109 protein-coding genes, 3 tRNA genes and 1 pseudogene (1 of these 113 running past the window's edge) are annotated in these 113,578 nt (G+C 72.2%); 75 read left to right on the plus strand and 38 right to left on the minus strand.

Features of this window, described 5'->3' with window-relative positions; translation table 11 throughout:
- On the plus strand, positions 1-275 hold the 3' end of the coding sequence (gene ilvC, locus ABZS40_RS12175; RefSeq protein ID WP_354943340.1) for a ketol-acid reductoisomerase. 739 nt of this gene lie to the left of the window's left edge; only the last 275 of its 1,014 coding nucleotides appear in the window; the start codon falls outside the window, past its left edge; the stop codon is at positions 273-275.
- Between the two features lie 371 nt (positions 276-646).
- The gene (gene serA, locus ABZS40_RS12180; RefSeq protein WP_354943341.1) at positions 647-2,245 is read left to right on the plus strand and encodes a phosphoglycerate dehydrogenase; all 1,599 of its coding nucleotides are present in this window, start codon (positions 647-649) and stop codon (positions 2,243-2,245) included.
- A gap of 75 nt (positions 2,246-2,320) precedes the next feature.
- Here serA and ABZS40_RS12185 read toward each other — a convergent pair whose 3' ends face one another.
- Both ABZS40_RS12185 and ABZS40_RS12190 read right to left on the minus strand, forming a co-directional pair.
- Positions 2,321-2,677, minus strand: a complete 357-nt coding sequence (locus tag ABZS40_RS12185) for a hypothetical protein (RefSeq protein WP_091393184.1) — start codon at positions 2,675-2,677, stop codon at positions 2,321-2,323.
- 411 nt (positions 2,678-3,088) lie between these two features.
- Positions 3,089-3,931, minus strand: coding sequence for an FAD:protein FMN transferase (locus tag ABZS40_RS12190; protein WP_354943342.1), 843 nt, complete (start codon positions 3,929-3,931; stop codon positions 3,089-3,091).
- A gap of 228 nt (positions 3,932-4,159) precedes the next feature.
- On the opposite strand from ABZS40_RS12190, the gene ABZS40_RS12195 reads away from it, so the two are divergent.
- Both ABZS40_RS12195 and ABZS40_RS12200 read left to right on the plus strand, forming a co-directional pair.
- Positions 4,160-5,191, plus strand: coding sequence for a 3-isopropylmalate dehydrogenase (locus ABZS40_RS12195; RefSeq protein WP_354943343.1), 1,032 nt, complete (start codon positions 4,160-4,162; stop codon positions 5,189-5,191).
- Between the two features lie 155 nt (positions 5,192-5,346).
- On the plus strand, positions 5,347-6,444 hold the full coding sequence (locus ABZS40_RS12200; RefSeq protein ID WP_354943344.1) for a branched-chain amino acid aminotransferase: 1,098 nt from the start codon (positions 5,347-5,349) through the stop codon (positions 6,442-6,444).
- A gap of 51 nt (positions 6,445-6,495) precedes the next feature.
- Here ABZS40_RS12200 and ABZS40_RS12205 read toward each other — a convergent pair whose 3' ends face one another.
- From ABZS40_RS12205 to ABZS40_RS12215, 3 genes are all read right to left on the minus strand, one after another.
- Positions 6,496-7,266, minus strand: a complete 771-nt coding sequence (locus ABZS40_RS12205; RefSeq protein ID WP_354943345.1) for a tyrosine-protein phosphatase — start codon at positions 7,264-7,266, stop codon at positions 6,496-6,498.
- A 55-nt stretch (positions 7,267-7,321) separates the two neighbouring features.
- Positions 7,322-7,780 (minus strand): PRC-barrel domain containing protein, encoded by a 459-nt coding sequence (locus tag ABZS40_RS12210; RefSeq protein WP_354943346.1) that lies wholly within the window; start codon positions 7,778-7,780, stop codon positions 7,322-7,324.
- An 83-nt stretch (positions 7,781-7,863) separates the two neighbouring features.
- The gene (locus tag ABZS40_RS12215; protein ID WP_354943347.1) at positions 7,864-8,394 is read right to left on the minus strand and encodes a carboxymuconolactone decarboxylase family protein; all 531 of its coding nucleotides are present in this window, start codon (positions 8,392-8,394) and stop codon (positions 7,864-7,866) included.
- Positions 8,395-8,811: 417 nt separating this feature from the next.
- On the opposite strand from ABZS40_RS12215, the gene cimA reads away from it, so the two are divergent.
- Positions 8,812-10,395 carry a citramalate synthase gene (gene cimA / locus ABZS40_RS12220; protein WP_354943348.1) on the plus strand — a complete coding sequence of 528 codons (1,584 nt, stop codon included), beginning with the start codon at positions 8,812-8,814 and terminating at the stop codon, positions 10,393-10,395.
- On the opposite strand, the pseudogene ABZS40_RS12225 reads toward cimA, so the two are convergent.
- A pseudogene (locus tag ABZS40_RS12225) lies at positions 10,384-11,205 on the minus strand (endonuclease/exonuclease/phosphatase family protein); the annotation flags it as partial. The gene cimA and the pseudogene ABZS40_RS12225 sit on opposite strands and share 12 nt — an antisense overlap.
- 386 nt (positions 11,206-11,591) lie before the next feature.
- Between ABZS40_RS12225 and ABZS40_RS12230 the strand changes: the two are divergent.
- From ABZS40_RS12230 to arfB, 7 genes are all read left to right on the plus strand, one after another.
- Positions 11,592-12,098, plus strand: a complete 507-nt coding sequence (locus tag ABZS40_RS12230) for a hypothetical protein (RefSeq protein ID WP_354943349.1) — start codon at positions 11,592-11,594, stop codon at positions 12,096-12,098.
- 288 nt (positions 12,099-12,386) lie between these two features.
- Entirely contained in the window at positions 12,387-13,436 is a 1,050-nt protein-coding gene (locus ABZS40_RS12235) for a MoxR family ATPase (RefSeq protein ID WP_354943350.1), read from the plus strand.
- A complete protein-coding gene (locus tag ABZS40_RS12240) occupies positions 13,433-14,446 on the plus strand; it encodes a DUF58 domain-containing protein (protein ID WP_354943351.1) in 1,014 nt (337 codons plus the stop codon). Before ABZS40_RS12235 ends, ABZS40_RS12240 begins: the two co-directional genes overlap by 4 nt.
- Entirely contained in the window at positions 14,443-15,402 is a 960-nt protein-coding gene (locus tag ABZS40_RS12245) for a VWA domain-containing protein (protein WP_354943352.1), read from the plus strand. Before ABZS40_RS12240 ends, ABZS40_RS12245 begins: the two co-directional genes overlap by 4 nt.
- Positions 15,403-15,440: 38 nt before the next feature.
- On the plus strand, positions 15,441-16,295 hold the full coding sequence (locus tag ABZS40_RS12250; protein ID WP_354943353.1) for a trypsin-like peptidase domain-containing protein: 855 nt from the start codon (positions 15,441-15,443) through the stop codon (positions 16,293-16,295).
- A 98-nt stretch (positions 16,296-16,393) separates the two neighbouring features.
- Positions 16,394-16,690 (plus strand): hypothetical protein, encoded by a 297-nt coding sequence (locus tag ABZS40_RS12255; protein ID WP_354943354.1) that lies wholly within the window; start codon positions 16,394-16,396, stop codon positions 16,688-16,690.
- Between the two features lie 34 nt (positions 16,691-16,724).
- Positions 16,725-17,150, plus strand: coding sequence for an alternative ribosome rescue aminoacyl-tRNA hydrolase ArfB (gene arfB, locus ABZS40_RS12260; RefSeq protein ID WP_354943355.1), 426 nt, complete (start codon positions 16,725-16,727; stop codon positions 17,148-17,150).
- 16 nt (positions 17,151-17,166) lie between these two features.
- Here arfB and ABZS40_RS12265 read toward each other — a convergent pair whose 3' ends face one another.
- Positions 17,167-18,033 (minus strand): 3-methyladenine DNA glycosylase, encoded by an 867-nt coding sequence (locus ABZS40_RS12265; RefSeq protein WP_354943356.1) that lies wholly within the window; start codon positions 18,031-18,033, stop codon positions 17,167-17,169.
- Between the two features lie 34 nt (positions 18,034-18,067).
- Positions 18,068-19,531, minus strand: coding sequence for a hypothetical protein (locus ABZS40_RS12270; RefSeq protein ID WP_354943357.1), 1,464 nt, complete (start codon positions 19,529-19,531; stop codon positions 18,068-18,070).
- Between the two features lie 174 nt (positions 19,532-19,705).
- Between ABZS40_RS12270 and ABZS40_RS12275 the strand changes: the two genes are divergently transcribed.
- The 4 genes from ABZS40_RS12275 (at position 19,706) to ABZS40_RS12290 (ending at position 21,121) form a co-directional block, all read left to right on the plus strand.
- Entirely contained in the window at positions 19,706-20,509 is an 804-nt protein-coding gene (locus ABZS40_RS12275) for a fumarylacetoacetate hydrolase family protein (protein WP_354943358.1), read from the plus strand.
- 108 nt (positions 20,510-20,617) lie between these two features.
- Positions 20,618-20,689 (plus strand) — tRNA-Gln (locus ABZS40_RS12280).
- 134 nt (positions 20,690-20,823) lie between these two features.
- Positions 20,824-20,896: transfer RNA gene (locus ABZS40_RS12285), tRNA-Glu, on the plus strand.
- Between the two features lie 152 nt (positions 20,897-21,048).
- Positions 21,049-21,121 (plus strand) — tRNA-Glu (locus tag ABZS40_RS12290).
- A gap of 110 nt (positions 21,122-21,231) precedes the next feature.
- Here the strand turns inward: ABZS40_RS12290 and ABZS40_RS12295 are convergent.
- Entirely contained in the window at positions 21,232-21,918 is a 687-nt protein-coding gene (locus ABZS40_RS12295; protein ID WP_007456408.1) for an IclR family transcriptional regulator, read from the minus strand.
- A gap of 49 nt (positions 21,919-21,967) precedes the next feature.
- On the opposite strand from ABZS40_RS12295, the gene leuC reads away from it, so the two are divergent.
- From leuC to ABZS40_RS12315, 4 genes are all read left to right on the plus strand, one after another.
- Positions 21,968-23,413: a 3-isopropylmalate dehydratase large subunit gene (gene leuC, locus ABZS40_RS12300; RefSeq protein WP_354943359.1), complete on the plus strand. Its 1,446-nt coding sequence runs from the start codon at positions 21,968-21,970 to the stop codon at positions 23,411-23,413.
- Positions 23,414-23,427: 14 nt separating this feature from the next.
- On the plus strand, positions 23,428-24,015 hold the full coding sequence (leuD, locus tag ABZS40_RS12305; RefSeq protein WP_354943360.1) for a 3-isopropylmalate dehydratase small subunit: 588 nt from the start codon (positions 23,428-23,430) through the stop codon (positions 24,013-24,015).
- 172 nt (positions 24,016-24,187) lie between these two features.
- Positions 24,188-24,871, plus strand: coding sequence for an HU family DNA-binding protein (locus ABZS40_RS12310; protein ID WP_354943361.1), 684 nt, complete (start codon positions 24,188-24,190; stop codon positions 24,869-24,871).
- 118 nt (positions 24,872-24,989) lie between these two features.
- Entirely contained in the window at positions 24,990-26,942 is a 1,953-nt protein-coding gene (locus ABZS40_RS12315) for an endonuclease/exonuclease/phosphatase family protein (protein ID WP_354943362.1), read from the plus strand.
- Between the two features lie 28 nt (positions 26,943-26,970).
- Here ABZS40_RS12315 and ABZS40_RS12320 read toward each other — a convergent pair whose 3' ends face one another.
- The 5 genes from ABZS40_RS12320 to cofC are packed head-to-tail and all read right to left on the minus strand — an operon-like array spanning position 26,971 to position 32,703.
- Positions 26,971-27,849, minus strand: a complete 879-nt coding sequence (locus tag ABZS40_RS12320) for an NUDIX hydrolase (protein ID WP_354943363.1) — start codon at positions 27,847-27,849, stop codon at positions 26,971-26,973.
- Positions 27,837-29,357: a CYTH and CHAD domain-containing protein gene (locus ABZS40_RS12325; RefSeq protein WP_354943364.1), complete on the minus strand. Its 1,521-nt coding sequence runs from the start codon at positions 29,355-29,357 to the stop codon at positions 27,837-27,839. Before ABZS40_RS12325 ends, ABZS40_RS12320 begins: the two co-directional genes overlap by 13 nt.
- Before the next feature lie 24 nt (positions 29,358-29,381).
- Entirely contained in the window at positions 29,382-31,745 is a 2,364-nt protein-coding gene (locus ABZS40_RS12330; RefSeq protein WP_354943365.1) for an RNA degradosome polyphosphate kinase, read from the minus strand.
- Between the two features lie 54 nt (positions 31,746-31,799).
- Positions 31,800-31,997: a cold-shock protein gene (locus tag ABZS40_RS12335; RefSeq protein WP_112733663.1), complete on the minus strand. Its 198-nt coding sequence runs from the start codon at positions 31,995-31,997 to the stop codon at positions 31,800-31,802.
- A 58-nt stretch (positions 31,998-32,055) separates the two neighbouring features.
- Positions 32,056-32,703, minus strand: a complete 648-nt coding sequence (gene cofC, locus ABZS40_RS12340; RefSeq protein WP_354943366.1) for a 2-phospho-L-lactate guanylyltransferase — start codon at positions 32,701-32,703, stop codon at positions 32,056-32,058.
- 127 nt (positions 32,704-32,830) lie between these two features.
- On the opposite strand from cofC, the gene ABZS40_RS12345 reads away from it, so the two are divergent.
- The 5 genes from ABZS40_RS12345 (at position 32,831) to ABZS40_RS12365 (ending at position 37,809) form a co-directional block, all read left to right on the plus strand.
- Entirely contained in the window at positions 32,831-33,568 is a 738-nt protein-coding gene (locus ABZS40_RS12345) for a lysophospholipid acyltransferase family protein (RefSeq protein ID WP_354943367.1), read from the plus strand.
- Between the two features lie 67 nt (positions 33,569-33,635).
- Positions 33,636-34,643: an NAD(P)H-dependent glycerol-3-phosphate dehydrogenase gene (locus ABZS40_RS12350; protein WP_354943368.1), complete on the plus strand. Its 1,008-nt coding sequence runs from the start codon at positions 33,636-33,638 to the stop codon at positions 34,641-34,643.
- 8 nt (positions 34,644-34,651) lie between these two features.
- Positions 34,652-35,770 (plus strand): cystathionine gamma-lyase, encoded by a 1,119-nt coding sequence (locus tag ABZS40_RS12355; RefSeq protein ID WP_354943369.1) that lies wholly within the window; start codon positions 34,652-34,654, stop codon positions 35,768-35,770.
- A complete protein-coding gene (locus ABZS40_RS12360; protein WP_354943370.1) occupies positions 35,767-36,552 on the plus strand; it encodes a putative protein N(5)-glutamine methyltransferase in 786 nt (261 codons plus the stop codon). Before ABZS40_RS12355 ends, ABZS40_RS12360 begins: the two co-directional genes overlap by 4 nt.
- Before the next feature lie 207 nt (positions 36,553-36,759).
- Complete coding sequence (locus ABZS40_RS12365; RefSeq protein ID WP_354943371.1) at positions 36,760-37,809, plus strand: ROK family protein; 1,050 nt, start codon at positions 36,760-36,762, stop codon at positions 37,807-37,809.
- Between the two features lie 102 nt (positions 37,810-37,911).
- On the opposite strand, the gene ABZS40_RS12370 is transcribed toward ABZS40_RS12365, so the two are convergent.
- Complete coding sequence (locus ABZS40_RS12370; protein ID WP_354943372.1) at positions 37,912-38,112, minus strand: DUF397 domain-containing protein; 201 nt, start codon at positions 38,110-38,112, stop codon at positions 37,912-37,914.
- A gap of 5 nt (positions 38,113-38,117) precedes the next feature.
- Positions 38,118-38,963: a helix-turn-helix transcriptional regulator gene (locus tag ABZS40_RS12375; protein WP_354943374.1), complete on the minus strand. Its 846-nt coding sequence runs from the start codon at positions 38,961-38,963 to the stop codon at positions 38,118-38,120.
- A 278-nt stretch (positions 38,964-39,241) separates the two neighbouring features.
- Here ABZS40_RS12375 and ABZS40_RS12380 point away from each other — a divergent pair, with 278 nt between their 5' ends.
- Together ABZS40_RS12380 and ABZS40_RS12385 are read left to right on the plus strand one after the other, a co-directional pair.
- Positions 39,242-39,460, plus strand: coding sequence for a hypothetical protein (locus ABZS40_RS12380; RefSeq protein ID WP_030335309.1), 219 nt, complete (start codon positions 39,242-39,244; stop codon positions 39,458-39,460).
- Between the two features lie 196 nt (positions 39,461-39,656).
- Positions 39,657-40,757, plus strand: coding sequence for a D-alanine--D-alanine ligase family protein (locus tag ABZS40_RS12385; RefSeq protein WP_354943375.1), 1,101 nt, complete (start codon positions 39,657-39,659; stop codon positions 40,755-40,757).
- A gap of 77 nt (positions 40,758-40,834) precedes the next feature.
- Here the strand turns inward: ABZS40_RS12385 and ABZS40_RS12390 are convergent, their stop codons facing one another.
- Both ABZS40_RS12390 and ABZS40_RS12395 read right to left on the minus strand, forming a co-directional pair.
- A complete protein-coding gene (locus ABZS40_RS12390; RefSeq protein WP_354943376.1) occupies positions 40,835-41,530 on the minus strand; it encodes a DUF3515 family protein in 696 nt (231 codons plus the stop codon).
- Positions 41,531-41,764, minus strand: coding sequence for an Lrp/AsnC ligand binding domain-containing protein (locus ABZS40_RS12395; RefSeq protein ID WP_030487446.1), 234 nt, complete (start codon positions 41,762-41,764; stop codon positions 41,531-41,533).
- Between the two features lie 96 nt (positions 41,765-41,860).
- On the opposite strand from ABZS40_RS12395, the gene ABZS40_RS12400 reads away from it, so the two are divergent.
- Positions 41,861-42,850: a thiamine-phosphate kinase gene (locus ABZS40_RS12400; protein WP_354943377.1), complete on the plus strand. Its 990-nt coding sequence runs from the start codon at positions 41,861-41,863 to the stop codon at positions 42,848-42,850.
- Positions 42,851-42,879: 29 nt separating this feature from the next.
- Positions 42,880-43,341, plus strand: coding sequence for a GNAT family N-acetyltransferase (locus ABZS40_RS12405; RefSeq protein ID WP_354943378.1), 462 nt, complete (start codon positions 42,880-42,882; stop codon positions 43,339-43,341).
- 127 nt (positions 43,342-43,468) lie between these two features.
- Here ABZS40_RS12405 and rpmB read toward each other — a convergent pair whose 3' ends face one another.
- Complete coding sequence (rpmB, locus tag ABZS40_RS12410; protein WP_011905179.1) at positions 43,469-43,660, minus strand: 50S ribosomal protein L28; 192 nt, start codon at positions 43,658-43,660, stop codon at positions 43,469-43,471.
- Between the two features lie 287 nt (positions 43,661-43,947).
- On the opposite strand from rpmB, the gene ABZS40_RS12415 reads away from it, so the two are divergent.
- Positions 43,948-45,561 carry a DAK2 domain-containing protein gene (locus ABZS40_RS12415; RefSeq protein WP_354943379.1) on the plus strand — a complete coding sequence of 538 codons (1,614 nt, stop codon included), beginning with the start codon at positions 43,948-43,950 and terminating at the stop codon, positions 45,559-45,561.
- Positions 45,558-47,756 (plus strand): ATP-dependent DNA helicase RecG, encoded by a 2,199-nt coding sequence (gene recG / locus ABZS40_RS12420; RefSeq protein ID WP_354943380.1) that lies wholly within the window; start codon positions 45,558-45,560, stop codon positions 47,754-47,756. The genes ABZS40_RS12415 and recG overlap by 4 nt, the downstream gene beginning before the upstream one ends.
- A 98-nt stretch (positions 47,757-47,854) precedes the next feature.
- Here recG and ABZS40_RS12425 read toward each other — a convergent pair whose 3' ends face one another.
- A complete protein-coding gene (locus ABZS40_RS12425) occupies positions 47,855-48,817 on the minus strand; it encodes an LPXTG cell wall anchor domain-containing protein (protein WP_354943381.1) in 963 nt (320 codons plus the stop codon).
- A gap of 394 nt (positions 48,818-49,211) precedes the next feature.
- Here ABZS40_RS12425 and rsmD point away from each other — a divergent pair, with 394 nt between their 5' ends.
- From rsmD to ABZS40_RS12470, 9 genes are all read left to right on the plus strand, one after another.
- Positions 49,212-49,775: a 16S rRNA (guanine(966)-N(2))-methyltransferase RsmD gene (rsmD, locus tag ABZS40_RS12430; RefSeq protein WP_354943382.1), complete on the plus strand. Its 564-nt coding sequence runs from the start codon at positions 49,212-49,214 to the stop codon at positions 49,773-49,775.
- Positions 49,772-50,254, plus strand: coding sequence for a pantetheine-phosphate adenylyltransferase (gene coaD / locus ABZS40_RS12435; protein ID WP_030335289.1), 483 nt, complete (start codon positions 49,772-49,774; stop codon positions 50,252-50,254). Before rsmD ends, coaD begins: the two co-directional genes overlap by 4 nt.
- Positions 50,255-50,493: 239 nt before the next feature.
- On the plus strand, positions 50,494-50,991 hold the full coding sequence (locus ABZS40_RS12440) for a hypothetical protein (protein WP_030335287.1): 498 nt from the start codon (positions 50,494-50,496) through the stop codon (positions 50,989-50,991).
- A gap of 109 nt (positions 50,992-51,100) precedes the next feature.
- The gene (locus ABZS40_RS12445; RefSeq protein WP_110562455.1) at positions 51,101-51,664 is read left to right on the plus strand and encodes a YceD family protein; all 564 of its coding nucleotides are present in this window, start codon (positions 51,101-51,103) and stop codon (positions 51,662-51,664) included.
- 5 nt (positions 51,665-51,669) lie between these two features.
- Positions 51,670-51,843, plus strand: coding sequence for a 50S ribosomal protein L32 (gene rpmF, locus ABZS40_RS12450; protein WP_030335284.1), 174 nt, complete (start codon positions 51,670-51,672; stop codon positions 51,841-51,843).
- A 114-nt stretch (positions 51,844-51,957) separates the two neighbouring features.
- Entirely contained in the window at positions 51,958-52,941 is a 984-nt protein-coding gene (locus ABZS40_RS12455) for a phosphate acyltransferase PlsX (RefSeq protein WP_238681234.1), read from the plus strand.
- On the plus strand, positions 52,938-53,861 hold the full coding sequence (gene rnc, locus ABZS40_RS12460) for a ribonuclease III (protein ID WP_354943383.1): 924 nt from the start codon (positions 52,938-52,940) through the stop codon (positions 53,859-53,861). Before ABZS40_RS12455 ends, rnc begins: the two co-directional genes overlap by 4 nt.
- On the plus strand, positions 53,854-54,711 hold the full coding sequence (gene mutM / locus ABZS40_RS12465) for a bifunctional DNA-formamidopyrimidine glycosylase/DNA-(apurinic or apyrimidinic site) lyase (RefSeq protein ID WP_354943384.1): 858 nt from the start codon (positions 53,854-53,856) through the stop codon (positions 54,709-54,711). The genes rnc and mutM overlap by 8 nt, the downstream gene beginning before the upstream one ends.
- A gap of 221 nt (positions 54,712-54,932) precedes the next feature.
- Positions 54,933-57,152, plus strand: a complete 2,220-nt coding sequence (locus ABZS40_RS12470) for an MMPL family transporter (RefSeq protein ID WP_354943385.1) — start codon at positions 54,933-54,935, stop codon at positions 57,150-57,152.
- Positions 57,153-57,307: 155 nt separating this feature from the next.
- Here the strand turns inward: ABZS40_RS12470 and ABZS40_RS12475 are convergent, their stop codons facing one another.
- Together ABZS40_RS12475 and ABZS40_RS12480 are read right to left on the minus strand one after the other, a co-directional pair.
- A complete protein-coding gene (locus tag ABZS40_RS12475) occupies positions 57,308-58,150 on the minus strand; it encodes an endo alpha-1,4 polygalactosaminidase (RefSeq protein ID WP_354943386.1) in 843 nt (280 codons plus the stop codon).
- 116 nt (positions 58,151-58,266) lie between these two features.
- Positions 58,267-59,430, minus strand: coding sequence for a CAP domain-containing protein (locus ABZS40_RS12480; protein ID WP_354943387.1), 1,164 nt, complete (start codon positions 59,428-59,430; stop codon positions 58,267-58,269).
- Between the two features lie 372 nt (positions 59,431-59,802).
- Between ABZS40_RS12480 and ABZS40_RS12485 the strand changes: the two genes are divergently transcribed.
- From ABZS40_RS12485 to ABZS40_RS12495, 3 genes are all read left to right on the plus strand, one after another.
- Positions 59,803-59,997, plus strand: coding sequence for a hypothetical protein (locus ABZS40_RS12485; protein ID WP_030487463.1), 195 nt, complete (start codon positions 59,803-59,805; stop codon positions 59,995-59,997).
- Between the two features lie 348 nt (positions 59,998-60,345).
- Positions 60,346-63,960, plus strand: coding sequence for a chromosome segregation protein SMC (smc, locus tag ABZS40_RS12490; protein WP_354943388.1), 3,615 nt, complete (start codon positions 60,346-60,348; stop codon positions 63,958-63,960).
- Positions 63,960-64,580: an HAD-IA family hydrolase gene (locus tag ABZS40_RS12495; RefSeq protein WP_354943389.1), complete on the plus strand. Its 621-nt coding sequence runs from the start codon at positions 63,960-63,962 to the stop codon at positions 64,578-64,580. The genes smc and ABZS40_RS12495 overlap by 1 nt, the downstream gene beginning before the upstream one ends.
- 7 nt (positions 64,581-64,587) lie before the next feature.
- Here the strand turns inward: ABZS40_RS12495 and ABZS40_RS12500 are convergent, their stop codons facing one another.
- The 5 genes from ABZS40_RS12500 to ABZS40_RS12520 form a co-directional block, all read right to left on the minus strand.
- Positions 64,588-65,109: a DinB family protein gene (locus ABZS40_RS12500; RefSeq protein ID WP_354943390.1), complete on the minus strand. Its 522-nt coding sequence runs from the start codon at positions 65,107-65,109 to the stop codon at positions 64,588-64,590.
- A 44-nt stretch (positions 65,110-65,153) separates the two neighbouring features.
- Positions 65,154-65,648 (minus strand): universal stress protein, encoded by a 495-nt coding sequence (locus ABZS40_RS12505; RefSeq protein ID WP_238681242.1) that lies wholly within the window; start codon positions 65,646-65,648, stop codon positions 65,154-65,156.
- A 9-nt stretch (positions 65,649-65,657) separates the two neighbouring features.
- Positions 65,658-67,277: an MDR family MFS transporter gene (locus ABZS40_RS12510; protein ID WP_354943391.1), complete on the minus strand. Its 1,620-nt coding sequence runs from the start codon at positions 67,275-67,277 to the stop codon at positions 65,658-65,660.
- A gap of 178 nt (positions 67,278-67,455) precedes the next feature.
- The gene (locus tag ABZS40_RS12515; protein ID WP_354943392.1) at positions 67,456-67,896 is read right to left on the minus strand and encodes a MarR family transcriptional regulator; all 441 of its coding nucleotides are present in this window, start codon (positions 67,894-67,896) and stop codon (positions 67,456-67,458) included.
- Between the two features lie 10 nt (positions 67,897-67,906).
- Complete coding sequence (locus ABZS40_RS12520; RefSeq protein ID WP_354943393.1) at positions 67,907-69,634, minus strand: alkaline phosphatase D family protein; 1,728 nt, start codon at positions 69,632-69,634, stop codon at positions 67,907-67,909.
- Between the two features lie 183 nt (positions 69,635-69,817).
- On the opposite strand from ABZS40_RS12520, the gene ftsY reads away from it, so the two are divergent.
- The 9 genes from ftsY to ABZS40_RS12565 all read left to right on the plus strand — a co-directional run bounded on the left by ftsY (position 69,818) and on the right by ABZS40_RS12565 (position 81,106).
- Positions 69,818-70,999 carry a signal recognition particle-docking protein FtsY gene (gene ftsY / locus ABZS40_RS12525; RefSeq protein ID WP_354943394.1) on the plus strand — a complete coding sequence of 394 codons (1,182 nt, stop codon included), beginning with the start codon at positions 69,818-69,820 and terminating at the stop codon, positions 70,997-70,999.
- 6 nt (positions 71,000-71,005) lie between these two features.
- On the plus strand, positions 71,006-71,869 hold the full coding sequence (locus ABZS40_RS12530) for an aminoglycoside phosphotransferase family protein (RefSeq protein ID WP_354943395.1): 864 nt from the start codon (positions 71,006-71,008) through the stop codon (positions 71,867-71,869).
- 274 nt (positions 71,870-72,143) lie between these two features.
- Positions 72,144-73,556, plus strand: a complete 1,413-nt coding sequence (locus ABZS40_RS12535; protein ID WP_091393032.1) for an ammonium transporter — start codon at positions 72,144-72,146, stop codon at positions 73,554-73,556.
- A gap of 25 nt (positions 73,557-73,581) precedes the next feature.
- Complete coding sequence (locus tag ABZS40_RS12540; RefSeq protein ID WP_172862163.1) at positions 73,582-73,920, plus strand: P-II family nitrogen regulator; 339 nt, start codon at positions 73,582-73,584, stop codon at positions 73,918-73,920.
- A 14-nt stretch (positions 73,921-73,934) separates the two neighbouring features.
- On the plus strand, positions 73,935-76,211 hold the full coding sequence (locus tag ABZS40_RS12545) for a [protein-PII] uridylyltransferase (RefSeq protein ID WP_354943396.1): 2,277 nt from the start codon (positions 73,935-73,937) through the stop codon (positions 76,209-76,211).
- Between the two features lie 252 nt (positions 76,212-76,463).
- Positions 76,464-77,621 (plus strand): sensor histidine kinase, encoded by a 1,158-nt coding sequence (locus ABZS40_RS12550; protein WP_354943397.1) that lies wholly within the window; start codon positions 76,464-76,466, stop codon positions 77,619-77,621.
- Positions 77,618-78,274: a response regulator transcription factor gene (locus ABZS40_RS12555; RefSeq protein ID WP_354943398.1), complete on the plus strand. Its 657-nt coding sequence runs from the start codon at positions 77,618-77,620 to the stop codon at positions 78,272-78,274. The genes ABZS40_RS12550 and ABZS40_RS12555 overlap by 4 nt, the downstream gene beginning before the upstream one ends.
- Positions 78,275-78,388: 114 nt before the next feature.
- Positions 78,389-79,963 carry a signal recognition particle protein gene (ffh, locus tag ABZS40_RS12560; RefSeq protein WP_354943399.1) on the plus strand — a complete coding sequence of 525 codons (1,575 nt, stop codon included), beginning with the start codon at positions 78,389-78,391 and terminating at the stop codon, positions 79,961-79,963.
- A gap of 63 nt (positions 79,964-80,026) precedes the next feature.
- Positions 80,027-81,106: an amidohydrolase family protein gene (locus ABZS40_RS12565; protein ID WP_354943401.1), complete on the plus strand. Its 1,080-nt coding sequence runs from the start codon at positions 80,027-80,029 to the stop codon at positions 81,104-81,106.
- Positions 81,107-81,214: 108 nt separating this feature from the next.
- Here ABZS40_RS12565 and ABZS40_RS12570 read toward each other — a convergent pair whose 3' ends face one another.
- Positions 81,215-81,811, minus strand: coding sequence for a TetR family transcriptional regulator (locus ABZS40_RS12570; RefSeq protein WP_354943402.1), 597 nt, complete (start codon positions 81,809-81,811; stop codon positions 81,215-81,217).
- 116 nt (positions 81,812-81,927) lie between these two features.
- Between ABZS40_RS12570 and proS the strand changes: the two genes are divergently transcribed.
- The 12 genes from proS to ABZS40_RS12630 all read left to right on the plus strand — a co-directional run bounded on the left by proS (position 81,928) and on the right by ABZS40_RS12630 (position 90,180).
- Positions 81,928-83,334, plus strand: coding sequence for a proline--tRNA ligase (gene proS / locus ABZS40_RS12575; protein ID WP_354943403.1), 1,407 nt, complete (start codon positions 81,928-81,930; stop codon positions 83,332-83,334).
- A gap of 49 nt (positions 83,335-83,383) precedes the next feature.
- Positions 83,384-84,004, plus strand: coding sequence for a DUF402 domain-containing protein (locus tag ABZS40_RS12580; protein WP_354943453.1), 621 nt, complete (start codon positions 83,384-83,386; stop codon positions 84,002-84,004).
- A 229-nt stretch (positions 84,005-84,233) separates the two neighbouring features.
- Complete coding sequence (gene rpsP / locus ABZS40_RS12585) at positions 84,234-84,749, plus strand: 30S ribosomal protein S16 (RefSeq protein WP_354943404.1); 516 nt, start codon at positions 84,234-84,236, stop codon at positions 84,747-84,749.
- Entirely contained in the window at positions 84,724-84,984 is a 261-nt protein-coding gene (locus tag ABZS40_RS12590; RefSeq protein ID WP_186718042.1) for an RNA-binding protein, read from the plus strand. The genes rpsP and ABZS40_RS12590 overlap by 26 nt, the downstream gene beginning before the upstream one ends.
- Complete coding sequence (gene rimM / locus ABZS40_RS12595) at positions 84,984-85,538, plus strand: ribosome maturation factor RimM (protein ID WP_354943405.1); 555 nt, start codon at positions 84,984-84,986, stop codon at positions 85,536-85,538. The genes ABZS40_RS12590 and rimM overlap by 1 nt, the downstream gene beginning before the upstream one ends.
- A gap of 11 nt (positions 85,539-85,549) precedes the next feature.
- Positions 85,550-86,323, plus strand: coding sequence for a tRNA (guanosine(37)-N1)-methyltransferase TrmD (gene trmD, locus ABZS40_RS12600; RefSeq protein ID WP_354943406.1), 774 nt, complete (start codon positions 85,550-85,552; stop codon positions 86,321-86,323).
- Positions 86,324-86,466: 143 nt separating this feature from the next.
- Positions 86,467-86,823, plus strand: coding sequence for a 50S ribosomal protein L19 (gene rplS / locus ABZS40_RS12605; RefSeq protein WP_354943407.1), 357 nt, complete (start codon positions 86,467-86,469; stop codon positions 86,821-86,823).
- A gap of 182 nt (positions 86,824-87,005) precedes the next feature.
- Complete coding sequence (gene lepB / locus ABZS40_RS12610) at positions 87,006-87,875, plus strand: signal peptidase I (protein WP_354943408.1); 870 nt, start codon at positions 87,006-87,008, stop codon at positions 87,873-87,875.
- 10 nt (positions 87,876-87,885) lie between these two features.
- Positions 87,886-88,521 carry a signal peptidase I gene (gene lepB / locus ABZS40_RS12615; RefSeq protein WP_354943409.1) on the plus strand — a complete coding sequence of 212 codons (636 nt, stop codon included), beginning with the start codon at positions 87,886-87,888 and terminating at the stop codon, positions 88,519-88,521.
- Positions 88,522-88,568: 47 nt separating this feature from the next.
- Positions 88,569-89,054 carry an NUDIX domain-containing protein gene (locus tag ABZS40_RS12620; protein WP_354943410.1) on the plus strand — a complete coding sequence of 162 codons (486 nt, stop codon included), beginning with the start codon at positions 88,569-88,571 and terminating at the stop codon, positions 89,052-89,054.
- Positions 89,048-89,860, plus strand: a complete 813-nt coding sequence (locus ABZS40_RS12625) for a ribonuclease HII (protein WP_354943411.1) — start codon at positions 89,048-89,050, stop codon at positions 89,858-89,860. Before ABZS40_RS12620 ends, ABZS40_RS12625 begins: the two co-directional genes overlap by 7 nt.
- Positions 89,857-90,180 (plus strand): DUF2469 domain-containing protein, encoded by a 324-nt coding sequence (locus tag ABZS40_RS12630; RefSeq protein WP_007075222.1) that lies wholly within the window; start codon positions 89,857-89,859, stop codon positions 90,178-90,180. The genes ABZS40_RS12625 and ABZS40_RS12630 overlap by 4 nt, the downstream gene beginning before the upstream one ends.
- Before the next feature lie 63 nt (positions 90,181-90,243).
- Here ABZS40_RS12630 and ABZS40_RS12635 read toward each other — a convergent pair whose 3' ends face one another.
- Positions 90,244-91,386 (minus strand): sulfite oxidase, encoded by a 1,143-nt coding sequence (locus ABZS40_RS12635; RefSeq protein WP_354943412.1) that lies wholly within the window; start codon positions 91,384-91,386, stop codon positions 90,244-90,246.
- A gap of 245 nt (positions 91,387-91,631) precedes the next feature.
- On the opposite strand from ABZS40_RS12635, the gene ABZS40_RS12640 reads away from it, so the two are divergent.
- On the plus strand, positions 91,632-92,333 hold the full coding sequence (locus tag ABZS40_RS12640) for a M23 family metallopeptidase (RefSeq protein ID WP_354943413.1): 702 nt from the start codon (positions 91,632-91,634) through the stop codon (positions 92,331-92,333).
- Here ABZS40_RS12640 and ABZS40_RS12645 read toward each other — a convergent pair.
- From ABZS40_RS12645 to ABZS40_RS12665, 5 genes are all read right to left on the minus strand, one after another.
- A complete protein-coding gene (locus ABZS40_RS12645; RefSeq protein ID WP_354943414.1) occupies positions 92,254-93,435 on the minus strand; it encodes an aminotransferase class V-fold PLP-dependent enzyme in 1,182 nt (393 codons plus the stop codon). The two genes, ABZS40_RS12640 and ABZS40_RS12645, sit on opposite strands and share 80 nt — an antisense overlap.
- 44 nt (positions 93,436-93,479) lie before the next feature.
- Complete coding sequence (locus ABZS40_RS12650; RefSeq protein ID WP_354943415.1) at positions 93,480-94,466, minus strand: tyrosine recombinase XerC; 987 nt, start codon at positions 94,464-94,466, stop codon at positions 93,480-93,482.
- Between the two features lie 337 nt (positions 94,467-94,803).
- Positions 94,804-96,018, minus strand: coding sequence for a DNA-processing protein DprA (dprA, locus tag ABZS40_RS12655; RefSeq protein ID WP_354943416.1), 1,215 nt, complete (start codon positions 96,016-96,018; stop codon positions 94,804-94,806).
- Complete coding sequence (locus tag ABZS40_RS12660) at positions 96,015-97,535, minus strand: YifB family Mg chelatase-like AAA ATPase (protein ID WP_354943417.1); 1,521 nt, start codon at positions 97,533-97,535, stop codon at positions 96,015-96,017. Before ABZS40_RS12660 ends, dprA begins: the two co-directional genes overlap by 4 nt.
- Positions 97,536-97,565: 30 nt before the next feature.
- Positions 97,566-97,925, minus strand: a complete 360-nt coding sequence (locus tag ABZS40_RS12665) for a YraN family protein (protein WP_354943418.1) — start codon at positions 97,923-97,925, stop codon at positions 97,566-97,568.
- Positions 97,926-98,278: 353 nt separating this feature from the next.
- Between ABZS40_RS12665 and ABZS40_RS12670 the strand changes: the two genes are divergently transcribed.
- The 5 genes from ABZS40_RS12670 to frr all read left to right on the plus strand — a co-directional run bounded on the left by ABZS40_RS12670 (position 98,279) and on the right by frr (position 103,072).
- Entirely contained in the window at positions 98,279-99,343 is a 1,065-nt protein-coding gene (locus ABZS40_RS12670) for a hypothetical protein (protein ID WP_354943420.1), read from the plus strand.
- A 245-nt stretch (positions 99,344-99,588) separates the two neighbouring features.
- Positions 99,589-100,548, plus strand: a complete 960-nt coding sequence (gene rpsB / locus ABZS40_RS12675) for a 30S ribosomal protein S2 (RefSeq protein ID WP_354943421.1) — start codon at positions 99,589-99,591, stop codon at positions 100,546-100,548.
- A 133-nt stretch (positions 100,549-100,681) separates the two neighbouring features.
- Positions 100,682-101,509, plus strand: coding sequence for a translation elongation factor Ts (gene tsf / locus ABZS40_RS12680; RefSeq protein ID WP_354943422.1), 828 nt, complete (start codon positions 100,682-100,684; stop codon positions 101,507-101,509).
- Between the two features lie 161 nt (positions 101,510-101,670).
- Positions 101,671-102,438 carry a UMP kinase gene (gene pyrH, locus ABZS40_RS12685; RefSeq protein ID WP_030335195.1) on the plus strand — a complete coding sequence of 256 codons (768 nt, stop codon included), beginning with the start codon at positions 101,671-101,673 and terminating at the stop codon, positions 102,436-102,438.
- Positions 102,439-102,514: 76 nt separating this feature from the next.
- Positions 102,515-103,072 (plus strand): ribosome recycling factor, encoded by a 558-nt coding sequence (gene frr / locus ABZS40_RS12690; protein WP_204943784.1) that lies wholly within the window; start codon positions 102,515-102,517, stop codon positions 103,070-103,072.
- 52 nt (positions 103,073-103,124) lie between these two features.
- On the opposite strand, the gene ABZS40_RS12695 is transcribed toward frr, so the two are convergent.
- The gene (locus ABZS40_RS12695; RefSeq protein ID WP_354943423.1) at positions 103,125-103,574 is read right to left on the minus strand and encodes a hypothetical protein; all 450 of its coding nucleotides are present in this window, start codon (positions 103,572-103,574) and stop codon (positions 103,125-103,127) included.
- A 382-nt stretch (positions 103,575-103,956) separates the two neighbouring features.
- Between ABZS40_RS12695 and ABZS40_RS12700 the strand changes: the two genes are divergently transcribed.
- The 3 genes from ABZS40_RS12700 (at position 103,957) to ABZS40_RS12710 (ending at position 107,808) form a co-directional block, all read left to right on the plus strand.
- Entirely contained in the window at positions 103,957-105,366 is a 1,410-nt protein-coding gene (locus ABZS40_RS12700; RefSeq protein ID WP_354943424.1) for a phosphatidate cytidylyltransferase, read from the plus strand.
- A gap of 104 nt (positions 105,367-105,470) precedes the next feature.
- Entirely contained in the window at positions 105,471-106,628 is a 1,158-nt protein-coding gene (gene rlmN, locus ABZS40_RS12705; RefSeq protein WP_354943425.1) for a 23S rRNA (adenine(2503)-C(2))-methyltransferase RlmN, read from the plus strand.
- 31 nt (positions 106,629-106,659) lie between these two features.
- A complete protein-coding gene (locus ABZS40_RS12710; RefSeq protein WP_354943426.1) occupies positions 106,660-107,808 on the plus strand; it encodes a DivIVA domain-containing protein in 1,149 nt (382 codons plus the stop codon).
- 87 nt (positions 107,809-107,895) lie between these two features.
- On the opposite strand, the gene ABZS40_RS12715 is transcribed toward ABZS40_RS12710, so the two are convergent.
- Positions 107,896-108,117 carry a DUF2631 domain-containing protein gene (locus ABZS40_RS12715; protein WP_091400308.1) on the minus strand — a complete coding sequence of 74 codons (222 nt, stop codon included), beginning with the start codon at positions 108,115-108,117 and terminating at the stop codon, positions 107,896-107,898.
- A 198-nt stretch (positions 108,118-108,315) separates the two neighbouring features.
- Here ABZS40_RS12715 and ABZS40_RS12720 point away from each other — a divergent pair, with 198 nt between their 5' ends.
- Positions 108,316-109,905, plus strand: a complete 1,590-nt coding sequence (locus tag ABZS40_RS12720) for a Rieske 2Fe-2S domain-containing protein (RefSeq protein ID WP_354943428.1) — start codon at positions 108,316-108,318, stop codon at positions 109,903-109,905.
- A gap of 88 nt (positions 109,906-109,993) precedes the next feature.
- Here the strand turns inward: ABZS40_RS12720 and ABZS40_RS12725 are convergent, their stop codons facing one another.
- Positions 109,994-111,589, minus strand: coding sequence for an NAD(P)/FAD-dependent oxidoreductase (locus tag ABZS40_RS12725; protein WP_354943429.1), 1,596 nt, complete (start codon positions 111,587-111,589; stop codon positions 109,994-109,996).
- Between the two features lie 130 nt (positions 111,590-111,719).
- On the minus strand, positions 111,720-112,586 hold the full coding sequence (locus ABZS40_RS12730) for a YhjD/YihY/BrkB family envelope integrity protein (protein ID WP_354943431.1): 867 nt from the start codon (positions 112,584-112,586) through the stop codon (positions 111,720-111,722).
- Positions 112,587-112,637: 51 nt separating this feature from the next.
- Here ABZS40_RS12730 and ABZS40_RS12735 point away from each other — a divergent pair, with 51 nt between their 5' ends.
- A complete protein-coding gene (locus tag ABZS40_RS12735; protein WP_354943433.1) occupies positions 112,638-113,189 on the plus strand; it encodes a GNAT family N-acetyltransferase in 552 nt (183 codons plus the stop codon).
- The last annotated feature ends 389 nt before the right edge of the window (positions 113,190-113,578 follow it).

Consider the following 113,578-nt stretch of genomic DNA (forward strand, 5'->3'; position numbering starts at 1 on the left):
AGATGCGTTACAGCATCTCCGACACCGCCGAGTACGGCGACCTCTCCCGCGGCTCGCGCATCATCGACTCCCGGGTCAAGGACGAGATGCGCAAGATCCTGGGTGAGATCCAGTCCGGCGAGTTCGCCCGCGAGTGGGTCGCCGAGGACGAGGCCGGCCGGCCCAACTTCACCAAGTGGCAGGCCGAGGGTGCGGCGCACCCGATCGAGGAGACCGGCAAGAAGCTGCGCGGCATGATGAGCTGGGTCGACCGCCCGATCACCGAGACCGCCTGACCCGTTCGGCTCGTCCGGACGATGTTTTCGAAGGCCCCGGCGCGCGCTCTCCCCAGTGCGCCCGGGGCCGTCGACACTGCCCCCCGGCGATCTTGCACTTTCGGACGCCGATTTGTGATGCTGTGCCCCTTACGTCGCGACAGGAAGTGCAAGATCGCGGGGAGGGGCGCGTTTCTGGGCGGTGAACGGTCGATGTCCGGGCGTGTGAGGGCACTCACCCCGAAGACCGGAACACGCCGACCAGCGGGGCCCCTACGATCGCCTGTAGGTGCAGCAGCCGGCACCTGACGGCCACGGCACGGATCAGCGCAGGGCGCAGTGCGGCGCCCCGCCGCCCGGGCCGATCGCAAACACGACCTCTACGAGGACCGATGAATCCTGTCGTACTGATCGCCGAAGAACTCGCCCCCGCCGCCATCGAGGTGCTCGCCCACGACTTCGACGTCCGTCACGTCGACGGCACCGACCGTCCGGCCCTGCTCTCGGCGCTCTCCGAGGCCGACGCCGTCATCGTGCGCAGCGCGACCCAGATCGACGCCGAGGCGGTCGCCGCCGCGCCGCGACTCAAGGTGGTCGCCCGGGCGGGCGTCGGGCTGGACAACGTCGAGGTGCCGGCCGCCACCGCGCGGGGCGTCATGGTCGTCAACGCGCCCACCTCCAACATCGTCTCCGCCGCCGAGCAGGCCGTCGCGCTGCTGCTCGCCGTCGCCCGCAACACCGCGAGCGCCAGTGGCGCGCTGAAGGCGGGGGAGTGGAAGCGGTCGAAGTACACAGGCGTCGAGGTGCAGGGCAAGACGGTCGGCGTGGTGGGGCTGGGTCGCATCGGGGTGCTCTTCGCGTCTCGCATCGCCGCGTTCGGCACCCGGCTGATTGCGTACGACCCGTACATCCAGCCGGCCCGTGCGGCGCAGCTCGGCGTCCGCCTGGTCGGCCTGGAGGAGCTGCTGCGGGAGAGCGACTTCATCTCCATCCACCTGCCGAAGACGCCGGAGACGGTGGGCCTGATCGGTGAGAAGGAGTTGGCGCTCGTCAAGCCCACAGTTCGCATCGTCAACGCCGCCCGTGGTGGGCTGATCGACGAGCAGGCGCTCGCGGACGCGATCGCCGAGGGCCGCGTCGCCGGCGCCGGTGTCGACGTGTACAGCAAGGAGCCGTGCACCTCGTCGCCGCTGTTCGCCTTCGACAACGTGGTGGCCACCCCGCACCTGGGCGCCTCCACCCACGAGGCGCAGGACAAGGCCGGTCTCGCCGTTGCCAAGAGCGTCAAGCTGGCGTTGCAGGGCGAGTTCGTCCCGGACGCGGTGAACGTGCAGGCCGGCGGTGTGGTCGCCGAGGACGTTCGGCCGTTGCTGCCGCTGGCGGAGAAGCTCGGCCGGGCGTTCACAGCGGTCGCCGGTGTGGTCGCCGCCAGCGTCACCGTCGAGGTCCGCGGTGAGATCGTCAGCCACGACGTGTCGGTGCTCAAGCTCGCCGCCACCAAGGGCCTGTTCAGCTCCGTGGTCGAGGAGCAGGTCACCTACGTCAACGCCCCGCACCTGGCCGCCGAGCGTGGCGTCGAGGTCACCCTGGCCACCCTGGCCGAGACGGCCGAGCAGCCGACCCTGGTCACCGTACGCGGCGCGCTGCCGGACGGCCGGACGGTCAGTGTCTCCGGCACTGTCACCCACTCCGGCGCTCGGGACGTGCTGAAGCTGACCGAGGTGGACGGCTTCGACGTGGAGATCGGCGCGGAGGGCATCCTGCTCTTCCTGCGCTACGCCGACCGGCCCGGTGTGGTCGGCACTGTCGGTACCCTGCTCGGCGAGTCGGGCATCAACATCGCCGCCATGCAGGTGGCTCGTCGGGAGGCGGGCGGTGAGACGCTGATGACCCTCACCGTCGACCAGGCGCTCGGCGCCGACCTGCTCACCTCGGCCGCCGAGTCGATCGGCGCCACGGCGGCCAGCGCCGCCGACCTGCGCGACGAGTAGTAGACGACAAACACCGTGGGGGGCCTGGCGATTCGCCGGGCCCCTCGTCGTTTCCCGTCCGTGCCGCCGGTCAGGTCAGCCGGGCAGCCGCGCCGGCGGCGGGTAGACCGAGCCGTCCTGCGGGTCGAAGAGCATCAGCCCGTGCTCGCCGGCCAGCCGCTCGATGTCCAGTAGCACCTGGTCCGCGCAGGTCGGGTGCAGGTTCAGCTCGACGTGGTCGTGGGCCGCGTGCAGCGGCGCCACCGCCCAGGGGCTGTTCGGGCCGGGGTGACGGTCCGGATAGGAGGCGGTGATCGCCCGGTAGAAGCTGACCACCCGCGGATCGGGGTAGCGGTCCACGTGCCGCCCCTGCCGGCAACCGTTGACCGCTGTCCGCACGTCCTCGGGCGTCGCCCCGTCCTCCAGGGCCCACACGCTCAGATCGAAACTCACGGCGGATAGCGTGCCATCCGCCGTTCACCATGTCGAAACTGCCTCGCCGCCGGTCACCACCGATTACCGCAGTCTCCGGTCACGACGGTCCGGTGTGGAGACTCTTGCGTCGAGTTGCGTCGATTCGCTAGCGTACGCACTGCGGTCACTGGCCGAGTTCGAGGCGCCGGCCCGTCTTCGGGTGGCGCGGTCGACGTCCGGCCCGACCGGTCCGCACCCCTCGGTTGTGCGAGCCACGCGCACTCGTCGCTGACCGGCCCCCACTGTCGTTGCCGAGACCGTGGGGGCCGATCGCGGGCCCGACCGGCCGACAGTCACCGGGACCTGGTTGGTTCGCCGGCGGTAGGCGGCCGAGGTGCGAATCGGGCCGGAGCACCGCGGGGAGACGGGCTCGGTGTGGCGACGTTCCGCTCAGCGACGGTGTGCGAAGAGCGCGCGATAGTCGGAGTTGCCCCGGAACCACGCCAGGCCGGTAGGGCCGGCGGCGTAGAGCGCTGTGGCGTAGGCGTCGGCGATCGTCAGGTCGGGGCCCACCACTGTGGCGGCGACGAGGTGATCGGCCGGCTCGCCGGTGTGCGGGTCCACCACGTGCCCCTGCCGCCCGGTCACCCCGGAGGTGCCGACCGCTCCGGCGGTCATCTCCAGCACCAGCGGCGCGCGCTCGGGAGCGGTCGGGTGGTGCACCGCCACCCTCCAGGGTCCGCCGTGCGGCGCGCGACCCCGAACGACGAGGTCAGCGCCAGCGAGCACGGCGTAGTCGTGGATGCCGGCGGCGCGCAGCCGCTCCGCGGCGCGTTCCACAGCCCAACCGCCGAGCAGGCCGCCCGGGTCGAAGCCGCCGGGCACCGCCCAGGCGTCGAACCACCCGTCGGTTGCCGCGCGCATCGCGGCGCAGCGGTCCACCAGATCGGCGAGCGGCGGGTACGACTCCGGGCTGATCTCGCCCCGTCGCAGCCGGGAGACCAGGCTCTCCGGTCGGTTGGGGCCGTAGGTGAGGTCGATGGCGCGCAGCTCGGCGACGCTGTCCCGCAGCGCCTCGCCCACGCCCCGGCGGCCGAGCCACTCGGGGGCGTTGAGCAGCAGTGTGTACTCGGCGGTCGCGGTGCGTACGGTGTGCTGCACCGCGATCCGGCCCTCGGTGGCCGTGGCCGGGTCGATCCGGTGCCGGCGGCTGCCGAGTCGAAGGTCCGGCCGGCGGTTGCGGAACTTGGACGGGTCCGGCCAGCGGGTCCGTGGCTGCTCGTCGATGCGCATCGCATCTGCCCCCTCGCACATGGCGCCACGTCGTCGCGACCCCGTTGGTCAGCGGGCCCCCGCGACCCACCGAGCACCACGGTACGCAGCGGAGATGACCGCCCCATGAGTCCCAGCTGAGAGGGTGCTGTGCATTCGTGCATCCCAGATCGTGGACGTGGCGTACCGGGAGGCGGGACGGCGACGTACCGTTGCCCGAACGGAACCGTTGAGCAGAGGAGTGCGGTCGTGGCGCGGATCGCGGTGGTGGCCGGAGACGGCATCGGGCCCGAGGTGGTCGCGCAGGCCCGCAAGGTCCTCGACGCGGTGCTGCCCGAGGTGCAGGCCACCGAGTACGACCTCGGTGCCGCCCGCTGGCACCGTACCGGAGAGGTGCTGCCCGACTCGGTGCTGACCGAGCTGGCCGGGCACGACGCGATCCTGCTCGGCGCGGTCGGTGACCCGACGGTCCCGCCGGGTGTGCTGGAGCGGGGGCTGCTGCTCAAGCTCCGTTTCGCCTTCGACCAGTACGTCAACCTGCGCCCGTCCCGGCTCTGGCCCGGGGTCGCCGGCCCGCTGGGCAACGTGAAGCCGGGCGAGGTCGACCTCGTGGTGGTGCGCGAGGGCACCGAGGGGCTCTACGCCGGTGCCGGTGGATCCCTGCACCGGAACACCCCGGCCGAGGTCGCCACCGAGGAGAGCCTGAACACCCGGCACGGCGTGGAGCGGGTGATCCGCGACGCGTTCGCCCGCGCCGGCCGCCGGGAGCGGCGCAAGGTCACCCTCGTGCACAAGACCAACGTGCTCACCCACGCCGGGTCGCTGTGGGCGCGTACGTTCGACGCGGTCGCCGCCGAGCACCCGGACATCGAAACCGAGTACCAGCACGTCGACGCGGCGGCCATGTTCCTGGTCAGCCAGCCGCAGCGCTACGACGTGGTGGTCACCGACAACCTCTTCGGCGACATCCTCACCGACATCGCCGCGGCCGTCACCGGCGGCATCGGGCTGGCCGCCAGCGGCTGCATCAACCCCGAGGGGGCGTACCCCTCGATGTTCGAGCCGGTGCACGGCTCGGCGCCGGACATCGCCGGTCAGGGCATCGCCGACCCGGTCGCCGCTGTGCTCTCCGCCGCGTTGCTGCTGGAGCAGCTCGGGCACAGCGAGTCCGCCGCCCGGGTCAACGCGGCGGTCGCCGCCGAGCTGGCCAGCCGGGTTCCGGGCGTGACGCTGCGTACCGAAGAGGTCGGCGACCGGCTCGCCGCCCACGCCGTAGCCTGATCACCCCGGCCCGCCCGGCGACCGGCCCTGAGGCCGGTCTGCCACGGTCAGCCCGACCGGCGCTACCCGCTTAACGACCGTTCGGGGTAGGTTTCTGGCACAGCCATGTCGGTGTGCGGTCCCGCATGCCGTTGTTCCGCAGGGAGGTCAGCGCGATGAGCGGTGGTGACAAGCTCGACTTCGAGATCCGTCCGAATCTCGTGCCGGTATCCGCCGCCGATCGGGCCGCACTACTGACCAACCCCGGATTCGGCCGGGTCTTCACCGACCACATGGTCACGGTCCGCTACGCGGACGGCAAGGGCTGGTACGACGCCCGGGTGGAGGCGCGTGCCCCGATCCCGATGGACCCGGCCAGCGCGGTGCTGCACTACGCGCAGGAGATCTTCGAGGGCCTCAAGGCGTACCGCACGGCCGACGGTGGCGTGACGATGTTCCGGCCGGGCGCCAACGCGGCCCGCTTCGCCACCTCCGCGCAGCGGATGGCGATGCCGGTGCTGCCGCCGGAGGTGTTCGTCGACTCGTTGCACAAGCTCATCGAGATCGACCGGGAGTGGATCCCCACCGGCGAGGACGGCAGCCTCTACCTGCGGCCGTTCATGTTCGCCAGCGAGGTCTTCCTCGGCGTCCGCCCGGCCAACGAGTACCTCTACATGGTGATCGCCTCACCGGTCGGGGCGTACTTCACCGGTGGCGTCAAGCCGGTCACCGTCTGGGTCTCTCCGGACTACACCCGGGCCGCGCCCGGCGGCACCGGCGCGGCCAAGTGCGGCGGCAACTACGCCGCGTCGCTCGCGGCCCAGGCGGAGGCCATCGAGGCCGGCTGCGACCAGGTCGTCTTTCTGGACGCGGTGGAGCGCCGGTTCGTCGACGAGCTGGGCGGCATGAACGTCTTCTTCGTCTACGACGACGGCACTGTGGTCACCCCGCCGTTGACCGGCACGATCCTGCCGGGCATCACCCGCGACGCCGTCCTCGCGCTGGCCGGCGCGGCCGGACACCAGGTCGAGGAGCGGCCGGTCAGCTTCGCCGACTGGCAGGCCGACGCCGCCAGCGGACGCCTGAAGGAGGTGTTCGCCTGCGGCACCGCCGCGGTGGTCACCCCGATCGGTGGGGTCCGCTTCCCGGACGGCGAGTTCCTGATCGGTGGCGGCGAGCCCGGTCGGGTCACCACGGCCCTGCGTCAGCAACTTGTCGACATCCAGCGGGGCAAGGCGGCCGACCCGCACGGCTGGGTGCAGCGGGTCTTCTGATCTCCGTCGCTGCGCCGGCCCGTCCACCCGGACGGGCCGGCGCGGTTGGCCCTACGCGTCGGTGGGCTGCGCCTTGGTGGGCTCGTCGAGCAGGTGGTCGCGGAGCGCGGCGAGCTGCTCGTCGGTCACACCGGCGTGGCGCAGGTACGCCTCGACCGAGCCGTGCCCCGCGCGCAGCTCGTCCAGGAAGATCTGCATCGCCTCGGCGGGTGAGCTCAGGAACGGCGCCGGCACGTCCACGCCGCCCGGGGTGACGGTGGCCAGCCAGGCGCTGTACCGGGCCGACGCCACACTGCTCAACGCGTAGTCCGCGGCGATGTCCGCGTCGTCGACGCCGAGCACGGCGAGGGTCAGCGCGCAGACGATGCCGGTGCGGTCCTTGCCGGCTACGCAGTGCACCACCACCGGGGCGTTGACGGACTCGGCGATCAGGCCGATCGCCTCGGCCAACCCGGCGGTGCCGGTCTGGGCCAGGTCGGCGTACCGGTCCGCGAGGTACTGGGCGAGGCTGGCGCCCTCCTCGTGCGGCGTGCCCGCCCAGTCGGCGTGCTCCGGGTGGATGTGCCGGTAGGTCAGTCCCTGGTACGCCGGCACCCGGCCGTCGCGTTCCACCTCCGTGGGGCGGCGCAGGTCGATGACCGTGCGGATCCCGATCGCGGCGAACGCGTCCCGGTCCTGCTCGGTGAGGCGGTGCAGCGAGTCGGAGCGGTAGAGCCGTCCTCGGCGTACGGACCGGTCGTCGTGGCCGAGATAGCCACCGACGTCGCGGAAGTTGAAGGTGGCGGGGAGCGAGAGCTGGGGGTTGTTCCCGGTGGCGTCCACGCTCACACGGTAACGGCCGGTGGGACAGCGCCCCACCGGCCGTCGGGTCGAACAGTCACCGTGCGGTGCCGGGCGGGAGCGCGCCGTACGTCTCGTCGTAGTAGCCACCCAGCTGATCCCGGTAGCTCGGGTCGCTGTGGCTGGTCTCGTCGTACTCCGGGGCGGCCTTGATCTGGTCCCGGGTCCGGTCGACGGAGACGGTGCGCTGGTCGTGGTCGACCTGGTTGACGGTGCCGGCCGGCAACATCACCTTCTTGCCGAAGATCCAGGGCCCGGTGTCCACGACCAGGTAGCTGCCGCCCACCTCGTGGCTGGCGCTGTCGATCTTGCCGACTCCACCGTCGGTGGCCTCGACCTTGTAGCCGACCAGGTCGACGTCGGCCACGCCGGCGTGGTCGCGGTAGCGCCAGGGGTCGAACGTGCCGGCCGGCGCCCCGCCGGGCACCGTGCCCTGGTCGCCGCCGCGCAGCGGGTCCGGCCCGGCGTGGGTGGCGTGCGGATCGATCCTGTCCATGCCGTTCACTCCTGACTGTCACCGATCAACTCATGTCTCCGCAGGAGCTACCCGGCCGCCGGGGGCCGGAAACGGCCACAGGCTCAGGCCAGTGCGGCCTCGGCGTCCAGGGTGACCGCCGCGGCGTGCACGACGGCGGAGATCCGCAGGGCCTCGTGCAGCTGCTCCCGGGTGAAGCCGCTGCCGCGCAGCTTCTTCTCGTGCAACTCCAGGCAGACCCCGCAGCCGGCGATGGCCGACACGGCGAGGCACCAGAGCTCGAAGTCGCCCTTGTCCACTCCCGGCCTCGCGATGATCTGCATCCGCAGTCGCGCCGGCATCGAGGCGTACTGCTCGTCGCCGATCAGGTGCTTGGCCCGGTAGTAGATGTTGTTCATCGCCATGATCGCCGCAGCGCCCTTGGCCGCCTCGACACCCTCCGGCCCGAGGTGCCCGAGCGCCTCGGCCGCGATCTCCCGCAGCACCAGGGGGTTGCGGGCGGTCATCGCACAGGCCAGCGCGGTGCCCCAGGTCTGCACCGGGGTCAACGTTGAGGAACCGACGGTGGCGCCCAGGTTGAGCTTGATGTCCTTGGCGTACTCCGGCAGGGCTGCCGTGATCGCGTCCAGGCCCATGGTCAGACCCCGGTGGCGATCGTCTTGGACGCGTTGTTGGCGCCCAGCGATACGCGGGCGGCGAGTCCGTGCTCAGGTAAGCGGTCACTGACGGTGAGCACAGGTCCCCCTTGGAGACGGCGCGGTGGCCATCATCGGATCCGTTCCGAATGCTTTCGCATGGCAGTCTCCGCCGATGAGTGGCCCGGTGGCTTGTGAAGCCGATCACGAGCGGCGGTACGGTGCGAACGCACCCTCCGTCACCATCCCGCGATGTGGATTGTTCCTCCCAAAAACAGGGGAGGAGTGGCAGAGTGGCCATCGTGACCAGCACCGCCCTGATTATTGCGACCTAGCGCGCCGGCCCTCCCCTCTGCCGAGCGCGCAGACCTCCCGCATCCGCGGGAGGTCTTTTTGTTGCTCCGAGAAAGGATCCTGATGACGTTCCAGGTCTTCGACACCACGTTGCGCGACGGCGCCCAGCGCGAGGGGCTCACCTACTCGGTGGTCGACAAGCTGGCCGTGGCCCGGCTGCTCGACGAGTTCGGCGTCGGCTTCATTGAGGGCGGCTGGCCGGGCGCGGTGCCCAAGGACACCGAGTTCTTCCGCCGCGCCCGCACCGAGCTGGAGCTGCGGCACGCCGTACTCGTCGCGTTCGGGGCCACCCGCAAGGCCGGCGTTCCGGTCGCGGACGACCCCCAGGTGCGCGCCCTGCTGGAGGCGCAGACCCCGGCCGTGGCCCTGGTCGCCAAGGCCGACAGCCGGCACGTCGAGCGCGCGCTGCGCACCACCGGCGCGGAAAACCTCGCGATGATCCACGACACCGTCGACCACCTCGTCCGCGAGGGTCGACGGGTCTTCGTCGACGGCGAACACTTCTTCGACGGCTACCGGCACGACCCCGCGTACGGCGCGGCAGTGGTGCAGACAGCGCTCGCGGCCGGCGCCGAGCGGATGGTGCTCTGCGACACCAACGGCGGCATGCTGCCGTCCCAGGTGACCGCCGTGATCCGTGACCTGACCGACCGGCTGGGGATCGACGCCGGGCTGCTCGGTATGCACGCTCAGAACGACACCTCCTGCGCGGTCGCCAACACGATCGCCGCCGTCGAGGCGGGCGTGCGCCACGTGCAGGGCACCGCCAACGGGTACGGCGAACGCCCGGGCAACGCCGACATCTTCGCGGTCGTCGCCAACCTCCAACTCAAGCTCGGCATGCCCGTCCTACCGGAGGGCTGCCTGGCGCAGATGGTGCGGGTCTCGCACGCCATCGCCGAGATCGCCAACATCGCCCCCGACACCCACCAGGCGTACGCCGGGGCCGCCGCCTTCGCCCACAAGGCGGGGTTGCACGCGAGCGCGATCAAGGTCGACCCGTTGCTCTACAACCACGTGGACCCGTCGGTGGTGGGCAACGACATGCGGATCCTGATCACCGAGATGGCGGGTCGGGCCAGCGTCGAGCTCAAGAGTCGTGAGCTCGGACTGGACCTGGCCGGCCGCCCGGACGCCCTGAACCGGGTCACCAAGCGGGTCAAGGAGTTGGAGGCGGGTGGCTGGTCCTTCGAGGCGGCCGATGCCTCCTTCGAGCTGCTGGTCCGCTCCGAACTGCCGGAGGGCAGTCCGGCCCGGCCGTTCACCCTGGAGTCGTACCGGGTGTTGGTCGAGCACCGCGAGGACGGGGCGGTGGTCTCCGAGGCGACCGTCAAGATCCGGGTTCGCGGCGAGCGGGTGATCGCCACCGCCGAGGGCAACGGGCCGGTCAACGCCCTCGACGAGGCGTTGCGGGTGGGGCTGGCGCGGCACTATCCGCAGCTGCGTGACTTCGAGTTGGCCGACTACAAGGTGCGCATCCTGGAGGGCAGCCACGGCACCGGTGCGGTCACCCGGGTCCTGCTGGAAACCTCGGACGGCGGCGGCCGGGACTGGACCACTGTCGGCGTCCACCCCAACGTGGTCGAGGCCAGCTGGCACGCCCTGGTAGACGCCCTCACCTACGGCCTGGCCCCCACCACCGTCTAACCCCCCACTCTCGCGATCTTGCACTTGGTGTTGACGGTCTGCGGCTTTTGTCGCTGATGCCGGGACAGTAAGTGCAAGATCGACGAGGTGGGTTGGACTGCGGTCGAGGGTCGCGTTGAAGTCTCCGGCGAGGATCCGCAGGCCACCGTCCGGAGTGGCCGGTGGCTGGGCGGTCAGGTCGGCACGCCAGGCGCCCACCTGGTCCAGCGCGTACGGCGCCGAGGGGTGGGCCGACTCGACGCGGACCGGGGGCCCGCCGGGGACGGACACCGTCGCGTACGCCTGGCTGAAGCCCCAACCCTCGAGGTTGCGCCGGACACCGCCGTCGGTGATCGGCCACCGCGAGTAGAGCCCGGAGCCGGCGGTGCCCACCTCCGGGTTGAGCTGCCGGTGCGGCAGTAGCGTGGCGAGGCCGAGCTGATCCAGGGCTGCCTGGGCGTCCGGCGTGAACTCCTGCACGGCGAGCACATCCACCCGGTGTCGCCGGACCAGCTCCACGAGCGTCCGCGCGTCGGCGGCGCCGGCGAGCAGATTGGCGGTGAGTAGCCGCACTGTCGGCCCGGCCGCCGCGGGCTGCGGGCTGGCCAGCGCCCGAGGTGCGACGGTGCCGAGCAACGCCACCGCCGTCAGGGCCGCGAGCGCCGCCGGTCACCAGCGCCGTAGGGCGAGTACCAGGGCCAGGACCAGCACGCTGACGCCCGCGACGTACGGCGTGAAGGCGAGCGCCTGCACCAACGGCCCCCGGTCCAGGCCGAGCAGTCGGGCGGCCGCCCAGAGGGCGGTGGGTACAACGGCAAGCCAGCAGAGCACCGTGCCGAGCCGGGCCTTTCGCTGCGCGGGCGGAGCGTCGACGATCACGACGGTGATCCTAGTCAGACCTCGCGAGGCCATTTCGTGAATGGTGGTGCGCTCACATTTCACAATTATCTGACGGCTGGTTGACACCCCGGAAAAGCGAGATCAACTATTGACTGGTGGCTTTTTCCGGTGCTACGTTCCATCTGGCTTAAACGACGCAACTCTGAGTAGTAACAGCAGCTCAGAGGGGATGCAGATTGCTGGGAAATCAATCTCGTCGGGTGTGAGCGAGGCCGCTTTCCACCGCCCAACTGTCGTTGTACGCCTATTTATGGGCAGTCAACCGTCCCGCCCCGCGGGTCGGCCGAATTCGCACGGTCACACAAGGGGGACCTGTCATGAGCACATCCTTCCGACGTAAGGTGGCGGCGGTAACGTTCGCCGTCCTGGGGCTCAGTCTCGCCGGCGGGGGCATCGCTATCGCCCAACCGTCGGCGAAGGCGCCGCAGGAAGCGGTCCAGCCGGCACGCGGCACGAACTCCCAGCCGCCGGTCAGCGCCGAGTCGGCGCGCATCGCGAAAGCGGCGCTGAAGGCGGGTGCGGCCACTCCACTGGTGGCCACCAACGTCTACACCGTCGTCAACTCCAACGGCACCAAGGCGCGCGGTGGCGGCACCGTGGTCAAGTACGGCGTCGGCCAGTACGAGGTGATCTTCGGCCACAACGTGACGGCCGGCGCCTTCCTGGCCACCATCTCCCGGTCGGACTCCTGCTGCATCCCGCCGGGTGGTGAGGTCTCCGTCGCTCCACGGCTGCTGACACCCAACGCGGTCTTCGTGCAGACCCGCAACTCGGCCGGGACCCCGTCCGACCTGGGCTTCACCCTGCTCACCCACACGCCCTGACCGAACCGACACCCGGCCCCCGTCGCCTCCGGCGCGGGGGCCGGACCCTGTCTGCCCGGCGCGCACGCCCGGCCCGGATCGGCGGCGCCAGGTTGGGGTCGGGCCCTGCTCGACCGGTTCGTGCCGCTCGGGCGCACAGTGGCCGGTCCCTTGCCGGTTGTCCGCCCCTCGACAGGCTCGCGACGGTCGTCACCCTTCCGCGCGGCTCATCCCCATTCCGGCCACTGCGGGCCGGTCCGGGCCGCACAATCCGACGTTTGCCGGGCGTGTGCCCGGGAAGCAAGCACCGTGACGGACATCTCGGACACCCTGGCCAGCATGCCCAGCCCGGTCGATCCGGAGCCGACCGGTATCGAGCTGGAACAGACCCTCTTCGAGGTCAAACGCGTGATCGTCGGGCAGGATCGCCTCGTCGAACGCCTGCTCACCGCCCTGGTCGCCAACGGACACTGCCTCCTGGAGGGGGTGCCCGGCGTGGCCAAGACACTGGCCGCGCAGACCCTCGCGACGGTGGTCGGCGGCACCTTCTCCCGGATTCAGTTCACCCCGGACCTGGTGCCCTCCGACATCGTCGGCACCCGGATCTACCGGGCGTCGAAGGAGACCTTCGACATCGAGCTGGGCCCGATCATGGCCAACCTGGTGCTGGCCGACGAGATCAACCGGGCCCCGGCCAAGGTCCAGTCGGCGCTGCTGGAGGCGATGGCCGAACGGCAGGTCTCGATCGGCGGGCGCAGCTGGCCGGTCCCGGAGCCGTTCCTGGTGCTGGCCACCCAGAACCCGATCGAGTCCGAGGGGGTCTACCAGCTCCCGGAGGCGCAGCGTGACCGGTTCCTGATGAAGGTGGTAGTCGACTACCCCAGCGACGCCGACGAACTGGCCATCCTCTACCGGATGAGCACCGACCGGCCGACCCCGCGCCCGGTGCTCGACGCGCAACGGCTGCGGGACCTCCAGATCCACGCCGAGCGGGTCTTCGTCCACCACGCGTTGGCCGAGTACGTGGTGCGGCTGATCCTCGCCACCCGCGACCCGGGCCGGTTCGGGCTGCCCGAGATCGCCCCGCTGTTGGCGTACGGGGCCAGCCCCCGGGCCACCCTGGGGCTGGTCGCTGCCGCCCGGGCACAGGCCCTGCTGCGCGGGCGGGAGTACGTGCTGCCCGAGGACATCCGTGAGCTGGCCGTCGACGTCCTCGCCCACCGGCTGGTGCTCTCCTTCGACGCGGTGGCCGACGGGGTGTCGGCCGAGAGCGTGGTGCGACGGCTCGTCGAGGCGGTGCCGCCGCCCCGGCTGGCCACCGGACACCCGCAGCAGACACCGGATCTGGCGGCGGCATGAGACGCGCCACCGTCGCGCCCGCCGACCCCGGCCTTGCCGAGCTGGCCCCGGACCAGCGCCTGCGCCGCCTGGAACTGACAGTCACCCGCCGACTGAACGGCCTGCTGCACGGCCAGTACCGCGGTCTGCTGCCCGGTCCCGGCAGTGAGCCGTCCGGCAGCCGCGAGTACCGGCCGGGCGAGGACGAGGTTCGCCGGATGGACTGGGCGGTGACAGCCCGGACCGCCGTACCGCATGTCCGGCAGGTCGACGCCGACCGGGAACTGACCACCTGGCTGCTCGTCGACGGCAGCGCCAGCATGGAGTTCGGCACCGCCGAGCTGGACAAACGGGAACTGGCGGTGGCCGCCGTCGCGGCGGTCGGCTTCCTGACCGCGGGCGTCGGCAACCGCCTCGGCGCCCAGGTGCTGCGCGCCGACGGGGTACGCCGCTTCCCGGCCCGCAGCGGGCGTACCCATCTGCTCGCTCTGCTCCGCGCGTTGCTCGCCGCCCCCCGGGCCACCGCGCCCACCGACCGGCCCGGGCGAAGGCCGACGGCCCTACCGCCCGATCTGGCCGACGGACTCGACGCGCTGCACCGGATCGCCAACAGGCGTGGGCTGGTCGTGGTGGTCTCCGACTACCTCGACGGCCTGCCCGACGATCCCAGTCAGGCAGCGCCCTGGGAGCGGACCATGCGCCGGCTGGCCGTCCGGCACCAGGTGCTGGCGATCGAGGTGACCGACCCGCGTGAGCTGGAACTGCCGGACGTCGGCCTGATCACGCTCGTCGACCCGGAGACCGGTCGGCACCGCGAGGTGTGCACATCGGACCGTGGGCTGCGCGAGCGGTACGCCGAGGCCGCCACCGCCCAGCGCGAACAGGTCCACCAGGCGCTGCGCCGCAGCGGGGCCACCCACCTGCCGCTGCGCACCGACGGGGACTGGAGCGCGGACATCGTCCGGCACGTGCACGCCCAGCGTCGACTGGCCGCCGCGCCGGTCGGCCGACCCCGGGGAGGTGCCGCGTGATCTGGCAGTCGCCGCTGCGACTCTGGCTGCTGATCGGCGTGCTCGCCCTGGTCGTCGCGTACCTGGTCATGCAGCGGCGACGCAGCCGGTACGCGGTCCGCTTCACCAACCTGCGGCTGCTGGACCGGGTGGCGCCGGAGCGGCCCGCCTGGCGTCGACACGTACCGGCCGGGCTCTTCCTGGCCATGCTGGCGCTGCTCGTGGTCGGCTTCGCCCGCCCGAGCGCCGAGGTCCGGGTGCCCCGCGAACGGGCCACGGTGATGGTGGCGGTGGACGTCTCCACGTCGATGCTCGCCACCGACGTCGAACCGGACCGGTTGGCCGCGGCGAAGGAGGCCGCCCGGCGCTTCGTCGAGGGCCTGCCCGACGAGTTCAACGTGGGTCTCGTCGCGTTCGCCGGCAGCGCGGCCGTGCTGGTGCCCCCGGGCACCGACCGGGACGCCCTCGACGAGGGGATCGACCGGCTCGCCGAGGGCATCACCGGTGTCCAGGGCACCGCGATCGGCGAGGCAATCAACACCTCACTCGGCGCGGTCAAGAGCCTGGACAGCGAAGCCGCGAAGGAGACCCCACCGGCCCGGATCATCCTGCTCTCCGACGGCGCCAACACCTCCGGGATGGACCCGATGGAGGCGGCCGCGGAAGCGGTGAAGGCGGAGGTGCCGGTGCACTCGATCTCGTTCGGCACCCCGTCCGGGTTCGTCGACCGAGGTGGACGACCCATCCAGGTGCCGGTGGACGGTCAGACCCTCAAGGCGGTCGCCGAGGAGACCGGCGGCATTTTCCACGAGGCCAGCACCACCGACGAGCTGCGCGCCGTCTACGACGACATCGGCAGCTCGGTGGGCTACCGCACCGAGCGGCAGGACGTCTCGGCCCGGTTCATCGGCCTCGGACTGGTGTTCGCGATGGGTGCCGCCGCGGGCTCGATGCGCTGGTTCTCCCGGCTGCCCTGACCGCCGCGCACAACCGACGTCGACCGTGAGGAGTACGCATGGCAGTACAGACCGGACTGGGCGAACCGCGCGGTCCCTGGTTCATCTCGCCGGAACTCGACCCGGACGGGCGCGGGTGGTGGGACGCGCCCGACCGCGACCCGGGCGGGCGACGGCCTGGGCGGCTGCTCGCCGTGCTGGCAGTGGTGGCGGTCTCGGCCGTCTCCGGTGCTCTCGCCGGTGGCGTGGTGGCCAGCCGGGACGGGGCTGGGGGCCCGGCTGCGGCGTCCGCCGCCCCGGTGCCGGCAGAGCTGGTCACCGCGGCCGAGCGGACCGTACCCGGGGTGGTGTCGGTGCTGGCCGGCGGCGCGACCAGCGGGTCCGCGACCGGCTCCGGCTTCGCCGTGGACGACCAGCAGCACCTGATCACCAACGACCATATCCTGGCCAAGTCCGGTGGCGGGCCGGTGACGGTGGAGCTGCCCGACGGCCGCCGGTTCGCCGCCGAGGTGGTCGGACGGGAGCCGCGCAGCGACCTGGCGGTGCTCAAGGTGCCGGCGTCGGCCGGTCTCACTCCGCTGCCCCTGGCCAAGCCGGGCGCGACCCGGGTCGGTGAGCCGGTGCTCGCGGTGGGGTCGCCGCTCGGTCTGGCCGGCACGGTCACCGCGGGCATCGTCAGCGCGCTCGACCGGGAGGTACGGCTCGGCAACAACCGACACAGCGCGGTGCAGACAGACGCGTCCATCAACCCCGGCAACTCCGGTGGGCCACTGGTCAACGCGCGCGGGGAGGTGGTCGGGGTGAACACCGCCATCGCCACCATCGACGGCAACGGCTCGATCGGCATCGGGTTCGCCATCCCGATCGACCAGGTGCAGCAGACCGCCGACACGATCATCGGCAAGGGTGGCTGAGCTGCCCGAACGCCCTGACGGGGGTCACCACTGTCAGATATCCGGCCGGACGGCATCGGACCATGGAAATATTACGCTCGGTATGGATACTGGCGGAGGTGGAGCGTCCTCTTCTCACGGTCCTCCTGCTGGTGGGCCTGGTCATCGGATGTGCAGTGGGGTCGGCGTACACCCGGGCACGACGCGGGTGGAACGATTACCAGACCGTCAAGAAATCGGTGCCAGGCGCCCGCCGGGGCGCCTGGTCGCTGATCCGCGGCGTCGCCGTGAAGGCCGCGGTGATCGGGGTGCTGCTCTTCGGCGCCGTGGCGTACGCGGCCGTCGGCTCCGACGAGGAGACCGCCGGACCGGCGCCCAGCCAGTCCCCGACGCAGAGTGAGCCTCCGCACCGATGACCCTCGGCGGGTCGTCGCGGGTTAGCCTCGGGGCGTGGACGACGGACTGCGGGTGACCGACCGGTGGGTCGTTCCCGCCGGGGAGCTACGGGAGCGCTTCTCCCGCTCGTCGGGGCCCGGCGGGCAGGGCGTGAACACCGCGGACTCCCGCGTCGAGCTGAGCTACGACGTGGCCAACTCGCCGGCCGTGCCCGAGTGGCTGCGGTCGCGGGCGCTGGCCCGGCTGGCCAACCGCCTCGTCGACGGGGTGCTGACGATCGCCGCCAGCGAGCACCGGGCCCAGCTGGCCAACCGGGAGGCGGCCCGGGCCCGGATGACCGCCCTGCTGCGGGAGGCCGCCGCGCCCCCACCGCCGAGCCGCCGAGCGACCCGCCCGTCGCGTGGAGCCAAGGAACGCCGGCTGGCCGAGAAGAAACGCCAGTCCCAGCGCAAGCGGGACCGCCGCGCCGACGACGACTAGACCGCGCCGACGACGACTAGACCGGGACGGCGGCGAGCAGCCGGTCGCGCAGCACGGCGGCCCGCTCGGCGAACCCGCGCTGCGCCGCCGCGTACTCCGCCCGGCCGTCCGGAGTCTCCACCCGCACCGGCGGGTAGCCGAGTGCCGCCAGGTCGTACGGGCTGGCCCGCATGTCCAGCGTGCGGATGTCCCGGGCCAGGTCGAACGCGTCGGCCACCAGCTCCGAGCAGACCAACGGCGACACCTTGTACGCCCACTTGTACAGATCCATGTTGGCGTGCAGGCAGCCCGGCTGCTCGTGCGCGTGCTGCGTCTCCCGGGTCGGGGTGAGCAGGTTCAACGGGCGGGCCGGCGCTGTGAAGAACCGGAACGCGTCGAAGTGGCTGCACCGCACGCCCCGCTCCTCGACGACCTCGGCGGTGCGCTCCGCGCTCAGCCGCAGCGGCCAGGCGTTGTGCCGCAGCTCCTCCCGGGTCTGCCGGTAGACCATCGCCCACTCGTGCATCCCGAAGCAGCCGAAGTGCGGTGCCCGCCCCCGCGTCGCCTCCAGCAGGGAGCGGATCCAGGCGATCGACTCGCCACGCCGCGCGCGTACCCCCTCGGTGTCGAGGGTGACCCCGGCGGTGCTGGCGCGGTAGTCGCGGCCGAACTCGGCCGGATCGGCGTCGCGCAGCTCGACCCCGGACCCCGGATGCCAGCGACGCAGCTGTGCCGGGCGGTGCGAGTAGTAGGTGAACAGGAAGTCGGCCACCGGATGCCGCTCACCACGACGTCGCCGGGCCAGGTGCGGGGTCAGCCAGACGTCCACCCGCTCCTCGTGGGCCCGCAGGCGGGCCTGCCACTGCGCCACGTCGAGCACGGCGGGGGCGAGGGCGGCGGTCACGCACCCAGGGTACGACCGCCGCCCGCACACCCGGTCAGGGCATCTGCACCCGGACCCCGGCGGAGAACACCCCGCTGCGCAGCTCCAGCTGCTGGGGCGGGTCCCGCCCGTCGACGGTGAAGACCAGCGGGAGCACCATCCGGGTGCCCGCCGCCATCGGGTCGGCGAAGACGTCCCGACCCAGGTTCGCCGTCCGGGTGGCCGACTCGTCGGTGCTCACCCAGCGCCCGCCGGGCAGGTACGCCCGTTGCAGCTCGCTGTGCCACGGCTGGTGGTCGCCGGTGACGTTGCGCACACCCACTGTGGCCTCGCAGCGTCGCCCGTTCGCCGGTGCGGCACCGCCGCCGTCGGGCTTCCCGGCGCTGCCGGGCGCGCCGCAGGTCATCCGGTACACGGTGAACTCGAACGCCGACTCGCGCAGCGGCACGCCCAGCGACCCGTTGACCCCGGAGCCCACCCACGCGCCGCTGGTGGGCTGCTTCTGCGTGTCGATCGCCGCTACCTGCCGGGTCGCCGTCCAACCCGCGGTGCCGACCACGCCGGCCAGCACCACGACCGCGGCGCCCACCAACATCCAGACCGGCGGGGTACGCCGCCGCCGCACCGGACTCGGGGCGGCCGGGCGGGGGTAGACCGTGCCGCGACCACCCTCGCCGCCGCCGCTGGTGGAGAGTGCGGCAGCCGTCACCCGACGCCCTCGCCGACGTCGCCACACCCACACCAGGGCGGCGCTGATCAGCAGCAGGACCGCCAGCCCGGCGAGCAGCACCGGGTAGCGGCGCCACGGCGGGGCCTCGGTCACCTCGGCCGCCGGTGCCGCTGCCGCCTGCCAGGTGGCACTGGCGCAGTCGTACGGCCGGCTGCCGTCACTGGTGAACGCGCAGGTCGGCGCGGTCAGCGGCCGGCCCGGCGCGGTCGCGGCGAGCGCGGTGCCCAGGGTGGTGGTGCTGTGCGCGGGCAGCCGCAGTCGCCAGGTCACCTCGGTGGCCGATCCGCCGGCCGGGGTGGACCGGCCACCACCGCTGATCGCGGTCGTCGACGAGCCGGGCGGCAGTTCCTGACGCACTGTGGTCACCAGCGGCGAGTTGCTCACGTTGCGCACCTGGATCCGGTACCTCGGTGCCGGGCTGCTCTCCGTGGCGACCGCCACCGTCACCTGTTGTGGGGGCGCCGACGCCGGCGCCCGGGTCGGCGGCGCCATCGCCGGTGGCGCCGAGGGCGGGGTGGGCTCGGTCACCCGCGCGACCATCGCCACCGGTGCCCGGGTTCCCGCTGGTGCTGGTGTGGCGGCCGGTAGTGGTGGCGCGACCGCCGTTGGTCGTGGCGTCGCGGCCGGTGGTCGTGGCGCGGCAGCCGTTGGTCGTGGCGTCGCGGCCGGTGGTCGTGGCGCGGCCGCCGCCTCCGGAGCCGCCGTCGGCAGGGCCGGCACGGCGGCGAGGATGCCGAGGCAGTGCACGAACACTGCGAGGGCTCTGTGGTGTCGTGTCGATGCAGGCATACGAACGAACCTCCGGAGCCGACGCTAGGGGCGAGCCGCCTCCGTGCGGGTACGAAGTCGAGAAGTCCGCACCGGTCACCTCCAGCTCCGCTAGGGTGCCGCGCGCTGACGGGTTGCGCACACCCGACCGCCGGTCCTGGCCGGTTGGGGCACCGGCGGCGCTAGATTGGCCGGGTGCGTATCGCTCGTTTCGCCCATGCCAAGGGAATGTCGTTCGGTGCCGTCGAAGGCGAAGCGGAGGCCGGGCCGCAGGGCCTGACCATCGCCGAGATCGAGGGTCACCCGTTCGGCAATCTCACCTTCAGTGGGGCCCGCTGGGCCCTCTCCGACGTCCGGCTGCTCTCGCCGATCCTGCCCAGCAAGGTCGTCTGCGTCGGCCGCAACTACGCCGACCACGCCGCCGAGCTCGGCAACGAGGTGCCCAAGGAGCCGCTGCTCTTCCTCAAGCCGTCCACCTCGGTGATCGGCCCCCGGGACGCCATCCGACTGCCGATCTTCTCCAGGCAGGTCGAACACGAGGCGGAGCTGGCGGTCGTGATCGGGGCGCCGGGTGCGCGCCGCGCCGACCGCGCCGCCGCCGAACGCGCCATCTTCGGCTACACCTGCGCCAACGACGTCACCGCTCGGGACCTCCAGCGTTCGGACGGGCAGTGGACCCGGGCCAAGGGCTTCGACTCGTTCTGCCCGATCGGCCCGTGGATCACCACCGGGCTGGACGTCTCCGACCTGGAGATCCGGTGCGAGGTGGGTCGCAACCCGGAGGAGATGGAGGTACGCCAACTCGGCCGGACGAAGGACATGGTCTTCGACGTGCCGGGCCTGGTGTCGTACATCTCGCACGTGATGACCCTGCTGCCCGGCGACGTCGTTCTCACCGGCACTCCGGCCGGGGTTAGCCCGCTTGTCGAGGGGGATACGGTCACCGTGCGGATCGACGGCATCGGCGAGCTCACCAACCCGGTGGTTCCCGTCGCCTGATCCGTCTGATGCCCCTGTTTCCGCAGCTCACGGGTGGTTCGGGGGGATCGGATTTGGCCTGCCGGCACCGGGAGGGTAAAGTTCACTCCCGGCGCCGCAAGGGGCCAATGGGGTATGGGGTAATTGGCAGCCCGACTGATTCTGGTTCAGTTAGTCTAGGTTCGAGTCCTGGTACCCCAGCGCTGCTGGAATTCGCGAGAATTTCCAGACGCTGGATTCTGACGGAGTTCGACTCCGCCCCTTCGGGGGCGGAGGGTGGTCTTCGGTAGAGTGCAGCTCCTCCACCGGTAAGGTGGGGGAGCGAAAGTTGTTCTGGCCCCGTCGTCTAGTGGCCCAGGACGCCGCCCTCTCAAGGCGGTAGCGCCGGTTCGAATCCGGTCGGGGCTACATCGTGCACAGCCCGTCTCACCTCGTGAGGCGGGCTGTTTCGTGTGCGCCGCCGGGCCCTCGGGTGACAGCGCACCCCGCGCTCGTGCCCGGGTGCGGTGCCGCTAGACTACATTCGCGCCGCCCGCGAGGGTGGTGAACGGAAAAGTTCTGGCCCCGTCGTCTAGTGGCCCAGGACGCCGCCCTCTCAAGGCGGTAGCGCCGGTTCGAATCCGGTCGGGGCTACAACCGAAGGCTCATCTCGCGACGCGAGATGAGCCTTCCTCGTTCCCCCCTCCCCCCTCCCCTTCATGATCAACATGGGCGGGGGTGGGGGAGGGGGGACGGGGAGCGGGTTAGAGGCCGGACAGGCGTTGGCCGGCTCTTACTACGGCCATGGCGTGGCGTTCGCCGGGGCGGCGGCCCAGGCGCTCGATCGGGCCGGAGATGCTGACCGAGGCGATGACCCGGCCGGTGCGGTCGCGGATCGGGGCGGAGACGCTCGCCACGCCGGCCTCCCGCTCGGCGACGCTCTGCGCCCAGCCGCGGCGGCGTACTTCGGCGAGGGTGCGGCCGGTGAACTTGCTGCGCGGCAGCAGCGGCATCACGGCCTCCGGCGGCTCCCAGGCGAGCAGGATCTGGGCCGCGGAGCCGGCCGTCATCGGCAGCACCGAGCCGACCGGAACGGTGTCCCGTAGACCGCTGGCGCGTTCCGCCGCCGCCACGCAGATCCGCTCGTCGGCGCGGCGCAGGTAGAGCTGCGCGCTCTCACCGGTGGCGTCGCGCAGCGCGGCCAGCAGCGGCTCGGCGGCGGTCAGCAGAACGTCCGGTGCGGCGTTGGCCAGCTCGCCCAGGCGAGGGCCGGGCCGCCATCTGCCCTGGGTGTCGCGCACCAGCATTCGGTGGATCTCCAGGGCCTGGGCCAGGCGATGTGCTGTGGCCCGGGGCAGCTTGGTGCGTTCGACGAGTTCGGCCAGGCTGGCGCCGTCCACGCAGGCGGCCAGGATGACCACCGCCTTGTCGAGAACGCCGACACCGCTCATACTGTGTCCCACAAGCCGAAACTTACCTCCCAGAATTTAGGATGTCCAGATGGTGGGAGTCACTCCTGAGCCGAGGACCCTGGCCGAGAAGGTCTGGGACGCGCACGTCGTACGGTCCGCCGCTGGTGAGCCGGACCTGCTCTTCATCGACCTGCACCTGCTGCACGAGGTGACCAGCCCGCAGGCGTTCGACGGGCTGCGGCTCGCCGGGCGCCGGGTTCGTCGTACCGACCTGACCCTCGCGACCGAGGACCACAACACCCCGACCGGGTACGCCGACCCGGCGTTCCGCCTCCGCCGTGGTGACCTGCTCACCATCGCGGACCCCACGTCGCGTACGCAGATCGAGACGTTGCGCCGCAACTGCGCCGAGTTCGGGGTCCGACTGCACCCGCTGGGCGACGACAACCAGGGCATCGTGCACGTGATCGGCCCGCAGCTCGGTCTCACCCAGCCGGGCCTGACGATCGTCTGTGGCGACTCGCACACCGCCACCCACGGCGCCTTCGGCGCGCTCGCCTTCGGCATCGGCACCAGCGAGGTGGAGCACGTGCTGGCCACCCAGACGCTGACGCAGAGCCGGCCGAAGACGATGGCCGTGAACGTCACCGGCCGGCTCGCGCCCGGCGTGACCGCCAAGGACCTGGTGCTCGCGCTGATCACGCAGGTCGGCACGGGTGGGGGTCGCGGGCACATCGTCGAGTACCGCGGCGAGGCGATCCGCGCCCTCTCCATGGAGGGGCGGATGACCATCGCCAACATGTCCATCGAGTGGGGCGCCAAGGCCGGCATGATCGCGCCGGACGAGACCACCTTCGCGTACCTCAAGGGTCGACCGAACGCGCCGCAGGGCGCGGACTGGGACGCGGCGGTGGCGTGGTGGCGGACGCTGCCGACCGACGACGGCGCGCGCTTCGACGCCGAGGTGACCCTGGACGCCAGCCAGATCACCCCGTTCGTCACCTGGGGCACCAACCCCGGGCAGGGTGCGCCGCTGAGCGCCCCGGTGCCGGACCCGGAGGAGTTCACCACCGACTCGGAGCGCACCGCCGCCCGCCGGGCCCTGGAGTACATGGACCTGCGCCCCGGCACCCCGCTGCGGGAGCTGCCCGTCGACGTGGTCTTCGTGGGGTCCTGCACCAACGGCCGTCTGGAGGACCTGCGGGCCGCCGCCGACGTGCTGCGTGGCCACCGGGTCGCCGACGGCGTCCGGATGCTCGTGGTGCCCGGCTCCGCCGCCGTGCGCGAGGCCGCCGAGGCCGAGGGGCTGGACAAGGTCTTCGCCGACGCCGGGGCCGAGTGGCGGTTCGCCGGCTGCTCCATGTGTCTGGGGATGAACCCCGACACGCTGAAGCCGGGCGAGCGCTCCGCCTCCACCTCGAACCGCAACTTCGAGGGCCGTCAGGGCCGGGGTGGGCGTACCCACCTGGTTTCCCCGCCGGTGGCCGCCGCCACCGCAGTGGTCGGCCGGCTGGCCGCCCCCGCCGACCTGTAGAAGGGACCGACGAGATGGACAAGTTCACCACCCACACCGGCACTGCCGTGCCGCTGCGCCGGTCCAACGTGGACACCGACCAGATCATCCCCGCCGTGTACCTCAAGCGGGTGACGCGGACGGGCTTCGCCGACGGGCTGTTCAGCGCCTGGCGCGAAGATCCGGCATTCGTTCTCAACGATGAGAACTATTCCGGGGCGTCGATCCTCATCGCCGGCCCGGAGTTCGGCACCGGCTCCTCCCGGGAGCACGCCGTCTGGGCGCTACGGGACTGGGGCTTCCGCGCCGTGGTGGCCCCGCGCTTCGGTGACATCTTCCGCGGCAACGCCCTCAAGGAAGGTCTCTTGCCGGTCGAGTTGGAATTGAAAGCCGTCGAAGAGTTGTGGGACCTGATCGAGGCGGATCCAACGACTTCGGTGACCGTCGACCTGACCGCCCGCCAGCTCCGGGCAGGGGACGCGAGCTGGTCGTTCCCGCTGGACGACTTCAGCCGTTGGCGGCTCCTGGAAGGCCTCGACGACATTGGACTCACCCTCCGCCACGCCGCCGACATCGACTCCTACGAGGCGCGCCGACTGCCGTTCCTGCCCTCCGTGGCATAGCCGTTAGGCCGCTCGCACAGCGGATTTCACCCCCATCGGTCCATCCGGTGGGGGTGAATCCGTTACGACACAAGGGCTTTTTTCTACCGAATGTTTGTGTCCCGGCAGCACAGGGCATACCGTGCGCGCAGAATGGCTCGCGACGAGTCAGTTGCACAATCGGGAGGAAGTCGTGAACAAGGCCGAGCTCATCGAGGCGCTCGCCGTTCGCCTGGGGGACCGGAAGATGGCGACGGCCGCGCTCGACGCGGTCCTCACCGAGGTCCAGGCGGCGGTCACCAAGGGCGAGAAGGTGGCGATCACCGGATTCGGAGCATTCGAAAAGCGTGTGCGTGGCGCGCGAACAGCGCGCAACCCGCGTACCGGCGAGGCGGTGAAGGTCAAGAAGACGTCAGTCCCGACCTTCCGCCCCGGCGCCGGGTTCAAGGAGATGGTGGCCAGCGGCAAGGTGCCGAAGGCCACGGTGGCGACCAAGAAGGCCACCACCAGCACCGCCACGGCCAAGGCGGCGGGCACGAAGGCGACCGGCACCAAGGCGGCCACCGCGAAGGCGGCGGGCACCAAGGCGACCACGGCGAAGGCGGCCAGCAAGAAGACCGCCCCGGCCAAGGCGAGCAAGACCACCACGGCGACCAAGACGGTCGCCAGCAAGAAGACCGCCCCGGCCAAGGCGAGCAAGACCACCACGGCGACCAAGACGGCCGCCAGCAAGAAGACCACCGCGGCGAAGAAGACCACCGCCGCGACCCGGTCGACCGCGGCGAAGAAGACCACCGCGGCGGCGAGCAAGAGCACGGCGGCCAAGAAGGCGCCGGCGAAGAAGGCTCCGGCCAAGAAGGCGGCCAGCAAGCGCTGACCGACCAGCACCGCAAGGGCGTCCACCCGTGGGTGGGCGCCCTTTCGGCGTACCGGGACGGCTTTTTCGGCGTACGAGGACCATTGACCCGGTTGACTCGCTCGCGCAGAATCGCCGGGTGCGCCACCGCCAGCTCACCACCGGCACGCTCGCGTTGGGCGTGCTCCTCCTCATCGACGTGCTGAGGGTCTGGCTGCCCGGCATCATCACCATCTTCGGTCAGGCGGCGTCCACCCCGGCCGAGCTGATGGGAGCGTTCGCCCTCTGCTGGTTCGTGCTCGCGATGGGGGCGCCCGCCGTGGTCCGCCGCGTCGGAGCCCGCCCGGTCACTGTCGTCGCCGCTGTCGCGCTCGCTGTCGCCCGGCTCGCGCTCACCGCCGCTCCCGGCGGGCGTACCCAGCTCTGGTTGGCCACCGCCGGGTTGCTCGCCGGGCTGGTCTGGCTGGTCGGCGTCGCCGCCGGCACCGACCGCCCGGTCCCGGGGCTGGCGTTGGGGTTCGCTGTCAACGCGGCGGTGCACGCGGTGCTGGACACCGTCGACCTGGTCTGGCGGGGTGACTGGGTGGCCTGGCTGCTCAGCGCCGCCGCGGCGGCGGTGTTCCTGGCCGGCACGGCGCAACCCGGCCAGCGCGGCGGCGCAGGTAACGCCGCTGCCGGCCCCGCTGACGCCCCTGTCGTCCCCGCTGACGCCCCAGCCGGCCCTGGTGGTGGCCGAGCCTGGCTGCTGGCCGGGCCGGCGCTGCTGCTGGCCGGAATGGTGGCGCTCTCCCCGGCGCTGGCCCGGACCGGGATGTCGTACCTCGTCGCCGGGGACGGAGTGGCTCGTTCGCCGCTGTTCGGCCTGGCGCCGGTGCCGGTGGCGGTCGCCGGGTTCCTGTGCGCCGCGTTGACAGGGCCGCCCCGTGGGTGGGGCCGGGCTTACGGACCGGTGGCGCTGCTCGGCGGCGCGGTGCTGTTCGCCCTCGACCGGGGCGACCTGCTCCTGCCGGCCATCCTCCTCGCCGCGGTCGGCCTCGGCGCCTGCCTCGCGCTGACCGACGACACCAGCCAGCCTGCCAGCGACACCGCGAGCGGCAGCACCGGCGCCTCTCGGCGGGGGTACGCGGTCGCCGCCGGGATGCTCGTCTTCGCGCTGGGGGCGGTCGGGTACTACTCGGCCTACGACCTCGGCTACCCCAACGCGGCGGTGCCCGTGGTGGTGGCCGTGCTCATCGCCGCCGTGGCGTTCACCGCCCGTCCCGCCGTCCACCGGCTGCCCGGGCCGTTTCCGCCGCTCCGGGCCGCCGCCGCGGTCACCGCGCTGGCCCTGCTGGCACCGGTGCTCGCCGACGAGGTGCCGGTGGCCAGCAACCGGGACGGCCCGCCGCAGCGGTTGACAGTGGTGGCGTACAACATCCGGATGGGGTTCGGGCTGGACGGCCGGTTCGACCTGGCCGGCCTCGCCGAGGTCGTCGACCGTCAGCGGCCCGACGTGGTGCTGCTCAGCGAGGTGGACCGGGCCTGGCTGCTCAACGGCGGGCACGACACCCTGGACCTGTTGTCGGACCGGCTCGGTATGCCGTACGTCTTCGGGCCGGCCGCCGACCCGGTCTGGGGTGACGCGGTGCTCAGCCGTTGGCCGGTGTGCGATCCGCGGACCCTGCCGCTGGCCGCCGTCGGCGCGCCCACCGGGGCGCAGGCCCTCGCCGTCACGCTGGACCTCGGCGACGGTGTCCGTACCGCGGTGGTCAGCACCCACCTGCAACCGCCGCCCGGCAAGGGCCCGGTGGTCCAGGCCCGCGCGGTCGCCGACTTCGCCACCCGGTACGCGGCCGGTGGGCCGTTGGTGGTGGCGGGTGACCTGAACACCGAGCCGGGCGACGAGGCGTTCGCGGAGTTCTCCAACGCGGGCCTGGTCGACGCGTTGGCCGCCGCCCGACCGCTGGCGACCAGCCCGGCGGACGACCCGCGCCAGCAGATCGACCACATCCTCGTCTCGCCCGGCCTGACCCCGAGTGATCCGGTCGCGCCGCGCAGCACGGCCAGCGACCACCTGCCGGTCGCTGTGACAGTGACCCTGCCGCCCCGCTGACCAGGCCGGGCCCGTGCGAACGCGGGCCCTACAGGCGGTCGGCGGCCAACAGCCGGTCGGCGGCGAAGGCGAGCAGCCAGCCGCCGCCCTTCGCTGTGGTGAAGTCCTCATCGGTGCGGCCGGTCAGCCGCTCCAGGGCGCCCGGCAGGACCTTGCCCTGGCTGCACACCGCCGACTGCCCACCGGTGCCGGCCAGCTCCAGCAGCCGGGCGGCGGTGGCCAGGATCCGCTCGTCGCTCTGCTGGCCGGGTCGTGGCTCGTCCAGGTCGCCGCAGACCTCGATCGGCAGGTCGAGCAACGTGGCGGTCGGGTCGAGCGTCTGCACGCACCGTCGTGGCGACGCCGACACCAGCCGGGCCGGCCGGATCAGGGCGATCAGCTCGGCCAGCGTGCTCGCCTGGGCCCACCCCTCGGCGTCCAGGGGCCGCCCGACATCCGGGCCGGACCAGGTGGCCCGCTTACCGGCGTGCGCGTGCCGGACCAACGCGACCGTCGCCGTCACCGACGGCAGCGCGGCGAACGCCGCCAACACCTCGGCGTCGTGCGGGTAGCTGACCAACCGGATCGCGTCGTCCACAGCGAGCCAGCGGATGTCGTCCACCTCGGTGTCCGGTTGGAAACCGCCGCTGGCCACCGCGAGCATCGACCAGTAGTCGACCAGCTTGGGCTGCCCCTCGCTGCGGTACCGCACCGACGGCAGCCGCACCTGGGGCACGCCCCGCACGTCGGCCTCCTCGGCCACCTCACGGACCGCCGCGGCCAGCGCGTGCTCGCCCGGTTCCAGCTTGCCCTTCGGCAGCGTCCAGTCGCCGTAGCGGGGGCGGTGCACCACGCAGACGCGTACGCCGTCGTCGGTCGGCCGCCAGGCCACCCCGCCCGCCGCCCGGATGCCCGTCACGGCAGCCAACTGGTGCGCCGTCGCCGGGTGGCCCGGTGCCAGGCGGCCGGGAAAAGATCCCGCATGTGGCGTACCGACAGGCGTTCCCGCTCGGCCAGCCGCCCGGCGGTGACCGCCAGCTCGTGGTCGTCCGGTCGTTCGGCGGCGATCTCCAGCCAGGTGTCCGCCGCCACCGCCGCGTCCTGGTGCTCGCCGAGCACGTCCTGCACCCGGGCGAGGGCGCGCGACAGCCGGCGCGCGCCCTCGCCGACCGTCGGGGCCACCGCGTTGACCGCGTACCGTGCCTGCTTGCCCTCCTTGCGGACGGCGTGCCAGCGCTCGTCCGGCGACTGCGCGTCGAGCCCGCCGACGCCGTCCGGCCCGGCCAACCGCCGCCAGGGACGGGCCACCAGCGCGGGTAGCGCCTTCGCGGCGGGCGCTGCCGCCCGGCGGGTGAACCGGGGCGCGCGGGCGGCCAGCACCAGGGAGTCCACCAGGGCCAGGTAGCGCGCGGAGCGCAGCATCTCGTCGATGGCGGTGAGCGCCTGTCGCTGCCGTCTGGCGAGGACCTCGTCGAGCCGGTCCACAGCGCCCCGGTCGAGCGGGCTCAGCGGATCGGCGTCGGCGGTGCGGCGCAGCCGCGCGCGCAGCACCTCGGCGTCGCGGGCCGCGCCGAGCACGTCGGCGAGCCAGCGCAGCTCGTCGCGCAGCGGGCGGGACCAGGTCTTGCGCAGCAACGGTTTGAACGTGCGCAGATCACTGCGCAGCCGTCGGCAGGCCACCCGCATCTGGTGCACGGCGGTGTCGTCACCGGCGGCCGGGGCGCGCAGCCGGACCAGCGGGTCGTGCGCCAACAGCCGGCGGATCTCCTTGCGGAGCGCCTCGGTCACCACGTCACCGGCGGTCGGCTCGGCGGTCAGCCCGGCCGGCGCGACCAGGTCCGGATCGGCCTGCGCCGTCGCGCCCAGCGCCCGTACGTGCTTCGGCGTGAACGACCCGCCCTGGGCGCCGGCCTCGCGCAGCACCCCGCCGACCCGGTCGAGCAGCTTCCGGTCGCCGGCCTTCAGCTCCACCTCCACCTCGCGGAACGTGTCGGTGGTGCTGCCGGCGTCGTCGAGCACTGTGACCCGGTCGTCCACCACCTCGGCGAGCACAGTGCCGGCCCGGTCACACACCTCGTACGCGTGCCGCACCGTCCGGACCACAGTCACCGGGGCCAGCGGCGCCCCCCGGTGCAGGACGGTGACCAACTCCACCAGCTCCGGCGGCGGCTGCCCCTTCGGCCCGGGACGGGAGATCTCGTGCCGCACGCCCGGCGTCCCGGTCGGCAGCTTCACCGTCCACGGCAGCTCGTCACCCTTGCGGTGGCGCAGCGAGGCACCGGCCCGGGCCAGCCGCAGGTCCACCGTGTCGAGGTAGCGGGCGACCAGCGTCACCGGTGGCAGTGCCCGGACCCGACCGCCGGCCGGGGCCGCGCCGGCCAGGTCCGGTAGCACGTAGGAGTCGTCCACCTCGTACTTCTGCTCCTCCTCGACCATCAGCTCAGCCTATGCGCTGCGCGGTCAGCTGGCCGTGCCACCGACGCGGCGCAGCAGCAGTTCCTGCAGATGGGCCCGGGCGGCGTTGTCACCGCCGGTACGCCGGGTCCAGGTGCCGTCGCCGGCCAGCTCGAACGCGTCCACGTCGGGGCTCATCGCGGCGGTGAGCACGTGGTCCAGCTCGGCGCGGGCGATCGGGTCGCTCACCTGCACCAGCGCCTCCACCCGACGGTCCAGGTTGCGGTGCATGAGGTCGGCCGAGCCCATCCAGAACTCGGCCTCACCGTTGTTGCCGAACCGGAAGACCCGGGAGTGTTCCAGGAATCGGCCGAGGATCGAGCGGACCCGGATGTTCTCCGACAACCCCGGCACTCCCGGGCGCAGCGTGCACATGCCCCGGATGAGCAGGTCGACGTGGACGCCGGCCTGGGAGGCGCGGTACAGCGCGTCGGTCACCCCCTCGTCGACCAGGGAGTTGACCTTGAACTGGACCAGGCCGGGCATGCCCAGGCGGACGTGCGAGATCTCCCGCTCGATCCGCTCGATGAGGCCGCTGCGGATGCCCTGCGGGGCGACCAGCAACCGCCGGTACGCGGTCTGCCGGCTGTACCCGGTGAGCACGTTGAACAGGTCGGTGAGGTCGGCGCCGATCTCCGGGTCGGCGGTGAGCATGCCGAAGTCCTCGTACAGGCGGGCCGTCTTCGGGTGGTAGTTGCCCGTGCCGATGTGGCAGTAGCGACGGATCTGGTTGCCCTCCTGCCGGACCACCAGCGCGGTCTTGCAGTGCGTCTTCAAGCCGACCAGGCCGTACACCACGTGGCAGCCGGCGCGTTCGAGCGTGCGGGCCCAGCCGATGTTGGCCACCTCGTCGAAGCGGGCCTTCACCTCCACCAGCACCACCACCTGCTTGCCGGCGGCGGCCGCGTCGACGAGCGCGTCGACGATCGGGGAGTCGCCGCTGGTCCGGTAGAGGGTCTGCTTGATGGCCAGCACGTTCGGGTCGGCGGCGGCCTGCTCGATGAAGCGCTGCACGCTGGTGGCGAACGAGTGGTACGGGTGGTGCACCAGGATGTCCCCGTCGCGCAGGGTGGAGAAGACGCTGCGCGGCACCTCGCCCTCGGCGAGCCGGGGGTGGGTGGCCGGCACGAACGGCGGGTCCTTCAGGTCCGGCCGGTCCGCCTCGCCGTAGACCTGCCACAGCGCGGACAGGTCGAGCAGGCCGGGTACCCGCAGCACGTCCTGGTCGTCCATGTCCAGCTCGCGGACGAGCAGGTCCAACATGTGGTCGGAGATGGACGCGGCGACCTCCAGCCGGACCGGGGGACCGAACCGCCGTCGGGCCAGCTCGCGCTCCAGGGCCTGGAGCAGATCCTCGTCGCGGTCCTCGTCGACCTCCACCTCGGCGTTGCGGGTGACCCGGAACAGGTGGCACTCGACCACCTGCATGCCGCTGAACAGCTGCCCCAGGTGCACCGAGATCAGGTCCTCCACCGGCAACATCCGCACGCCCGGCTGGTCCCGGTCCACCCGGACGAAGCGGGGGACGTTGTTGGGCACCTTCACCCGGGCGAACAGCTCCGAACCGCCGTCCGGGTCACGAACCGCCACCGCCAGGTTCAACGACCGCCCCGAGATGTACGGGAACGGGTGCGCCGGGTCCACCGCGAGCGGGGTCAGCACCGGGAAGATGTGCTCCCGGAAGTAGGTGCGCAGCCGCTCCCGCTCGCCGTCGCCCAGCTCGCCCCAGCGCAGTATGCGGATGCCCTCGTCGGCCAGCTTGGGCAGCACGTCGTCGACGAAGCAGGCGGCGTGCCGGGCGCCCAGCGCGGCGGTCCGCTCGGCGATCAGCCCCAACTGCGTACGCAGGGGCAGCCGGTCGCCGCCGCGCACCGGCAGGCCGGCGGAGAGCCGCCGCTTCAGCCCGGCGATGCGCACCATGTAGAACTCGTCGAGATTGCTGGCGAAGATGGCCAGGAACTTGGCCCGCTCCAGCAGCGGGGTGCGCTGGTCCTCGGCCAGGGTGAGCACCCGGGCGTTGAAGTCGAGCCAGGACAGCTCCCGGTTGAGGAACCGGTCCTCCGGCAGCGGTGGGGCCGCCGGGGGCTCGTCGTCGTCCTCCGGTGCGGCGCCGGTCTGCAGGTCGTTCGGCAGGACCGGGTGGACATCACCGGCGGCGGGGCCGTCCGCTTCGATCTTCGGGGCGGGGTCGATGACCTCGTCCAGCCCGGAGGAGGCGGCGCCGGGGTCGTCGGCGAGCGTGTCGGCGCGGGCGGCACCGGCACGTTCGGCGCGGGACGGGCGGAAGCGCCCATCGGTGCCGCGCGTACGGGAGCCGTTGCGGAGGTCGGTGGCGGGCGGGTGGGCCGGTTGCTCGCGAGGGGTGCTCACCCGCTCATAATCACCCGATTACGGTAAACGCAAAATGAACTTGGGCCCGCCAGGTCAGATCATCGTCGGCAATGTCACCCGGACGACCTCGCCGTCGGAATCGGTGTCGATGCGAACCCGCTGGCCGAGCCGGAGAAGCCGCAGCCCGGAGGCGTCGAAGGCCCGGGCGGGAAAGCGCATTTCGGTGCCGTCGTCGAGCAGCAGAACACCGCTGCGCGTCGCCGCGTCGTAGCTGGCCACCGTGCCCTGCATGCTGGCACCGTACACCCGGTGGTTCACCCCGTGACGTGGGCTCAGCGCGCCGGGCGGCTCAGCCGGCGGCGCGGGCGGGGCGACCGGCGGCCACGAGTGCGGCAGTGCGCGGCCCCAGCCCGAGCCGGGCGGCGGCGGCCAGGTCCCCGGCGGTGTCCACGTCCCGGCGCAGGCTGGGCCAGTCGCCGACGAGCGGCAGCGCCCCGCTCGCCGCGTGCGCCACCGCCGAGCCCACCCCGAAGCGCGGATCCAGCGGCACACCCGGCCCGGCGGTGAGCAGCACAGTGCCTCCGCCGGGCGCGTCCGGCAGGAACCGGCGTACCCCTTGTCGACAGTTCTGCGCCGCGAGCAGCGCGCCGGCCAACTCGGCCGGGCGCAGCGCCGGCACATCCGCGGTGATCCCGGCCACCCACAGGGCGGCGGCCCCGGCCGCTCCGTGCCGGAACGCGGCGTTCAGGCCGGCGTCCGGCTCGTCCGGCAGCACCCGCGCGCCGGCGGCCCGCGCCGCCGCCGCCACCCGGGCGTCGTCGGTCACCACCAGGGCCTCGGCGACCGCCGGGCAGGCCAGCACCGCGCGGAGCGTGTCGGCCGCCAGGGCCAGCGCCAACTCCTCATGCGGTACGCCGGGCAGCGCGCCCCGCAGCCGGCTCTTGGCCACGGCCAGCCGCTTCACCGGCACCACCACGGCCCACCTCGGCTGAGTCACGTCCGCAATCCTGCCAGCCGGACGGCAGGCCCCTCGCTGGCCGTACCGGGGGCGAGCAGGCATGATTTCCGCTGCGGGCGTCGCCGGCGGGATTTCGCGGCGGGGTTGGGCGCGAAGAGGAGGCACAGTGGCACGGCGGAGGCTGGGGTTCTGGCAATGGTTCGCCGTGTGGCTGATCAAGCCGGTGATGACCGTCTGGACCCGGCGTACCTGGCGTGGTCAGGAGCATCTCCACCACGACGGCGGCATGATCATCGTGGCGAACCACATCTCCCACGCCGACCCGCTGGTGTCCGCGCACTTCATCTACGACTCCGGGCGCTGGCCGCAGTACCTGGGCAAGGCCAGCGTGTTCCGGGTGCCGGTGGTCGGCTGGATCCTGCACCGGTGCCGGCAGATCCCGGTCGACCGGGGCAGCGTGGACGCCGTCCGCTCACTGGACGCACTGGTCGCCGCGCTCGACGACGGCGGCGCGGTCGTGATCTACCCTGAGGGCACCACCACGCGACAGCCGGAGCTCTGGCCGATGAAGGCCAAGACCGGTGCGGCCCGGCTGGCCCTGGCCACCGGCGCCCCGGTCGTACCGGTGGTGATGTGGGGGCCGGAACGGATCTTCGACCCGCGGACGACCCGTGTCAGCCTGCGCCCCCGGATCCCGGTGACCGTTGCCGCCGGGGAGCCGATCGACCTGAGCCGGTGGGCGGACGCCCAGCCGACCCGGGCCACCCTCGAGGAGATGACGGACACCATCATGTTGCGGCTGCGGGACATGCTCGCCGAGATCCGTGGCGGTACCGCGCCGCCACTGTGGGAGCGACCGGCCCGGTCCTCCGTCGGCCGCGAGCAGCGGGACGAAGCGGCATGAGCGAGCGAAGCGAGCGAATCGTCGGGCTCGGCAGCGGTGCCGCTGCGAAGCGAAGCGGAGCGGTGGCATGAGCGGTCACGTCGCGGTGCTCGGTGCCGGTTCCTGGGGCACCGCGTTCGCCAAGATCCTCGCGGACGCGGGGCGGGACGTGACGGTGTGGGCCCGCCGGGCGCCGGTCGCCGAGAGCATCCGGACCGAGCGCCGCAATCCGGAGTACCTGCCCGACCTGCTGCTCCCGACCCGCGTCACCGCCACCGCCGACGCCGCCGAGGCGATCACCGGCGCCGAGGTGGTGGTGCTGGCCGTGCCGTCGCAGACCCTGCGTGGCAACCTCGCCGAATGGGCCGGGCACCTGCACCCGGATTCCACCCTGGTGTCGCTGATGAAGGGCATCGAGCTGGGCACCACCAAGCGGATGAGCGAGGTCATCGTGGAGACCGCCGGGGTCGCCGCGGACCGGGTGGTCGTCGTGTCCGGCCCGAACCTGGCCCCGGAGATCGCCGCCGAGCAGCCCGCCGCGACAGTGGTCGCCGCAATGAACAGCGCCCGCGCCACGCTCGTCCAGTCCTCGATCCGGACGCCGTACCTGCGCCCCTACACCAACGACGACGTGATCGGCTGCGAGCTGGGCGGGGCGGTCAAGAACGTGATCGCCCTGTCGTACGGCATCGCCACCGCGATGGGTTTCGGCGACAACACCCGGGCCATGCTGATGACCCGTGGGCTGGCCGAGACGGCCCGACTGGGCGTGGCGCTCGGCGCGGACCCGATCACCTTCGCCGGCCTCGCCGGAATGGGCGACCTGGTCGCGTCCTGCTCGTCCCCGCTGGCCCGCAACCGCACCTTCGGCGAGCATCTGGGCCGGGGCGAGACGCTGGAGCAGGCCCAGACCGCCACCCGGCAGACCGCCGAGGGCGTGAAGAGCTGCCTGGCGATCCGCGACCTGGCCCGGGCGCACGGCGTGGAGATGCCGATCACCGAGCATGTCGAGCGGATCTGCCACGAGGGGATGGACCCGCGCCTCGCCGTGGAGACCCTGATGAGCCGCACCGCCAAACCCGAGTCGTACGAGTGAGGAACCCGATGAGCGAGTGGGGAGACGGCACCCGCTGCGTACGCGCTGGCCTGCCCGAGCCGGCACCGGGGGACCCGTTCCTACCCGGTCCGGTCTTCGCCGCGCCGTACCACCTCGACCCGTTTGAGGGTCAGGGCACGTCGCCGAACGGCTACGGCCGCCCCGACAACCCGACGCGGCGGCTGCTGGAGGCGGCGGTGGGCGAGCTGGAAGGCGGTGACTGCCGGGTCTTCGCGACCGGTCAGGCGGCCATCACCGGCCTGCTGCTCACAGTGCTGCGGCCGGGGGACACCGTGGTGCTCCCCACCGACGGATACTTCCCGGTCCGGGCGTTCGCCACCGGTGTGCTGGAGACGATCGGCGTCCGGGTGCTGTTCGTGCCGACCGTCGGGCCGTACCCGTCGTTCGAGGGCGTCCGGCTGGTGCTGGTGGAGACGCCCGCCAACCCGGGCCTCGACGTGGTGGACGTGGCAGCCCTGGCCGAGCGGGCGCACGCCGCCGGCGCGCTGCTCGCTGTGGACAACACCACTGCCACCCCACTCGGTCAGCGTCCGCTGGATCTCGGTGCCGACCTGGTTGTCGCCTCCGGCACGAAGGCGCTCACCGGCCACTCCGACCTGCTGCTGGGCTACCTGGCCAGCCGGTCCGCCGAGCTGATCGACGCGATCACGACCTGGCGTACCACCACCGGGGCGGTCCCGGGCGCGTTCGACGCCTGGCTGGCCCACCGGTCACTGGCCACTCTCGACCTGCGGCTGGCGCGGCAGAGCGCGAACGCCGCCGCGGTCGTCGACCTGCTCGCCGGCCGGTCGGACGTGACCGGCCTGCGGTGGCCGGGGCGGCCGGACGACCCGGCGTACCCGGTGGCGTCGGCGCAGATGCGCCGGATACCGGGGGTGCTCTCGTTCGACCTGGGCGACGCCGATCGGGTGGGCCGATTCATCGAGGCCGCCCGGCTGGTGGCGGCGGCGACCTCCTTCGGTGGCCTGCACACCACGGCGGACCGCCGGGCGCAGTGGGGCGACGACACCGCTCCCGGCTTCGTCCGGCTCTCCTGCGGCGCGGAGGACACCGCGGACCTGGTGGCCGACATCGCCGCCGCGTTGGACGTGGCGGGATCGGTTTGACGTCTTCTTCCCTCACCGAGCGGGCCGCTCTCGTGAGTCGGTTGCGGGCCGCCGGTTGCGTCTACGCCGAGGACGAGGCCGAGCTGCTGCTGGCCGCCGCGCGCAGCCCGGCGGCGCTGGCCGACCTGACCGACCGTCGGGTGGCGGGCGTTCCGTTGGAGTACCTGCTCGGCTGGGCGGAGTTCTGCGGCCTGCGGATAGCCGTCGACGAGGGCGTCTTCGTGCCCCGGGCCCGGACCGCCCTGCTGGTCGAGGTGGCGGCCGAACTGACCGGCGCGGCGCCGGCAGTGGTCGACCTGTGCTGCGGCTCCGGGGCCACCACCGTCGCGCTGGCGCACCGGCTCTCGCCGCGTTGGCTGGCCGCCGCCGACATCGACCCGGCGGCCGTGGCGTGTGCGCGCCGCAACGTCGTCGGGTTGAACGCCGAGGTGTACGAGGGCGACCTCTTCGCGCCGCTGCCCGAGAAGTGGCGGGGTCGGCTGGACCTGGTGGTCGCCAACGCCCCGTACGTGCCGACCGACGCGGTCGCGCTGATGCCGCCGGAGGCGCGACTGCACGAGGCCCCGGTGGCGCTCGACGGCGGCCCGGACGGGCTCTCCGTGTTGCGCCGGGTCGGTGCCGACGCCGCCGGCTGGCTGACCCCCGGCGGCCACCTGGTGGTAGAAGCCGGCACCACCCAGGTCGACACGCTCTGCGACGCGTTCAGCGCAGCCGGCCTGGTACCAACCGTCCGACACGACGAAGACCTGAACGCAACCGCGGTCTTCGCCCGCCGCCCCTGACCCGAGTCGATCATGGACTTGTGGTGCCCGTTAAGCGCCATGACGGGTACTTCGTACCCCACCACAACTCCTTGATCGACGGTGGGGAAACTGCCGAGTGGTCCGGTGCACGCCGGCGGTTGGGCTGCTCGGGCGGGCCGGGCATGGCGGGGGAGAGGGGTTGGCACTAGCCTCGGCTCACATTCATGACGGCGGGAGGCGGTTTCGGTGGGCAGCGCAGGGGTGCCGGTGGTCGTCGGGTTGGACAACGGCGGCACCAGCAACAACGCCACAGTGCTGACGGTGGACGGCCGTTTCCTGGTGGACGGGCTGTTGGAGATCCCCAGCGAGGTGCGGTCCGGGCCGGAGGCGGCGATCGAGGCGTTGGCCCAGGCGTTGGACGGCGCCCTGGCGCAGACCGGCGTGCCGCGCGACCTGGTCCAGGCGGTCGGGCTGGACACTCCCGGCCCGGCCAGCGCCGAGGGCGTCATCTCGTCGCGGGGCTCCACCAACTTCTCCCAACCGGCCTGGCGCGGCTTCGACGTGCGAGGTGCGCTGGAGCGACGGCTCGGCCTTCCGGTGATCTACCACAACGACGGCAACGCGGCCGCGCTCTACGCGCACCACGTCTACTTCGGCGCCGACGCGATGAACCGCTCGTCGGTGTCCGCGATCGTCGGCACCGGCCTGGGCGGCGGCGTGGTCGAGAGCGGTCGGGTGATCGCCGGTGCGGCCGGGATGGCGGGGGAGTTGGGCCACGTGCACATCCCGCTGAGCGGGCTGCTCGGCCCCGGCCAGCCGGAGCCCACCTGCGCCTGCGGCTTCACCGGGGACGTCGAGAGCGTCGCCTCGCTGACCGGCATCGAACGCAACCTGCTGCCGTACTGGCTGACCCGGTACCCCGACCACCCGCTCGCGGCCGAGCCGGTGGCCCGGGCGGCCAAGCTGGTCCGGGGGTACGGCGAGTGCGAGGACGCCCTCGCGCGCGACCTGTTCACCCAGCAGGCGATGGCGTTGGGGCGGCTGTTCACCGTCGCCGCGAACTTCACCGACCCGCACGCGTACTTCGTCGGCGGCGGGGTGGTGGAGGCGGCACCGGAGTTCCGCGACTGGTTCCTGGCGACGGTTCGCGAGCACACAGTGCTCCGCGAGGAGCAGGGGGCCCTGGCCACCTTCGCCCTGGTGCCGGACCGGGACATGGCCGGCGCCCGAGGCGTCGCGATCGCCGCGCTGGAGGCGCTACGCGCCGTTCCGGAGCCCCGCCCGCTGGTTGCCTGAGCCCTCGGACCGCCCCGGCCCGCCGCGCCCTGGTGAGCGGCGCGGCGGGCGGGCTGGCTGGCCGGGCGGCAACCCGGCCTGTTCAGCGGTGTGGCGGACTGGTCAGCGCTGCGGTGGCGCCTGGGCGAAGGCGGCCCAGGCCGCCGTTGGGAACAGCAGGGCCGGGCCGGCCGGGTCCTTGGAGTCGCGGACTGCCACGAGCCACGGGATGGCGGCCACCTCCACGCAGGCGCCCTGGTCGCCGCTGCGACTGCTCTTGCGCCACGGTGCCGCGGCCAAGGCCGCTGTGATCGTCGGTGTCATCGGTCCTACCGTCCCTTCAGGAGTGACAGGAGCTGCTTGCGGCTGTCGGCCGGGCTGAGTGCCACGCTCCGCAGATGCTCCATGATCTTGGTGCAGGTACGCGTCTCGCCGGCGCGGTCGAGGATCATCTGACCGGCGACCGTCTCCACCGACGCGATGATCGGGTCCTCCGGGTCGGCGAACTCGAGGATGTGCAGGGAACCCCGGGTGCCCCGGTGGTAGCCGGCGGAGAGCGGGATCACCTGGACGCTGATGTTCGGCAACTCGGCCATCTTGACCAGGTGCCGTAGTTGCCCGTCCATCACCGACTGCTCACCGACCGGCCGCAGCAGCGCGCCCTCGTCGATGATCGCGTCGAAGATGGGTGGCTGGTCGGCGGTGAGCCGCTGTTGCCGGTCGAGCCGGACCTTGACCCGCTGCTCGACCAGGTCGTCGCCGAGGGTGTGCGGCCCACCGCGCATCACGCCGCGGATGTAGTCGGCGGTCTGCAACAGGCCGGGCACCACCGACGGCTCGAAGTTGGCGATGGCGATCGCCTCGGCCTCCAGCGCGATGAAGTCGATGGTGCGCGGATCCAGCACGTAGGAGTACGACACCCACCAGCCCGGTTTGCGGGCGTCCTTGGCGAGCTGCACCGCCGCGGCCACCTCCTCGGCGCCCACCCCGTACGACGTGAGCAGGGCGCGCACGGTGGCGGGGCTGATCAGGGTCTGGGCGTTCTCGTACCGGGAGAGGGTGCTGCGGGTGCTGTTGATCTCATCCGCCGCGGTCTCCAGCGTCAGCCCGGCGGCTTCCCGGTGGTGGCGCAGGGCGATGCCGAGCCGGCGGGCACGGGCGGTCTTCGGAGCCATGCATCGATGGTCGCACACATTCGCGGGAACGTCTGCATGAGAGAACGTCGATGAGAGTTGCATTCACGGCTGTACACGTGTCAATCTGTTATGGCGTCCTCACCGCCGGTTGTCGTGGCGACGGTGGTGGTGAGCGACCGGAGGGGATGGGGCGCGCGGCGATCGGGTTTCTCCCCCGTACCCGATCGTCGCGTGCCGCCCCTCCACCCCGGCCTGCCGGAAGGAGACGACGTGCGAACCCGCCCGGAGCCCCCCGCCGTACCCTCGGGCGGCGTGCGATGACCCGCTTCCTCGTGGTGCTCACCGACGTGCGTCCCGTCGAGGGCGTCAACCGCAACGAGCGGGTCGCGCCGGAACGGCGGCGGCAGGTCGTCGGCGCCAGCAGCCGGGAGGCCGCCGACCGCATCGCCGGAGCGTTCATGGCGCTGGGCATGGTGCGGGCCGGCCGGCAGCGGGTGAAGGTCATCGCGGTCGGCCGCCGGCACTCCCGGGACTGAGCAGGCCCAGGTCATCTGGTGTGCGACACCGCTACCGCCCGATCACGCACCGTATATCCTCTCCTGACCGATTGCCGTGTCGTGCCGTGGCTCGCCGGGTATCGCCTCGCCCTGTCGCCACGCACAGTAAGGTCAACCGGGTGAGCGCCACCGGCGAGCACGACCAGCCGCAGTCGCGTACGAAGAGGTGACCGGAGTGACCACCCCAGGCAAGACCCGCGTGGCGATCGTCTTCGGCGGCCGCAGCCCGGAGCACGGCATCTCCTGCGTCAGCGCCGGCAGCGTGTTCGGCGCCCTCGACCCGGACGAGTTCGAGGTGGTGCCGGTGGGCATCACCCGGGCCGGCCAGTGGGTGCTGACCAACGGAGACCCCGCCCAGCTCGCGATCAACGCCCGTCAGTTGCCGGAGATCACCGCCGACTCCGGCGACGACATCGTGCTGCGCGCCGACCCCACCGGCAACGGCCTGATGGTGCTCGACTCGACCGAGGGCCCCCGGGTGCTGGCCGACGTGGACGTGGTCTTCCCGGTGCTGCACGGCACATACGGCGAGGACGGCACCATCCAGGGAATGCTGGAGATGGCCGGCATCCCCTACGTCGGGGCGAACGTGTTCGCCTCCGCGGCCGCCATGGACAAGGAGTTCACCAAGAAGCTCTGCGCCGTCGAGGGCATCCCGGTCGGCACGTACGCCGTCCTGCGCAACGGGATGACGCTCAGCGAGCAGGACAAGGAGCGGCTCGGCCTGCCGGTCTTCGTCAAGCCGTCCCGGGCCGGGTCGTCGTTCGGCGTCAGCAAGGTCACCGACTGGGCCGAGCTGGACGCGGCCGTCGCCGCCGCCCGGCAGTTCGACCCGAAGGTCATCATCGAGGCCGCGATCGTCGGCCGCGAGATCGAGTGCGGTGTGCTGGAGGGCGAGGCCGGTGGCGCGCCCGAGGCGTCCGTGCTGGCCGAGGTGCGGGTCGTCGCCGACCACGACTTCTACGACTTCGAGGCGAAGTACCTCGACGACTCCTGCGAGTACGACATTCCGGCCAACCTGCCGGAGAAGGTGACCCGCCAGGTGCAGGAGTACGCGGTCCGCGCGTTCACCGCGCTGGACTGCGCCGGTCTGGCCCGGGCCGACTTCTTCGTCACCCCCGAGCTGGACGTCTACCTCAACGAGATCAACACGATGCCAGGGTTCACCCCGACGTCGATGTTCCCGCGGATGTGGGCGGCCTCCGGCCTGGAGTACCCGAAGCTGGTCAACCGGCTGATCCGTACCGCCCAGCGGCGCGGCGTCGGCCTGCACTGATTGGGTCGCGCTGTGCGGACTGGCGCGGTTGGTCGCTGATTGCCACTCGCTCCCTGGGGCGGCCGTGGTGGCGGGGATCAGCCCCGGCCGCAGCCGGAGGGGATCGCGCCGCCGGAAGGCACCGAGGCCACGATGGCACTCGAGATCGGCGCCGCCCACTGCAACGGCTGCTCGTAGGATCGCGGAACGCGCAGCGTGATCGGCGTCTCCCGATCGACCGTGGTGAGAACCGCCGTGTCGCCCTGTTCGGCCGGATGCCAGCAGACCCCGTTGATCTTCCAGACCTCGTCGGTGGCCGGGATGGTCGGCTCGGTGCCGCCGCAGGCCACTGTGAGCGCGGGGTCGCCGTACGCGGCGTTCTGCTCCGGACCGGCGGTGACCGGCCGCTGGGCCAGGTCGCGGATGCTCGCTGGAAGCTGGGAGAGCAGGGCCCGGCAGACAGTGGCGGGGCGGGCGGCCAGCGCCGGAGCGGCCATCTCCACCGGGGTGGTGGACTGCACCCGGGCAGTGGTCGCGGAGGGTGTCGGCGCGGCGGCCGGCGCGTCCGGGCTGAGCTTACTGAAGGCCAGCACGGCCACCAGCAGCGTGATCGGCAGCGCGATCAACGTGGCCAGCAGGGCCGCGCCACGCATGGTCCGATCGCGGCCGGCCGGCGCGGCGGCGGCGGGATGGGTCGACTCGCGGTTACCGTCAGCCGGCTCGGGCGTCCCGTCGGCCGCGTCGCGCGCCCCGTCGTCGTCCAGAGCCGAGGAGGAGGTCGTCATCTCGTCCACTTACAGCCGCACCACCGAACACGTGAGGGTGCGGGTGATGCCGGGCACCATCTGCACCTTGCTGACGATGAGTTTGCCGAGCTCGTCGACGGTGTTCGCCTCAGTGAGGACGACCACGTCGTACGGCCCGGTGACGGCGTCGACGCGTACCACGCCGGGAATGTCCGCAATGAGACCCGCCACGTCACGTGCGCGGCCGACCTCGGTCTGGATGAGGATGTACGCCTGTACCACGACTCGACCTCCGTCCGTCGCCGCCCGGGAGCGGCCCGAAGGGTGAAACTACCTTACGGACCAGGTCTGATCCCTATCGGTCGTCAAGGAGCAGCGGTGAGCGAGCACGGCGGAGCCGGGCAGCACGGGCGGAACGCCCGCGGTGGCGTCGGCGTGTCCGGGATCGGGGAGTTCGGGCTGATCGGGAGGATCACCGCCCGGCTGTCGTACGGGCCGACCACGCTGCTCGGCCCGGGCGACGACGCGGCGGTGGTGGCCGCGCCGGACGGCCGGGTGGCGGCCTCCACCGACGTGCTGGTCGACGGGCGGCACTTCCGGCGGGACTGGTCCTCGGCCCGCGACGTCGGGCACCGGGCGGCAGCCGCCAACCTGGCGGACATCGTGGCGATGGGTGCCACGCCGACCGCCCTGCTGGTCGCGCTCTGCATGCCGGCGGACCTGGACACCACCTGGGCGGAGGAGTTGGCCGACGGGCTCTCCGCGGAGGCGGCGACGGTCGGCGCGAGCGTCGTCGGCGGGGACATGTCGGCCAGCCCCACCCTGACCGTCGCTGTCACCGCGCTGGGCGACCTGGCGGGCCGCCCGCCCGTGCTGCGCTCGGGCGCCCGACCCGGGGACGTGCTCGCCCTGGCCGGGCGCACCGGGTACGCGGCAGCCGGGCTGACCGTGCTGACCCGGGGCTTCCGCACCCCCCGGCTGCTGGTCGAGGCGTACCGGCGGCCGCAGGTGCCCTACCAGGCCGGCCCGCAGGCCGCCCAACTCGGCGCCACCTCCATGATCGACGTGTCGGACGGGCTCCTCGCCGACCTCGGGCACGTCTCGACGGCCAGCGGGGTGGCGATCGACGTACGCCGCGACGGGTTCGAGGTGCCCCGGCAGATGGCCGACGCGGCGCAGGCACTCGGCGTCGACCCGTACACCTGGATCCTGGCCGGTGGCGACGACCACGCGCTGGCCGCGACCTTCCCCCCGGCGGTGGCGCTGCCGCCGGACTGGCGGCCGATCGGCCTGGTCACCGACGGTGCCAGCGTGACTGTCGACGGCGTCGCCTACGACGGCCCGGCCGGCTGGGACCACTTCCGGTGAGGCCCGCTCGCCGTCGTACCCTGGACACCGTGAGTGAGATCGAGATCCGGACGGCGCGGTTCGACGCGCCGGTGGCGCAGCACCTGATCCAGGCCGCACTGGCCGACCTCGGGGCCCGCTACGGCGGCACCGGCGACGACACCCCGGTGGACGCGGCCGAGTTCGAGCCGCCCAACGGCGCGTTCCTGGTGGCCTACCTGGCCGGCGAGCCGGTCGGCTGCGGTGGCTGGCGCAGCCACGGCGCGGACACCGCGGAGCTGAAGCGGATGTACACGGCCCCGGCGGCGCGGGGGCGGGGCGTGGCCCGCGCGGTGCTGGCGGCCGTCGAGCGCTCCGCACGCGAACAGGGCCGCAAGCGAGTGGTCCTGGAATGCGGCGACAAGCAGCCCGAGGCGATCGCCATGTACGGCTCCGCCGGGTACGAGCGGATCCCGAACTTCGGCTTCTACAAGGACGCGGAGGGCTGCGTCTCCTTCGGCCGCACCCTCTGACCTGCGCGCCGAGCCCCGGCGGGCCCGGCCGGGCCGGTGTGCGGCGTCTGACCCCGGGGACACGACAGAGCCGGCGGACCCGCGGGGTCCGCCGGCTGAGCCGAACGAAGAGGTGGGTGCTACCGCGTCAGGCGCGGGTGACCTTGCCGGCCTTGATGCACGAGGTGCAGACCTTCAACTTCTTGGTGTTGCCGCCACCGGCCGGGGTACGCACCGACTGGATGTTCGGGTTCCAGCGGCGGTTGGTCCGCCGGTGCGAGTGGGACACGTTGTGGCCGAAGCCCGGTCCCTTGCCACAGACGTCGCACACGCTAGCCACGGGATACTCCTGGGATTGATACGTTCATGAGGTCGCCGGCAGGTGCTGCCCGGGCAACCTGGTCAGGTTACCCGATGAGTCGCCGACCCGGCCAACCGGCCTGGTCCGGCGCTCGCCCGTGCCTCGGCTCACGCCTGGTCGTGGGCCCGTCCGCCCTGCGGTGGGCCGGCCCGGCGGCAAGGGTACCGGAGGCGCTCGTCCCCGCTGCGGCCAGCGCCGACCCGGGCCGGCGAGGACACGCCGGACGAGTCCGACGGGTGTCAGTGCGCGCCAGTAGGCTTCTGCCCGTGCTGGACACCCTCGACGCCGCCGCGGTCCGCCGCTGGTGCGCGAGCGGGCTGGCCGCACTGAAGCGCCACCAGGGCGAGATCGACCAGCTCAACGTCTATCCGGTGCCCGACGGCGACACCGGCACCAACCTGGTGCTCACCCTCACCTCGGCGCAGCAGGCCCTCGCCATGGATCTGGACACTCTCCCCGACAGCGGGCCGACAGCGCACGGGCACGCGCTGCGGCTGATGGCCCAGGGCGCGCTGCTCGGCGCGCGGGGCAACTCCGGGGTGATCCTCTCGCAGATCCTGCGTGGTTTCGCCGACCAGGTCGCCGGGGTGCCGGCGGTGCGCGGCCGGGAGTTGGCCGCCGCGCTGCGCTCCGGCACCGCCGCCGCGTACACCGCCGTCTCCCGGCCGGTCGAGGGCACAGTGCTCACGGTGGTCGCGGCGGCCGCCGCCGCGGCCGAGGGCGCGGACAGCGACGACCTGCCGGCGGTGGCGGGCGTCGCCGCCCGGGCGGCGGCCGAAGCGCTCGCCCGCACCCCGGAACAGCTGCCCGCGCTGGCCCGCGCGGGCGTGGTCGACGCCGGTGGTCGAGGGCTCTGCGTGCTGCTCGACGCCCTGGTCGAGGTGCTCACCGGGGAGCGCACGGCCCGGCCCGCTCCGGCGCCGCGCTCCGCCCGGCCGGCGGCCACCGTCGCCCGCGAGACCGGTTCGGATGAATACGCGTACGAGGTGCAGTTCCTGCTCGACTCCACAGCCGAGGCGGTCGCCGGGTTGCGGCGCGCGCTCGACGCCCTGGGAGACTCGCTGGTCGTCGTCGGCGACGGGCGTGAGCCGGAAGGCACCTGGAACGTGCACGTGCACGTCAACGACGTGGGCGCGGCGGTCGAGGCCGGTGTCGCCGCCGGCCGCCCGTACCGGATCTCGGTGACCCGTTTCGCCGACCAGTCGGAGTCGCCCTCCGGCCCGGTGGTGGCCGGCCGGGCCGCTGTGGTGGTGGCCACCGGCGGCGGCATCGCCGACCTGTTCGCCGCGGAGGGCGCCACCGTCGTGCCGGGCAACCCGTCCACCGGCGAGTTGCTGGACGCCGTCCGCAGCACCGGCGCGGCCCGGGTGGTGGTGCTGCCCAACGACGCCAACACGGAGGCGGTGGCGAGCGCGGCTGCCCGCGAGGCCCATCGGTACGGCATCAAGGTGAGCGTGGTGCCGACCCGCTCGCCGGTGCAGGCCCTCGCAGCCCTCGCGGTCCGTGACGGTGACCGCCGTTTCGAGGACGACGTCATCGCGATGGCCGAGGCGGCCGGCGCCTGCCGTTACGCCGAGGTCTGCCATGCCAGCCGGGAGGCGCTGACAGTGGCCGGCCCGTGCCGTCCCGGTGACGTGCTGGCGCTGGTGGAGGGGGAGGTGCACCTGATCGGCACCGACCTCACCGACACCTGCGCGGCAGTGGTCGACCGGATGCTCGGTGGTGGCGGCGAGATGGTCACCCTGCTGGCCGGGGTGGACGCTCCGGCCGGGCTCACCGATGCCGTCCGCGCGCACGTCGCGCGACGCTGGCCGTTCGTCGAGGTGCACGCGTACCCGGGCGGCCAGCCGTTTTATCCGCTCCTGGTAGGGATCGAATGAGCGAACCAGCCACGGTGGACACTCCGCTGAAGAAGCTGGTCGGGGACAAGACAGCCAAGGCGCTGGCCTCGCACCTCGACCTGCACACCGCGGGTGACCTGGTCTACCACTTTCCGCGTCGCTACGACGAGCGTGGTGAACACACCGACATCCGCTCACTGGACGTCGGTGAGCAGGTCACCGTGCTGGCCCAGGTGCAGCGCACCACGGTCCGCCCGATGCGTCAGCGGAGGGGCAACCTGCTGGAGGTGACCGTCGGCGACGGCTCCGGCGGGGTCCTGACGTTGACCTTCTTCGGCAACCAGGCGTGGCGCGAGCGCGAGCTGCGCCCGGGCCGGTGGGGCCTGTTCGCCGGCAAGGTCACCGAGTTCCGGGGCAAACGGCAGCTCAACGGCCCGGAGTACGTCCTGCTCGGCGAGGGTGGCGACGGCGAGGCGGCGGTCAGCGACGACATCGAGGAGTTCGCCGGGGCGCTGATCCCCGTCTACCCGGCCGCCGCGGCCGTGCCGACCTGGGTGATCGCGCGCTGCGTGCGCGTCGTACTGGACACGTTCACCCCGCCGGACGATCCGCTACCGAGCGCTGTGCGGGCCGGCCGCAAGCTGGTCGGGCTGGGCGCCGCGCTGACCGAGATCCACCGGCCGTCCAGCAAGGAGGCGCTGCACCAGGCGCGGCGGCGCCTCAAGTGGGACGAGGCCTTCGCCGTCCAGGTGACCCTGGTGCAGCGCAAGCACCGGGCGGCCGACTGGCCGGCCCGACCCCGCCCGGCGCGCCCGGGCGGGCTGCTGGAAGCGTTCGACGCCCGACTCCCGTACGAGCTGACGGCCGGTCAGCTTGAGGTGGGTGTGGAGATCGCGGCCGACCTCGCCGCCCCGCACCCCATGCACCGCCTGTTGCAGGGCGAGGTCGGCTCGGGCAAGACGGTGGTGGCGCTGCGGGCGATGCTCCAGGTGGTCGACGCGGGTGGGCAGGCCGCGCTGCTGGCGCCCACCGAGGTGCTGGCCTCCCAGCACCACCGCGGCATGCTCGACCTGCTCGGGCCGCTCGGGCGGGCCGGTGAGCTGGGCTCCGCCGAGCACGCCACACGGGTCGAGCTGGTCACCGGCTCGCTGGGCGCGGCGGCCCGCCGCCGGGCGCTCGGCGAGGTGGCCAGCGGTGCCGCCGGCATCGTGCTCGGCACCCACGCCCTGCTCTACGAGGGGGTCGACTTCGCCGACCTCGGCCTGGTGGTGGTCGACGAGCAGCACCGCTTCGGCGTGGAGCAGCGCGACGCCCTGCGGGCCAAGGCCGACCAGCCGCCGCACGTGCTGGTGATGACGGCCACCCCGATCCCGCGCACTGTGGCGATGACCGTCTACGGCGACCTGGAGGTCTCCACGCTCTCCCAACTGCCCCGGGGGCGGTCGCCGATCGCCTCGCACGTGGTGCCGGCCGCCGAGAAGCCGGCCTACCTGGACCGGGCCTGGCGTCGGCTGCGCGAGGAGGTGACCGCCGGCCACCAGGCGTACGTGGTGTGTCCGCGAATCGGTGACGGGCCTGCCTCGGACGAGGAACCGCCACCCGAGGACGACAACGGCCGTCGGCCGCCGCTGGCGGTGACCGAGGTGGCTCCGCTGCTGGCCGAAGGCCCGCTGAACGGCCTGCGGATCGGGGTGCTGCACGGTCGCCTGCCGGCCGACGAGAAGGACGCGGTGATGCGTTCCTTCGCGGCCGGCAACCTGGACGTGCTGGTGGCGACGACAGTGATCGAGGTTGGCGTGGACGTGCCGAACGCCACCGTGATGATCGTGCTGGACGCCGACCGGTTCGGCGTCTCCCAACTGCACCAGTTGCGGGGCCGGGTCGGCCGGGGTGCCGCCGCCGGGCTCTGCCTCCTGGTCAGCGAGGCGGCCGAGGGTTCATCGGCGCGGGAACGATTGGAGGCGGTGGCGTCCACTGGCGACGGTTTCAAGCTCGCCGAGCTTGATCTGGAGCAACGCCGCGAGGGCGACGTGCTGGGTGCCACCCAGTCCGGGCGCCGCTCGCACCTGCGGTTGCTGTCCCTGCGGCGCGACGCCGACCTGATCCGCGATGCCCGCGCCGAGGCCATCACCCTGATCGAGGACGACCCGGAGCTGACCCGCAGCCCGGCGCTGGCCGCCTCGGTGGCCGCACTGGTGGACGAGGATCGCGCGGAGTACCTGGAAAAGGGCTGACCCACGCGCGGGGCTGCGTCGAGCACGCAGGCCACTACGTGGCTGAGGGCGCGCCGACCGGGTGGTCGACGCGCCCTCAGGTGTCAGAGCGGGTTGGTTCAGGCGGTGAAGCGAACCCGACGACGACGGGCCACCACGAACAGGGCGGCACCGGCAGCGAGCAGCACGACGGCGCCGGCGATGATGCCGCCGGTGGCGGCACCGGTCAGCGGCAGAGCCGGCTCGTCCTTACCGCCACCCTGACCCGGGGCGCAGTCGGCCGGCTGCTCCCAGGCGATCGGGGCGGTGTCGTCGAGGCCCTCGGCGGCCGGCGTGACGACCAGACCCTCGGTCGCGTCGAAGGAGACGGAACCGGTCTCGCCCGGCTTGACGACCAGCGTCTTCGCCTCGCCCTTGTTCGGGGTCAGGGTGAGCGTGACGGTCTCACCGTCGGCGGGGTTCTCGATCGTGAAGGTGAGCTTGTCGCAGGTCGACTCGACCGAGCCCACCGGCTCCGCCGGAGCCGGGGTGGCAGTCGGGGTCGGGCTCTGGGTCGGAGGCTGGCTCGGCGACGGAGAGGCGACAGTGGGGGTCGGGGTGGGGGTCGCCGACGGAGTGGCGGTCGGCGTCGGGCTGCTCGGCGAGGGCGTGGCCTCTGCCGCGCAGGCGCCCTTCGGCTCGGCGGCCACCGTCCGCTCCTCGGTCACGATCCGGTCGGAGCGCACCCACCGCGCCTCGACGGTCAGCTCGATCGTCGGCCGCTTGGTGTCGAAACGGTGGGCCTGGGTGCCGGTGAGGACTCCCTTGCCCTTCGCCGGCAGGGTGGCGTCCTTCGTCAGGCCGCCGGTGAAGTCGGCCGCGACGGTCGACTCGAGCTTGGTGATCGTCGCGTCGATGTCCTCGCTGTTACCGACCGTCCAGGTCACCTTGACCTGGCCGTCGGAGGTCAGGCAGTAGGTGCCGGAGGGCTCGGGGTGGTGGGCACTCGCGGGGCTCGCGAGGACGCCGACGCCGGCGAGGCCGATCAACGCGCCTGCGGCGATGGCCGCGACGCGCCGGAACGGAGACTTGGGAGGGTTCACGCCTGCTCCTGGTGAGGGGGTACGGATCGCGTGGCGGGAGGCCGGGAGACATCGTGACCGGGGAGTCACTGCTCACCGGGGCGTCGCGCGACGCGGTGGTGTTCCCGCGGCTAAAGCGGGGACAGGGGGAGACTGTACTGATGGGTGGTTAATGAGGGGAGTTCAGATCATTGCCATCTGGCAATGTAGTCGATTCGTGATCTTTGATATACCGAAGGTGTTGGTCCGATCACTGGGGACGGTCCGCCCGCCAAGGCTCCACTGTGGATTCCGAACCGTCGGGGCTGCTCAGGTGCTCCGCGAAGTCGCCGCCGGCCAGCTCACCGGATCCGCGCCGTGCTGACCGGGTCCGCGCCCCATCGCGTAGCGTCGCGGGCATGAGCAGGAGGAAACGGTGACCCGGATCGTGGCCGGGACCCTCGGTGGCCGGCGCATCGCCGCGCCGCCCGGCGCTGGCACCCGCCCCACCTCGGACCGGGTTCGGGAGGCGCTGTTCAGTGCCGTCCAGGCCGCTGTCGATCTCGATGGCGCCCGCTTCGCGGACCTGTACGCCGGCTCCGGCGCGGTCGGCCTGGAGGCGCTCTCCCGGGGTGCTCGGCACGTGTTGCTGGTCGAGTCCGACCCGCGGGCGGCCCGGGTGATCCGGGAGAACGTGGCGGCCCTCCGTGCCGGTCCGGCGGCCCGTCTGGTCTCCGGCAAGGTGGCGACGGTGCTGGCCGCCGGACCGGACGGCGAGCCGTACGACGTGGTCTTCGCCGACCCTCCGTACGCCGTGCCGGACGAGGAGATCACCGCGCTGTTGGCAGCGTTGGTCGACGGCGGCTGGCTGGCGCCCGACGCGTTGGTGGTGGTGGAGCGGTCCCGTCGCACCAGGGAGTTCGACTGGGTGGACGGGATCACCCCCGATCGCAGTCGCCGTTACGGCGAGACCACCCTTTGGTACGGTCGCCGATCATGAGACGTGCGGTGTGCCCCGGTTCGTTCGACCCGGTCACCAACGGACACCTCGACATCATCGGGCGGGCCAGCCGGCTCTTCGATGAGGTGATCGTCGGTGTGCTGGTGAATCAGTCGAAGAGTGGCCTGTTCACCGTCGAGGAGCGCATCGAGATGCTCCGCGAGGTGACCTCGTCGTACGGCAACGTGCGGGTCGAGTCGTTCCGAGGGCTGCTGGTGGACTTCTGCCGGGCTCAGCAGGCCAGTGTGCTGATCAAGGGTCTGCGGGCGGTCAGCGACTTCGACTACGAGTTGCAGATGGCCCAGATGAACATCGGTCTGGCCGGCGTCGAGACGCTCTTCATGCCGACCAACCCGCTCTACTCGTTCCTCTCGTCGAGCCTGGTCAAGGACGTGGCCAAGTGGGGTGGCGACATCTCCGCCCACGTCCCCGACCCGGTCCGCGAAGCCCTCCAGGCCCGCCTGGGCCCTCGCCGCTAGCCCCCTCCACCCTCGCGATCTTGCACTTATGGTGCCCGAATCGCCCTTTTCGACGTGGTTTGGCGCGACGGAAAGTGCAAGATCGGCGCGGTGGAAGCCGGGGGTGACTATGTCGCGACTCGCCGGGTTGGGGTGAGTGGGGCGGCGGTGGGGCGGGCACGACATGATTGGTGGCGCGGGGAACGGCCGTAGCCCGCATCATGGAGGTCGGCCGACGAACGACAGGAGTGAGGTAGCCGGTGGACCCGCTCGATCGCATCGACGAACTGATCGCCATCCTGGAGCAGGCCCGCTCCGTCCCGATGTCGCGCAACAACTGCATGGTCGACCGGGGTGAGATGATCGCTGCCCTCGATGAGATGCGTGCTGATCTCCCCGCCGACCTGCGCCGCGCCGCCGCGCTCCTGGAGGAGCGCGACAAAATCATGGAAGCCGGCAAGCGCGAGGCGGACCGGATCATCAGCGAGGGTGAGGCAGAACACGCCCGCCTGGTCTCGGTGAACGAGATCACCGTGTCGGCCGAGCACGAGGGCGCCCGGATCATCGGGGAGGCCCGCGCCGAGGCCCAGCGGCTGCGTGAGGAGGTCGACGACTACGTCGACACCGCGCTGGCCAACTTCGAGCAGTTCCTCACCCGGGCGCTGGCCTCGATAGAGCGCGGCCGGGACAAGATGCACGCGCTGCGAGAGATCGGCACCTTCGCTGGGGATGAGGCGGAACGCCCGCTACCCTTCTGAGCGGCACCTCACCAGCCGACTTCTCAGGCGGGCGTCGCCCCCGGTTCGACGGTCCGGCGGTCGCCCAGGTAACCTTTTTTGTCGGCCTCTCACCGGCCGGAGTCTAACTATGCCCAAGCACTCGCCATCGACACTCAACCCCAGGTCGCCGCTGGTCCTCGACACGAGGGACCTGCCGCGTCGCCCTGGCGCGTTGCGTGAGGTCCAGCGGGTCGTGCCGGCACCGGCGGACCTCGGTGTGGAGTTGATCGGCGTGCCGGAGGGCGCGGACCTCGACCTCGATCTGAGGTTGCAGTCGGTGTCCGAGGGCGTGCTCGTCTCCGGGACCATCACCGGTCCCGTCCGGGGCGAGTGCGGCCGTTGCCTGCGCGAGATCAACGACTCGATGGGCGTGACGATCCAGGAGCTGTACGCGTACGAGGACAGCACCACGGACGCCACGACCGACGAGGACGAGGTGGGCCGGATGCAGGGCGATCTGATCGACCTGGAGCCGGCGCTGCGGGACGCGTTGGTGCTCACGCTGCCGACCAACCCGCTCTGCCGGGAGGACTGCCCAGGACTGTGCCCCGAATGCGGGGCGCACTGGGACGATCTGCCGGCCGACCACAGTCACCAGCAGATCGACCCGCGTTGGGCGGGCCTGTCGCAACTGACCGTTACAGAGGAGTAAGAACCGTGGCCGTCCCGAAGCGCAAGATGTCGCGCAGCAACACCCGGTCCCGCCGGGCGAACTGGAAGGCGACAGTGGTCGCGACCGTTGCGTGCCCGCAGTGCAAGTCCCCGAAGCTGCCGCACGCCGCCTGCTCCGTCTGCGGCACCTACAACGGCCGCCAGGTTCTCGAGGTCTGACCTGGACGCCGAGTGACGCCCCCGACCCCAGGTCGGGCGGCGCGCGCATCCTGGCATTCGCCCGGTGCTCCGGCTCCCTCCGACGCCGGCCGGCCCAATCCGGCCGGCGTTCCGGTGGAGCCGGGCGCCGCGCGGATCGCCGTTGACCTCCTCGGCGGGGACGACGCTCCCGCCGTCGTGGTTGACGGCGCTCTGCGGGCCATGCGCGCCGACCCTGACCTGCATCTGCTTCTCGTCGGTCCGACCGAGGTCGCCGACGAGCTGATTGCTGCCCTCGATCCGGCGCAACGCGCCCGGATCACGGTGCGGCCCGTCCGCGATGTCGTCGGCATGGCCGACCATCCCAGCGCCGCCCGCTCCGAGAGCACCGTCCGGGCCGCGGTCACCGCCGTCCGGGATGGGACCGCCGATGCCCTGGTCTCCGCCGGTGCCACCGGCGCCACCGTCACCGCGGCCGTGCTCGGCCTCGGCCGCTCGCCGGAGATCCGCCAACCCGCGCTGGCCGCCACCCTGCCCGCCGTCGCGGGGCCTGTCGTGCTGCTCGACGTCGGCGGCTCCCTGGAACCCCGCCCGGCCACCCTCGCCCGCCACGCCGTGCTCGGCGCCGCGTACGCGGCAGTGGCCCACTCGATCGCCGCGCCACGGGTCGGGCTGCTCTCGGTCGGCACCGAGGCCGGCAAGGGCGACCGGGTCCGCCGCGCCACCGACCCCCTGCTCGCCGTCGAACCGCTGCCGGGCGGAGCGCGCTACATCGGCCTGGTCGAGGGGTACGACGTGGCCCTCGGCGCACGCGCCGATGTGGTCGTCACCGACGGCTTCACCGGTAACGTGCTGCTCAAGGCCATCGAGGGCGCGTACGCGATGGCCGGCGGCCCACCTGCCCAGGGCGGCGCGCCCCGCGCGGCGGCCCTGCTGGGCGTCGCGGGGACGGTGGTCGTCTGTCACGGGTCCGCCCGCGCCGACGACGTCGCCTCCGGCATAGCTCTCGCCGCCCACCTGTGGCGGCGGCGCGCCACCGATCTGGTCTCCGCGTTGCTCGACCGCGACGCCGCGACGGATCGCACCGACCGCTCCACCGACACCGAGGTACGCACATGAGCAACGACAAGCGGCGGCGGGCGTCCGTCGGTCACCTGGAAGCCGCCTTCGGAGTGAGCCTGGAACCCGAGCTGCTCCAGCGCGCGTTGACCCACCGGTCGTACGCGTACGAGAACGGCGGGCTGCCGACCAACGAGCGGCTGGAGTTCCTCGGCGACTCGGTGCTCGGCGTGGTGATCACCACAGCGCTCTTCCACAACCACCCGGATCTGCCCGAGGGGCAGTTGGCCAAGCTGCGGGCCAGCGTGGTCAACATGCGGGCGCTCGCCGACGTGGCCCGCGGTCTGGGCCCGGACGGGCTCGGCGCGTACCTGCTGCTCGGCAAGGGTGAGGAGACGACAGGTGGCCGGGACAAGGCGAGCATCCTCGCCGACACGCTCGAGGCCCTGCTCGGCGCGATCTACCTCCAGTACGGCCTGGACACCACGGGGATCGTCATCCACCGGCTCTTCGACCCGCTGATGGCCGAGTCGGCCGGTCGCGGGGCAGCACTGGACTGGAAGACCAGCCTCCAGGAGCTGACGGCGGCGCTCGGGCTCGGCGTCCCGGAGTACCGGATCGAGGGCACCGGCCCGGATCACCTCAAGACGTTCACCGCCTGGGTGGTGGTGGCCGGCAACCGGTACGGCGGCGCCGAGGGGCGCAGCAAGAAGGAGGCCGAGCAGCGGGCCGCCGAGGCCGCCTGGCGGACGCTCGCCGAGCAGAACGGTCAGAACGGCGACGACGGCCAGGACGGTCGGGCCGGCGACGACCGTCAGGAGCAGCCGATCGGTCGGGACGACTCGGCGGACCGGGACGAGCCGTTCGGGCCGCTGGAGCGCGCCGAGCGGGCGGCTCAGGCCGAGCAGGCCGACCACCTGGCGCAGGCGCTGCCGGCCGGGGGCGCCGACGGTCACGAGACGGGTCGGCGGCGTGCCTGAGCTGCCCGAGGTGGAGACCGTCCGACAGGGGGTGGCCCAGTGGGTCGTCGGCCGTCGGATCGCCTCCGTCGAGGTTCGTCATCCGCGTGCGGTCCGCCGGCACGCTCCGGGCGACGTGCACTTCGCCGACGTGCTCGCCGGCCGGACGGTGCTGGACGCCCGTCGTCGGGGCAAGTACCTGTGGCTGCCACTGGACAGCGGTGACGCGATCGTCGGGCACCTCGGTATGTCGGGTCAGCTGCTGCTCCAGCCACCCGGCACGAAGGACGAGACCCACCTGCGGGTCCGGTTCCGGTTCAGCGACGACGGCCCGGAGCTGCGATTCGTCGACCAGCGCACGTTCGGCGGGCTCTCGGTGAGCGAGGGCGGCTCCGAGCTGCCCGACGAGATCGCGCACATCGCCCGCGACCCGATGGACCCGGAGTTCTCCGACGAGGCGTTCGTCGCGGCGCTGCGCCGCCGGCACACCGAGGTGAAGCGGGCGCTGCTCGACCAGACCCTGATCTCCGGGGTGGGCAACATCTACGCCGACGAGGCGCTCTGGCGCGCCAAGCTGCACGGCGGCCGACCCACCGACGCGCTGACCGGCCCTGCCGCGCAGCGCCTGCTCGGTCACGTCCGCGACGTGCTGGCCGAGGCGATCAGCGAGGGCGGCACCAGCTTCGACGCCCTCTACGTGAACGTCAACGGTGAGAGTGGCTACTTCGACCGGGCGCTCAACGCCTACGGCCGCGAGGGCGAGCCGTGCGGGCGGTGCGGCGCGCCGATCCGCCGTGAGGCGTTCATGAACCGGTCCTCGTACAGCTGCCCGCACTGTCAGCCACGGCCCCGGGGTTCCCTTCGGGGATGACCCGGAGCCGGCTCGGGGCGATGCCGGCGGGTCGCGGCCTGTCGCTCCGGGATGGACCCCGGTGTACGTCCGGATCGCGGGCCGACGCCGGACGACGGCACCCCCGCTCCCGGTCCGGTGGTTCCAGGGGTGGGCCCGGGTCGATCCCCGATGTGACCGCCTCGTCACGCACCTAGCGTCAGCACAGTTGACAGGGGGTTGACGTGACAGGGGGACCCGAGATGGGCAGAAGACCGGTGACGGTGCGGCTGGCGCGGTGGAGCGCCGAGCACCCGTGGCGGGCGATCGCACTGTGGGCCGTGTTCGTGGCGGTGTGCTTCGTCGGCGGCAGCGCCGCCGGACTCAACGAGGCCACCAGCGGCGACCAGGCGATCGGCGAGGCGGGGCGGGCCAGCCTGATCGTGGACGCCGGTGACTTCGACGACCCGGCCGTGGACAACGTCCTCATCACCTCCCGGGGTGGCGCGTTGGACCCGGCGGCGGCGAAGGCGGCGGCCGACGACGCGGCGGCCCGGCTGCGTACGGTCGCCGGGGTGGCCGGGGTGGGCCAGCCGGTCACCGCGGGGGACGGCTCGGCACTGCTGCTGCCGATCACCATGTCGGGTGACCCGGAGACAGCCTCGGATCGGGTGCAGCCGTTGCGCGACGCCACCGCCAGCGTGCAGGCCGCGTACCCCGGGCTGCGCGTCGAGCAGGTCGGCGGGCCGTCGATCGGTCAGGCCCTCGACGACACCCTGGGCAAGGACTTCAAGCGCGCCGAGCTGCTCAGTCTGCCGGTCACCCTGGCGATCCTGATCATCGCGTTCGGTGCGCTGATCGCGGCGAGCGTACCGGTGCTGCTGGCACTCTCCTCGGTCGCCGCCGCGATGGGTCTGTCCACTCTCGCCTCGCACCTGGTGCCGGCCACCGACACCACCGCACCGGTGATCCTGTTGATCGGCATGGCGGTCGGCGTGGACTACTCGCTGTTCTACATCCGTCGGGAGCGGGAGGAACGTGCCAAGGGTCGGTCCGGTCTGGACGCGGTGGAGATCGCCGCGGAGACCTCCGGGCACGCCGTGGTGGTCTCCGGCTTCGCCGTGATCATCTCGATGGCCGGGCTGCTGCTCGCCGGCGACGTGGTCTTCTCATCCCTCGCCATCGGCTCGATCCTCGTGGTGGCCGTCGCGGTGACCGGTTCACTGACCGTCCTGCCCGCCCTGCTGGCCCGGCTCGGCCGTTGGGTGGACCGGCCCCGGGTGCCGCTGCTCTGGCGACTGACCGCGCCGCGTACCGGCCGGCACGGCGAGCCCCGCGCGCCCCGGCTGTGGCCGGCGGTGCTCCGACCCGCGCTGCGCGCGCCGGTGGCGACGCTTGTCATCTCGGTCGGGCTGCTGCTCGCGCTGGCCGCGCCGGCGCTCGGCATGAAGCTGAAGTTCCCCGGCATGGAGGACCTGCCCCGCACGACTCCGGCGATGCAGGCGTACGACCGGCTCACCGCCGCCTTCCCGAGCGCCGGCACCAATCACGTGGTGGCCGTCCGGGCGCCCGCCGACCAGGCCGATCGGGTGCGCGCCGCCCTCACCGGCCTGTCCACCCGGGCGGCCGGCGATCCGCTGTTCGCCCCGGCCGAGGCGGACGGCCCGAAGATCGAGGTGTCGGCCGACCGGCGGGTCTCGGTGCTGGACGTCCCCACCCCGTACGCCAGTCGGGACGACCGGTCGGTGCAGTCGTTGGAGAAGCTGCGCGGGGACCTGGTCCCGGCCGAGCTGCGCGGCATTCCCGGCATCGAGTACGCGGTGGGCGGGGGTGTGGCCGACAGCGAGGACTACGCCCAGCACGTCCGGGACAAGTTGCCGCTGGTCATGGGCTTCGTGCTGGTGCTGACCTTCCTGGTCATGACGTTCACCTTCCGGTCGGTGGTGATCGCGGCAAGCTCGATAGCGCTGAACCTGCTCTCCGCCGGTGCCGCGTACGGCCTGCTGGTGCTGATCTTTCAGGGCGAGTGGGCGCAGGGACTGCTCGGCTTCACGTCGATGGGCGCGATCGTGTCCTGGCTGCCGCTGTTCCTGTTCGTGGTGCTCTTCGGCCTCTCGATGGACTACCACGTGTTCGTGGTCAGTCGGATCCGCGAGGGCGTCCGGTCCGGCCTACCCAACCGTGACGCCGTGTCGTACGGGATCACCTCGTCGGCCGGGGTGGTGACCAGCGCGGCCATCGTGATGGTCGGGGTCTTCTCGATCTTCGCCACGCTGAGCACCATCGACATGAAGCAGCTCGGCATCGGTCTGGCGGCGGCGATCCTGCTGGACGCCACGATCATCCGGGGAGTGGTGCTGCCGGCGTTGATGACCATGCTCGGCGACGCCAACTGGTGGGCCCCGCGCTTCCTGCGCCCCCGCCCGGCACCCGCGCCCACCGACCCGCCCGCCCCCACCCCGGAACTGGTCCCGGTGCCCTGACCGCCACCCCCTCGCCCCGCCCCGCCCCGCCCTTGCGCCCCCCTTGCCCCGTCGATCTTGCAGATTCTGTCGCGACAAAGCGGGTCAACCGCGGCATTTGAGCGACAGAAGGTGCAAGATCGCGAGGGCGAGGGCGAGGGCGAGGGCGGGGCGGGTTAGGGCAGGGGGCAGGGTTCGCGGGACGCGTCCAACGTGCGGTCCTTGCGGATCGACGCGAAGCCGTAGCCGACGGTGGTGACGCAGAAGTCGTCAGTCGAGCCGGTGTACTCGACGTGGAAGACCGGCTTGCCGGAGTCGCTGAACGGCAGCAGCTTGGCGCACTGGGCGAGCCGGACGCACTCCTCGTTGACCGCGAAGTCGAAGTCCGGGGCCAGCGCGGCGAGTTGCGGCACGTCGTTGACCAGCCCCGGGGAGAGGCTCAGCGAGCGGGCCAGCTCGGCCAGCCGGCGGTTGAACAGCAGTTGGTCGTCGAAGTCGAGCGCAAAGCCGGTGCGCGCCGCGTACCCGTCGGCGTCGAAGAGAGCCACCGCGCCGAAGCCCTTGCCGCGGCAGAGCCGCAACCGGTCGGCCAGCACCGGCCGGAGCGCGTCCCAACTCCGGACGTCCAGCCACCGGCTGTCGGGGCGACGCCCGGCGGCGCCCCGAACGATCTCCGGGAACCGGCTGGCGTCCGGGTCGTCGGAGCGGACGGATCCCACGTTCACCTGGCAGATCAACCGGCGGTCCCGGGAGCGCAGCTCGGCGGTCTGTGCGGCGGTGGTGGCCACCGGGTCGAGCAGGAAGACATGGGCGTCCACCGCCGGGTCGAGCGGGCCGCTGAGCTGCCACTGCCACTGCCAGTGCCGGGCCTGTGTCGCCGGCCACGCGGTGGGCGCGCCGGGCGGGGTCAGCGCGGGCCGGCACCCGTACGCCGGCACCACCAGCACGACGGCGACGCTGGCGGACAGGACGCGGCGCAGTGGGCGTACGGCGACGTGTCGCCGCGGCCGGATCCGCATCGGCAGCTCCCGGGTCCCGGACGGCCGGTCGCCGCCCACACCGGTACGCGGCCCCCACGCTCCGGCCCGACGTACCTCACCGGGTCAACGAGCGCGGGGGCGGGAACGACGCGCGGTCAGCGCGGCGCCGCGAAGACCTGCGTCCAGTACGGTCCGTTGCTGTTGGCGATGCCGACGCCGATCTCGGTGAACGCGCAGTTCAGGATGTTGGCCCGGTGGCCGGAGCTGTTCATCCAGGCGTCCATCACCGCGGCCGGGTTCTTCTGGTTCCAGGCCACGTTCTCGCCGTACGTGCGCCAGGTGTAGCCGACCCGGTCCAGTCGGGTGCCGGCGTTGCTGCCGTCGCTGCCGGTGTGCGACATGTTCTGGCTGTCGGCCTGGTCCTGGCTGTGCCGCTGGGCGGCCGTCATCAGCTTGTCGTCGATGCTCAGCGCCTTGCAGCCGGCCTTCGCGCGCTCGGCGTTGACCAGGTCCACCACCTCGCGGGCCTGAGCGCTGACGGAGCCGCTGGAGCCGTTGGAACCAGTGGAGCTGCCGGTGTTGCTCGGCGCGGTGCTGCGCTCGACGCTGCGGCGCGACGCGGCGGTGCTCCGCGACGTCGCCGGTGTGGGCTTGACGACCTTGGTCGGCGACGGGCTCGCAGACGCCGGGCTGGGGATGGTGGAGGGGGAGGGTGCGGCGAGGGTGTCCAGCGCCGGCTCCCCGGTCGGCGCGGCCGACGTGGCGAAGGAGTCGTCGACGGCAGTCGGCTGCGCGGCTCCGTCGTCACCGCCGGGCAGGGTCAGAGCGCCGACGCCGAAGCTCACCACGAGGGTGGCGGCCGCGGCGGCGCCCCCGATCATCAGCGGCCGGCGCCAGCGGCGTGGGGAGCGGTGCCGTCCCTCGCCGGGCCGTCCGGTCTCGGCGGCGCCGCGCCAGCCGTTGGTGGTCTCCGGGTCGGTGTCGGTGTGCCAGCCGCCGGGCGTCTCGGCGCTCCGGCCGCCGTTGGTGTCCTGGGCCGGGTGGCTGTCGCCCCGGTCGCCGGTCCCGCCCTCCGGCTGGTGGGCCGCCCAGGCGGCGGTGTGGGCGTCGGCTGCGTCGGCGGGGATCGCCCGGTCCGGTTGCCGGCCGCCGGAGGGCTGCTCCCGGTGCCACTCGTCGCCCGGCTGACCGGGCTCGTCGCCGAAGAGGTAGGCCGAGCGGGGCTCCGGGCGGTCGTGCAGCCAGGCCGGCTCGTCGGTCGGCCCCTCGGCGCGCCGGGGTGCGCCGTTCGGGTCCATCGGATCGGTCCAGCCGTACACGCCTATGCCTCCAGGGGTTGGTTGCGGGCCGGGGTGACGCTACGGCGCGCCTACGACCTGCGGCAACGTGGCTAAGAAAGAGTTAAGGGGAAGTCGGACGCCAGGGTGCGGACTTCCGCAGATCCGGGCGTACAGTAAAGGCGTCCGGACAGAGAGTGTCCGTGCCTTGCGGCAGCCCCCCGACAAGTGGACAGGTCGACGTAGAGATGATCTACGGCCTGCGAGAACTTGACGAAGGAGGGGTTTGCGGCTCAATATATAGGTGTCGCCAGTCGCGCCCGGTCATGCCCAGATACAACCTGGAATGACAGCCGCGTATGAATTGGGCGCGCGTTGGCCGGCCTTTCCGGCAGCGCATATCAAGGAGTCAGCATGGCGAAGGCCCTCTACGGCCACGTAGGTGCAGCGCCCGACCGGCGTCTGCTCGACGAGGTCACCCGACTGCGTTCCAGGGTTCAGGCACTGGAGTTCGAGATCACGCGTCTGCGTGCCGACAATGATCGGCTCGCGGCGGCTGCGGCGGAGGCGGACGATCTGCTCCGTCTGGCCGAGCCGGCGCTGACCTGATCTCCAGGTCGTAAAAACTGAATAGCACCACCGCAAAAATGCGCGCCGACACCTCTGTGCCGGCGCGCAACACTGTCCGGCACCCTTTCGGCGCCGACGATTCATGATCATGCGGCCGATCGTGTGGGAACAACGCCGCACAGTTACCGGAAAGCGCGTCGGCGGATAAGCCGATCATGAAAGGCGCTTGTCTTTATCGCTGTCGACGGAACAGCAGCGCGCCCACTGTCGACGCGATGCGGGGCGGGTCGCGTGCCGGGCCGCTCCCACCGGCGGGTTAGTCTGCGGGTTCACCCAGGTCCCCACAGCCGGCGACGGTACGGCGGCCACCGGACGAGGATCGAGTAGGTGTATCTCAAGAGCCTGACGGTGAAGGGGTTCAAGTCCTTCGCCTCCGCGACGACGTTGAAGCTGGAGCCCGGGATCACCTGCGTGGTGGGCCCGAACGGCTCGGGCAAGTCCAACGTCGTCGACGCCATCGCCTGGGTCCTCGGCGAGCAGGGTGCCAAAGCCCTCCGTGGCGGCAAGATGGAGGACGTCATCTTCGCCGGCACCGCCGGCCGGGCGCCGCTGGGTCGCGCCGAGGTCACCCTCACCATCGACAACACCGACGGCGCGCTGCCGATCGAGTACACCGAGGTCTCCATCACCCGCCGGATGTTCCGCTCCGGCGAGAGCGAGTACGAGATCAACGGCAACTCCTGCCGGTTGCTCGACATCCAGGAGCTGCTCTCCGACTCCGGCATCGGCCGGGAGATGCACATCATCGTCGGGCAGGGCCGCCTCGACGGCATGCTGCACGCCAAGCCGGAGGACCGCCGGGCGTTCATCGAGGAGGCGGCCGGCGTCCTCAAGCACCGCAAGCGCAAGGAAAAGGCGCTGCGCAAGCTCGACGCGATGCAGCTGAATCTCAACCGCCTCACCGACCTCACGGCCGAGCTGCGTCGTCAGCTCAAGCCGCTGGGTCGGCAGGCCGAGGTGGCCCGGCGCGCCGCCGCCATCCAGGCCAACCTGCGCGATGCCCGGCTGCGCCTGCTCGCCGATGACCTGGCCACTCTGCGGAACACCCTCGACCGGGAGATCGCCGACGAGACCGCGCTGCGCGAGCGGCGCGAGCAGATCGAGGGTGAGCACACCGAGGTGCAGGGCCGGCTCGGCGAGTTGGAGGCCGCCCTCGCGGAGGACGCGCCGCTGCTCGCCGCCGCCCAGGACACCTGGTACAAGCTCTCCGCCCTCCAGGAGCGCTTCCGCTCGATCGAGCAGTTGGCCCGGGAGCGGCTGCGGCACCTCAGCGCCACCGGCGACGACGAGCGGCCCGGCCGCGACCCGGACCAGCTGGAGGCCGAGGCGGAACGCGTCCGCGAGCAGGAGGAGGAGCTGCGCGGCGCGCTCACCGACGACCAGATCCGACTGGCCGAGGCGGTCGAGCACCGCCAGGAGTTGGAGCGGCAGCTGGCCGCCGCCGAGCGCGAGCTGGTCGCCGCGGCCAAGGCCATCGCCGACCGGCGGGAGGGGATGGCCCGGCTCACCGGCCAGGTCAACTCCGCCCGGGCCCGGACCACCAGCGCCGGCGAGGAGATCGAACGCCTCGCGATCGCCCACGCCGACGCGCTGGGCCGCGCCGAGCAGGCGCAGGCCGACCTGGACGCGGTCGCCGAACAGTCCACCGAGGCCGACCGGGACAACGCGGACCTGGACGCCCGGCACGCCGAGGCGGTCGCCGTGCAGGAACGGGCCCAGGCCACCGTGCGATCGCTGTCCGACGCCGAGCGGGCGGCGGAGAAGGACGCCGCCACCTGGAAGGCCCGCGAGGAGGCGCTCGCGCTGGGGCTGCGCCGCAAGGACGGCGCGGGGGCGCTGCTCGCCCGCGCCGGCGACGTGCCCGGCCTGCTCGGCAGCCTCGCCGGGTTGCTCACCGTCGCGCCCGGCCACGAGGCCGCGCTGGCCGCCGCGCTCGGCGGCCTCGCCGACGCGGTCGCCGTCAGCGGGGTGGACGAGGCCGTCGAGGCGATGCGGCTGCTGAAGATCTCCGACGCCGGCCGGGCCGGCCTGCTGGTCGGCAGCCCGGCGGGGCCCGGCATGACCGGCTCCGCCGACGCGCTGCGGCCGAAGCTGCCGGACGACGCCCGCTGGGCGCCCGACCTGGTGGAGTGCAGCGCCGAGCTGCGTCCGGCGGTGCACCGGGCCCTGCGGGACGTGGCGCTCGTCGACGATCTCGCTGCCGCCGCCGAGCTGGTCGCCGGCAACCCCGAGCTGCGGGCGGTCACCCCGGACGGTGACGTGGTCGGGGCGTACGCGGCCGCGGGCGGGTCGGCCAAGGCCCCCAGCTACATCGAGGTGCAGGCCGCCGTCGAGGAGGCCCGCGCCAACCGGGTCACCGCCGAACGCGCTGGCCTGGAGCTGCGTGATCAGTTGGTCGAGGCGCGCGCCGAGGTCGCCGCCGCCAAGGAGGCCGTGCAGCACGCCGCCGCCGAGAAGCGCGAGGCGGAGAGCCACCGCAACGCCGCCGCTCGCCGGCTGGCCGAGCTGGGCGCGGCGGCCCGCTCGGCGAAGGCCGAGACCGACCGGCTCGGCGACTCCCGCTCCCGCGCCGAGGCCGCCCGGCAACGGGACCTCACCGCGCTCGCCGAGCTGGAGGAGCGGTTACGGCTGGCCGAGGAGACCCCCGTCGACGCCGAGCCCTCCAGCGAGGAACGGGATCAGCTGGCGGCCATGGTGCCGCGGGCCCGTCAGAACGAGATGGAGGTCCGGCTCGCCGTGCGTACCGCCGAGGAGCGGGTCTCCTCGATCGCCGGCCGGGCCGACTCGCTCGCCCGGCAGGCAACCGCGGAGCGGGCCGCCCGGGAACGTGCGGCGGCCCGGCGGGCGGCCCGCGCCCGGGGCGCGGGCATCGCCCGGTCCGTCGCCGGCGGCGCCCGGGAGGCGCTGACCCGGCTGACCACCTCGATCGCGACGGCCGAGGAGCACCGCGACGCGGTCGCCCTGGAGCGCGCCGCGCGGGAGGCAGAGCTTCAGGAGGTACGCGGCGCCGCCAAGCGGCTCGCCGCGGAGTTGGAGCGGCTGACCAGCCAGGTGCACCGCGACGAGGTGGCCCGGGCGGAGCAGCGGCTGCGCATCGAGCAGTTGGAGGCGAAGGCCGCCGAGGACTTCGGGCTGGACGTGGAGACGCTGGTCGCCGAGTACGGTCCGACGCAGCCCGTTCCGCCGACCCAGGTGGACGTCGCGGCGGCCGAACGTGACGGTCTGCCGGTGCCCGAGCCGGTGCGCTACGAGCGGCCGGTGCAGGAGAAGCGGGCCGCGAAGGCGGAACGCGAACTCGCCCTGCTCGGCAAGGTCAACCCGCTCGCGCTGGAGGAGTTCGCCGCGCTGGAGGAGCGTTTCAAGTTCCTCTCCGAGCAGTTGGAGGACCTCAAGGCCACCCGTCGCGACCTGCTCACAGTGGTCAAGGACGTGGACGAGCGGATCCTTGAGGTCTTCGCCAGCGCCTTCGAGGACACTGCCCGGGAGTTCGAGCAGGTGTTCACAGTGCTCTTCCCCGGTGGTGAGGGGCGGTTGATCCTCACCGAACCGGACGATCTGCTCACCACCGGCGTCGAGGTGGAAGCCCGCCCGCCGGGCAAGAAGATCAAGCGGCTGTCGCTGCTCTCCGGTGGTGAGCGGTCGCTGACCGCGGTGGCCATGCTGGTGGCGATCTTCCGCGCCCGACCCAGCCCGTTCTACATCATGGACGAGGTGGAGGCGGCCCTGGACGACGTCAACCTGGGGCGGCTGATCCTGTTGCTGGCACAGTTGCGCGAGAAGAGTCAGCTGATCGTCATCACGCACCAGAAGCGGACGATGGAGATCGCCGACGCGCTCTATGGCGTGACCATGCGCAGCGGGGTCACTCAGGTGATCAGCCAACGGCTCAACCGGGCCGACGAGGACGACCAGCGGCACGGCCGCGGCGAGGAGAACGGGTAGTGGCTCGGGAACGCGCGACGGCGCTCCTGCTGGACTTCGACGGCGTACTGCGCCGGTGGGACCCGGCGGTGGCCGCCGTTGTCGAGCGGGAGTACGGCCTCTCCGAGGGGGTGCTCGGCGAGATCGCCATGCAGTGGGGGCGGCTCCAGCCGGTGCTCACCGGTCAGGTCAACCACGCCGAGTGGATGAACAGCGTGGCGGACGCCCTGAGCGAGTCGGTGGGCAGCCCGGAACGGGCTCGCGCCGCGGTGGAGCAGTGGCAGAGCTACCGGGGAGAGGTCGACCAGGAGGTGCTGGCGTTCGTCCGGGAGGTCCGTGCGGCGGGCGTCCGGGTCGGGCTGGGCACCAACGCCACCGACCTGCTCGACGCCGACCTGGCCGCGCTCGGCCTGGTCGGCGAGCTGGACGTGGTGGTCAACTCCTCGGTGATCGGCGTGCACAAGCCCGCCCCGGAATACTTCAAGGCCGCCTGCGTGGCCCTGGCCACCCCGCCGGCCCGGGTCCTCTGCGTCGACGACGAGGACTGGGCCGTGCGGGGCGCCCGGGCCGCCGGGCTGTCGGCACACCGCTGGGGCGGCCATGCCGACCTGCGTTACCTGCGAGCGGCCCTGGACCACTGAGCGCCTGTCACTCGCCGGTGACGCCGTCGATGCGTTCCCGGATCAGGTCGGCGTGACCGTTGTGCCGGGCGTACTCCTCGATCATGTGCACGTACACCCAACGCAGGTTGAAGGTGCGCTTCTTCGCGCCGACCTCGGTGAACGTCTCGGCGAGCGTGTGGCCGGCGGCGGCCTCGCGGGCCAGCGCCACCTCACGGTGGAAGATGGCGAAGTCGGCCTCGGCGTCGGCGGCGCTGACGTCGTGGTCGGCGTCCGGGTTCTCCGGGGTGAAGTACGGGTAGTCGACAGGCTCGCCGGCGAAGTTCTCCCGGAACCACCAGGCCTCGACCTCGGCCAGGTGCCGGACCAGGCCGAGCAGGGTCAGCCCGGACGGTTCCACGCTCGGCGTCCGCAACTGCTCCTCGGTGAGGCCGGCGCACTTGAGCAGCAGTGTCTGTCGGTGGTAGTCGAGCCAGCCGTCGAGCATGGTGCGCTCGTCGCCGACGTACGGTTCGGGGGTCCGGGTGATCTCCGGTGCGATCCAGGTCATGCCGCGCATCCTGCCCGGCACCTCGGACACCCCGCGAGGGGTTATCAGGGCACCACGACGACCGGCCAGCGGCCGGCGCGGACCAGCCGGGTGGCGACCGAGCCGACCAGCCGGTGTCCGGCCTGCTCGGAGGCGCCGACCACCACCATGTCGGCCTGGAACTCGTCGGCCGCCGCGCGCAGTTCGCCGTACGCGTCGCCGCGCCGCACCAGCAGGGTCACCGGGATGCCCCACTGCTCGGCCCCGCGCCGGCACTCCCGGCGCAGCTCGTCGGCCAACTCGTCGTGGGTGCGCTGGACCGCGCCGGCGTCCATGCCGGGCACCAGGGCGGTCAGCCCGCTCGGCGAGCTGACGAAGACCACCACCAGCGCGGCGCTCTGTCGACGGGCCAGGCCCGCGGCGTAGGAGCCGGCCCGCTCGGAGGTCCGGGTGCCGTCGACACCCACCATGATCACCCGAGGCCCGTCCGTGCCGCGCTCGAAGGGCAGCGGTCGGGTCCGGGGGCCGTACTCCTCGCGGTCCGGTGCTCCCACGCCCATGGCTCTACCTCACCTCTGCTCGCCGGTGCGGATCACGGGTGAGCCGGCGCCGGCGGCGACAGTCGATTCCCGCTCGACCTCGTCGGAAACCGGGTTGCCGTTGTGCTGGCGCAGCGGCACCTCCTTGATGAACGCCACAGCGATCAACGCGATCAGCGCGAACGGGGCAGCGGTCAGGAAGATGTCACCGGCGCCGTGGCCGTACGCGCTCTCCACCACCGCCCGCAGCGGGCCGGGCAGGGTGTGCACGTCGGGCAGGGCACCGCCGCTGCCGGAGCTGGAGGCGGGGATGCCGAGCTGGGCCAGCCCGTCGGCGGTGTAGTCCTTGACCTTGTGGGCGAGCACCGCGCCGAGGGCGGAGACGCCGATCGCGCCACCCAGGCTGCGGAAGAACGCCACCACCGAGCTGGCCGCGCCGAGTTCGTGCGGGCCGACGGTGTTCTGCACGGCGAGGACCAGGTTCTGCATGGTCATGCCCAGGCCGACGCCGATCAGCAGCATGTAGACGCTGAGCAGTGTGAAGCTGGTGTCGGCGCGCAGGGTGCCCATCAGCGCGAAGCCGATGGTGAGCAGGGCCGACCCGATCACCAGGTACCGCTTCCAGCGGCCGGTCTTGCTGATGACCCGCCCGATGACAGTGGAGGCGACCAACAGGCCGAGGATCATCGGCAGGGTCATCAGACCGGACATGGTCGGGCTCTGCCCGCGGCTGATCTGGAAGTACTGGCCCAGGAAGATCGACGCGCCGAACATGCCCACCCCGACAGCGATGCTGGCGACGACGGCGAGGGTGATGGTGCGGTTGCGGAACAGCCGCGGCGGGATCATCGGCTCGGCGGCCCGGGTCTCGACCCGGATCGCCAGCGCGCCGAGGACCAGCGCGCCGACGACCATCACGGCGCTCTGCCAGGAGGCCCAGGCGAACTGGTCGCCGGCGAGCGAGACCCAGATCAGCAGCACCGAGACGGCTGCGGTGATCAGGGTGGCGCCCCACCAGTCGATCACTGCCTTCCGCTTGACCACCGGCAGGTGCAGGGTCTTCTGGAGCACGATCAGCGCGAGGATGGCGAACGGCACGCCGACGTAGAAGCACCAGCGCCAGCCGAGCCAGGAGGTGTCGACGATCACGCCGCCGATCAGCGGGCCGCCGATGGTGCCGACGGCCATCACGGCGCCGAGGTAGCCGCTGTAGCGGCCACGTTCGCGGGGCGCGATCATCGTGGCCATGATCACCTGGGCCAGCGCGGTGAGGCCGCCGGCGCCGACGCCCTGGAGCACGCGGCAGGCGATCAGCTCACCGGTGCCCTGGGCGAGGCCGGCCAGCACCGAGCCCAGCACGTAGATCCCCAGGGCCAGCTGGACCAGGGTCTTCTTGCTGGTCAGGTCGGCCATCTTGCCCCAGATGGGGGTGGTCGCGGTGGTCGCGAGCAGGGCCGAGGTCACCACCCAGGTGTACGCGGACTGGCCGCCGTGCAGTTCGGTGATGATCCGCGGCAGCGCGTTCGAGATGACCGTGGAGGAGAGGATCGCGACGAACAGGCCCAGCAGCAGACCGGAGAGTGCTTCCAGGATCTGCCGGTGGGTCATCGTCACGGCGGTCGCCTGGGGAGGCGCTGTCGCCTGGCTCATCGTTTGTTGCCTCCGAGCGGAGTCGAGGTGGAACGGCGGCGAGCTGGTACGCGTGGGCCGCCTGAGAGTTGCCTGAAGCAACCGTATGCCTTGGTTGCCTGAAGCAACAACTTGCCGGACCGGCGCACTATTCCCGCATTCTGTGCGGCTACTGCCAGGAGTCCCTGGCACAGGGCCGCTACTGCCAGGAGTCGTTGAACCGGCCGAGCAGCCGGGCGAACTCCTCGACGTCCCGCTCCGGCCAGCCGTCCAGAGCGCGCAGAAACTCGCCCAGCCGGGCCGCGCGGGCCACGTCGAACCGGCGCTGCCCCTCCTCGGTCATGCTGATCTGCGCGGCCCGCCGATCGCTCGGATCGGGGTCGCGATGCACCAGACCGAGGACCTCCAGCGCGTTGATCTGCCGGCTCAGCGTCCCCTTGCCCACGCCCAGTCGCGCCGCCAACTCGGTCAACCGGATGGACCCGCTACGCCGCAACCAGAGCAGCAACCCGTAGGTGTTCGGCTCCAGGTTCGGGTGCACCTCCCGGGCGATCTCCCAGGAGACCGCCCGGCCACGGCGCAGCAGAGCGGTCAACTCGTGCTCGACCGCCCGGATCGGCTCCGGCAGGTGCTCGTCCACGGCGTAGAGACTACGGCGCGGCCGGCTCGCCGTCGCCGGAGAGTCGACGCCGCATCACCGGGCGTAGGTGCCCGTCCTTGGTGGTGCCCTCGATGACCACGTCGGCCCCGCGCCCGTGATGGGTCAGGGTGGCGACGGCGTTACCGAAGTACGGGCCGGCGAGCTTGTGCCAACGCACCCCCGGCCGGCGTACGCCCGCCGAACGGGCCAGCGCCCGGGTGGCCCCGGCCGGACCGGGCGACCAGCCCAGTCGCATCAGCGGACGGATGCCCGCCGGCACCTGGTTGTGGATCGGCGAACAGGTGAGCTGGTGCACCGGAGTGACCACCGCCGGGTCCGCGAACCGGGCCCGCGCCACGTACGAGTGGTGCACGTCACCGGAGAGCACGCTGATCGACGCCGGCGGGGCGTACGCCGGGCCGGCCCCGATCCGCGCACCGGACTGCCGTGGCGTGCCGGTGCCGATGCGGGCGAACGTCTCCGCGAGCGCCTCGAAGGACCGCCGGAACGCCGCCCAGTGCTCCAAATCCAGGGCGCGGCGCAGCTTCTCCGCCCCGCGCGCCACCCACGGTCGGCGTGAGTCAGCCAGTTTCTCGTTCCACGCCTCGATGTGGTGGATGCCCTGCGGCAGCAGCCAGGGCAGCGAGGCGCCCACCACCAGGTGGTCGTAGACCCCGTGCGCCTGGTCGAGGAACCAGGCCCACTCGCCGGGCGGCAGCATCGCCCGGCTGTGGGGCTCGAGCACCCGACTGCACCGGTTGTCCAGCATGACCAGCCGGGTCCGGCCCAGGTCCAGTGCGTAGCTCCACTGGTACTGCACAGCACGCCAGCGCTCGGTGTCGTGCGCCAGGTCGGACTCCTGGTCGACCCGGTGGCCGAACTCGCGCAGCACGCTCGTGGCGTCCTCGGCGGCGGCGACCTTCGCGAAGACCGGATCGGCGACGATCTCGTCGGGGGAGAGGTTGCCCAGGTGCTGGTAGACCCAGTACGAGGCGAGCCCACTGCCGATCCGCTCCTGCCACCACGGCTGCTCACGCACCTCGGCTCGCCACGCCGCCGAGGTGTTCCAGTCGTCGATGATCTCGTGATCGTCGAAGATCATCACGCTGGGCACGGTGGAGAGCAGCCAGCGGATCTCCGGATCACGCCAGGACTCCAGGTAGAGCTTGGTGTACTCGTCGAAGCTCACCACCTGGTCGGCCGGAGCGCCCTTCGGCCGCCGCCGCCGTCGACGCAGCAGCCGGCGAACGGTGGGCGAGGTGACGTCGGCGTAGACCTGGTCACCGAGCAGCACCAGCAGGTCGGGCAGCGGATGGGACTCCGGGTCGGCCATCAACCGTCGGGCGTACGCGTCCAGCGCGTCCGGCGGCAACTTGCGGGTGGTGGCGTGCTGGGTGGTCTCCCGGCACGAGCCGAAGATCAGGTTGACCGGCTGGTCCCGATCGTCGGCGGCCCGGGTGCGGATCACGCTCGGCGGGAACCCGCTGCTCGGCACCGGCCAGACGACCTCGTCGTCGACCAGCACCTCGTAGGTGCTCTCGCTGTCCGGGGCGAGGCCCTCCACCACCACGAGGGCGTAGTGGTGGTCGTACGCCGAGAAGGTGGGAGCGGTGCCGGTGGCGCCGCCGGCGGTGCGGACGGTGACCACGGCGGGCGCCGCCGTCTCCACCCAGATCGTCGCCCGGGTGTCCACCACTCGCCGCAGAAGTGGGCCGATGAGGAGGTGTGCGGCGGGCATGCGGCCGAGCCTACCGCCGGTCTCCGGCACCGTCGGGGTGCGGTGACTGAGATGCCGAGCACCGCTCGGGGTGCGGTGGCGGAGATGCCGAGCACCGCTCGGGGTGCGGTGACTGAGATGCCGAGGCACCGCTCGGGGTGCGGTGGCTGGGACGCCGCTGCCCGCATCTGACAGGATTCCGGCATGGCCGAATATCTCGTCCTCGCTCTGGTCCTGCTCGGTGTGCTGATCGCCGGCACAGTCGGGCTGGTCGTGCCGCGATTGCGGCGACGGCCCGAGCCCCCGTTGCCACGCACGGAGGTCGACACCAGGGCTGAGGAGGATCTCGCCGGCCCGCCGGTCGAGGCACCGGAGTCCGATCTGTCCACCGGCGTCCTGGTCGAGCCGCCGCCGGTGCTCGAACCGCAGGTCGAGGTCCCCGAGCCGACCGCCGGGCGGTTGGTCCGGCTCCGCTCGCGGCTGTCCCGCTCACAGAGCGTGTTCGGCAAGGGCCTGCTCGGCCTGCTCGCCCGTGACCACCTCGACGAGGACGTCTGGGAGGAGATCGAGGACAGCCTGATCACCGCCGACGTCGGCGTCGACGCCACCCGCGACATCGTCGACCGGCTCCGCGAGCGCACCCGGGTGCTCGGCACCCGCTCGGCCTCCGAGCTGCGGGCACTGCTCGCCGCCGAGCTGGTCAACGCGCTCGACCCGAGCCTGGACCGCTCGTTGCGGACCGCCCCCAAGGACGGCGTGCCGGCGGTGGTCCTCGTCGTCGGCGTCAACGGCGCCGGCAAGACCACCACCTGCGGCAAGATCGCCCGGGTGCTGGTGGCCGACGGTCGCAGCGTGCTGCTCGGCGCGGCGGACACCTTCCGGGCCGCCGCCGCCGACCAACTGGAGACCTGGGGCTCGCGCGTCGGCGCGGAGACCGTCCGGGGGCCCGAGGCCGCCGACCCGGCCAGCGTCGCCTTCGACGCCGTCAAGCGCGGCATCGACACCGGCGTGGACACCGTGCTCATCGACACCGCCGGCCGCCTGCAGAACAAGGTCGGCCTGATGGACGAGCTGGGCAAGGTCAAGCGCGTGGTCGAGAAGCAGGGCCCGATCGACGAGACGCTGCTCATCCTGGACGCCACCACCGGGCAGAACGGTCTGGAGCAGGCCCGGGTCTTCACCGAGGTGGTGAACGTGACCGGTGTGGTGCTGACCAAGCTCGACGGCACCGCCAAGGGCGGCATCGTGATCGCCGTGCAGCGCAAGCTCGGCATCCCCGTGAAGCTGGTCGGCCTCGGCGAAGGCAGGGACGACCTGGCCCCGTTCGACCCGGCGCAGTTCGTCGACGCGTTGCTGGGGACCGAGGCCACCGGCCGGGACGCGTAGTCTCGGGTGACCACTGACGATCGCGCGTACGCGGGCTGGCGTGACCCCGGCCATGCCTCGCAGCGCCTCGGGAGACCGTACGTGACTTCGCAGGAGATCCCGCTGCACGGCGGCAACGTGAGCACAGTTGTTCGCGTGGGTGACACGGTCCGGCGCAACGCCGGGCCGTGGACCCCGTCCGTGCACGCGCTGCTGCGCCACCTGGAGTACGTGGGGTTCACCGGCGCCCCCCGGGCGCTCGGGATGGACGAGCGCAACCGTGAGGTGCTGTCGTACCTGGAGGGGGAGTGCGGAGAATATCCGCTCGCCCCGCACTGGGTGACCGACGAGGCTCTGGTCACCGTCGCCACCATGCTGCGGATGTTCCACGACGCGCAGTACGGCTTCACCCCTCCGCAGGCGGCGGTCTGGCGCTCGTTCGGGCCCCCACCACCGGACACCGAGGTGATCTGCCACCACGACGCCGCGCCGCACAACGTGATCTGGCGTCCGGACGGCACCCTCGGGCTGATCGACTTCGACCTCGCCTCACCCGGAGCGCGGATCTACGACGTGGCGTACGCGGCCTGGACCTGGGTGCCGATCTTCGCGGACCGCGACTCGATCACGCTGGGCTGGAAGCACCCGGACCGGCCCCGCCGCCTCCGCCTCTTCGCCGACGCGTACGGGCTGATCCCCCGGGACCGGCACCGGCTGATCCGGACCATCCGTAAACGGATCGTGGACCACGTCGAGGGGATCCGCCGGATGGCCGCCGCCGGTGAGCCGGCGTTCGTCCGGATCGTGCACAAGGGTCACCTGCGTCGACCGATGCGCGATCTGCGGCTGCTCGACTACGAGCGGCACACCCTGGAGAACGCCCTCCGCTGAGCGTCGGTCGGGCGATGCTCGGCCGGCGCGTCACGCGCACCGGTCGATGCCGTTGACCGGTCAGCCATCGACTGTCGCTGTCCGGTCGATCCACAGTCGTCCATGCTGATGACTGTGCGGAGTTCGTGACACGTCCGAAACAACCCGTCACGAAACGGAAACCCGCACGGGACCCAAAGTGAAACAGCCGGCCGCGAAGCTTCCGCGCAACCGGCCTACGGGCGACGCTGCCCCGGAAAGCCGCGAAGGAGGACTTCACCTTTAGGAGGCCAGCGTGCCTGAAGCACCGACGATCGACGGCGCCAATACCACGTGGCTGCTGGTTTCGACAGCGCTCGTGCTGCTCATGACCCCCGGACTGGCGCTGTTCTACGGCGGCCTCAACCGGGCCAAGGGCGTACTCAACATGATGATGATGAGCTTCTCGGCTATCGGGCTCATCTCTATTCTGTGGTGGTTCTACGGATTCAGCGTCGCCTTCGGGGCCGACGTGAACGGCTTCTGGGGCGACCCGGGCGCGTACCTCGGCACCAAGACCTTCCTCGCCGAAACCGACCTGTGGGGTGCCACGGCGGAGAACCCCAGCGGCATCGGGGTCCCGCTCTACGTGTTCATGGCGTTCCAGATGGTCTTCGCGGTGATCACCGTCGCGCTGATCAGCGGTGCCATCGCCGACCGGGCCAAGTTCGCCGGCTGGCTGCTGTTCGCCTTCGGCTGGGCCACCCTGGTCTACTTCCCGGTCGCCCACTGGGTGTGGGGCGGCGGCATCATCGGCGGCGACATCCACGCACTGGACTTCGCCGGTGGCACCGCTGTGCACATCAACGCCGGTGCGGCGGCCCTGGCCGTGGTCCTGGTTCTCGGTAAGCGGCTCGGTTGGCCGCGTGAGGGCATGAAGCCGCACAACATCCCGTTGGTCGCGCTCGGTGCTGGTCTGCTGTGGTTCGGCTGGTTCGGGTTCAACGCCGGCTCGGAGCTGACCGTCGACTCGGTCGCCGGCCTCGCCTTCATCAACACCCAGCTCGCCACGGCGGCGGCGGTGCTCGGCTGGATCGCTGTCGAGTGGGTCAAGGACCGTAAGCCGACCATGGTCGGTGCCTCGTCCGGCGCCGTCGCCGGTCTGGTCGCCATCACCCCGGCCTGCGGCTTCATCGCCCCGTGGGCGTCCGTCCTGCTCGGCATCGTCGCCGGTGTCGTGTGCGCGCTCGCCGTCAGCCTCAAGTACAAGCTCGGCTACGACGACTCGCTCGACGTGGTCGGCGTGCACTTCGTCGGTGGTTGGATCGGCTCGCTCTGGCTCGGTCTCTTCGCCACCAACTCGGTGAACGCCGCGATCACCGACGTGGTGGGTGCCTCCGACGGCCTCTTCTACGGCGGCGGCGCGACCCAGCTCGGGCGGCAGGCCCTCGCCGGCCTGATCGTCACCGTCTGGTCGTTCGGCATCGCCTGGGTGCTCGCCTTCGTCATCGAGAAGACGATCGGGTTCCGGGTGAAGGCCGAGGCCGAGGTCGAGGGCATCGACATCGCCGAGCACGCCGAGAGCAGCTACGACCTGTCCCCGGCCGGCGGCGGCACGGGCAGCGCGTTCGCTATGGCCGGCATCGGCACCCCCGGTGGCGGCGCGACGAGCGGTGCCAAGCCGGAGGCGGAGCCCGCCGAGCCGGTCAGCGAAAAGGTCGCCGGTTAACGTTCCTGGGATGGAGGGGTTGGACATGAAGCTGGTGACCGCAGTCATCAAGCCGTACCAACTGGACGCGGTGAAGGAGGCCCTGCACGCCCTCGGGGTGGCCGGGCTGACCGTCAGCGAGGTTCAGGGGTACGGGCGACAGAAGGGGCACACCGAGGTCTACCGGGGTGCCGAGTACACGGTCGAGTTCCTACCCAAGATCCGGGTCGAGGTGCTCACCGATGAGATCGACGTCGACAAGGTGGTCGATGCCATCGTCGGAGCGGCCCGCACGGGCAAGATCGGTGACGGCAAGGTCTGGGTCACCGGTGTCGAAGAGGTCGTCCGGGTACGTACCGGCGAACGCGGCCTCGACGCACTCTGACCGCGGCCACTGAGATGACCTCGTTGATCAAGAAGAACGCGTCAGGACCCGCCGACGACGGTGACGCGAACCTCTTGATCAACGAGGTCGTCGGCGTTCCCGGGGGGATCGGGGAAGCGGCCCGGCGGGGGCGGGCCGCGGCGTACGACTCGTTCCTGCGGGGGCTGCTGCCGGCACGGGACGGGGTGGCGCTGCTGGCCGTCGGGGGTCTGGGTCGGCGGCAGTGTGCCCCGTACAGCGACCTCGACCTGGTGCTGGTGCACGCCGGGGTGCCCGGCACTGACGAGTTGGCCGCCTCGGTCTGGTACCCGATCTGGGACGCGGGCCTGCGGCTCGACCATTCCGTCCGCACCGTCGCCGAGGCGCTCTCGGTGGCCCAGGACGACGTCAAGGTCGCCCTCGGGCTGCTCGACGCCCGACTGGTAGTGGGGGACCAGGCGCTGGCCGACGCGTTGATCCGCACCGCCGCCGACCACTGGCGACGTACCGCCGTCCGGCACCTGCACGGCCTGCGGGAGGTCACCGAAGCCCGTTGGCAGGCCCATGGTGAGCTGGCGTTCCTGCTGGAGGGCGACCTCAAGGAGGCCGCCGGTGGTCTGCGTGACGTGGGGCTGCTGCGGGCGATCTCCGCGGCCGGCATCACCGACGCGCTGCGCCCCGCCGTACGCGCCGCCCACCTGCGCCTGTTGGACACCCGCGACGCCCTGCACCAGCAGGTCGGCCGACGCGTCGACCGGCTGGTCGCCCAGGAACGCGACGGTGTGGCCGCGCTACTCGCGTTGGACGACGGCGACGCTCTCCTGCGGCGGGTCGCCGGCGACGCGCGCACGGTCAGCCACGCCCTGGACGACGCCTTCCGGGCCGCCGACCGGCTGCGCTCCGGTCGTTCCCGGGGCGGGAACGGCCGCCCGGCCCGCCGCCCGGTCGCCCGCGACGTGGTCGAACACGACGGCGAGCTGGTGCTCGCCCGTACAGCGATCGGGGCACGCCCCGACCCGAGCCTCTCGCTGCGGGTGGCTGCCGCGTCGGCCACGACCCGAATCCCCATCGCGCGGGCCACCTGTGAGTGGCTGGCGGCGTACTGCCCGCCCCTGCCCGCCCCCTGGCCGGCCGAGGCCCGGGCCGCGCTGATCACCCTGCTCGGCGCCGGTCCCGGCCTGGTGCCGGCCTGGGAAACCTGCGACCGGTACGGGCTGGTCGACGGCTGGCTGCCCGAGTGGACCCGGTTGCGCAGCCTGCCCCAGCACAACCCGGTGCACCGCTTCACCCTCGACCGGCACCTCGTGCAGACCGCGTACGAGGCCAGCAGGCACGCCCGCGAGGTGGAGCGCCCCGACCTGCTGCTCCTCGGCGCGCTCCTGCACGACATCGGCAAGGGACTCCCCGGTGACCACAGCACTGTGGGTGTGCCGGTTGCCCAGGCGGTGGCCACCACTGTCGGTCTGCCCGCCCCGGAGGTCGAGCTGATCGGCAAGCTGGTCCGGCTGCACCTGCTGCTGCCCGACGTGGCCACCCGCCGGGACCTGTCCGACCCGGTCACCATCGCCTCGGTGGCCGAGGCGGTCGGTGACACCGGCACCCTCGACGTGCTGCACGCGTTGGTCCGCGCCGACGCGGCGGCGACCGGGCCGGCGGCCTGGTCCGACTGGAAGGGCCGACTCGTCGCCGAGTTGGTCGCCCGTGTTCGCACCGCGCTGGACACCGGCGTACTCCCCGAGCCACCCGCCCCGGACCCGGAGCTGCTGGCCGGGCCCCTGCCGGTCGTCCACCTGACCGGCGACCGGGTGTCGGTCGCGGCGGCCGACCGGCGGGGTCTGCTCGCCACGGTGGCCGGCTGCCTGGCGCTGCACCGGCTGGAGGTGATCTCCGCGGACGCCTCCGCCGTCGACGGCCGAGCCCTGGTCGAGTGCCGGGTACAGCCCCGCTACGGCCTCCCGCCGGACCCGGTGCCCCTCCGCGCCGACCTGCGCCGGGCGGTAGCCGGCGACGTGTCGGTCACCCAACGGCTGCGCGGCCGTGCGCTCGCCAGCCGCGGCGGCGGCGCCGCGCCACGAGTGGTCTGGCACCGCGAGGCGGCCACCGACGCCGTACTGCTGGAACTGCGCGCCGCCGACGCCGCCGGGTTGCTCTACCGGGTCGCCTGTGCGCTCGACGAGGCCGGCGCCCTGGTTCGCGCGGCCCGCATCTCCACCCTCGGCGCCGACGTGGTCGACGCCTTCTACCTGGTCGGAGGTTGGCCGGACGACGCCACCCGGGCCCGCCTGGAGGCCGCAGTCCTCGCCGCCGTCTGACGCTCGGCTGCTCGGCTGCTCGGCTGCTCGGCTGCTCGGCCGTTGGCCGCTCATGCCAGCCCGGTTACTCCCACGAGCGTGATGCCTCACAGTCATCTTGATGCCTCGCAGTCATCACGCTCGTGAGGGTGTCCGACGCCAGCGCGGTGCGATCGGGAGTTGTGTCCCTGTGGCGGGTACGTCCGGGGGCGTAGCGGCGGTGTCGCTCGTGGGCGCAGGTCGAGCGGCACCTGCGCGGGCAGAATGACGGCCATGCGACGAGGCGGGCAGTGGCGGTGGCAGGGGGTGGCGGCGGATGCCGCGCTCGCCCTGGCGCTGCTCGCCTTCGGGTTGCTCGCCACCGGTCTGGCCGGGGACAACCAGCCGGGGTCGAGGCCGGTGGACACCGCCTGTCGAGTGCTGATCGCCGTCGCCGCGCTCGCCCTGCTGGTCCGGCGGCGTGCTCCGGTCGCCGCCCTCGCCGTGGTCACAGTGGCCACCTCGACGTACCTGCTGATCGGCTACCCGTACGGGCCGATCCTGGTCACGTTCCTGCTCGCGGTGTACACCGTGGCCGTGTGGCTGCCGGTGCGACCGGCGGCGCTCGCCACCGGCGGCGCGTTCGTCCTGTTGTTGGCGCACGTCTTCTTCGGCCGGGGGCCGGCGCCGGGTTGGACGGGAGTGCTGCCCGCGTCGGCCTGGGTGGTCGTACCGTTCGCGGTGGGGGTGGTGGTGCGGGTGAGCCGTGAGGCGACCGCGCGTACCCGTGCCGAAGAGGCCCGCAGCCGTGTTGAACAGGCGCGACGGCAGGCCGACGAGGAGCGGCTGCGCATCGCGCAGGAGGTGCACGACGTGGTGGGGCACGGGCTGGCCGCGATCAGCATGCAGGCGGAGATCGCCCTGCACCTGCTGCCGAAGCGGCCGGAGCAGGCGGAGGTGGCCCTGACCGCCATCAGCCGGACCAGCCGTGAGGCGCTGGACGAGCTGCGGGTCACCCTGGGCGCGGTGCGGCGGGGGGCCGAGCGCGAGCCGGTACCCGGCCTGGCCCGGCTCCCCGCGCTGCGCGACCGGCTCGCCGGGGCGGGGCTCGCCGTCGACGTGCGCGTGGTCGGTGACCCCCGGGAGGTGCCGGCCGCTGTCGACCTGGCCGCGTACCGGGTGGTGCAGGAGGCGTTGACCAACGTGCTGCGTCACGCGGGGGTGGCGAGCGCTGAGGTGACAGTGGGCTACCGCGCTGACGAGGTGACCGTCGAGGTCACCGACCGGGGGACGGGCCGCGCCGAAATCGCTCCGGCCGACGGTGAGGGCGGTCACGGTCTGGCCGGGATGCGCGAGCGGGTCGCCGCGCTGGGCGGTCGGTTGACCACCGGGCCGCGCGCCGGGGGCGGGTTCCGGGTGTACGCCGGGCTGCCCGTGGAGCCGCCGGCGTGATCCGGGTGCTGATCGCCGACGACCAGGACCTGGTCCGGCTCGGGCTGCGCGCGCTGGTGGAGAGCGAGGACGACCTGTCGCTGGCCGGCGAGGCGTCCGACGGGCTGCGGGCGGTCGAGTTGGCCCGTCGGGAACGGCCGGACGTGGTGCTGATGGACATCCGGATGCCCGGTATCGACGGCATCGAGGCGACCCGCCGTATCGTCGCCGACCCCGCTCTGACCGGTACGCGGGTGGTGGTGCTCACCACCTTCGAGCTGGACGAGTACGTCTTCGACGCGCTGCGCCACGGTGCCAGCGGGTTCCTCACCAAGGACACCAGACCGGCTGAGCTGCTGCGCGCGATCCGGCTCGTCGCCGAGGGGGAGGCGCTGCTGTCGCCGTCGGTGACCCGTCGGGTGGTGCGGGAGTTCGCCACCCGGCCGTCCCGGGTGCTTCGTCCGCACCCCCGACTGGAGACGCTCACCGATCGGGAGCGTCAGGTCGTCGGCCTGGTCGGTGAGGGCCTGAACAACGAGGAGATCGCCGCGCAGCTGGTGGTCAGCCCGGCGACCGCGCGAACCCACGTCAGCCGGGCGATGGGCAAGCTGGGAGCCCGGGATCGGGCCCAGCTCGTCGTGTTCGCGTACCAGTCGGGGTTGGTGTCGGGGTGAGGCCCGGGCCGGGCGACAGCGGCCCTACGGCCGGGCGGTTACCCTAGCGGTGGCCGGACTCCGCAGTGCCGGCCGCGTTGTGCCCGCCGGAACACTGACAAACGGGATGTTCGCGTGTTTGACACCTTGAGTGACCGCCTGTCCGGGATCTTCACCAAGCTCCGCGGCAAGGGGCGGCTCACCGACGCCGACATCGACGCCACCGCGCGCGAGATCCGCCTCGCGCTGCTGGAGGCGGACGTCGCGCTGCCGGTGGTCAAGGGCTTCATCGCGGCCGTCAAGGAGCGGGCGCGCAGCTCCGAGGTCGCCCAGGCGCTGAACCCGGCCCAGCAGATCATCAAGATCGTCAACGACGAGCTGATCGAGGTGCTCGGCGGCGAGGGGCGACGGCTCCAGTTCGCCAAGCAGCCGCCGACGGTGATCATGCTGGCCGGCCTCCAGGGTTCCGGTAAGACGACCCTCGCCGGCAAGCTGGCCCGCTGGCTCAAGGGCCAGGGGCACCAGCCGCTGCTCGTCGCCGCCGACCTCCAGCGCCCCAACGCCGTCGGGCAGCTCCAGGTGCTCGGTGGTCGGGCCGGTGTCGAGGTGTACGCCCCGGAGCCCGGCAACGGCACCGGTGACCCGGTGCAGGTGGCCCGCGCGTCGATCGAGCACGCGAAGCGCGCCGCCCGCGACATCGTCATCGTCGACACCGCCGGCCGCCTCGGCATCGACGCCGAGATGATGCAGCAGGCCGCCGACATCCGCGACGCCGTCTCGCCGGACGAGGTCATCTTCGTCATCGACGCGATGGTCGGTCAGGACGCCGTCCGCACCGCCGAGGCGTTCCGCGACGGCGTCGGCATCACCGGTGTGGTGCTCTCCAAGCTCGACGGCGACGCCCGCGGTGGTGCCGCGCTGTCGGTCCGCGAGGTCACCGGGCAGCCGATCCTGTTCGCCTCCACCGGTGAGAAGTTGGAGGACTTCGACGTCTTCCACCCCGACCGGATGGCCAGCCGCATCCTCGGCATGGGCGACGTCCTCACTCTGATCGAGCAGGCCGAGCAGGCCTTCGACTCCGATCAGAAGGAGAAGATGACCGCCAAGCTGATGGGCGGTGAGCAGTTCACCCTGGACGACTTCCTCGACCAGCTCATCGCGGTGCGGCGGATGGGCCCGATCGCCAACGTGCTGGCCATGATGCCCGGCATGGGGCAGATGAAGGACCAGCTCGCCGACCTGGACGACAGCCACTTCGACCGGGTCACCGCGATCATCCGGTCGATGACCCCGGGCGAGCGGACCAACCCGAAGATCATCAACGGTTCCCGCCGGGCGCGCATCGCCAACGGCTCCGGGGTCACCGTGATGGACGTCAACCAGCTGCTCAACCGCTTCGCCGACGCGCAGAAGATGATGAAGCAGATGGGCGGCATGATGGGTCTGCCCGGCGGTGGCCGCCGCAAGGCGACCAAGTCGCCGAAGAACAAGCGAAAAAACACGAAGGGCTCGCAGCGTTCGCGGGGTGCGGGGCAGAGTGGTGCCGGTCCGCGCATCGGTGCCGCAGGCTTCCCGGGTGGCATGCCGCAGCTCCCGCCGGGGATGGACCCGAACGACCTCGCCGGCGGCCAGGGCCTGCCGCCCGGCTTCAAGCTCCCGAAGATCGACTTCAACAAGCTCGGCAAGGGCGGCGACAACCACCCCCGCTGACCTTCGTGCCGGTCGGGGCGACCTGCTCGCCCCCGACGGGCAGTGATCGGGTAGGACTGTGCCATGGCTCTTCATGTGCGCGGCGTGCTGCTCCCCGACGACGAGGTACGGGATATCTGGCTGGTCGGCGACCGGGTGACCTTCACCCCGGTGCCGGGCGCGGAGACCGTCGTCGACGGCGGTTTCGTGCTGCCGGGGCTGGTCGACGCGCACTGCCACATCGGCATCGCCCGAGGTGGCGCCCCGATCACGTCGCTCGACCAGGCCCGCGAGTTGGCCCACGTCGACCGGGACGCCGGGGTGTTGGCGATCCGCGACGCGGGCTCGCCGTACCCGTACCCCGAACTGGACGACGAGCCGGACCTGCCGCGACTGGCCCGCGCGGGCCAGCATGTCGCCCCGCCGAAGCGCTACCTGCGCGACATCGGTGTGGAGGTCGACGCGACCGAGGTGGCCGCCACCGTCGCCGCGCAGGCGCGGGCCGGTAACGGCTGGGTCAAACTGGTCGGCGACTGGATCGACCGGGGCGTCGGTGACCTGGCGCCGGCCTGGGACGCGGACACCCTCACCGCCGCCGTGCGGGCGGCGCACGACGCCGGGGTACGCGCCGCGGTGCACACCTTCTCCGAAACGGCCGTCGAGATCATGGTGCGGGCCGGGGTGGACTCGGTGGAGCACGGCACCGGGCTCAGCCTCGACCTGATCGACGAGATGGCCCGCCAGGGCACCGCGCTGGTCCCCACAATGATCAACATCGCCACCTTCGGGGGCATCGCCGAGCAGGCGCGGGGCAGGTTCCCCGGGTACGCCGACCACATGCTCGCGCTGCGCGACGGCTTCCCCGAGGTGGTGCGTGCCGCGCACGAGGCCGGGGTGCCGATCTACGTGGGCACCGACGCCGGTGGCGGCATCGATCACGGGCTGGCCGCCGAGGAGATGCTGCTGCTGCACGAACGGGCCGGCATGGCACCCATCGACGTACTCGCCGCCGCCTCCTGGGGCGCCCGCGCCTGGCTCGGCTTCCCCGGCCTGGTCGACGGCGGCCTCGCCGACCTGACCGTCTACCCCGAAGACCCCCGCAGCGACCTGCGCGTCGTCCGCGCCCCGTCCCGCACGATCCTCCGCGGCCGCGTCATCCGCTGACCCCCGCGCCGCCCCATCAGCGCCGTGCCGCGTTGCGCCACCCCGGGCTGTTCCGCGTCGTGTGCGGCGTGCGGCGTGCGCCAGCGGCCGGGTGCGCGGGGGTGCGGGTCAGGGGGTTGGGCGGGCGGCGGCGCTGAAGAGGTGTACGGCAAGGTCGGCGAGGGCCGTGGCGGTCTGCTCGATCGGTTCGCGGGCAAGAACGATGTGGCTGACCACCAGGCGGACGATGGTGTCGGCGGCGAAGGCCAGCGCGGCCTGGTCCGCCCCCGGTAGGTGGTCGCCGGCCCAGTCGATCAGCGCGCCGGACGCCTCGGTGAGCACCACCTCGGCCCGGGTGGTGAGGTATGGCAGCAGCTCGTCCGAGCCGCCTCGGGCGCTGGTCAGGATGGCCTTGACCAGGGGGTTTGCCGCTGCCGTGGTGAGGGTGTGCGCGATGGCCGCGTACGCGCCGGCCCGTACGTCGGTGCCGTGGGCGAGCAGAGCGGCCCGGACAGCGCCGACGAACCGGTCCACCTCGGCGTGGGCGAGCGCCTCGGCCAGCCCCGCCTTGCTGCCGAACTCGTTGTAGACGGTCTGCCGGCTCACCCCGGCGGCGTTCGCGACGGCGCCCATCCGGACGCCGTCCCATCCGGTCGCGACGGTCAGCGCGCGCGCGGCGTCGACGATGCCGGTCCGTACCGGGGTGGGGCCCCTCTGCTCAATCATGGTGGTCGAAGTGTAGGACGGCGTGCCGGCCGGACCGGTCGGCGATCGGGCTGGTCGACTGCCGATGCCGCGCCCGAGCGCACCGCCCTGACGAGCGGCGCATAGGATGTGCGGTCATGGCACGCGTGCTCACTCCCCGTGCGGAGGATTTCCCCCGCTGGTACCAGGACCTGATCGCCAAGGCGAAGCTGGCCGACAACGGCCCGGTTCGCGGCACCATGGTCATCCGACCGGCCGGCTACGCCATCTGGGAGCGTATGCAGGCTGAGATGGACGCTCGGATCAAGGCGGCGGGTGCGGAGAACGCGTACTTCCCGTTGTTCATCCCCGAGAGCTACCTCAAGCGCGAGGCGCAGCACGTCGAGGGCTTCTCGCCCGAGCTGGCGGTCGTCACCCACGGTGGTGGCAAGCCCCTGGCCGAGCCGGTGGTGGTGCGTCCGACCAGCGAGACGGTCATCGGCGAGTTCATGGCCAAGTGGATCGACTCGTACCGGGACCTGCCGCTGCTGCTCAACCAGTGGGCGAACGTGGTCCGGTGGGAGCTCCGTCCGCGGATCTTCCTGCGTACCAGCGAGTTCCTCTGGCAGGAGGGGCACACCGCGCACGCCACCCGTGAGGACGCCCGGGCGTACGCGCGGCGGATCCTGCACGAGGCGTACGAGGACCTGATGGTCAACGTGATCGGCATTCCGGTCGTGGTCGGCCTGAAGACGACGCGCGAGCGCTTCGCCGGGGCGACGGCCACGTACACCTGCGAAGGCATGATGGGCGACGGCAAGGCGTTGCAGCTGGGCACCAGCCACGAGCTGGGCCAGAACTTCGCCAAGGCGTTCGACATCAGCTACTCGTCGAAGGAGGGCGGCCGGGAGCACGCCTGGACCACCTCCTGGGGCACGTCCACCCGCATGCTCGGTGGCCTGATCATGGCGCACGGCGACGACAACGGCCTGCGCGTGCCGCCGCGGCTCGCGCCGATCCAGGCGTACGTCATGATCGTCAAGGACGGCGACGGCGTCGGCGAGGCGGCGGCCAAGCTGCGCGACGGCCTGCGCGACGCCGGTGTCCGGGTCGCGCTCGACGACCGGACCGACACCCCGTTCGGCCGCCGGGCCGTCGACGCCGAACTGCGTGGCTATCCGGTACGCGTCGAGGTCGGCCCCCGTGACCTGGCCGTGGGCAACGCGACGGTGGTGCGTCGCACCGACGGCTCGAAGACCCCGACGCCGGTGGCGGACGTGGTCACCGCGGTGCTGGCCGCGCTGGAGACCGACCAGCAGGTGCTGCACGACCAGGCGCTGGCCAACCGCGAGTCGCGCACTGTGGAGGTGGCCACCCTCGCCGAGGCGATCGAGGCCGCCGCGAACGGCTGGGCTCGGGTGCCGTGGTCGGCGGTCGGCGTGGCCGGTGAGGCGGAGGCGAACGGTCAGGGCGTCACTGTGCGCTGCCTGCTGCGCGCCGACGGTTCGGTACCGGACTCGGAGGACGAGCCCGACCTGGTCGCGATCCTCGCCCGCGCTTACTGAGGTGCGGCCGGGCAACCCTGTCGACCGGTTCGAGCCGGGCCGGCTGATCATGCACCGGAACGTGCGGCACGGCCGGATCGGGTGGGTCCGGCCGGCCCGCGTGGTCAGCGACGACGACCGGGGGTTGCTGATCTGGATCGCCCGGGACTCGCCGGTGGCCCACGAGGTGACCGAGGCCGGGCTGGGGATGCGGGCGATGCCGTTCGCCGAGTGGATCTCGTCGACGTACCGGTTGGCCGAGGGGCGTTGGAACGGTCCTCCGCTGCTGAAGTTCCTGCCCACGGGGGCGGCGCACTCCGTCTGGTGGTTCTCCGACGCCCAGGGCCGGTTCGCCCACTGGTACGTCAACCTGGAGGAGCCCGGTGTCCGCTGGGACGACGGCCTGGTGGCCGGCGTCGACGTGGTGGACCAGGACCTGGACGTGGTGGTGTGGCCGGACCGCGGCTGGGAGTGGAAGGACGAGGACGAGTTCGTCGAGCGGCTCGCCTTCGGCGCCGACTACTGGGTGACGGACGAGAAGGCGGTCCGCGCGGAGGGGGAGCGGGTGATCGCGCTCGCCGAGGCCGGGAAGTTCCCGTTCGACGGCACCTGGTGTGACTTCGCACCCCCGTCGGAGTGGGGCGTACCGGACAAACTGCCACCGGGATGGGATCGTCCGCCGGTGCGCTGAGCGGTGTGCCAGGTCACCGACAACGCGGTGTACGGGTCCGATGCGGGAGATCGGCATCGGATCTGGCAGAATAGGTCGCTGGTATCCGGCGCGCGTCCGGCGCCCTCTAACCCGGGCACGTCGCTAGTCCACCGAGTAGTCTCCGGCCCAACCCCACGGGTCCGGTCGGCGCTCACCCATGCACACCGCCCGCACGGGCCGGTGAGATCGCAACAGGAGCGTAACAACTGTGGCCGTAAAGATCCGGCTCCTGCGGATGGGCAAGATCCGCCACCCGCAGTACCGCATCGTCATCGCCGACTCGCGCACCAAGCGTGACGGTCGGGCGATCGAGTTCGTCGGGGTGTACCAGCCCAAGGAAGACCCCTCGATCATCGAGGTCAAGTCGGAGCGGGTCCAGTACTGGCTGTCCGTCGGCGCTCAGCCGAGCGAGGCGGTGCAGCGGCTGCTGGAGCTGACCGGTGACTGGCAGAAGTACAAGGGCCTGCCGGCCCCGCCGCCGCTCCTGGTCGCCCCCGAGCGGGCCGACCGCAAGGCGGCGTACGAGGTTGAGGCGAAGGCCGCCGCCGGGCTCGCCCCGGAGACCCCGGCCAAGCCCGCCAAGAAGGCCGCCAAGGCTGCCGAGGCTCCGAAGACCGAGGCTCCGAAGACCGAGGCTCCGGCTGAGGCTCCGACGGCTGAGGCTCCGAAGACCGAGGCTCCGGCCGAGGCTCCGGCCGCTGCCGACGCCGGTGAGCAGGCCTGACATGCCACTGCGTCCGGCGTTGGAGCACCTGGTCAAGGGCATCGTCGACCACCCGGACGACGTCCGGGTGCGGCTGGTCGATTCCCGTCGGGGCAAGCGGCTCGAAGTCCGCGTGCACCCCGAGGACCTCGGCACTGTGATCGGGCGGTCCGGCCGGACCGCCAAGGCGCTGCGCCAGGTGATCGGCTCCATCGGCGGGCGCGGGGTTCGCGTCGACATCGTCGACTCGTACTGATGCAGCTCGTCATCGGCAGGATCGGCAAGCCGCACGGTGTCCGCGGTGAGGTCACCGTGGAAGTGCGGACCGACGAGCCCGAGGCACGGTTCGCCCCTGGCACAGTGCTGCGCACTGAGCCGGGGGCGACACCCCCTCCAACCAGCGATGAGCCCGGGGTGCCGTTCCAGGTTCCCGCGGAGCTGACCATCGAGGAAGCCCGCTTCCACCAGGGTCGGGTGCTGATCGCGTTCGAGGGCTTCCTGGACCGCGACACTGCCGAGGCGCTGCGTGGGACGCTGCTCGTGGTGGACAGCGCCGACGTGACCCCACCGGACGACCCGGAGGAGTTCCACGACCACCAGTTGGTCGGGTTGGCCGTGGTGACCCCGGCCGGCGAACGCCTGGGCGAGGTCGTCCGCATCGACCACGCACCCTCGTCCGACCTGCTGGTGCTGCGGCGCCCCGAGGGGCGCACCGCGTTGATCCCGTTCGTCCGGGCGATCGTTCCGGAGGTCGACCTGGCCGGCGGACGTGTGATCGTCGATCCGCCAGCCGGACTGCTCGACCTTTAGGACCAGCCCGCATGCGCGTCGACGTCGTGTCGATCTTTCCGGAGTACTTCGCCCCGCTGGACCTGTCGCTGATCGGACGGGCGCGGGCCAACGGCGTACTCCAGCTCGCCGTGCACGACCTACGGACCTGGACCCACGACGTGCACCGCACTGTCGACGACACCCCCTACGGCGGCGGGCCGGGGATGGTGATGCGCCCGGAGCCGTGGGGTGAGGCTCTGGACGCCCTCGCGCCGGTCGACGCCCCGCCGCCCCGGCTGCTGGTGCCGTCGCCCGCCGGTGCCTCGTTCACCCAGGCCATGGCGTACGGGTTGGCGGCCGAGTCGCATCTGCTCTTCGCCTGCGGCCGCTACGAGGGGATCGACCAGCGGGTCCTGGCGCACGCCGCCACCCGGATGCCGGTCACCGAGGTGTCGCTCGGTGACTACGTGCTCTTCGGCGGCGAGGTAGCGGTCCTGGTGATGCTGGAGGCGGTCACCCGGCTGCTGCCGGGGGTGCTGGGCAACGCGGGCTCGTTGGACGAGGAGTCGCACGCGCACGGGCTGCTGGAGGCGCCGATCTACACCAAGCCGTCGAGTTGGCGTGGGCACGACGTGCCGGAGGTGCTCCGCTCCGGTGACCACGGCAAGATCGCTCGCTGGCGGCGCGAGGAGGGTCTGCTGCGTACCGCAGCCCGCCGTCCGGACCTGCTGGCGGCGCTGCCCGCCGATCGGCTCGACAAACGGGACATCGCGGCCCTGGACCAGGCCGGATTTCATCCTCCACCGGGGGATGTGGCAAAGTAGGGGGGTTGCCGCATCCGTCCGCTCCCGCAGACGGCTGCGAGGATTCCCGACCGGGGTCGGTCCGCCGATCACCACCCGGGAATCAGAATCACCCACCCGCGCACCGAGTGACGGTGCGCCGTGAGCCTTACGAGGACACAGCGATGAATATCCTGGACGCCCTTGACGCCCAGTCGAAGCGGACCGACCTTCCCGACTTCCGGGCCGGTGACACCGTCAAGGTGCACGCCCGCGTTGTCGAGGGCGCCCGGTCCCGTGTCCAGATCTTCCAGGGCGTCGTGATCCGCCGCCAGGGTGACGGTCTGCGCGAGACCTTCTCGGTCCGCAAGGTCAGCTTCGGTGTCGGCGTCGAGCGGACCTACCCGATCAACGGCCCGGGCATCGACCGGATCGAGATCGTGACCCGCGGTGCCGTGCGTCGCGCCAAGCTCTACTACCTGCGTGAGCTGCGCGGCAAGAAGGCCAAGATCAAGGAGAAGCGGGCGAAGCTGCCCAGCTGACTTCCCGCTCGCCACGCCGCCCGAGCTGCGCGTATGCCGTACCGACCAGAGCGCACTACCCTGGTCGGTACGGGCGCAGCGAGGCGGCGGCCCCGCCCACGTGGCGGGCAGTTGTCCACTACCGCCCGTGGAGCCTCGACGAGGCTCCCGGGCGGTGGTGTTTCTGCGGACCGGGGAGTGGCGTGGTGCAGACGCTTGACGAGGACGGCACCGTCGATCCGTGGCGCCGACGGGCTCGCCGCACCCGCCGGCAGATGCCTCTCTGGCAGGAGTTGCCGCTGCTGCTGGTGGTCGCGTTCTGCCTCGCGGTGCTGATCCGCACCTTCCTGCTCCAGGCGTTCTTCATCCCGTCCGGCTCGATGGAGGACACCCTCCTCGTCGGTGACCGGGTGCTGGTCAACAAGGTCGTCTACGACGTTCGTGACCCGCTGCGCGGCGAGGTGGTGGTCTTCCGGGGCACCGACCGCTGGGCGCCGCAGGTCGACGATCAGCCGAAGCCCGGTGTCGCCGGCCGGCTCACCCGGACCGTCGGCGATCTGGTCGGGGTGAGCCGCCCCGGTGAGAAGGACTTCATCAAGCGGGTGATCGGTCTCCCCGGTGACCGGGTCACGTGCTGCGACAGCCAGGGGCGGGTGACCGTCAACGGCACGCCGCTCAACGAGCCGTACGTCCTGCGGGACTCCCCACTGGACCTGCCGCCCAACCCGGCGGAGTGTCGCTCCCGGCGCTTCGACGAGATCGTCGTGCCGCCCGGTCAGATCTTCGTGATGGGCGACCACCGCGAGGTCTCCCAGGACGCGCGTTGCCAGGGGCCGGTGCCGATCGAGAACGTGGTCGGCCGGGCCTTCATGGTGGTCTGGCCCTCGTCGCGGTGGAGTGCTCTGTCGGTGCCGCCGACGTTCGAGGACGTGTCCGGGTCGGCCACGGCGTCCCCCGTTGCGCCTCCGGTGCGACCGACTCCGCAGGGCGGTGTGCTGCTGATGCTTCCGTTGGCAGCCGCGCTACGCGGTTCCCGCGCGTTCCGGACGGTGCCGTCCAGCCGGGCAACGTAGGCTCCTTGGCGTGATTGACGAGCAGACCGACAAGCCGCGCAGCTCCTTCTGGAAGGAGCTGCCGATCCTGCTGGGTGTGGCGATCCTGGTCGCGGTGCTGGTCCGCGCCTTCGTGCTGCAGACCTTCTTCATCCCCTCCCCGTCCATGGAAAACACCCTCAAGATCGATGACCGGGTGCTGGTCAACAAGCTGGTCTACGACTTCCGGTCACCGCACCGCGGCGAGGTGATCGTGTTCAAGGCTCCGACCGCGTGGAGCGGCAACCCCGACGGCGAGGACTTCATCAAGCGGGTGATCGGCATCCCCGGCGACCACGTGGTCTGCTGCGACCCCGAGGAACGGTTGATGATCAACGGCAAGTCGCTGGACGAGCCGTACATCTTCTCCCTGGACGGGATTCGCGACAAGCCCGCGGACCAGGAGTTCGACATCACCGTGCCGGAGGGCCGGCTGTGGGTGATGGGCGACCACCGGTCGGCCTCCGGCGACTCACTGGAGCACTGGCAGCAGTCCCAGCAGAACATCACCGAGGCGACGATCCCCGAGGACGACGTGGTCGGGCGGGCGTTCACCGTCTTCTGGCCGGTCAACCGGGCCACCTGGCTGACGGTGCCCGACGGGTTCGACGGCATTCCCAAGCCGTAGGCCGACGGGGCGTGGGCGATCCGTCCTCGGTCTGGCAGGCTGGTGCGGTGACCGTCTACACCCCTCGACGCGCGGCCCGCGTGCTGCTCGTCGACGCGGCCGGCCGGGTCCTGCTGTTCGAGGGCTTCGACCCGGCCCGACCCGGGCACCGATACTGGTTCACTCCCGGCGGCGGGCTCGATCCGTCGGAGTCCCCGGCGGCGGGCGCGGCCCGGGAGTTGGCCGAGGAGACCGGCCTGCGGCTCGACCCGGCCGATTTGGGTGAGCCGGTCTGGTCCGACGCGACCGAGTTCTCCTTCGACGGCATCTGGTACCGCCAGGAGCAGGATTTCTTCCTCTTCCGGGTCAATTCCTGGCGGGTGGACACCACGGGCTTCAACGACATCGAGCGACGCAGCATCGCCGACCACCGCTGGTGGGTTCCGGACGAGTTGGCGGCCAGTGGTGACCGGTTCTACCCGCCCGAACTACCCGCCCTGCTGACCCGGCTGGGGCAGTCGACCACCGCCGACCAGCACGAGGCGTCGTGCTGACCCCGCCGCGCACAGTGGTGCGCCGCGAGGCCGGCCTGTACGCCCTGGAGCGGGCGTTGCAGCGCCGTGGCTTCCGGCACGTCGCCGGCGCCGACGAGGCGGGCCGGGGGGCCTGCGCCGGTCCGCTGGTCGCCGCCGCGGCGGTGCTGCCCGAGGGGCGGCGCGGCGAGATCGAGGGGCTGGCCGACTCGAAGCTGCTCACCCCGGCCAGCCGGGAACGGGTGTACGCGGAGATCGTGGACCGGGCGCTCGCGTACGCCGTGGTGGTCATTCCGGCCGAGGAGGTCGACGCCCGGGGTCTGCACGTGTGCAACCTGGCCGCGATGCGCCGGGCGCTCGCCTCGCTCACCATCCGCCCGGAGTACGTGCTGACCGACGGCTTCGGCGTGGACGGCCTGGGTGTGCCCGGGCTGGCGGTGTGGAAGGGCGACCGGGTGGCGGCGTGCGTGGCGGCGGCCAGTGTGCTGGCCAAGGTCACCCGGGACCGGCTCATGGTGGAATTGGACGCGGTGTTCCCGGCGTACGGCTTCGCCGAGCACAAGGGCTACATCACCCCGGAGCACTCGGCGGCACTGCGGGAGCACGGGCCGTGCCGCGAGCACCGGTTCTCGTACGTCAATGTCGCCACGGTCTCCGGCCGCGACGGCCGGCCGCCGCGCGCTCGACGGCCTGGCGGCCACGGCCCGGATGAGCCGATGGAGCGCTCGTGGGCGTCAGGGGGTACCGTCGGCGTGGCGTTGGGCGAGCAGCCTCGGCCTCCGACGCCGGTGGGGGAAGATGTGGCCATGGAAGGCGGAGTGCGATGAGCGCGGAAGATCTCGAGAAGTACGAGACCGAGATGGAGCTGCAGCTCTACCGGGAGTACCGCGACATTGTCCGCCAGTTCTCCTACGTGGTGGAGACGGAGCGCCGGTTCTACCTGGCCAACCAGGTCGACCTGCACGTGCGAAACTCCGACGGCGAGGTCTACTTCGAGGTCGAGATGCACGACGCCTGGGTGTGGGACATGTACCGTCCTGCCCGCTTCGTAAAGAACGTCCGGGTGATGACCTTCAAGGACGTCAACGTCGAAGAGCTGGAGAAGCCCGACATCTCACTGCCCGCCGACTCCGGCTTCGGCGGCTGAGCGCACCCGGGCCGCCGGACCGCGCCACAGGCCCCCCACCCGTGGCCTGACACCCACCGCCGATCACTCGGCCGGCACCACGACCTCGACCCGCTGCACCATGTTGCTGGCGAAGCCGCCACGGTTCCACTGTTGCTCGACCGGCTGGGTCCGCCCGGACGCGTCGGTGGCCCGCGCGCCGAGCACGTACCGGCCGGGGGTGGCGACCCACTCGTACCGCCAGCGCCGCCAGGCGAAATCTCCCGCGTCCGGCGGGTCCAGCTCGGCCGGCGCCCAGCTCTCCCCACCGTCGGTGGTCACCTCCACGGCGACCACCGGGGCGTGCCCCGACCAGGCCCGGCCATCCAGCGTGCACGGGCCCTGTCGCAGCACCCGGCGGCGGGACATGAAGTCGGGGAAGCCGGGCGGACGGACCAGCGCGCGCGGCTCGATCCGCGTCACCGGCACGCCCGGGTCGTCGGCGTCGCGGCGCACCCGGTAGGCCACCGCGTTCTGGTACCCCTCGAACGGCTCGGTCCGCAGCTCGATGGAGTGGACCCACTTCACGTGCGCCATGCCGTACCAACCCGGCACGATCAGCCGCAGCGGCGCGCCGTGCTGCGGCAGCAGGGGGACGCCGTTCATCTCGTACGCCAGCAGCACCTCCTCGCGCAGCGCGTCGGCGACCGGAAGCGCCCGCTGGTAGTCCTGCTCGATCCCGCGCTCCACACCGTGATCGGCGCCGGTGAAGACGACGTCCACCGCATCCGGGTCGACGCCCGCCTCCCGCAGCAGCGGAGCGAGGGGGGTGCCGGTCCACTCCGCGTTGCCGACCGCCTCGACCAGCCAGGGCTGGCTGACCGGCCGGGGGTGCAGCAGGGCCCGCCCGTTGCCGGCGCACTCCAGTGTCACCTGCCGGGTGACCCGGGGCCGCTCGCGCAGGTCGGCGAGGGTGACCGCCAACGGCCGGTCCACCGCGCCGCCGATGGTCAACGTGTGCGTCGCCGGGTCGAGCTCCGGGATGTCGTAGTGGATCAGCAGGTAGTGCAGCCCGGCCGGGGTGACGTCGTAGCGCAGCGCCTCCAGCGGGATGCCGTGGTTGCGGGCCGCGAGCTGCAACTCCTCGGCGCTGATCGTCTCGTCCGGCCCCGCGAGCCGGGACGGGCCGCTCACGTCGGCCACCGTCGGCCCGGCGGTGGACGGCGTCCGGTCATCGAGAGTGGTCATGAGGGCCTCCCCGGTACAGACGGCGGGACCCGCCGTACGCGGCCCAGCCTAGGCCCTTCGGGGCGGCCCGGAAACGGCACCGGAGGTACGTCGGCGTGCGCGCGACGGGCCGTGGACAGCGGCGTGCCGTCCCGGCCATAGCAGATCATCGACGTTGTTGGGTGGTCATCCACAGCACCTCCGCTTGTCCACAGAAGCGTCGGCCGGGCCTGCGGACGACCCCGCGTCGGCCGGAGGCTGCCGTCATGCGACAGCCATCCGTCCGTTCGATCCGCCGCACGGTGCTGCTCTGCGCCGCGCTTCCGCTCGCACTGACAGTGCAGCTCTGCGGGCTGGCGGTGCTGGTCGCGGCGGTGCCCGGCCAACCACCGACACCGACCGTGCCGGTCGCGGCCCTGGCGGAGCCGGTCGCCGCCCCAGCTCCCACCGGGCGGTTCCGCTGGCCGCTCGACGGGCCGCCCCGCCCGGTGCGCCGGTTCGACCCGCCGCCGCGACCGTGGCTGCCCGGCCACCGCGGCGTCGACCTGGCCGCACCGGCCGGAGCGGTGGTCCGCAGCGCCGGGCCGGGCACCGTGCTCTTCGCCGGCCCGGTGGCGGGTCGACCGGTGGTCACCGTGGGGCACGCCGACGGGCTGCGGACCACCCACGAGCCGGTCCAACCCGCCGTACGCCCCGGCCAGCCGGTCACCGCCGGCGCGCCGCTGGGCGAGCTGCTGCCCGGGCATCCGGGGTGCCCGGCCGAGGCGTGCCTGCACTGGGGCCTGCGCCGGGGCGAGGAGTATCTCGACCCGCTGGCCCTGCTCGGCCTCGGCCCGGTGCGCCTGCTCCCGGTCGGTCCGGTCCCGGTGACAGCCCCCGGCCGTCCGGTCAGCGCTGGGCGAGCAGTGCCGGCAGCCGCGCGGCCAGCCGTTCGTACTCGTCGGCGGCGTTGTAGACCTGGCCGGTGAGCCGCAGCCACCCCCGGCCGCTCCAACTCATCACCGCCACCTCCGCGGCGAGCCGCTCACCGATCCGCGCCTGCAACGCCCGCGCCGCGTCGATCGTGGTGCCCGTACCGGCCGGCAGCGGAATGAGGCGCAGCGCCACCCCCGGCCCGCCGGGGTCGGGCAGATCGGCGGGGGCCACCCCCAGGGCGTCCCCCACCACCCGCTGGCCGTACGCGGCGAGCGCGGCGTTGTGCGCCCGCACCCGGTCGACGCCGAGACTGCGCATCGTGAACAGACCCGCCGGAGCCGCCAGCCAGGATGTGTAGTCGAGCGTCGCCTGCCACTCGAGCCGGGCCGGGAAACCCGACTCCTGCTCCCAGGACACCACCAGCGGCTCGATCCGGTCCCGCCACTGCGGTGCCACCGCCAGCAGGGCGGTTCCGCGCGGGGCGTACGCCCACTTGTGCAGGTTGCCCACCCAGAAGTCCGCTCCGATGCCGGCCACCGGGGTGGGGAGCATGCCCGGGGCGTGCGCGGCGTCCACCAGGACCGGCACGCCGTGTTCCCGGGCCACCCCGACGATGGCGGCGGTCGGAAAGAGCTTGGCGGTGGCCGAGGTGAGCTGGTCGACGACGAGCAGCCGGGTCCGCCCGGGGCGCAGGCCGGCGCGGACGCTCTGCACGATCTGCTCGTCGGTGGCGGCCCGGGCGATCGGCAGAACGCGGCTGACCGCGCCGGTGCGGCGGCACTCGCGCTGGATGGCCAGGCTCACCGCCCCGTACCCGTGGTCGGTGCTCAGCACCTCGTCGCCGGGCTTGAGACCAACCGACTGGAGCACCACGGCGACGCCGGTGGTGGTGTTGCCCACCAGGGCGCTGCCGTCCGGGTCGGCGCCCAGGAACCCGGCGAGGTGCCGGCGGGTGTGCGCGATCCGGTCGACCAGCCCCTGCGTGAAGAAGCGCAGCGGGTTCGCCTCCATCTCGTCGCGCAGCCGCTGCTGGGCGCGCTGCACGCCGATCGGCACCGCGCCGAACGAGCCATGGTTGAGGTGGCTGACCGCCGGGTCCAGGGAGAAGAGCAGGCGGGCGCCCGGGATCGGCTCAGGGGGATTCGGGACGCTCACTTGATGATCGTAACCGTCACGCTCGCGTGCCCTCCGGCCCTTGATCAGGCGCGCGGGTGCGCCTGCCGGTACGCGGCACGCAGCCGCTCGACCGAGACGTGGGTGTAGATCTGCGTACTCGCCAGCGACGAGTGGCCGAGCAGCTCCTGCACGGCGCGCAGGTCCGCGCCACCCTCCAGGAGGTGGGTGGCCGCGGAGTGGCGTAGATCGTGCGGGCTGGTCCGGGGCAGCCCGGCGGCCTCGGCGTACGCACCGACGATCTGACGCGCGGTCGTCGGGTTGAGCCGACCGCCCCGGGCACCGAGCAGCAGCGCGTCGGCGGAGCGGGCACCCACCATCGCCGGGCGGCCCCGGCGCAGCCAGTCGTCCAACGCCCGCTGGGCGGGCACCCCGTACGGCACCGAGCGCTCCCGCCCGCCCTTGCCGAACACCCGGATCACCCGCCGACCGTGGTCGACATCCCCGACGTCCAGCCCGCACGCCTCACTGACCCGTACGCCGGTGGCGTAGAGCAGCTCCAGCAGCACCCGGTCCCGCAGCGGCACCGCCTCGGCCGCTTCGCTCGAGCCCGACTCCGCTGGCGGGTTGGTGGGTGGCGCCTGCCGGGACGGTGCCTCGACCAGGGTGGCGGCCTGGTCGGCGCGCAGCACGTTGGGCAGGTCCCGGTGCGCGCGAGGGCTGGCCAGCGCGGCGCCCACGTCGGCGGGGAGCAGCCCGGCCCGGTGTGCCCAGGCGCTGAATGCCCGTGCCGACGCGGCCCGCCGGGCCAACGACGTGCGGGCCGCACCTGTGGTGCGCTGCTTCGCCAGCCAACTGCGCAGCACCGACAGGTCCAGCTCGGTGAGGTCGACGCAGCCCATCCGTACGGCGTGGTCGAGCAGCGAGACCAGATCGGTGACGTACGCGCGGACGGTGTGCGACGACCGGTTACGAACCCGGGACAGGTGCTCGGCGAAGTCGTCGACAGCGTCGCGCAACGCTGGCGGGAGTGCCTGGTGCATGGCCCGGGTGCCCCGGTCGGGCCGGCTCATCGTGGTCGTGCCGGCGTGCCGGCCGGTTCGTCGGCCCCGGCACTCGCGATCACAGCTGGCACGGCATCAGCCTAAGGCCGGGTCGGGTACGTCGCCGGCCATGACGGGCGCGGTGCCCACCCGAACTATCGGCGGTTGCTCTTCTTGATGAGGAACACGACCACGCCGACAACGAGCACGGCGGTCACGACGAGACAGCAGAGCACGCTGATGTGCCACGGCTTGATTGCACCCATGAGCGGGCACGGTACCGGCAGTATCGGCTGGCCGGGGCCCCGAGCGCGAGCAGGTGCGGGCATCCGGACGACCACCCGCCCGGCGGCGGTGACGCATCCGTTCAGGTAACAGGTCGACCTGACGTCTCCGCCACTGCACGTTTCTGTTTGGCGGGTGGGGCGAGGGCGTAGCCGTCGTCGCGACGGACCACCATGGACAGTTCCTCCAGCAGCGACAGCTTGCGCAGCGCGGTCCGTACGTCGACGCCGGCGCGCGCGGAGAGCCGGTCCACGCCCATCGCGCCTCGGCGGGGCAGCGCCTCCAGCAGCGACCGCGCGTCGTCGTCCAGCGCATCGGTGGCGCGTTGCGGTCCGCGCGCCAGCGGGGCCAGGTCGGCGCCGATCCGACCGACCTCCTCCAGCACGTGCGCCACCCCGGTGACCAGTCGGGCCTTGGCGTGCTCGCGCAGGAACTCGTGGGCGCCGACGGACATCGCCGAGGTCACCGGCCCCGGCACCACCATGGCCACCCGATTGGCGTGGATGGCTCGCCGCGCGGTCTGCGTCGCGCCACTGCGCGCCGACGCCTCCACCACGACGGTGCCCCGGGTGCCTGCGGCGATCACCCGGTTGCGGATCAGGAACCGGGGCCGCAGCGGCTCGGCACCGGGCGGCCACTCGCTGACCAGCAGCCCCGTCTCGGCGATCCGGTCGAAGAGCGCGGCGTTGCCCATCGGGTACGGGCGGTCGAGCCCGCAGGCGAGCACCGCGACGGTCAGACCGCCTGCGGTGAGGGCGCCCCGGTGGGCGGCGGCGTCGATGCCGAACGCGCCACCGGACACGACAGTCCAGTCCCGCTCCGCCAAGCCATACCCCAGCTCGGTCGCGACGTGCTGCCCATAGCCCGTGGCCGCCCGCGCACCGACCACGGCCACCGAGCGGTCCAGCGCCTCGCCGAGCGGCCAGCTCCCGCGTACCCAGAAGCAGAGCGGCGGGGCGGTCTCACCGTCGACCCGGCGGCTGACGTCCGGCAGCCGCAACGCGGCCAGGCTGGCGACCTGGGCCGGCCACTCCTCGTCGTCCGGCGTGACCAGCCGGGCACCCAGTCGGTCCGCCCGTTCCAGGGACTCCGCGGCCACCGCCCGTGCGTCGCCGGCCGCCGAGCGTGCGGCGACAGTGGTGTGCAGCCAGCCGTCCGGGCTGCCGCCGTCGAGCAGCAGATCCAGTGTCGCCACCGGGCCGTGCCGTTCGACCAGGTGATGGACCGCGCGCGTGCCCGGCTCCGCCAGCCAGGTCAGGGCGACCCGGGCCAGCCTGCGTTCGTCCTCGGCGCTCACGTCGCCTCCCCCGTCCGTAGTTGAAGCGCTTCCCGGACGTCGTCCCGATCAGGTCGGTCGCGACCGTCCAGATCAGCGATGGTCCAGGCCATCCGGATCACCCGGTCGAAGCCGCGCGCCGACAGCGAGCCGGAGTCGAGCCGGCCCCGCAACTCCACGGTGACCCGGGCCGGCAGCCGCCACGGCGGTCGGCGCAGGTGCGGCCCTTCCACTTCGGCGTTGAGTCGCCGATCGAGGCCGGCCCAGCGGGCGGCCGCCGCCTGCCGGGCAGCTGCCACCCGGGCGGCGACCGTCGCCGAAGGCTCGATGTCGCCGTCGGTCGCCATCAGCTCGGCCGCCCGCACCGGCATCAGCTTCACCTGGACGTCGATCCGGTCGAGCAGCGGCCCGGAGAGCCTGCTCAGGTAGCGGCGGCGACTCAGCGGCGAGCACTCGCAGTGCGCATCGCCGGCCGGCTTCGCGCACGGACACGGATTGGCCGCGAGCACCAACTGGGTGCGGGCCGGGTAAACGGTGCCGCCACCGCTGCGGTTCAGCTGGATGCGGCCGTGCTCCAGGGGCTGGCGCAGCGCCTCCAGCGCGCCCTTGCTGAATTCGGGAGCCTCGTCCAGGAAGAGCACCCCGCGATGCGCCAGCGACACCGCGCCAGGTCGGGCCAGCCCCGAGCCGCCCCCGACCAACGACGGCACGGTCGCGGTGTGGTGCGGCGCCTGGAACGGTGGGCGACGCAGCAGCCGACCGCCCGGCGGCAGCAGCCCGGCGACCGAGTGCAGCGCGGTGACCTCCAGCGCCGCGTCGTCCTCCAGCTCGGGCAGGATCGACGGCAGCCGTTCGGCGAGCATCGTCTTGCCGGCGCCCGGAGGGCCGAGCAGCGCCAGGTGGTGCCCGCCGGCCGCGGCGACCTCCAGTGCGCGCCGCCCCATCTGCTGCCCGGCGACCTCGGCGAGATCCGGCCCACCGACCAGCGGTGCCGGGACGTCCGCCGGTGGCTCGATCAGCGGGGTCCCGTCCCGGACGAAGGCGACCAGCCGGTGCAGGGTGTCCACCGCTCGCACCCGTACCCCGGGGATGACGGCGGCCTCGGCGGCGTTGCCGACCGGGACGATCACCCGCGCGACGCCGGCCTGGGCCGCGGCGGCGACCATCGGGAGCACGCCGCGCACCGGCCGGACCGTCCCGTCGAGCCCCAACTCGCCGAGGACCACCACCCCCTCCAAGGGAAGCAGCGGCAACTCACCCGAGCCACCCAGCAGCGCTGCGGCGATGGCCAGATCGAAGGCCGAACCGAACTTTGGCAGCGTGGCGGGCAGCAGGTTGAGGGTGATCCGCCGGTTGGGCCAGCGCTGGCCGGAGTTGACCACGGCGGCGCGGACCCGGTCGCGGGCCTCGTGCAGGGCGGTGTCCGGCAGACCGGAGATCACCACCGCCGGCAGGCCGGCGGCGAGGTCGGCCTCCACCTCGACGACGTGGCCGGTCACCCCGACCAGCCCCACGCAGAGCACCTTCGCGTAGCTCACGGCGCGTCACCGATCCTCCGGGTACGCATGTCAGAACGCGCCCTTGAGGTGCTCGACCTGCGCCGGACCGGCGTCGGGCAGCCGCACCGACAGCACATCGAAGCGCACCTCCTCGGCTGTCGTACCGGTCTCGGTCAGCCACCGCGCGGCGAGCCCTCGCAGCCGGCGCGCCTTGGCCGGCACGACCGCCTCGGCCGGGGTGCCGAAGCCCTCACCTCGGCGGGTCTTCACCTCACAGAAGGAGAGCACCGGCCCGTCCCACGCGATGATGTCGATCTCCCCGGCCGGGCAGCGCCAGTTGCGGGCGATCGGGCGCAGCCCCGCCTCGGTCAGGTACCGGGCCGCGCATTGCTCGCCGTACGCGCCAACCGCCTGGTTCCGCTTCGTCATGGCCGGTACCGTGCCCGCCGGAGGGCGATCGTCGCGACCCGGCGGGGGCCCAGCTGTGGACAACAGTGGTGCTGTGGACAGTCGGACGATCATGCCCGCGCTGTGCTAGGGCGTGAGCGCGCGGCCGAGGCCGCCACCACGACCGGCCGCACTCCAAGCGGGGCCGCCTTGATCAGGTGATGAGAAGTAGGTGTCAGGACCGCCACCGACCTACTTTCCATCACCTGATCAAGCTGCGGCTCGCGGCAGCACCACCTGGGCACGGTTCGTGCCCCGCTCGGCCGGGGCGATCGGCGGCGCGTCCGGCCGGGCTGAAATGGCGCGGGCGTGGCCGGTCGCATACGGTGCCTGACGTGGACGGACGACGGAGTTTTCCGGAAGATCAGGAGCCGCGCTGGTACCCCGACGAGCGGGGTCGCGGTTACGGCGAGTCGGAGTGGCGCGGCGCGGGCGAACCGCGGTACCGGGACAGCGAGATTCCCGAGCAGCGTGGCGCGGAAGACGGCCGTTCCGTCGAGGACACCGGCGTCGGCCGCCGCCGCGAGCCGGACTCGGGACGCTTCGGCGCCGTCGACGCCGGCCGCTTCGGTACGCCGGAGTCGGACTCGGGTCGTCTGAGCGCGGTGGACATGGGCCGCTTCGGTACACCGGAGTCGGACTCGGGTCGCTTCGGTGCCCTCGACGATCAGACCGGTCGGTTCGGGGCGGGCGAGGCTGATTCGGGGCGTTTCGGCGCTGTCGACCCGTTGGGTGCCGCGAGGCCGGAAGCCGACGGTTACCGGGCCACCCGGTCACGGCGGGCGGACCGGGACCCCTCGGAGACCTCCGGTGAGCTGCCGGGTCGTCGGGCGGCCCGCGAGACGACCGCGACGGGATCCCCGCTGACCGGCGCCGCGCCGGAGACCACCCGCGACAGCACGTCGACAACGCCGGCCAGCGTGCTCGCTGACCAGGCTCGTCCCGCTCCGTTCGCCGGGTACCCGATCGTCGAGCCGACCCGGGGCGGTGGCGACACGCCCCACCCGCTGGAGATGCCGACCGGCCCGATGCCGGGGATCGGCCCGCGACCCGACCTGCCCGCAGGCGAGCCGCCGGTGTATCCGCCGGCCGCCGACGGCGTCTATCGGACCCGTCGACCGGTGCTGGCCGTACTCTTCGCTCTGCTGGTGTTGGTCTTCGAGGTCCCCGCGTTGCGGGTGCTGCTGGCGGGCGTGACCGGCGACCCGGTGGACGCCGGGAACGTGGTGGTGGGTATCGCCCTGGTCGCCGGACTGCCGATCTTCGCGACCGGGCTGTACGGGCTCCGAACCGGAGGTCTGGCGCTCGCCGACAACGGTCGGGGCTGGCTGCGCCCACCGACGGCCTACCTGACCGTCGGCCTCGTGCTCTTCGTGGCCGCCGCGCTCGCCGCCGGCTGACCCGGCGGGCGGAGCAGCACGCCACGCGCACCCCGGGGCAGCTGGAGGGGCGAGGGGCGTACACTGGCCAACTGGCGACCGCCTCGTGCGGTCGACCTCGCGCGCCCTCTTCACGAATCGTCGTGGAGCGACGGCCTCCCTGGTCCCGATCTTGATCGGGTCCACCATGGGTCGGCGACCAGGCGCCAGGACGCCCGGCCACCGGCCGGGCGTGACAACCAGGGACCTTGAGGAGTACCCCAACCATGGCCGTCGTGACCATGCGTCAGCTGCTGGAGAGCGGTGTCCACTTCGGGCACCAGACCCGGCGCTGGAACCCGAAGATGAAGCGCTTCATCATGACCGAGCGCAACGGCATCTACATCATCGACCTGCGCCAGACCCTCGAGTACATCGAGAAGGCGTACGAGTTCGTGCGTGGGACCGTCGCCGAGGGTGGCAGCATCCTGTTCGTCGGCACCAAGAAGCAGGCCCAGGAGGCGATTGCCGAGCAGGCGACCCGGGTCGGCCAGCCGTACGTCAACCACCGCTGGCTCGGTGGCATGCTGACCAACTTCCAGACCGTGTACAAGCGGCTCCAGCGGATGAAGGAGCTGGAGGGTCTGGGTGACCTCAGCGGCACCGCCGCCGGTTACACCAAGAAGGAGACGCTGCAGCTCTCCCGCGAGAAGATCAAGCTGACCCGCACCCTCGGTGGCCTGCGGGACATGCAGAAGCTTCCCGCCGCGGTCTGGATCGTCGACACCAAGAAGGAGCACATCGCCGTCGACGAGGCCCGCAAGCTGGGCATCCCGGTGATCGCGGTGCTGGACACCAACTGTGACCCGGACGAGGTCGACTTCCCGATCCCGGGTAACGACGACGCGATCCGCTCGGCGGAGCTGCTGACCAAGGTCGTCGCGGCCGCCGTCGCGGATGGTCTGATCGCGCGTTCCGGCCGTCGCCGGGGCAACGACGAGAAGCCCGAGGGTGTCGCGAGCGACGAGCCGCTGACCGAGTGGGAGCGCGAGCTGCTCGAGCCGAAGAAGGCCGACGAGTCGGCCGCTCCGGCCGCCCCGGCCGAGCAGCCCGCCGCTGCCGCCACCGAGCAGCCCGCCACCACCCCGGAGCAGCCGGCGCAGGCCGCCACCGAGCAGCCCGCCACCACCCCGGAGCAGCCGGCGCAGGCCACCACCGAGCAGCGGGCGGCCGCCACCGCGGAGTGATCGCACCGTCGCTGCCCGCCGTCCGTTTTCGCGAACGGCGGGCAGCGACGGTACGCCGGGCACGATCCGCCCGGATCCGGGTAACCGGCACCTCTGACCATCCACACGCCGTCTCAACACCGAAGAGAGAGCCATGTCCCAAATCACCGCCGCGGACGTCAAGAAGCTCCGCGACCTCACCGGCGCCGGCATGATGGACAGCAAGAAGGCGCTGACCGAGGCCGAGGGCGACTTCGACAAGGCCGTCGAGATCCTGCGCGTCAAGGGCGCCAAGGACGTCGGCAAGCGGGCCGGCCGTACGGCCGCGAACGGCCTGGTCGCCCACTCCGGCAAGGCGCTGCTCGAGATCAACTGCGAGACCGACTTCGTCGCCAAGACCGAGTCGTTCATCGCGCTGGGCCAGCAGCTGGTCGAGCACGGTGAGCGCGCCGGCGTGAACTCCGCCGAGGAGCTGCTCGCCAGCGAGCTCGACGGCAAGGTCATCGCGGACCTCATCCAGGAGCAGTCCGCCAAGATCGGCGAGAAGCTGGTGCTCAACCGGTTCGCCCGGGTCGAGGGCACCACCGCCGTCTACCTGCACCGCAAGGCCCAGGACCTGCCGCCGGCCGTTGGCGTGCTGGTGTCGTACACCGGCAAGACCGACGAGGCCGGCGACGCCGACGCCCGTGGTGTGGCCATGCAGATCGCCGCGATGCGGCCGAAGTACCTCACCCGGGACGAGGTTCCGGCTGAGGTCGTCGAGTCCGAGCGGCGCATCGCCGAGCAGACCGCCCGCGAGGAGAACAAGCCCGAGGCGGCTCTGCCGAAGATCATCGAGGGTCGGGTCAACTCCTTCTTCAAGGACTTCGTCCTGATCGAGCAGTCGTCCGTCTCTGACAACAAGAAGTCGGTGAAGCAGCTGCTGGCCGAGGCCGGCATCGAGGTCACCCGCTTCGTGCGGTTCGAGGTCGGCCAGGCCTGAGCAGTCACCGGGCGCCACGCGCGCCCGTGGGCAGAAGACGTCAACGAGGAGGCCGCCGGTGTACGTGACAGGCACCGCGGCCTCCTCGTCACATAGGGTCGGCAGCGGCAGGTTCGCGGTACGCGCCGCACGGGGCGTGCGCGTGGGGAAGGGCGGGGCGGATGACGCAGGTTGTGAGTGACCGGACGCTGGAGCTGGACGATCCGACGGCACCACCGCCGGGGCGTGCCCGCCGGGTGGTGCTGAAGCTCTCCGGTGAGGTCTTCGGTGGCGGCGCGATCGGCGTCGACCCGGACGTCGTCCAGGCCATCGCCCGGCAGATCGCCACAGTGGTCCGCCGCGGTGTGCAGGTCTCCGTGGTGGTCGGCGGCGGCAACTTCTTCCGAGGCGCGGAGCTGCAGAAGCGTGGGATGGACAGGGCCCGCGCCGACTACATGGGCATGCTCGGCACCGTGATGAACTGCCTCGCGCTCCAGGACTTCCTGGAGAAGGAGGGCATCGAGACCCGGGTGCAGAGCGCCATCACGATGGCCCAGGTCGCCGAGCCGTACATCCCGCTGCGGGCCATCCGGCACCTGGAGAAGGGCCGCGTGGTCATCTTCGGCGCCGGCGCCGGGATGCCGTACTTCTCCACCGACACGGTGGCCGCCCAGCGGGCGCTGGAGATTCGGGCCGACGTGGTGCTGATGAGCAAGAACGGCGTGGACGGCGTCTACACCGCCGACCCGCGGATCGACCCCACCGCCAGCAAACTCGACTCGATCACCTTCTCCGAGGTGCTGCGCCGCAACCTGCGGGTGGCCGACGCGGCGGCGTTCAGCCTCTGCATGGAGAACGGCCTGCCGATGTTGGTCTTCGGCGCGCAGGGTGACGACACCATCATCCGCGCGGTGGGTGGCGACAAGATCGGCACCCTGATCACCGCCTGAGTCCCGCCGACGGCGACAGTGGTCTGACGACTTTCAGCAGAGCCCACCACGAGCACAGAAGGAGGCGAGGAGACCGGTGATCGACGACACCCTCCTCGAGGCCGAGGAAAAGATGGAGCGTGCGGTTGAGCACGCCAAGGAGGAGTTCGGCGCCATCCGTACCGGTCGCGCCAACGCCGCCATGTTCTCCAAGGTCATCATCGACTACTACGGCACGCCCACGCCGCTGACGCAGATGGCGTCCATTGCGGTGCCCGAGCCGCGGATGGCCATCATCAAGCCGTACGACAACTCGCAGATCAACGCCATGGAGAAGGCGATCCGCGACTCGGACCTCGGGGTGAACCCGAACAACGAGGGCAACCAGCTGCGCATCCTGCTCCCGCAGATGACCGAGGAACGCCGCCGCGACATGATCAAGGTGGCTCGGCACAAGGGCGAGGAGGCCAAGGTGGCGATCCGCAACGTCCGCCGCCGTGGCAAGGAAGAGCTGGACCGGATCGTCAAGGACGGCGAGGCCGGCGAGGACGATGGTCGCCGCGCCGAGAAGGAACTCGACGACCTGACCCAGCGGTACGTGGCCAACATCGACGACCTGGTGAAGCACAAGGAAACCGAGCTGCTCGAGGTGTGACACATGCTCCGAGGCCCGTTCCCGACGTCGGGAACGGGCCTCGTTCCGTAGGTCAGCAGGGGATCCAGACGGTCCTGGTGCTCTCGGCGAACTGCTCGCCGGTGTTCGAGTCGCGCAGCGAGAAGTAAGCGGTGGCCCGACCGGGGTGCAGTGCCGGAGCGATCCGGGCGAACGCCATCCCGAGTTCGACGGTGCCGCCGTCGCAGAGGATCTCGCCGGCGCCGTGTCCCCCGGTGGCCCAGAGGGTCGGCAGGCCGTCCTGCACCAGCGAGGCCGACATGAGGACGATGCCGGCCGGGCAGTGCCGGGCCGTGGCGGTGACCCGTGCCGCCGGGTAGGTCATTCCCGGCGGCTCGGCGTAGGGCGGCTCGAACGGGAACAGCTCGCTGGTGTGGCGGTCGATGGTGATCCTGGTCCGTGCCGTGGTGGTGGCGGCGGCCGGTGACCCAGCTCCCAGGACCATGGCGGCCACCGTCAACACCGCGAGACCGAACGTGAACATGTGAGTGCCCTTCCCCCGTTACGGAGCGCGGGCTGGCGCCGGCGCGGCACCAGCGGACCACGCCGGACGCGTTCGCTCAGTACTCGATCGCGCACCGGACGAGTCGGATCGACGGCTGCGGATTGCCCGCGGTCTGCCGTACCGGATGGGTGTGCGTAGCTGGCCGGCGGCCTGGCGGCGCCCCGTGGCGTCCGTGGGCGTGCCTCGTCCACCGTGCCGATCCGGCGTGTGCAGTAGGCTCGGCAGGATTCCCGGCCACCGGGTGGTGAACACCGGGGATCGACCGACCGTCGGGGCGGTCAATCCGAGGAACATCGCACGTGTAGGGGATGCTTGTGGTCTTGCGTCATGTGGTGGTTCTCGTGCCGCGTCGCGGTGCGTGATGTCCCACCCCGACCCCTACGGCAGCGAGCCCCGCGGCTGGGACCGGCCGGAGCGCCCGGTGGCGCTGCCCTGGCCGGACCAGGAGCTGGAGGCCGGCCAGTGGAGCCGCCGTCCGGCCGCCGGCCCTGAGCTGTACGCCGACCCGCACGCCCGGCCGTACGCCGACCCGCACCCCGCAGATCCGTACGACGAGCGTGGCCGCCCGGACGACCGTTTCGACGACCGCGACCGGCGCGACCGTTTCGACGACCGCGACCGGCACGCGGACGACCGTAACCAGCCCGACCGGTACGACGACCGGGGTCGCGGTGACCGGTACGGCGACCGCGCGCCCGCCGGTGCGGACGGTGCCCCTTCCCGCGGCGGCCTTCCGGGTTTCGACGAGCCCGGCGGGTACGGCGGCCCGGGGCCGTTCGACGGGCCGGTCCGCCATGACGACGCCGATTACCCGACCGCGCAGCTGGCGCCCATCGGGGCCGAGATCGGACCGGATCTGGAGCCGACGGTCGAGCCGGAGCCGACGACCGGTCGACGGTCGAAGGGCCGACGTCGGGCCAGCCTCGACCGACCGGCCACCCAGCAGTTGGGCACCGGGCGGGCCGGGCGCAACCTTCCCGCGGCGATCGGGGTCGGGCTCGGCCTCGGCGCGCTGATCGTGGTGCCGCTGATCGTCTATCCGTTGGCCTTCCTGCCGGTGATCGCCGCCGCTGTCGCCATCGGCATCTGGGAGATGGCCCGCGCGGTACGACGCAGCGGCGCGCACCCACCGCTGGTGCCACTGATCGCCGGTGGCGTGCTGACAGTGGGTCTGGCCTGGTACGCCGGCCCGGACGCGCTCAGCCTGGGGCTGTTGGTCACAGTGCTGGGCACCATGATCTGGCGGTTGGGTGACGGGCCGGCCGGCTTCCAGCGGGATCTCACAGCGGCCACCCTGATCGCCGTCTACGTGCCGTTCCTCGCCGGTTTCGCGGCGTTGCTGGCGGCGGCCCCCGACGACGGGCATCTGCGCATCCTGGCCACGCTGATCGGGGTGGTTCTCTCCGACACCGGTGGGTACGCGGCCGGGGTCTCCTTCGGCCGCCACCCGATGGCCCCGTCGATCAGCCCGAAGAAGTCCTGGGAGGGCTTCGCCGGTTCGGTCACCGCGGCGGCCCTGGGCGGCGCGTTGCTGCTGTGGCTGATGTTCGAGGTGGCCCCCTGGTGGGGTGCGCTGTTCGGGGTGGCCGTCTCCTGCGCGGCGGTCCTCGGCGACCTGGCCGAGTCGATGATCAAGCGGGATCTCGGCGTGAAGGACATGAGCAACCTGCTGCCCGGCCACGGCGGTCTGATGGACCGGCTGGACTCGGTCCTGTTCGCGGTACCGACGGCCTACCTGCTGTTGGCGGTCTTCGTGCCGGTGGTGAGCTGAGGTATGAATCACGGCGACCTGGTCATCCGGCTCCGGCGGTCGCGGCCCGTTCGACACCTCCGGCCCGGCAGCCGCCGCCGACGGCGTGACACACTGGACCAGCCATGACGAGCCTGCCCTTGATCCCCGCCATCTCGGTCGCCCCCGCCGCGCGCCGGGCCTCCATGCCCCCTCAGCACCTCGCTGACCTGGACCTGGCCGGCCGCCAGGCGTTGGTCACCGGGCTGGGTGAGCCGGCCTTCCGCGCCAAGCAGGTCTCCAACCACTACTTCGGGCGGTTGGTCCGCGACCCGCAGGCGATGACCGATCTGCCGGCGGCGACCCGGGAGCGGCTGGCCGACCAGTTGCTGCCGACGTTGCTCAACCCGGTGCGCGAGCTGGCCTGCGATGACGGCGCGACCCGCAAGGCGCTCTGGCGGCTGCACGACGGTGCGCTGGTGGAGAGCGTGCTGATGGGTTATCCGGACCGGGTGACCGTCTGCATCTCCAGCCAGGCGGGTTGCGGCATGGCCTGTCCGTTCTGCGCGACCGGCCAGGCCGGGCTGACCCGCAACCTGTCGACGGCGGAGATCGTCGACCAGGCGGTGTACATGGCCGGCGTGGCGGCCTCCGGCGTGGTGGCCGGTTCCCCGCCGAGGCTGTCACGCGTCGTCTTCATGGGCATGGGCGAGCCGCTGGCCAACTACAACCGGGTGATCGCGGCGATCCGTCGGCTGGTCAGCCCTGCCCCGGAGGGGCTCGGCCTGTCCCAGCGGCACATCACCGTTTCCACGGTCGGCCTGGTTCCGGCCATCCACCGACTGGCCAGCGAAGACCTCTCAGTGACCCTTGCGTTGTCGTTGCACGCGCCCGATGATGATCTGCGCGACGAACTCGTGCCGGTAAACCAGCGCTGGAAGGTAGCCGAGGTGCTGGACGCAGCGTGGGACTACGCCGCCCGGACGGGCCGCCGCGTGTCGATCGAGTACGCGATGATCAAGGACGTGAACGACCAGCCGTGGCGAGCCGACCTGCTCGGGCGGCTGCTGGCCGGCAAGTTGGCCCACGTGAACCTCATTCCGCTCAATCCGACGCCGGGCAGCCGCTGGGACGCGAGCCCGAAGCCGGTCGAGCGGGAGTTCGTCCGGCGGTTGCGCGACGCCGGGGTGTCCACCACAGTTCGGGACACCCGAGGTCGCGAGATCGACGGCGCGTGTGGCCAGCTTGCCGCCGCCGAAGACAACGACACCTTCACCGACCGCGCCGGAGAGGCACCGGCGTGACCGGGCGTGGCGAACGAGACCAGGAGACATAGTGGCGAGTCAGGGTCAGCGTTTCCGGCGCAAGGCGCTCCGCCGGGGATACAAGGTCGACGAGGTGGATGCCTTCCTCGACCGGGTCGAGGCTACGCTCGACGGCCGACAGGTCGGCGCCCCGGTGGCCTCCCAGGAGGTCCATGACGTCGTCTTCCGGGTCCGCTTCAACGGCTACGACGAGTGGCAGGTCGACCTTCACCTGGACCGGGTCGAGCGGCAGCTGGCCGAGCTGGAGGAGCGCAACAACGCCGGGCGCGGTGGCGACCCCCGGATGGGTGACCGGATGGGCCCACCGGACCGGATGGGTCCGCCGATGCGTGATGACCGGGGCATGGTTCCGCAGCCGATGCCGCCCCGGCCGATGCCCGCGCAGGCCGGCCCGCCCTACGGCCGCTACGACGAGCCGACCGGTGCCTTCGCCGGTGGGTACGACGCCCCCCGCGGCGGTGGTTACGACGCGCCCCGTGGCCCGGCCGGCCCTCCGATGGGTCCCGGTGGCCCGATGGGCCCCGGCCCGATGGGTGGCCACGGAATGCCGCAGCGCGGCCTGCCCGCCGGCCCCAGCGGGTACGGCCCCCCGGACGACCAGCGCTCACCCGGTGGCTACGGCCCGGATGATCAGCGCGGCGGGTACGGCCCCGACGACCAGCGCGCGCCCGGCGGTTATCCGCCGCCGCCGGAGGAGCCGCGCTTCGACGGCTTCGAGGCCGGGCGGCACGGCCGCGCGGACATGACGGCCGAGATCCGGATGCCGGAGCGGGATCTGCGTGACATGCGCCGTGGTCCGGCCGGTCCGCCTCCGCTGCCGCAGCAGGGCATGGGTGGTCCGCCGATGGCCGGCCCGCCCGCGGTGGCCGGCCCGCCGATGGGTGGCCCGCCGATGGCCGGTCCGCCCGGCAGCGACCTGTACCGGGTCGACCAGATCCGTCGTAGCTTCCAGGTGCGCCGGTTCGGCAGCGGGTACGACCCCGACCAGGTGGACCGGTTCTTCGACACCCTGCTCGGTGGCATGCAGCGCCGCAACCCGATGCCGGTCGACCCGAAGGACCTGGATACGCTCCGGTTCGGCCTGGTGCCGGGTGGCTACTTCGAGGCCGAGGTCGACGCCGCGCTCAAGGACGTGCAGGACATCCTCTTCGGGCGCTGACCCCGACGCGATACGGACGAGGGCCCGTCCCCCTGGTGGGGGCGGGCCCTCGGCGTACGTCGGCCGGTCGTCCGGCGGTGGGTCGGGTCAGGAGCGCAGACCGCTGCGCCGCAACACGACGTCGCCGATCACGATGATCAGCAGCAGCGCGGCCAGGCCGATCAGCCAGATGTCCTCGACCCTGCCCTCGTGGTTGCCGCAGATCATCGCCAGCAGCGCCAGTGCGGACAGCACGGCGCCGATCTGCCCGGCCTTGCGGTGCCCGGGCTTGTGCTGGTCTGGCGACGTTACCGGCTCGCTTCCTGCCACTGTCGGTCCTTCCCTCGCGATCGGATCTTTGGTTAGTCTGGCACGCCTCGTACGGGGTGCGGTGGGGTGGGGGTTTCCCGGCCATCGGCCCTGCCCCACCTGGGCTGGACGGCACTACCGGCGTCGCGGGGCGGCGGTCAGACTCCCTCCGGTAGCGTTTGGCGTACACCTGATTGTCTGTTTGAGGGGGACTGTGCGGTGCGAGTGACCGGAACCGGGCACGCCAGCATGCGGATCGACACGGCCGCGGGCAGCATCCTGTGCGACCCGTGGGTCAACCCGGCCTACTTCGCGTCGTGGTTCCCCTTCCCGGACAATTCTCTGCTGGACTGGGAGAGCCTGGGGCAGGTCGACTACCTGTACGTGTCCCACCTGCACCGGGACCACTTCGACGCGAAGCACCTGCGCGACTTCGTCTCCAAGGACGCCACTGTCCTGCTCCCCGAGTTCCCCACCTCGGAGATGGAGGACGAGTTCCGGGCGCTGGGCTTCACCACGTTCCTGAAGACGCCCAACGAGCAGGTGGTGGAGCTGCCCGGCGGCCTGAAGATCATGATTCAGGCGTTGACCAGCCCGACCGACGGGCCGATCGGCGACTCCTCGCTCTGGGTCGAGTACGAGGGTGTGCGGCTGCTCAACCAGAACGACGCCCGCCCCACCGACCTGACCGTCTTCGCCGAGTTGGGGCACGTGCACGCGCACCTGCTCCAGTTCTCCGGTGCGATCTGGTACCCGATGGTCTACGAACTGCCGCAGGCGGCGAAGACCGCGTTCGGCAAGCAGAAGCGTGACCGGCAGTTCGACCGGACCTGGCGGTACATCGACGACCTGAAGGCGTCGCACGTCTTCCCGATCGCCGGCCCGCCGTGCTTCCTCGACGACGCCCTGTGGCAGTTCAACGACATCCACGGCGACGAGGGCAACATCTTCCCCGACCAGTCCGTCTTCCTGTCGGAGTACGCCAAGGTCGGCGGCACCAACGGGATCGTGCTGCTGCCGGGCAGCGTCGCCGAGGTCACCACCGAGGGCGCGAGCACCACCCACCCGGTGCCGGTGCAGGAGTTCTTCGCGAACAAGGTCGCGCACCTGGAGGAGATGCGGGAGCGCAAGCGCCCGATCATCGAGGCGGAGAAGGCGTCCTGGCGGCACCCCGAGGTGGACGTGCTCGGCGAGATGAAGCGTCGGATCGAGCCGCTGCTCGACGAGTCGATCTACCTGGCCAAGGGGGTCGGCGGCCCGGTCCGTTTCGACCTGGTGGGCGCCGACGACACGGGCGGCGAGACGGTTGAATCCATCGTGGTGGACTTCCCCGGCAAGGAGGTCCGGCCGTACGCGGACGAGAAGGTGCGCTACCGGTTCCGGATGGAGCGGTCGCTGATCGAGCACCTGCTCTTCATCGACGAGGTGGACTGGGTCAACTCGCTCTTCCTGTCCTGCCGGTTCTCGGCGGCCCGGATCGGCCAGTACAACGAGTTCGTCTACGCGTTCTTCAAGTGCCTCTCCGAGGAGCGGCTCCAGTACGCCGAGGGCTGGTACGACGAGCACGAGCGCAGCACCGACGCCGAGGACATCACGTTGGGCGACTGGGTGGTGCAGCGGCGGTGCCCGCACCTGAAGGCGGACCTGACCCGCTTCGGCATCGTCGACGGTGACCAGCTCACCTGCCAGCTGCACGGCTGGCGTTTCGACCTGCCCTCTGGCCGCTGCCTGACAAGCGTAGGCCACAAGGTCAGAGCCCACCGGGTGGACGCAGAGTCTCCGGCCCCCGCCGGCGAGGCACTGATCTGACCCCGCCTGCGTTCATCATGAAGTTGTTGCCGCGACACGCCGCCGCGGCAGGCAGTAACTTCATGATCAACGGGGTCTGGGGTGGGGGTCAGGCACCGAGATCCGTGAGGATGCGGCGCGCGGCGTTGTGGCCGGCTGCGCCGATCACGCTGCCGGCCGGGTGGCAGCCGGCGCTGCCGGCGTACACACCGTCGACCCCGGTGGCGTAGGGCATCCGGTCGGTGAACGAGACGGTGTTGTCGACGTGGTGGATGTGCCCGCCGGTGATGCCGAAGTGCTCCTCGATGCCGGGCGGCGGCAGGGGCACCGCGTCGGCGATCAGGTCGGCGGTGCCGGGCGCGTACCGCTCGACGATCCCCAGCAGCCGGTCGACGTAGCCGGGCAGCTCCGCGTCCCAGCTGGTGGCGACCAGCTCGTAGGGGACGGACTGCACGAAGAGCGCCGACGAGTGGTGCCCGGCGGCGTCGGAGAGCGACGGGTCGACAGTGGTGTGCAGGTACCACTCGATGGTGGGCTCCGCCGGCAGGAGGCCGGCCTGGACGTCCGCCCACATGGCGCGCAGCGCGGTCATCGGCGACGCCTCCGCCCCGCCGACCAGCGACGCCGACCCGGGCAGCAGGTGGATGGTCGAGCCGAACGGGCTCGGCGTGCCGGCCGGCAGGCAGGAGAACCGCGGCAGCCCGGTGAGCGCCAGGTTGAGCTTGAGCGTGGTGCCGGGCCGGCGGACCGCCGCCATCCGCTCGCCGAGCCGCGCCGGGAGCGCGCCGTCGGGCAACAGGTCCATCAACTTGTACGGGTCACACGCGCCGAGCACCACCCGGGCGGCGACCTGCCGACCGTCGGCCAGCACCACTCCGCTGGCCGCGCCGCCGTCCACTGTCACCGCGTGCACCGGCGTACCGGTCAGGATGGTCGCTCCGGCGGCGCGCGCGGCCTCGGCGAACGTCCGGGAGACGGTGCCCATCCCACCTTCGGCGATCATCCAGGTGCCGCCGGAGCCGGGCAGTCGGCACATGTTGTGCACGAGGAAGTTGTGGCCGGTGCCGGGGTCGTCCGGGCCGGCGTTTAGCCCGGACAGGCCGTCGGTGACCGCGTACATGCTGACCAGCAGTTCGGAGCGGAACTCGAACCGGGCCAGGTAGTCGGCGACCGAGCCCTGCACGAGGTCGACGAAGACCTGGCGCAGCGCCGGGCGGACGTGCCGCTCGGCGGTCTCCTGGACGCTCAGCGGCTCGGCCAGCCAGGCCGGGGCGAGGTCTTCCCGCAGCGCGGCCAGCTCGGCCTGCATCGCGTCGTCGGCGGCCACGTCGGCGGGGGAGAAGAACTCGGCGAGCTGCGCCCGGGTGGCGGCGGTGTCACTGCCGAAGAGCAGGTACGGCGAGCCGAGGCCACCCGGCGTGGGCAGGAAGTAGTGCGGGTCGCGGCGCAGCACCGGGATCCGGACGTCGAGCGTGGCGAGCAGCTCCGGGGGCATCAGCCCGAGCAGGTACGAGCCGGTGGAGTGGCGCAGCCCCGGCACCTTCGGGAACGGGTTCTCGGTGCGGGTCGCGCCGCCGATCACGTCGGCGGCCTCCAGCACGAGGACGTCCAGGCCGGCCCGGGCCAGCAGGACCGCGCTGACCAGACCGTTGTGCCCGGCTCCGACGATCACGACGTCTGCGCGGGCCGGAATCTCACTGCTCATGCCGCGGCAGCCTAGTCCGCCCCACCAACCCAGGTCACCCCTTCACCACCCCCACCCCACCCCGCCTCCGCTGCGGTGATCATCAAGTTATTGCCACGACACGCCGCGGCGGGTGGCAATAACTTCATGATCAACCCGGCGGGGTGGGGGTGGGGTCGGGGTCGGGGTCGGGGGTTCGGTTCGCGCGCCAGCGGGAGAGGGCCAGGGTGGCGGAGTAGCCGGCCAGGACGATCACGTGGAACAGGTAGAGCCAGAGGAGGACCGCCACGCCGGCGCCGATGTCGTCGAAGCCGCCGAAGGGCACGCCCAGGTCCAGCGGGAGCGAGGCGAAGAGCACGAAGCCGTGCAGGAAGCCGGAGAGGTTCGCCGCCGTGAACGACCCGATCCCGAGGGTGGAGAGCCAGTCCGGTGAGGCCGGCCCGACGACCCGGAACACCCACACCAGCACCGGCGTGAGCACCAGCCAGACCGCCAGGAAGGACAGCACCACGCCGAGCACACCGAGCCAACCGCCCTGGCGTACGAGACGGGTGGTGAGCGGGAGCGCCAGCAGGATCGACAGCAGCAGCGCGGGGGCCGGCGCGAGCAGTGGCAGCAGCAGGAGCCGGCCCCGCCAGCCGACCAGGTGCTCGTCGGAGCGGGGGGCGGCCACCGAGACGAACGCCCGGCGCAGGCCCTCGCCGTACAGCGAGGCGGGCAGCAGTGAGGCCAGCGCCAGCAGCGGGGTCAGCCCCACCCCGGCTTCGACCAGCGCCTCCACCGCCCGGGGCGCGCCGATCGCGGTGGGCAGGGCCTCCACGGCGTACGAGGTGAGCCGGCGTACCCGGTCGGCCCCGGCCACCAGTGCGGTGAGCCAGATCGCCAGCAGGGCGACCGGCACGACGGCGATCGCCCCGTAGAAGGTGATCGCGGCGGCGTGCAGCGACAGGTCCCGTCCGCGCACCGGACGGAACGCGGCACTGGTGATCCGTTTTGCGCGCTGCCATCCGTTGCTCATCGGGTCCTCCTTCCCTGTCGTCGCGGCCGTCACTCCTTAAGATCGCCGGTCATGACTGTTCTCACCACCGAACGCCTCATCCTGCGTGATTGGACCGACGATCCGGCCGATCTGGCCCGGATGTACGACATCTACCGTCGCCCGGAGATCACCCGTTGGCTGGGCGCATCGCCGGGTCTGCCGATGACCGACCCGGCCCAGGCCGTCGAGCGGCTGCGGATCTGGCAGGACCGGCACGCCGACGACGGTGGCCGGTACGGCACCTGGGCCGTCGAGGTACGCGACACCGGTCAGGTGGTGGGCACGGCGCTGCTCAAGCCGCTGCCCGGCCGGGACGAGGCGGTGCGTACCGAGGACATCGAGACGGGCTGGCACCTGCACCCGGACTCGTGGGGTCACGGCTACGCCACCGAGGCCGCTCGGATGCTGCTGGACCGGGAGTTCGCCACCGGCACCCGGGAGATCTACGCGGTCGTGTCGCCGGGCAACGAGCCGTCGATGGCTGTCGCTCGGAGGCTGGGCATGAAGCATGTGGGCCAGCGCACCGACTGGTACGGCGGGGAGCTGCTGGAGACCTTCGTGCTGACGGCACCAGATGCCTGATCGTTCCCGCACGACCTGACGCAAGATCCGCGCAACTTCGGGGAAGGTGTCGCCTCCAGTCGTCGGGGGGCGACACCTTCCCCGAAATTGTGGGCAGGTCGGCACGGCTGGCGGCCGTCAGGCAGACAAGTCCGTCAATAGTCACAGTGGTCGAAGTGTTGACGCTCCCGTAGCACGTCAGTAACCTTTGGACAAAAGTAACGCAAGATTTCGACAAAGGCGTGCACGGTTCTGCGCATGCTCTCGGAAGATTCAACGGGCCTCCTGGGGAGGCCCGTTGATGGTCGTACCCATCTGGTGTTTCCAGTACGAGCGGCGCCCCCGCGCCACCCGTGCCACCCCGTCTCTCTCGACACCGGCCCTCTCACGTCGGCCGGCGCTGCACCGCC

Origin of the sequence: Micromonospora sp. NPDC005324 (genome assembly GCF_040607155.1) — a bacterium.
GTDB lineage: Bacteria > Actinomycetota > Actinomycetes > Mycobacteriales > Micromonosporaceae > Micromonospora > Micromonospora trifolii.

Excerpts from the sequence above, each read along its gene's own strand:
- serA (WP_354943341.1), top strand. The coding sequence starts at position 647 with ATGAATCCTGTCGTACTGATCGCCGAAGAACTCGCCCCCGCCGCCATC.
- ABZS40_RS12190 (WP_354943342.1), bottom strand. The coding sequence starts at position 3,931 with ATGCGCATCGACGAGCAGCCACGGACCCGCTGGCCGGACCCGTCCAAG.
- ABZS40_RS12200 (WP_354943344.1), top strand. The coding sequence starts at position 5,347 with ATGAGCGGTGGTGACAAGCTCGACTTCGAGATCCGTCCGAATCTCGTG.
- ABZS40_RS12210 (WP_354943346.1), bottom strand. The coding sequence starts at position 7,780 with ATGGACAGGATCGATCCGCACGCCACCCACGCCGGGCCGGACCCGCTG.
- ABZS40_RS12215 (WP_354943347.1), bottom strand. The coding sequence starts at position 8,394 with ATGGGCCTGGACGCGATCACGGCAGCCCTGCCGGAGTACGCCAAGGAC.
- cimA (WP_354943348.1), top strand. The coding sequence starts at position 8,812 with ATGACGTTCCAGGTCTTCGACACCACGTTGCGCGACGGCGCCCAGCGC.
- ABZS40_RS12230 (WP_354943349.1), top strand. The coding sequence starts at position 11,592 with ATGAGCACATCCTTCCGACGTAAGGTGGCGGCGGTAACGTTCGCCGTC.
- ABZS40_RS12240 (WP_354943351.1), top strand. The coding sequence starts at position 13,433 with ATGAGACGCGCCACCGTCGCGCCCGCCGACCCCGGCCTTGCCGAGCTG.
- ABZS40_RS12250 (WP_354943353.1), top strand. The coding sequence starts at position 15,441 with ATGGCAGTACAGACCGGACTGGGCGAACCGCGCGGTCCCTGGTTCATC.
- ABZS40_RS12270 (WP_354943357.1), bottom strand. The coding sequence starts at position 19,531 with ATGCCTGCATCGACACGACACCACAGAGCCCTCGCAGTGTTCGTGCAC.
- ABZS40_RS12295 (WP_007456408.1), bottom strand. The coding sequence starts at position 21,918 with ATGAGCGGTGTCGGCGTTCTCGACAAGGCGGTGGTCATCCTGGCCGCC.
- leuC (WP_354943359.1), top strand. The coding sequence starts at position 21,968 with ATGGTGGGAGTCACTCCTGAGCCGAGGACCCTGGCCGAGAAGGTCTGG.
- leuD (WP_354943360.1), top strand. The coding sequence starts at position 23,428 with ATGGACAAGTTCACCACCCACACCGGCACTGCCGTGCCGCTGCGCCGG.
- ABZS40_RS12325 (WP_354943364.1), bottom strand. The coding sequence starts at position 29,357 with ATGGTCGAGGAGGAGCAGAAGTACGAGGTGGACGACTCCTACGTGCTA.
- ABZS40_RS12335 (WP_112733663.1), bottom strand. The coding sequence starts at position 31,997 with ATGCAGGGCACGGTGGCCAGCTACGACGCGGCGACGCGCAGCGGTGTT.
- ABZS40_RS12350 (WP_354943368.1), top strand. The coding sequence starts at position 33,636 with ATGAGCGGTCACGTCGCGGTGCTCGGTGCCGGTTCCTGGGGCACCGCG.
- ABZS40_RS12355 (WP_354943369.1), top strand. The coding sequence starts at position 34,652 with ATGAGCGAGTGGGGAGACGGCACCCGCTGCGTACGCGCTGGCCTGCCC.
- ABZS40_RS12370 (WP_354943372.1), bottom strand. The coding sequence starts at position 38,112 with ATGACACCGACGATCACAGCGGCCTTGGCCGCGGCACCGTGGCGCAAG.
- ABZS40_RS12375 (WP_354943374.1), bottom strand. The coding sequence starts at position 38,963 with ATGGCTCCGAAGACCGCCCGTGCCCGCCGGCTCGGCATCGCCCTGCGC.
- ABZS40_RS12380 (WP_030335309.1), top strand. The coding sequence starts at position 39,242 with ATGACCCGCTTCCTCGTGGTGCTCACCGACGTGCGTCCCGTCGAGGGC.
- recG (WP_354943380.1), top strand. The coding sequence starts at position 45,558 with ATGAGCGAACCAGCCACGGTGGACACTCCGCTGAAGAAGCTGGTCGGG.
- coaD (WP_030335289.1), top strand. The coding sequence starts at position 49,772 with ATGAGACGTGCGGTGTGCCCCGGTTCGTTCGACCCGGTCACCAACGGA.
- ABZS40_RS12445 (WP_110562455.1), top strand. The coding sequence starts at position 51,101 with ATGCCCAAGCACTCGCCATCGACACTCAACCCCAGGTCGCCGCTGGTC.
- rnc (WP_354943383.1), top strand. The coding sequence starts at position 52,938 with ATGAGCAACGACAAGCGGCGGCGGGCGTCCGTCGGTCACCTGGAAGCC.
- ABZS40_RS12470 (WP_354943385.1), top strand. The coding sequence starts at position 54,933 with ATGGGCAGAAGACCGGTGACGGTGCGGCTGGCGCGGTGGAGCGCCGAG.
- ABZS40_RS12475 (WP_354943386.1), bottom strand. The coding sequence starts at position 58,150 with ATGCGGATCCGGCCGCGGCGACACGTCGCCGTACGCCCACTGCGCCGC.
- ABZS40_RS12485 (WP_030487463.1), top strand. The coding sequence starts at position 59,803 with ATGGCGAAGGCCCTCTACGGCCACGTAGGTGCAGCGCCCGACCGGCGT.
- ABZS40_RS12500 (WP_354943390.1), bottom strand. The coding sequence starts at position 65,109 with ATGACCTGGATCGCACCGGAGATCACCCGGACCCCCGAACCGTACGTC.
- ABZS40_RS12505 (WP_238681242.1), bottom strand. The coding sequence starts at position 65,648 with ATGGGCGTGGGAGCACCGGACCGCGAGGAGTACGGCCCCCGGACCCGA.
- ABZS40_RS12510 (WP_354943391.1), bottom strand. The coding sequence starts at position 67,277 with ATGAGCCAGGCGACAGCGCCTCCCCAGGCGACCGCCGTGACGATGACC.
- ABZS40_RS12520 (WP_354943393.1), bottom strand. The coding sequence starts at position 69,634 with ATGCCCGCCGCACACCTCCTCATCGGCCCACTTCTGCGGCGAGTGGTG.
- ftsY (WP_354943394.1), top strand. The coding sequence starts at position 69,818 with ATGGCCGAATATCTCGTCCTCGCTCTGGTCCTGCTCGGTGTGCTGATC.
- ABZS40_RS12540 (WP_172862163.1), top strand. The coding sequence starts at position 73,582 with ATGAAGCTGGTGACCGCAGTCATCAAGCCGTACCAACTGGACGCGGTG.
- ABZS40_RS12545 (WP_354943396.1), top strand. The coding sequence starts at position 73,935 with ATGACCTCGTTGATCAAGAAGAACGCGTCAGGACCCGCCGACGACGGT.
- ABZS40_RS12550 (WP_354943397.1), top strand. The coding sequence starts at position 76,464 with ATGCGACGAGGCGGGCAGTGGCGGTGGCAGGGGGTGGCGGCGGATGCC.
- ABZS40_RS12565 (WP_354943401.1), top strand. The coding sequence starts at position 80,027 with ATGGCTCTTCATGTGCGCGGCGTGCTGCTCCCCGACGACGAGGTACGG.
- ABZS40_RS12570 (WP_354943402.1), bottom strand. The coding sequence starts at position 81,811 with ATGATTGAGCAGAGGGGCCCCACCCCGGTACGGACCGGCATCGTCGAC.
- proS (WP_354943403.1), top strand. The coding sequence starts at position 81,928 with ATGGCACGCGTGCTCACTCCCCGTGCGGAGGATTTCCCCCGCTGGTAC.
- ABZS40_RS12580 (WP_354943453.1), top strand. The coding sequence starts at position 83,384 with ATGCACCGGAACGTGCGGCACGGCCGGATCGGGTGGGTCCGGCCGGCC.
- rimM (WP_354943405.1), top strand. The coding sequence starts at position 84,984 with ATGCAGCTCGTCATCGGCAGGATCGGCAAGCCGCACGGTGTCCGCGGT.
- trmD (WP_354943406.1), top strand. The coding sequence starts at position 85,550 with ATGCGCGTCGACGTCGTGTCGATCTTTCCGGAGTACTTCGCCCCGCTG.
- rplS (WP_354943407.1), top strand. The coding sequence starts at position 86,467 with ATGAATATCCTGGACGCCCTTGACGCCCAGTCGAAGCGGACCGACCTT.
- ABZS40_RS12630 (WP_007075222.1), top strand. The coding sequence starts at position 89,857 with ATGAGCGCGGAAGATCTCGAGAAGTACGAGACCGAGATGGAGCTGCAG.
- ABZS40_RS12635 (WP_354943412.1), bottom strand. The coding sequence starts at position 91,386 with ATGACCACTCTCGATGACCGGACGCCGTCCACCGCCGGGCCGACGGTG.
- ABZS40_RS12640 (WP_354943413.1), top strand. The coding sequence starts at position 91,632 with ATGCGACAGCCATCCGTCCGTTCGATCCGCCGCACGGTGCTGCTCTGC.
- ABZS40_RS12650 (WP_354943415.1), bottom strand. The coding sequence starts at position 94,466 with ATGAGCCGGCCCGACCGGGGCACCCGGGCCATGCACCAGGCACTCCCG.
- ABZS40_RS12665 (WP_354943418.1), bottom strand. The coding sequence starts at position 97,925 with ATGACGAAGCGGAACCAGGCGGTTGGCGCGTACGGCGAGCAATGCGCG.
- rpsB (WP_354943421.1), top strand. The coding sequence starts at position 99,589 with ATGGCCGTCGTGACCATGCGTCAGCTGCTGGAGAGCGGTGTCCACTTC.
- tsf (WP_354943422.1), top strand. The coding sequence starts at position 100,682 with ATGTCCCAAATCACCGCCGCGGACGTCAAGAAGCTCCGCGACCTCACC.
- pyrH (WP_030335195.1), top strand. The coding sequence starts at position 101,671 with ATGACGCAGGTTGTGAGTGACCGGACGCTGGAGCTGGACGATCCGACG.
- ABZS40_RS12695 (WP_354943423.1), bottom strand. The coding sequence starts at position 103,574 with ATGTTCACGTTCGGTCTCGCGGTGTTGACGGTGGCCGCCATGGTCCTG.
- ABZS40_RS12700 (WP_354943424.1), top strand. The coding sequence starts at position 103,957 with ATGTCCCACCCCGACCCCTACGGCAGCGAGCCCCGCGGCTGGGACCGG.
- rlmN (WP_354943425.1), top strand. The coding sequence starts at position 105,471 with ATGACGAGCCTGCCCTTGATCCCCGCCATCTCGGTCGCCCCCGCCGCG.
- ABZS40_RS12725 (WP_354943429.1), bottom strand. The coding sequence starts at position 111,589 with ATGAGCAGTGAGATTCCGGCCCGCGCAGACGTCGTGATCGTCGGAGCC.
- ABZS40_RS12730 (WP_354943431.1), bottom strand. The coding sequence starts at position 112,586 with ATGAGCAACGGATGGCAGCGCGCAAAACGGATCACCAGTGCCGCGTTC.
- ABZS40_RS12735 (WP_354943433.1), top strand. The coding sequence starts at position 112,638 with ATGACTGTTCTCACCACCGAACGCCTCATCCTGCGTGATTGGACCGAC.